The following is a 113,657-nucleotide window of genomic DNA, read 5'->3' as shown; positions in this document are numbered from 1 at the left end:
CGCCAGGTGGGCAACGGCCGCAACGGCCGGATGGGCTCGCACCTGCCGTGGGCCGACCCGCGGCGCGGCTGGGACTTCGTCTCCACCGGGCACGGCGACGTCCCGTGGGAGGCCTGCTTCCGGATGCTCAACACGATCGGCTACGACGGGCCGATCTCGGTGGAGTGGGAGGACGCCGGCATGGACCGCCTGGTCGGCGCCCCCGAGGCGCTCGCGTTCGTCCGCCGGCTGGCGTTCGACCCGCCGGCCGCGGCGTTCGACGCGGCCTTCTCCAGCGGCAACTAGGCGACCCCAGGGGGCCGGGCACCCGATCGGGTGCCCGGCCCTCCGGCGTCTCAGGCGGGCACGCGCTCCGGGCCGGTCACCTGGCGGCACCAGCGGACGACGGCGCCGAGCACCTCGGCGTCGACGGGCCGGCGCAGCTCCCCGCGGTAGGCGCGCAGCGACGCCGGCCCCGGCTGCCGGCGCAGCGTGTGGGTGAGGTCGGGGACCAGCAGCGTCTCCACCGGCCCGCGGACCGTCCCCGCGATCGTCCCCAGGTCCGCCGCGGGCACCTGCACGTCCTTGCCGCCGGTCACCGCGAGCACCGGCACGGTCAGCCGGGCGAGGTCGGTGCGCGGGTCGTGGTCGAGGAACTCCCGGGTCCAGCGCGCGTTGACCCGGGCGCCGCCGATCCGCGCGACGTCGGCGGTCGTCGCCCGGATCCGCGCGTGGTTGGCGGCCACCCGCTTCTCCAGGTCGGTGCGCAGCAGCCGCAACAGGCCGCGGACCGGCGCGGGCAGCATCGGGGCGATCCGGCGCGCCTGCCAGCGGAGCAGCTCGTCGCCGGGTGTCGCGGAGCCGGCGAGCAGGACCACCCCGGCCACCGGGACGCCCCGGGCGGCGACCGCCGCGGCGAGCAGCGCGCCCTCGCTGTGGCCGGCCAGCACGATCCGGCCGGGGTCCACCTCCGGACGGGCGGCCAGCGCGTCCCGGGCCCGGGCCAGGTCGTCGGCGTTGTCGGTGAGCCCCGCGCGCCGCCAGTCCCCGCCGCCGCTGGCCCCGACGCCGCGCTTGTCGTACCGCAGCGAGGCCAGGCCGCCCTCGGCCAGCGCGTGCGCCAGCTCGCGGGTGACGCCGAACCGGGCGCGCCGGTGGTCCGAGTCGCGGTCGACCGGTCCCGAGCCGGGGGCCAGCAGCACCGCCGGCACCGGGCCGGGCGCGTCGGGGAGGGTGAGCGTGCCGGCCAGCGGGGGCTCGCCGGGCACGGTCACCGGCACCTCGCGGGGGCTCATCGCGGGGTCCCCGACAGGGCCGCGACGACGGCGGGCGCGTCGTCGACGGTCACCAGGAGGGTGTCGACGCGCTGACCGGTCAGCTCCAGGCGCACGGCCGCCCCGCGCCGGACGCTCACGAACGACGTCCCGCCCCGCCGGCGCCAGGTGCCGATCTTGCGCCGGCCGGGCACGCCGAGCCCGGGGGCGCGCAGGCCGCGGGCGGCGGCCAGCCCGTCGGGGACGACCTCGGCCGTGCGCACCGCGGTCAGCGGGACCTCGAGGTCCCGCAGCAGGCCGAGCACCTTCTCGGCCGGGGTGAGGGTGATCCGCAGGGTCTGGGATGTCGTCGTCACGGTCGCCATGGCATGATCATTCCCAACAGCGAGACCGTTGTCAATCATGAGAGAGGTCGAGTGCGTGGCGTCTGCGGACCTGCTGCTCCACCCGGTGCGCCTGCGCGTCGTGCAGGCCCTGCTGGGCGACCGGAGCCTGACCACCGGCGACCTGCACGCCGAGCTCCCCGACGTCCCGGTGGCCACCCTCTACCGGCACGTCGGCGTGCTCGCCGAGGCCGGCGTGCTGGAGGTCGTGGGGGAGCGCCGGGTGCGGGGCAGCACCGAGCGCACCTACCGGCTGGTGACCGCCGCGGCCTCCGTCGGGCCGGAGGCGGCGGCGGGCATGACGCCCGAGCAGCACCGCCGCGCCTTCGGCACCTTCGTCGCGGCGCTGCTCGCGGACTTCGACCGCTGGGTCGACGCCGGTGCCGCCGCCCCGGACGGGCTCGATCCCGCCCGGGACGGCGTGGGCTACCGGATGACCGGGCTGTGGCTGGACGACGAGGAGTTCGCCGGCCTGCTCGACGACGTGCGCGCCGCGCTCCGCGCCCGCCTGGAGAACGCCCCTCGCGAGGGACGCCGCCGCCGGCTCGTCGGGACGGTGTTCCTGCCGGGGGAGTGAGGGCTCAGGCGGCGCGGGCGGCCTTCCGCCCGGCCCGGCGCTCGGCCTTCGACACCCGCGCGTTGGCCTTGGCCAGGGTCTTCGCGGCCCGCTGCACGCGGCGGGAGCCGCGGTCCACGGTGCCCCGGGTCAGCAGGCCGACGCCGATGCCGAGCAGCCACACGTCCTTGGCGACGGCCAGGCCCTGCTCGGTCGGGGCCAGGCTGCCCTCCTTGCGCATGCCGGGCGTGCGCAGGTAGAGACCGAGCAGGCCCCCGGCGAACCCGGTGAGCAGGGCGCCGGCCAGCGCGGTGGGCACGAACGGCGTCAGCAGCGCCGCGCCGACCGCGATCTCCGCCGTCGACAGCGCCTGGACGAACTGCCGCGGCTGGACGTCCTTGAGGAACGGGTACGTGCCGGAGGCGAAGCCGTGCAGGCCGGCGGCGGTCTGCTCGTCGGCGCCGCGCTTGCCCAGCCCGCTGTTGAGGATGAACGCGCCGGCCGAGATCCGGGGGCCGATCTCGGACAGGGTGATGGGCAGGGCCATCGGGCACCTCGCAGGGTCGTCGGGGACGGTCGGGACGACTCTTCCCGACCGTCCCCGGCGTGACACCCCCGGGTCAGCGACCCCCGCGCCGCGAGCGGCCGCTGAACGACGCCGCCGAGTGGGTCCCGGCGCGGGCGGCGAGCTCCGCGCGCGTGCGGGCCGGGCCCTGCGGGCTGCGGGACTGTCCGCGGCTGCCGGTCGCCTTGCCGGCCGCCTTGGCGGGCGCCGCCGGGGTGGCGGCGGAGCCCCCGGCGGAGCGCCGGCGCCGGCCGCCGCCCTGGCCCTGCGGCTGGGGAGCCGGGGCCGGGGCCGGCTCGACGTGCGGCGCGGCCGGGCCGGTGAGCGCGGTGATCTGCTCCGCGCCGGGGCGCACCTGGCTCACGACCGGGGTGATGCCGGCCTGGCGGGTGAGCGTGCGCACCTCGCCGTTCTGGTCCGGGGTGGACAGCGTGACGACCGTGCCGCCGGCGCCGGCGCGGGCGGTGCGGCCGGAGCGGTGCAGGTAGGCCTTGTGCTCGGTCGGCGGGTCGACGTGCACGACCAGCGCGACGTCGTCGACGTGGATGCCGCGCGCGGCGATGTCGGTCGCGCAGAGCACCCGGGTGCCGCCGGTGCTGAACGCCTCGAGGTTGCGCTCGCGGGCGTTCTGGCTGAGGTTGCCGTGCAGGTCGACGGCGGGGATGCCGGCGGCAGTGAGTTGCCTGGCCAGCTTCTTGGCCTGGTGCTTGGTGCGGGTGAACAGCACGCTGCGGCCGAGGCCCGAGGCGAGCTGGCGCACGACCTCGGCCTTGTCGGCGGCGCTGACCTGGAACACGTGGTGGGTCATGGTGGCGACCGGCGCGACGGCGGGGTCCACCGAGTGCGTCACCGGCTGCGACAGGTAGCGCTTGACCAGCACGTCGACGCCGTTGTCCAGCGTGGCGGAGAACAGCAGCCGCTGGCCGCCCTGCGGGGTGCGGTCCAGCAGCCGCTTGACGCCGGGCAGGAAGCCGAGGTCGGCCATGTGGTCGGCCTCGTCGAGCACGGTCACCTCGACGGCGGACAGGTCGGCGTGGCCCTGGCCGATGAGGTCCTCGAGCCGGCCGGGGCAGGCGACGACGACGTCGACGCCGGCGGCCAGGGCCTGCACCTGCGGGTTCTGCCCGACGCCGCCGAAGACGGTGGTGGTGCGCAGGCCGAGCGCCGTGGCCAGTGGCTCGACGGTGGCCATCACCTGGTTGGCCAGCTCGCGGGTCGGCACCAGGACCAGGGCCCGCGGCCTGCGCGGCTGCCGCCGGGTGGTCGAGGCGGCCAGGCGGGCCACCAGCGGCAGGCTGAAGGCGATGGTCTTGCCCGAGCCGGTGCGGCCGCGGCCGAGCACGTCGCGGCCGGCGAGGGAGTCGGGCAGCGTCGCGACCTGGATGGGGAACGGCGCGGTGATGCCGCTGGCGGTGAGCACCTCGACCAGCGGGGCGGGCACGCCGAGCTCGGCGAAGGTGGCGTCGGTGGGGAGCACGGTGGCGACGTCGCCGGCCGGGATCTCCTGCGGCTCCGGGGCCGTCTCGGTGGTGGCCGGCACCGTGGTGGCGGGGGCGGTGCTGCCGGCGCCGCGACCGCGGCCGCCGCGACGGCGGCGGGGCCGGGACGTGCCGGCGGGCGTGGGGGACTGCGGGGAGGTCATGGGTTCCTCGGTGGTACTCGGGTCGCCGTCCTCGGCCACCGCACGCGGGCGCACGCCGGCCCCGTCTGCGGGGCGGGTCGCGCCGTGGGCGACGTCGGACAGCCGGGCGCGCCTCCGTGGCGCTGCACCAGCCCGACGTCGAGTCCTGCAGCTCCGGATGAGCGAGGGCGGCGCCGGTATGCCCCACTCAACCAGACGCGGGGGCCGATCCTGCCGCGGGCGGGGGAGTCGCGCGTCACACCGCCGTGCGGCCGGCCCCGCGGTAGGTGCGGCGGTAGGCACCGGGCGAGACCCCGATCGCGGCGCGCAGGTGGGCGCGCAGCGACGCCGGCGTGCCGAACCCGGCGTCGGCGGCGACCCGGTCGACGGGGGCGTCGGTGGACTCCAGCAGCCGGCGGGCCAGCGCGATCCGCTGCCCCGCGAGCCACCGCTGCGGCGACACCCCGGTCTCCTCGCGGAACCGCCGGGTGAAGGTGCGCACGCTCATGCGCGCGTGCGCGGCGAGGTCGGCGAGGCTCAACGGCTCGCCCAGGCGCTCGAGTGCCCAGACGCGGGTGGGCGCGGTCCCGGCGTCGCCGGCCTCGGGCAGTGGCCGCTCGACGAACTGGGACTGCCCGCCCTCCCGCCACGGCGCGACGACGTTGCGCCGCGCCACCCGGTTGGCCACCTCGCTGCCGTGGTCGCGCCGCACCAGGTGCAGCAGCAGGTCGATGCCCGCGGCCACGCCGGCGGAGGTGAGCACGTCGCCGTCGTCGACGAACAGGACGTCGGGGTCGAGCCGGACGGCGGGGAAGTTGCGGCGGAAGTGCTCGACGTCGCGCCAGTGGGTGGCGGCCGGCCGCCCGTCGAGCAGGCCGGCCGCGGCGAGCACCGAGGAGCCGGTGCAGATCGACACCATCCGCGCCCGGCCGGCCGCCGCGCGCAGGGCGTCGCGCAGCTCGCCGGGGATCCGGCCCTCGACGACGGCCGGGCCCCCCATGATCCCCGGGACGACGACGGTGTCCGCCTCCGCGAGCACCGACCCGTCGTGGTCGGGCAGCACCGAGAAGCCGTCGGCGGTGCGCACCGGCCGCCCGTCGAGGGTGGCCACCCGCACCCGGTAGAGGGGCCGGCCGTGGGCGTCCTCGGCCAGCCCGAGCAGGCGGTAGGGCAGCCCGAGCTCGAAGCCGACGACGCGGTCGACGGCGACCACGACCACCTCGTGCCGGGCCGGGGCCGGGCCGGATGTCATGGCCGGATCCTTGCACGTGTTGGCCGCCGGGCCACTGGCCCGGGAACCCGGCCGTCGGTCATGCTCTCCGCTCGTGACCACCGCCGCGCCGCCGCACGCCCGCCGTGTCCACCCCGCCTGGTGGGTGGCCGCGGTGACCTTCCTGGCGCTGGTCGGGGCCGCGGCCTTCCGCGCGGTGCCCGGGGTGCTCATCGACCCGCTGCGCGAGGAGTTCGGCTGGTCGGTGTCGACCATCTCGGCCGCCGTCGCGGTGAACATGGCGCTGTACGGGCTGACCGCGCCGTTCGCCGCGGCGCTCATGGAGCGGTTCGGCATCCGCCGGGTCGTCGTCGGCGCGCTGCTGCTCACGGCGCTCGGCAGCGGGCTGACCGTGTTCATGACGGCGAGCTGGCAGCTGGTGCTGCTGTGGGGGTTCGCGGTCGGGCTGGGCACCGGCTCGATGGCGCTGTCGCTGGTGGCCACGGTGACCGGCCGCTGGTTCGTCGCCCGCCGCGGGCTGGTCTCGGGGATCCTCACCGCCGGCGGCGCGACCGGGCAGCTGGTGTTCCTGCCGGTGGTCGCGGCGGTCGCGCAGACCGGCGGCGGCTGGCGGGCGGCGTCGTTGGGCACCACGGCCGCCGCGCTCGCCGTCGTCCCGCTCGTCGCCTGGCTGCTGCGAGACCGCCCGCGCGACGTCGGTGCCGTCCCCTACGGCGGGACCGCCGCCGACGACGCCGAGCCGGTGCGCACCGGTGCCGCGCGCACCGCCGTCCGCGGGCTGCTCGACGCCGCGCGCACCCGGCCGTTCTGGCTGCTGGCCGCGGGCTTCTTCATCTGCGGCGCCTCGACCAACGGGCTGGTGCAGCCGCACTTCATCCCGGCCGCGCACGACCACGGCATGCCGGTGACGACGGCGGCGTCGCTGCTCGCCGTCGTCGGGGTCTTCGACATCGCCGGGACCGTGCTGTCCGGCTGGCTCACCGACCGCACCGACCCGCGGGTGCTGCTGCTGGCCTACTACGCGCTGCGCGGGTTCTCGCTGTTCCTGCTGCCGCCCCTGTTCGGGCCGGACCTGCACGTCAGCATGATCGCGTTCATCGTCTTCTACGGGCTGGACTGGGTGGCCACCGTGCCGCCGACCCTGGCGCTGTGCCGCGAGCACTTCGGCGCGCGGGCGCCGGTCGTGTTCGGCTGGGTGTTCGCCTCGCACCAGGTGGGGTCGGCGGTGGCCGCGTTCGGCGGCGGGGTGATCCGCGACGTCACCGGCTCCTACGACCTCGCCTGGTTCGGCGCCGGCGCGCTGTGCCTCGTGGCCGCGGCGCTGTCGATCTCCATCCGCCGCCGCCCGACGCCCGCCGCCCCGCCCGCGGCGCCCACCGAGCCGACCACCGCCTCGGCCGCCACCACCCACGGCTGACGGCGGTCAGTCCAGGCGCTCCAGGGTCATCCGCACGGTCTGCAGCCGGATCTCGCCGTCGCGGAAGACGAACGTGTCGACGCCGTCGAGCACGCGGGCCTTGTCGGCCACCGCGCTCCACTCGATGAACAGCACGTCGCCCTCGAAGACCCGGGTGGGGACCTCCCAGGCCGCGTCGGGGAGCTCGCCGAGCAGCGTGGAGAACAGCTGTCGGACGCCGTCGCGGCCGCGCAGGACCCGGTCCGGGGTGATCAGGACGGCGTCCTCGCTGTAGTCCGCGGCGATCGCGTCGACGTCGGCGGCGCCGATCGCGGCCACGTGGTGCTCGAAGACCTCCTGGGGCGTGCGGGCCATGGCTCCTCCTCGTCGTGGTCCCGGCCGGGTCCCGAGGATGCTCCGGACACCCGACCGGGACCAGCCCCTCCGAAGCGCAGTGGCGTCAGGCGGTGGTGGCGGCCAGGGCCGGGTCGACGGTGCGGCCGGCCATGAGGTCGGCGGCGCGCTCGGCGATCATGATCGTCGGCGCGTTCGTGTTGCCGCGGACCAGCGTCGGCATCACCGAGGCGTCCACCACCCGCAGCCCGTCGAGCCCGTGCACCCGCAGCTGCGGGTCGACCACCGCGTCGCCGTCGGTGCCCATCCGGCACGACGACACCGGGTGGTACAGCGACTCCAGCGTCTCCCGCACCTTCGCCCGCAGCGCGTCGGCCGTGCGCACCGTGCCGCCCGGGGACCACTCCGCGGCCAGCACGGAGGCCAGCGGCCCGACCGAGGCGATCTCGCGGGCCTTCTCCACGCCGGTCACCAGCGCGTCGAGGTCCCGCTCGTCGGTGAGGTAGCCGGCGTCGATGGCCGGTGCCCACGTCGGGTCGGCCGAGCGAAGCCGCACGGAGCCCCGGGAGTGCACGTGCACCAGGACGGCGGCGGCGGTGAACGCGTCGACGTCGGGGTCGACCTCCGCCTGCCGCCAGAACTTGACCGGCAGGAAGTGGTACTGCAGGTCGGGCTGGTCGAGGTCCGGCCGCGAGCGGGTGAACAGCCCCGCCTCGGCCAGGTTCGACGACAGCGGCCCGCGCCGGGCGCCGAACCACTGCGCGTACCCCGACGGCGACTCGGCCCGGAACAGCGACTTCCCGGAGCGCACGTCCCAGATGACCGGCACCAGCGGGTGGTCCTGCAGCCCGCCGCCCACGCCGGGGAGGTCGTGGACGACGTCGACGCCGACCTCGCGCAGGTGCGCGCCCGGCCCGATGCCCGACAGCATGAGCAGCTGCGGCGAGTTCACCGCGCCGCCGCACAGCACGACCTCGCCGGCCGCGTGCGCGGTGTGCGTCTGCCCGCCGCGCCGGTACTCGACGCCGGTGGCCCGCCCGCCCGAGACCAGCACCCGGGTGGTCAGCGCGCCGGTGAGCACGGTGAGGTTCGGCCGGCCCAGCGCCGGGCGCAGGTAGGCGTCGGCGGCCGACCAGCGGCGGCCCCGCTTCTGCGTCACCTGGTACTGGCCCACGCCCTCCTGGGCGGCGCCGTTGAAGTCGTCGTTGCGCGGGTAGCCGGCCGCGACCGCCGACTCGACCACCGCGCGCGTCCACGGGTGCGGCGAGCGCAGGTCCTCCACCCGCAGCGGCCCGCCGACGCCGTGGAAGCGGTCGGCGCCGCGTGCGTTGTCCTCCATCCGCCGGAACAGCGGCAGCACCGCCTCGTAGGACCACGACGGGTCACCGGTGAGCTGCGCCCACTCGTCGTAGTCGGCCGCCGCGCCGCGGACGTAGATCATCGCGTTGATCGACGACGACCCGCCCAGCAGCTTCCCGCGCGGCCAGAACAGCCCGCGCCCGCCGAGGCCCGGCTGCGGCTCGGTCGTGTAGTTCCAGTCCCGCCGGGTGCGCCAGACCTTGTACAGCGCCGCCGGGATCTGCACCTCGAGGACGTCGTCGGAGCCGCCGGCCTCCAGGAGGAGCACCCGCACCGACGGGTCCTCGGTCAGCCGCGCGGCCAGCGCGCAGCCGGCCGAGCCCGCCCCGACGACGACGACGTCGTACTCGGCGCGGTCACCTGGTGCCGGGGCCTGCACGCCGCTCACCGGTGCCGCCCGTGGACCATGCCCATGACCCGTGCCAGCGCGTCGGCGGCCGCCGGCGGGCGGGCGAAGGACATGAGGTTGACCGGCAGCGCGTACCTCTGCCGGGCGATCGCCTTGGCGCGGGTGAACTCCTTGAGCCCGTCCTCGCCGTGGATCCGGCCGAAGCCGCTCTCGCCCACGCCGCCGAAGGGCAGCGCCGGGATCGAGGCGAAGGTCAGCACCGAGTTGACGCTGGTCATGCCGCTGCGCATCCGGCGGGCGAGGTCCATCGCCCGCGCCTTCGACCGGGAGAACACCGCGCCGGCCAGCCCGTACGACGTCGCGTTGGTGCGCTCCAGCGCCTCCTCGGCGTCGGCCACGCGGGTGATGGTCAGCGTCGGCCCGAAGGTCTCCTCGCGGACCGCGGCCGAGGACTCGGGCACGTCGAGCAGCACGGTCGGCGCCACGAAGCCGCCGTCCACGCTGCCGCCGAGGACGGCCCGGCCGCCGGAGGACGTCGCGTCGTCGAGGTGCCGCCGCACGACGTCGGTCTGCGACGCCATGGTCATCGGGCCGTAGGCGGCCTCGTCGTCGGACCCCGGCCGCAGGGCGCGCACCCGCTCGGTGACCTCGGCGACGAAGGCGTCGTAGACCTTCTCCGTGGCGTAGACCCGCTCGATGCCGATGCAGGTCTGCCCGGCGTTGCTCATGCCGCCCCACACGGCGGCGTCGGCGGCGGCGGCCACGTCGGCGTCGTCGTCGACGATCATTGCGTCCTTGCCGCCGAGCTCCAGGAGCACCGGGGTGAGCGTCTCGGCGCAGGCGGCCATGACCTTGCGGCCGGTGGGCCCGGAGCCGGTGAAGGCCAGCTTGTCCACGCCGGCCCGGCACAGCGCGGCGCCGGTCTCGCCGGACCCGGTGACCACCTGGAAGGCGTCGGCGACGTCGGGGACGGCCGCGCGCCATGCGGCGGCCAGCCAGGCGCCGACGGCGGGGGTGAACTCCGAGGGCTTGAAGACGACGGCGTTGCCGGCGGCCAGCGCGTAGGCGATCGAGCCCATCGGCGTGAACACCGGGTAGTTCCACGGGCCGATGACGCCGACGACGCCCAGCGGCTGGTACTCGAGGTGGGCGGCGTGGTTGGCCGCGAGCATCCCGGCGCGCACCCGCCGCGGGCCGAGCGTCTTCCGCGCGTGCGCCCCGGCCCAGGCCAGGTGGTCGACCGCGAGGGTGATCTCGAGGATGGCGTCGGCGTGCGGCTTGCCGTTCTCCCGGTGCACCAGGTCGGCCAGCTCGTGCATCCGCCGGGCCAGGTAGCCGCGGTAGGCGGCCAGCCGCTGCCGGCGGCCGTCGAACCCGAGCCCGGCCCAGCGCGCGGCGGCCGGCCGGGCGCGCTCGACGGTCCCGCGGACGGCGTCGGCGTCGTGGACCGGGAAGACGCCGACGACGGCGCCGGTGGCCGGGTTCGTCGACTCGAAGGTCTGGGTGGTGGTGTGCCGGTCGACCGTGCCCGCGGCGGCGTCGGTGACCGTGTCCATCTGCTCGGCGAGCGACATGTGGCGCAGGTTACCTGCGCAAGTTACCGGCGCGTAGCTCCGGTCCGGGACCCGTCCGGGTGGTCCGTGCGCTGCCATGCTGGCGCCCGTGGCCGACCCCTTCGACACCGCGGGGCTGCGCCGCCGCGTGCTCGCCGCGTGGACCGACTCCCCGGCGCGCTTCCGCGAGGACGCGAACGCCGAGGAGGACCTGGTCCGCGGCGGCTACCGGGACCGGCTGCTGGTCGAGCTGGCGCAGAACGCCGCCGACGCCGCGGTGCGCGCGGGCGTGCCCGGGCGGCTGCGGCTGGAGCTGGCCACGGTGGGCGGCGGGGGTGAGGTGCTGCGCGCGGCCAACACCGGCGCCCCGCTGGACGCCGCCGGGGTGGGCGGCCTGGCCACCCTCCGCGCCTCCGCCAAGCGCGACGAGGTGCAGACCGTCGGCCGCTCCGTGGGTCCGGGCGAGCCGCAGCTGAAGGCGGTCGGCAGGTTCGGCGTCGGCTTCGCCGCCGTCCTCGCCGTCAGTGACGAACCGGCCGTCCACTCCACCACCGGCGGCGTCCGGTTCAGCGCGGCGCACACCCGCGCCGCGGTGGCCGACGTCCCGGCGCTCGCGGGCGAGCTGGCCCGCCGCGACGGCGCCGTGCCGGTGCTGCGGCTGCCGTGGCCGGCCGACGGCCCCCCGCCCGACGGCTTCGCCACCGAGGTGGTCCTGCCGCTGCGCGCCGGGTCGCGGGCCGCCGTCCGCACCGCGCTCGAGGCGCTGGAGGCCGAGCTGCTGCTGGCGCTGCCGGGCCTCGCCGAGGTCGAGATCGCCGTCGGCGGCGCCGTCCGCATCCTGGCGTGCACGCGCACCCCGCCGCTGGCCCGGGTCCGCGACGGCGACCGCACCACCACCTGGCGGCTGGCCACCCGCGGCGGCGAGCTGCCCGCGGAACTGCTGGCCGGCCGCCCGGTCGAGGAGCGCGCCCGCCGCGGCTACGACGTCACCTGGGCGGTGCCCCTCGACGACGACGGCCGGCCGGTGCCGCTGACCGGGCGCCAGGTGGTGCACGCCCCGACCCCGAGCGACGAGCCGCTGTCGCTGCCCGTGCGCCTGATCGCGCCGTTCCCGCTCGGCCCCGACCGCCGGCACGTGGCGCCGGGCCCGGTCACCGACGCGCTGGTCGACGTCGCCGCGGACACCTATGCCGACCTGGTCACCGGGCTCCCGGCCGACCCCGCCGTGCTGGGCCTGGTGCCGCGCATCGGGCTGGCCGCCGCCGAGCTCGACGCCGCCCTGGGCTCCGCGGTCCTCGACCGGCTGCGCGCCGCTGCCTGGCTGCCGGCCGCCGACGACCCCGGCACCCGGCAGCCCCCGGACCGGGCCGCGGTCCTCACCGAGGACACCGACCAGCGGGTCGCCGTCCTCGCCGGGGTCGTGCCCGGGCTGCTGCCGGCGGGCTGGTCCCGGCGCGACGGGGCACCCGCGCTGGCCGCCCTCGGCGTGCGGCGGGTCGGCCCCGCGCAGGTGGTGGAGGCCGTCTCCGGGATCGGCCGGCCGGCGGACTGGTGGGCGCGGCTGTACGCCGCCCTCGACGGCGCCGACCGCGAGGAGCTGGGCGCGCTGCCGGTGCCGCTGGCCGACGGGCGGACCGCCCCGGGCCCGGCCGGGGTGCTGCTGCCCGGCGAGGACCTGCCGGTGGCGCGGCTGGGCCCGCTGCACCTGCGGGTCGCCGACCCCGGCGCCGTCGCCGACCCGGCCGCCCGGCGGCTGCTCGAGCGGCTGGGCGCGCGCCCGGCGACCGCCGCGGTCGTGCTCGCCGACCCGGCCGTGCGGGGCGCGGTGGAGGAGTCGGTCGACGCGGTCGAGGAGGGCTTCGACGACGGCGACCCCGCGGCTCTCGCCGAGGCCGTGCTCGCGCTGGTCGCCGCCGCGGGCACCGCGCCGGGGGAGCTGCCCTGGCTGGCCGAGCTCGCGCTGCCCGACGCCGAGGGCGCGTGGGCGCCGGCGGGGGAGCTGCTGCTGCCCGGCGCCCCGCTGGCCGCCGTCCTCCGCGACGGCGCGCTCGGGACGCTGGACCCGGACTTCGCCGCCGCGCACGACCCGGCCGTGCTGCGGGCCGCGGGCGTGCTCGCCGACTTCGCGCTGGTGCACGCCGAGGACCCCGACGACCTCGACGTCGACGCCGCCGACGCGTGGGCCGACGCCGTCCTCGACCGGCTGCCGCCCGGCGGGCCCCCGCCGGCGTGGCCGCCGCTGACCGCCGTCCGGGACCTGGAGCTGGTCGCCGACTGGGCCGCCGCGCTGCCGCTGCTGGCCGCCGCGCCGGAGCAGGCGTGGGCCGACGTCGTCCTCGACGGCGTCGCGGTGCCCTCCTACCTGCGCTGGTGGCTGAGCACCCACCCGGTGCTCGCCGGCCGGCGCCCCGACCGGCTGAGCGCACCCGGCAGCCGGGAACTGCAGGGGCTGTACGACCCGGCCGAGGGGCCGCCGGCGGTGCTCGGGCGGCTGCGGCTGCCGGCCACCGTCGACGACGTCCTCGCCGACGTGGACACCGCCCTCGACCTGCTCGACCGGCTCGGCGACCCCGCCCGCACCGTGCCGGCGCCGGTGCTGCGCACGGTCCACGCCCGGCTGGCGCGCGCCCTCGACGGCGTCGACGTCGACCCGCCGCGCCGCGTGCGGGTGGCGCCGGACCGGGTCGCCGACCCCGCGCGGGAGGCCGTCGTGGTGCTCGACGCCCCGTGGGTGCAGCCGCTCGTCGACGCGCTGCTCGTCCCGGCCGGCGGCGCGCCGGCGGCGGTGGCCGACCTGCTCGACCTCCCGCTGGCCGGCGAGCGGGTGCGCGCGGAGGTCACCAGCACCCCGGTGCGCCGGCAGCCGTGGGCGGCGGTGCCCGGAGCCGGCCTGGCCGCCGCCCGGCTGGGTGTGCCGGAGCTGACCGGCGAGGTCGCCGTCCACGAACCGCTGCTGGCCGGCGGCCGGCCGGTGCCGTGGTGGCCCGGCGACGGCGTCGACCACGTGGACGGCAGCCCCGCCGCGCTCGGCCGGGCGCTGGCCTGGCGGTCCGGCGCCTGGTCGCTGCGGCAGGCGCTGACCGAGGCGTTCGCCGAACCCGGCCGGGCCGCCGACCTCGCCGCGGAGGACGCGGTCGGCTAGCTCGGCCGGGACCCGGCCCGGCCCGTCGAGTCCTCTTCCGGGCGGCGGCTACCGCTGCGGGGCGTCGTCGGCGCCGGCCGAGCGGGCGGCCTTGCGCGCCTGGTGGGCCTCCCACCGCTCGCGGTCGCGGGCGCGGGAGCCCGCGGTGCGCTCCCAGCGGTCCTTGCGCCGGCGCGCGCGGAGCATCTCCCGCTCCTCGAAGGAGGAGTGCGTGTCCCAGTCCCGGGCCATGAACAGCACCAGCAGCAGTACGGCGCCGAAGATGACCAGTCCCGACGCGACGATGACGTCCGGGATGGCGAGGAACGCGACGACCGAGACCGCCGCCCAGATCAGGCCCGCCAGCACCAGTCGCGCGTTCACGCCTCCAGTATCCCCGCGCCCGGCGCGCGGGGGCCGTCCCCGGCGTCCCGGGCGCGGAGTCCCTGGTCACGGCCCCGCGCGCCGCGGGCGACACGCCGGTCCCGGCACGGTGGACACCCCGTGGCGGACCTTGCGCCCCATCCGCCCCGCGCCTACCGTCCGGGTTGCGGTTCAACATCCAGCCGTGCTCCGCCAATGCCGGACTCCGCGCCGTGGTGTGGCTCTCGAGCCGCTGTCCTCCGCACGGGCCCGCCCTCGACCGAGAGGCGCACCGTGACCACCATCTCCTCAGACCCCCCGACGACCTCGGGCTCCGCCGACGACCTGCTGACCGTCGAGACCGCCTCCCTCGACGGGGTCACCCGGCTCGTGTGCACCGGTGAGATCGACTGCGCCAGCGCGCCGCTGCTCCGCCGGGAGCTCGACGGCGCGTTCGCCGCGGACCCGCGGGTGGTCACCGTGGACCTGGAGGCCGTGACCTTCCTCGACTCGGCCGGGCTGTCCGCGCTGGCGGTCGCGCACCGCACCGCCGAGGCGCAGGGCGCCCGGCTGCGGGTGCTGGTCGGCACGCGGGCGGTGGTCCGGGCGCTGCAGGTCACCGGCCTGTGGGACCTCCTGGGCGTCGAGCAGGTCGAGCGCGGCGCGGGAGCCGGCGCCGCGTAACACCCGCCTCCCGACCTGGCTGCGCGCGGCACCGCGCCGGGGAGCACACTCGGCGGCGGTGCGGGGCCTGCCCGCCGGCCGAGTCGAGGAGGAGGACGCCGTGCGTGACGCGGTCATCTGTGAGCCGCTGCGGACCCCCGTCGGGGGCTTCGGGGGGTCGCTGCGGGACGTGCCCGTGCAGGACCTCGCCTCCACCGTCGTCAGGGCGCTCATGGAGCGCACCGGCCTGCCGCCGGAGTCGGTCGACGACGTCGTCCTCGGCCACTGCTACCCGACCATGGAGGCGCCGGCGATCGGCCGCGTCGCCGCCCTCGACGCCGGCCTGCCGGTGACCGCGAGCGGCATCCAGGTCGACCGCCGCTGCGGCTCGGGCCTCCAGGCGGTGCTGTACGCCGCGATGCAGGTGCAGACCGGCGCCGCCGACGTCGTGCTGGCCGGCGGTGCCGAGTCGATGAGCAACGCGCCGTTCTACTCGACCGCCATGCGCTGGGGCGTCAAGGCCGGCCCCGGCGTCCTGCTGCAGGACGGCCTGGCCCGCGGCCGCGTCACCGCCGGCGGCGTGAACCACCCGGTGCCCGGCGGCATGCTGGAGACCGCGGAGAACCTGCGCCGGGAGTACTCGATCGGCCGCGAGGAGCAGGACGAGTACTCCGTCCGCAGCCACCAGCGCGCCGCCGCCGCCACCGCGGAGGGCCGGTTCGCCGACGAGATCGTCCCGGTGACGGTCAAGGGCCGGAAGGGCGACACCGTCGTCGACCGCGACGAGCACATCCGCCCCGACTCGAACGTCGAGACCCTCGCCAGGCTCCGCCCGATCATGGGCAAGGACGACCCCGAGGCCACCGTCACCGCCGGCAACGCCAGCGGCCAGAACGACGGCGCCGCGGTCTGCGTCGTCACCTCGCCGGAGAAGGCCGCCGAGCACGGCCTGCGCCCGCTGGCCCGCGTCGTGTCCTGGGCGGTGGCCGGCGTCCCGCCGCGGACCATGGGCATCGGCCCGGTCCCGGCGACGGCGAAGGCGCTGGACCTCGCCGGCCTCAAGCTCTCCGACATCGACCTCATCGAGCTCAACGAGGCCTTCGCCAGCCAGGTGCTGGCGGTGACCCGCGAGTGGGGCTTCACCGAGTCCGACTTCGACCGGATGAACGTCAACGGCTCGGGCATCTCGCTGGGCCACCCGGTCGGTGCCACCGGCGGGCGGATCCTCGCGACGCTGACCCGCGAGATGGACCGCCGCGGCGCCCGCTACGGCCTGGAGACGATGTGCATCGGCGGCGGGCAGGGGCTGGCCGCCGTCCTGGAGCGCGTGTAACACACCCCGCCCGGCGTGTCCGGGGGCTGCCCGGCATGATCGGCCGGCAGCCCCCGACCCCGAGGAGAACCTCCCCATGAGCGAGTCCCCCGCCCGCGTCGCGATCGTCACGGGCGCCGCCCGCGGCATCGGTGCGGCCACCGCGCTCCGCCTGGCCGCCGACGGCTTCGCCGTCGCGGTGCTCGACCTCGACGAGTCCTCCACCGCGGGCACCGTCCAGGCGATCGAGGCCGCCGGCGGGCGCGCGCTGGGGGTGGGGGCCGACGTCGGCGACCCCGAGCAGGTGCAGGCCGCCGTCGACCGGATCGCCGCGGAGCTCGGCCCGCCGGTCGTGCTGGTCAACAACGCCGGCGTCACCCGCGACAACCTGCTGTTCAAGATGACCGACGCCGACTGGGACCTGGTCATGCACGTCCACCTGCGCGGCTCGTTCCTCATGACCCGCGCCTGCCAGAAGCACATGGTCGAGGCGAAGTGGGGCCGGGTGGTCAACCTGTCCTCGACCTCGGCGCTGGGCAACCGCGGCCAGGCCAACTACGCCACCGCCAAGGCCGGGCTGCAGGGCTTCACCAAGACCCTCGCCCTCGAGCTGGGCAAGTTCGGCGTCACCGCCAACGCCATCGCCCCGGGCTTCATCCAGACCGAGATGACCAGGGCGACCGCCGAGCGGATCGGCCGGAACTGGGAGGAGTACGTGGCCGAGCGCGCCGCGGCGATCCCGGTGGCCCGCGCCGGTGTGCCCGAGGACATCGCGCACACCGTCTCGTTCTTCGTCAGCGAGGGCGCGGGCTTCGTCTCCGGCCAGGTCGTCTACGTCGCCGGCGGCCCCCGCACCTGAGGCCGATCGGGGTGGCAGAAATGGCCATTTCTGTCACCCCGCTCACGACGACGGGTCGCGGTCGGGGTAGCGGGCGCGGGCCAGGGCGTAGACGCCGAACGCCGCGAACCCGGCCGCGACGACGGTGAGCAGCCACGGGCCCGCGCCGGTGCGGCCGATCGTGGTCATCGCGCCGTCCAGGCCGGTGGCGGTGGAGACGTCGGCGGTCGTCGCCGCGCGCCACAGCAGCACCCCGACGACGCCGAACGCCACGCCCTTCGCCACGTACCCGACCCGCCCGACGGCCTCGATCACCGGCTCCCACCGGTCGGGCGCGGCGGGCAGGTCGACGTCCTTCATGAAGCCGCCGGTGGCCCCGCGCCACAGCGAGTACAGCCCCACGGCGACGACGCCGGTGGCCGCGACCGCCACCGCCACCGCGCCGCCGGGCACCTCGAGGGTCTCGCCGGTCAGCTCGCGCAGCCGCTCGTCGGCCTCGTACTCGGCGCCGACGGCGAACAGCAGCGCGGTGACCCCGAGGACGGCGTACACGAAGGCCTTCGCCAGGCACTTGGCGCAGACGACGGCGGTGCGGGTGCGGTGCACGCGGTCGAGCAGCCCGCGCCACCACAGCAGCACCTCCCCGCCCTGCCAGAGCGCCAGCGCCAGCAGACCCAGGCCGATCGCCCACAGCAGCACCGACCCGCCGGGGGTGCCGGCGACCGTCTCCAGCGCCCCGGTCTGGTCGGCGTCGGTGCCGGCCGCGCCGCGGGAGACCCGCCAGGTCAGCCAGCCGATGAGCAGGTGCACCACCCCGTAGGCGACCAGCCCGACGCGGGCGGCGGCCGCCAGCACCGGGTGGTCGGTGACCTCCCGGGCGGCCGCGACCGCCCGGTGCACACGGGAGAACGGCCCCGTCACGTCCGCTCGGGGTAGCGGGCCCGGACGAAGCAGAAGACCCCGAACGCGGCGATGCCCACGGCCACGAGGGTCAGCAGCGCCTTCCCGAACGGGGCCTCGAGGATGGTGCGCAGCGCGCCGTCGAGGCCCGAGACCTTCGCCGGGTCGAACGTGACCGCCGCGTAGACCAGCAGCGCGCCGACCACCCCGAACGCCACGCCCTTGGCCGGGTAACCGACCTGGCCGAGGCGGGTGACCGTGCGGCGCGCCGACGGCGGCGCGGAGGCGAGGTCGATCTCGTCGACGAAGCTCTTCTTCACGCCCTTGAGCACCTGGTGGATCCCGATGCCGATGACCACCAGGCCGGCCACGCCGACCAGCCAGCGGCCGCCGGGCCAGCCGAACATCCCGGCCGCGGTCTGCTGCTGCTGGGCCGCGCTCGACTGGCCGGCGCCGGTGGCGAACCGGAACGCGGTCACCGCCAGCACGACGTAGACGACCGCCTTGGCCACCGCCTTGACGGACTTGGTGACCGCCTTCTTGCGCAGCTCGCCCGACGCCGACCAGCCGTACCGCCAGCGCAGCACCTCGGCGGCCTGCCACAGCGCGAGGGCCACCAGCCCGATGCCCAGCACCCACAGCAGCGGCTTGCCGACCGGCGTCTCGGCGAGGGTGCCCAGCGCGCCGGACTGGTCGGCCGGCTGGTCGCCGCCGCCCCAGGCCAGCTGCAGCGCCAGCCACGCCACGAGCAGGTGGACGACGCCGTAGGCGACGAGCCCCACGCGGGCCAGGTTCTCGAGGGCGTCGCTCCTGCCCGGCCTGCCCGTCGCCGTCCCCGTTCCGGTCATGGCCGCCCTCCTCGGTCCGCTCCTGTGCGGCGTCAGCGTGGCACGGGGACGGCCGCCGCGCCGGTCAGCCGACCGGGTGCCGGGCCCGGGCCAGCAGGTAGACGGCGAAGGAGGCCAGCCCGGTGGCGACGACGACGAGCAGCCACCGGCCGTAGGGCTCCCCGGCGACGGCGCGCAGCGCGCCGTCCAGACCGGTGGCGCGCGCCGGGTCGAAGGTCGCCGCGGCCCAGCCGACGATGCCGCCGACGAGGACCAGCGCCACGCCCTTGAGCACGAAGCCGACCTGGGCGAAGCGGTGGGTGAGCCGGCACAGGGCCGGGGCGACGGTGCGGAGGTCGATCTCGCCGAGGAAGTCCGACCGCAGGCCCTTGCGCACGTGGTAGAGCCCGATGCCGACGACGACCGCCGCGACGCCCACCACCAGCTCCTGCCCGGCCGGCCACGACAGCACGCCCCGCACGGCCTCGCGGTCCTCGGCCGGCGCGTGCACCAGGCCCAGGGCCTGCCGGACGGCGGCCACCGCCAGGTAGCCGTAGAACGCCGCCGTCCCCACGGTCTTGACCACCTGTACCAGCGCCGCGCGGCGCTCGCGGCCCGGCGGCGGCAGCCGGTGGTGGTGGCGCAGCACCTCGACCGCCTGCCACAGGCACAGGCCGGCCAGCGCGCCGGCCAGCACCCACAGCAGCACGTTGCCCAGCGGGGTGGCGGCGAGCAGGGCGAGCGCGCCCGCGGAGTCGGTGGACTCGGCGGGGGCGACCAGCCCGGGCGTGCCCCAGCCGAGCTGCACCGCCAGCCAGGCGACCAGCAGGTGGATGAGGGCGTAGCCGACCAGCCCGGCGCGGGCGACGTGCTCGAGCAGGCGGCTGCGGGCAGCGCGCTGGGGCGCCCGGACCCCGCCCTCGGTCACGCCGCCCCCGTCGTCCTCGCCCGTGCGCCTGCTCGCGCGGGGACCCGAGCGTCGCACGCACCGGGCCGCCGCGGCGGGTCCGGCGGCCGATGCGGGACACTGGGCGTCGTGGTCAACGCGACGACGGCACGCACGAAGACGGCACGCACGAGGACGGGCACCGCTCCTCTCCGCACCGAACGGGACGTCGCCCGCCGCGCCTGGCCGCTGCGCGCCGCCCTCGGCGTCGTGCTCGTCGTCCTCGCGGTGCTCGCTGTCGTGACCGGTGACCTCGGCGCCCGGCTGCTGCTCGGCGGGCTGGGCGTCCTCGCCGCCGCCCGCGGCGCGGGGCTGCTGCGCGCGGGGTCGGTCCCGGCCGGTGCGGCCGCCGTCGCCGGTGGGGTGGCCGCGGTCGCGGTGGCCGTCGTCTCCGCCGCCGCGACCGGCTGGGTGCTGCTCGCCGGCGTCCCGCTGGTGCTGCTGGCCGGCTCGGCCGTCGCGTTCGCCCGCGGGGGCGCCGCCCGCCGCGGCGGCGCGGCGCTGCTCGTGTGGACGGTGCTGGTCGGCGCGCTGCTCGCCGGCACCCTCGCCGTCCAGGGCGCCGACCGCGCCGCCGACGTCGCCACGGTGGTCGCCGCCCTGGCTGCCGGCCTCGCGGCGGTGCCGCTGCTGGTCGCCGCGGCCGGCCTGCGCGCGGTCGCCCACGCCCCGGCGCCGGCCCGCCCGGCCGGGTGCGGAGGCTGCGCCTGCTCGGCCGGCGGCTGCGGCGTCCCGCAGGCCGGCTGACGCGGCCGCTCCGGTCGCGAGTCGCCCGATCTCGTTCCGTCCCGGCGGTGCCGTGGGTAGGAGAGCGGGCGTGAGTGGACACGTCTTCGTCGTCGGCGCCGACCTCACCCGCCTGTCCTGCGACGACGTCCTCGTGCCCACCGGCCGCACGCTGCGCATCGCCGCCAGCTGGCGGGCGCTGCTGCCCGACGACCTGGTCAGCGACCAGGACGCCGACGGCGTGTGCGTCGACCTGGCGTGGCACGGCGACGAGCGGGTGCTCGAGGTCCCCGGCACCGGGCCGCGGCGGGCCTGGCTGCTCGACACCGTCGACGACTGCGGCCGCGGGCTGGGCTGGCTGCTCGACGGCGCCCGCGAGGCGCTGGCCGCCGTCGCCCGCCGCGAGGTGTCCGAGCCGGTGCACGGCCGGGCCCGGCGGCTGGTCGGGCTGCCGGCGCTGGGCACCGGCTGGGGCGGGGCGGCCGGGCGGCGCGGGGACCTGCTGCAGCAGCTGCTGCCGGTGCTGCGCGAGGCCGCCGACGAGCACGGCTTCGACGTCGCGCTCGTGCTGCGCGGGCCCAGCGACCTCGCCGCCGCCCAGCGGGTGCGCCGCGGCGACGACGCCGGCTGGGACCTGCCCGAGCCGCTGAGGGCGCTGGCCGAGCAGCTGGGGGAGCGCGCCCGCCGCGGCCAGCTGGCGCTGTTCATCGGCGCCGGGGTCAGCGCCGCCGCCGGCCTGCCGACGTGGGAGGAGCTCCTCGGGGAGCTGGCCGCCCGCTCGGGCCTCGACGACGACCTGCGCGAGGGGCTGTCCCGGCTGCCCCCGCAGGACGCCGCGGCGCTGCTCGCCCGGGAGCTCGGCCGCGACGAGCTCGAGCGCTTCGTGCAGGAGCGCTTCGGTCCCGGGCCGTACGCGCTGGCGCACGCGCTGATCGCCGACCTCCCCGTGCAGGAGTTCGTGACCACCAACTACGACCCGCTGGTCGAGCTCGCCGCCGCCGACATGGGCCGGGAGCTGTCGGTGCTGCCCTACGACGAGCCCCGGCCCGGCCGCCCGTGGCTGCTCAAGCTGCACGGCGACGCCGCGCACCCGGCCGGCGTCGTGCTGACCCGCGAGGAGTACCTGCAGCTCGGCGACTCCCGCGCCGCGCTCTCCGGCGTCCTGCACTCGCTGCTGCTCACCCGGCACGTGCTGTTCGTGGGCACCTCGATGCTCGACGACGACCTGATCCGCATCGCCCACCAGGTGCGCAGCGCGGTGCAGGTGCCCGGGCGGGAGCCGCGCCGCCGCTCCGGCACGGTGCTCGCGCTGCGCGAGGACGCCGCCCGCAGCCGGCTGTGGGAGCAGGACGTGGAGACGGTGGCGATGGGCGGGGCGGACGCCTCGCCGGCCGAGGCCGCGCGCCGGCTGGAGGTGCTGCTGGACCTGCTCGGCTGCCTGTCCACGCCACCCACCGGGTACCTGCTCGACCCGGCCTACCGCGGGATGCTCTCGGACGAGGAGCGGGTGCTGGCCGAGGCGCTGCAGCAGGTCGCCGAGGCGCTGCCGGAGGGGGCGTCGACGCCGTCGGCGGCGGGGGAGGTGGCCGCGTTGCTGCGCCGGCTGGGCGCCGGGCGCTCGGGCGGCCGCCGCGACGGGTCCGGCGACGACGGCCCCGTCGACGAGGCCACCGACGCCCGCGACGACCGGCTGCAGCAACAGCGCCCGGGCTGAGGTCGGCCCGCCTCGGCACGGGGTTGGCCCGGCCCCGTAGGGGGAACCGCGGGACCCATGCGCCTGGAGAACTCCCTCGCCCTGCTCGTCAAGGGCTACGCCTGGCTGCCCGACCTGCGGCGCGCCCACGGCCGGCACGCCGTCGGGACGCGGCTGGGCGGCCTGCCCGCGGCCGGCATCGAGGGCCCGGAGGCGGCGCGGTTCCTCTACGACGAGGACCACGTGCACCGCGCGCACGCCATCCCCGAGCCGGTGCAGGGCACGCTGTTCGGCAAGGGCGCGGTGCACACCCTCGACGGCGAGGCGCACCGGGTGCGCAAGGCGATGTTCGTCCGGGTGCTCATGGACCCCGCCGCGATCGAGGCGCTCACCCAGCGGGCCGCCGCCGCCTGGGACGACGCCGCCCGCGAGTGGGCCGGCCGCCCGCAGTTCGTGCTGTTCGACGAGGCGGCGCGGGTGATCGCCGGCGCCGTCACCCGGTGGGCGGGGATCACGGTCGCCGACGACGAGGTGCCCGCGCTGGCCCGCGACCTGCTGGCGATGGTCGACGGCTTCGCCACCGCCGGGCCGCGGCACTGGCGTGCGCGGCGGGCCCGCGGCCGGCGGGAGGAGTGGCTCGCCGGGATCGTGCAGCGGGTGCGGTCCGGGGAGCTGGTCGTGCCGGCGGGGTCGGTGCTGCAGGTCGTGGCCGCGCACCGGGACGCCGACGGCGGGCTGCTGGACCCGCGGGTGGCCGCCGTGGAGCTGCTCAACGTCATCCGCCCGACCACCGCCGTCGCCTGGTTCCTGGCCTTCTCCGGGCACGCGCTCGCCACCTGGCCGGACTACCGCGGCAAGCTGGCCGCCGCCGACGCCCCCCTCGCCGAGGCGTGGGCGCACGAGGTGCGGCGCTTCTACCCCTTCGCGCCGTTCATCGGCGGCCGGGCGCCGCAGCGGCTGGAGTTCGCCGGTCAGACGATCCCGAGGAACGCGATGGTGCTGCTCGACCTGTACGGGCAGAACCACGACCCGGACCTGTGGGAGGAGCCCTACGCCTTCAGCCCCGAGCGGTTCCTCGGCCGCGAGATCGGCGAGTTCGAGCTGGTGCCCCAGGGCGGCGGCGACCCGCGGACCAACCACCGCTGCCCCGGCGAGCGGATCACGGTCGCGCTGCTCGCCGCGCTGGCGCCCCGGCTCGCCCGGCTGCAGGCGGACTTCGCCCCCGGCCAGGACCTGACCATCGCGCTGCACCGCATCCCCGCCCTGCCGGCCAGCCGCGTGGTGATGCAGCCGCGCTGACCCGTTCCGCGCGCGCTCGTGCTCTGCCCCGCCCGTGTGGGCAGAGCTCGAAGAGGAGGCAGACGGGTGTCCCTCCGCGCGCTCGTGCTCTGCCCCGCATGTGGGGGCAGAGCACGAGCGTCCGCGGAGGTGGTCCCGCCGGGCCCGGCGGCCCGGTCTCAGGCCGCCGCGGCCGCCAGCCGGCCGAGGACCGCGGGGAGCGGACCGGGGGAGAGCACGGTCAGCCGCTGGGTGGCGCGGGTGAGCGCGACGTAGAGGTCGTTGAGCCCACGCACGCCCTCGTCGAGCACGCCCTGCGGGTCGGCGACCACCACCGAGTCGAACTCCAGGCCCTTGGCCTCGCCCGGCGTGAGCACCACCGGCCCCAACGAGGAGTCCGCGCCCGGCCCGGACTGCACGTCCGGCCGCAGCTCCGCGAGCGCCGCGACGACGCCGGCCACCCGGCTCGGCGGCACGAGCACCGCCGTCGTCCCCTCCCGGGCGGCGAGGTCCGCGGCGACCGCGGCGACCCGCCCGGCCAGCGCGGACTCCCCGGTGACCTCCGCGACCGGCGGCGTGCCGCCGCTGCGCACCGACCGCGGCGGCCGCAGCCCGGTGCCGGTCGCGGCCAGCACGTCGGCGGCCACCGCCATCACCTCGGCCGGGGTGCGGTAGTTGACGGTCAGCTCCTCCAGCCGGAACGCGTCACCGACGTGCGGGCGCAGGACGGCGTCCCACCGCTGCGCGCCGCCCAGGCTGCCGGTCTGCGCGACGTCGCCGACGACGGTCATCGACCGGGTCGGGCAGCGGCGCACCAGCAGCCGCCAGGCCATCGGCGAGAGCTCCTGCGCCTCGTCGACGACGACGTGCCCGAAGGTCCACGTGCGGTCGGCGGCGGCCCGCTCGGCGGTGGTGCGCAGGTCCAGCTCGCGCTGCCGGTCGGCGAGGTCCTCGGCCGACAGCAGGTCGCCGGCGCTGAGCACCTCGGCCTCCAGGTGCTCGTCCTCCAGGTCCACCGACCGGGAGCCGTGCAGCACGTCGAGGGTCTCCTGGGCCCGCTGCAGCGCGCGGCGGCGGTCCCGGTCGGCGCGGGCGCGCTGCGCGCTGTCGTCGAAGCCGAGCAGCTCCTCGGCCTCCTCGAGCAGCGGCACGTCGGCGGGGGTCCACTCGCTGCCGCGCGGGCGGTGCAGCAGCGCGCGGTCGGCGTCGGACCAGCCGGGGGTGGCCGCGGCGATCCGCGCCGGGTCGGCGAACAGGTCGGTGAGCAGCCGCTCGGGGGTGAGCACCGGCCACAGCTCGGCCAGCAGCGACCGCACGCCCGGGTCCTCGCTCACCTCGCGGCGCAGCGCGGCGACGTCCTCCCGGTCGAGCAGGCCCGCGCCGCCGTCCACGTCCCGGCCGAGCCGGTCGGCGTAGCGCTTGGTCAGCGTGTCGACGACGCGGCGGACGAACACCGGCCGGGCCAGGTTGTGCAGCGGGTCCGCGCGCCGCGCCGCGTTCCGCGCGCGGGTGACGTCGATCGGCCGCAGCCGCAGCCGGAACCCGTCGACCTCGACCTCCCGCGGCGCGGCGGGCACCACCTGCCGGTCGGCGATCGCGGCGCGCAGCACGTCGACCATCTCCAGCCGGCCCTTGACCGCCGCGGTCCCCGGCGACTCCTCGCCGCGGGCGTCCAGGCCCGGGCGCAGCTGCCCGAGCCCGGCCAGCAGCACGCCGGTCTCGCCGAGGGAGGGCAGCACGTCGGCGATGTAGCGCAGGAACGTCGGCGTCGGGCCGACGACGAGCAGGCCGCGGCGGGCCAGCCGCTCGCGGTGCGTGTAGAGCAGGTAGGCCGCCCGGTGCAGCGCGACGGCGGTCTTGCCGGTGCCCGGCCCGCCCTGGACGACGAGCACGCCGGCGGCGTCGCTGCGGATCACCCGGTCCTGCTCGGCCTGGATGGTGCGGACGATGTCGGTCATCCGGCCGGTGCGCGAGGCGTCGAGCGCGGCCAGCAGCGCGGTCTCCCCGGTCAGGCCCGAGCCCATGACGCCGTCGGTGAGCACCTCGTCGTCGAGGCGGACGACGGTGCGCCCGCGGGTGCGGATGTGCCGGCGGCGCACGATGCCCAGCGGCTGCACCGGCGTCGCGACGTAGAACGGCCGGGCCGCGGGGGCCCGCCAGTCGACCAGCGCCGGGTCCTGCGCCGGGTCGTCGCCGGGCAGGCCGATCCGGCCGACGTAGAGGGCGCCGCCGTCGTCGGCGCGGTCGATGCGGCCGACCACCAGCCCGGCCTCGGCGGCGTCGAGCGCGACCACCCGCTCGCCGTGGAAGCGGACGGTGGCGTCGCGCTCCTGCAGCGCCTGCGGGTCGACGGCCGGCCAGGTGATCGCCTGCCGCCAGCGGGTGCTGGCCAGCTCGCGCGCCGCGTCCAGACGGCGGTACAGGTCGGTGACGTACTCCTGCTCGAGGGCCAGGTCCCGCGCGGAGGCGAGATCGGGGTCGGGGACGACGTCGGACGGGCTCGCCGGCAATGCACTTCCCTCTGCTAGAATGGCCGAAGTTGTCTTCGCTGCCATTTCGAGCGCCATTCCTGGCGCGCGCGGCAATCGACCATCCTGCGCCTTTCACCCCCTCGCTGTCATCTCCCGCCCGCGTGTCGGGGCGAGGTCTGCGCCACCAGGGCGTCGAGGGCGCCCGCCAGTTCCACCGGCCGGCTGAGCGCGCACAGGTGCCCGCCGGGGACCTCGAAGATCCCCAGGCCCAGCCGCTCGCGGGCCACCCGCCGCTGCAGCGCGACCGGGAAGAAGCGGTCCTCCGCGCCGGCGAGCACCCGCGTGGGCACGTCGGGCCAGGCGACCAGCGGCCACGGCTCGCCGAACGGGGTCCCCGACTGGTCGCCGGCGTGCCCGGCCCCGGCGGCCCACACCTCCGGCGGCACGTCGTGGGAGAAGTCGGACCCGACGTCGTCGACGGGACGGCCCTGTGCGCGGGCACACGCCGCCCGGGCCTCCGCCTGACCGACGGCGTCCCACCACTCCCCGCCGGTCTCGCCGGGCCGCGGCACCATCGCGTTGAGCAGGACCAGCAGCCGCACCGGCCGGCGGGCGGCCACCAGCGGCGCGGTGAGCCCGCCCATCGACTGCCCGACCACCACGGCGTCCCCGTCCGCGGACCGGGCGTCGAGCGCGGCCGTCGCCACCTCGGCGTACCGCCGAAGCCCGGCGGTGTCGTCGTCGGCGGGCAGGTCGACGGCGACCGCCCGGTGACCCCGGCGTTCGAGCTCGGGGACCAGGCGGTGCCAGTACCAGGCGCGCCCACCGGCGCCGGGGACGAGGAGGAAGACGGCCACCTCCTCGGGACCGGCGCCGGGCGCTGGACTCATCGGCCGGCTCAGAAGAGGCCGGCGAGCTCCCGCACCGCGGTGGCGACCGGGTCGCCGGTCCACTGGTGCGCGGTGTCCCCCGCGGCGGTGTCCTCGGCGGCGGTGTCCTCGGCGGCGGTGAACGTCCCGCCGGCCGCCGGCTCGATCCCGCTGTCGTCCCGGTCGGAGGTCAGGCCGTAGCCGTACTCGACCGACACCTCCCAATAGGTCCAGCCGTCGGCCTCGGCGAAGACGTAGGTCACCGACGCGTAGGCGTAGGAGGTCGGGGCCATCGGCTCGGAGAAGTCGGCGTACCCGTCGTCGTCGACGTCGTAGGCGGCGGCGTCCACGTACCCGTCGAGGTCGGAGTCGGCGCCCCACACGTCGGGCAGGCCGTTGCCGGTGGTGTCGACGCCGACCTCCTCGACGTAGCCGTCCTCGTCGCCGTCGAAGGCGAAGGTGTCGGCCCAGCCGTCGAGGTCGGTGTCGACGGCGACCTGCTCGACGTAGCCGTCCTCGTCCCAGTCGACGGCCCAGGTGTCCTCGTACCGGTCGCCGCTGTCGTCGAAGGCGTACAGGTCGACGTAGCCGTTGGCGTCGGTGTCGTAGGCGTTGTAGGCGACCGGGCCGGCCGACGCGGTGCCGGCGCCGGCGAGCACGGCGGCGAACGCGGTCGCGGGGACGGCGGTGCGCAGCACGGTGCGGGCGGCGCGGGTGCGGGTCGGGGCGGTGCGGGTCATGGCAGTGCCTCCTCGGGGGTCGAGCCGCTGTCCGGCTCGCTGCGAGGACGCTCCCGCGCACCCCCTGTACGGGACTGGGCGCCGACTGGAGGCCCGGCTTGCACCCGCGTACCAGTGCCCTGCCAGTGCGCCCTGACGGGATGGGTGGGGAGCCGGGGGAGCGGGATGGGCGGGGAGTCAGGGGAGATCGCGTCGTCCCGCAACCCGCAGGACACCTGCCCGACATCCCGGCTGCCTACCGTCGGGGGCTCCCGGACGACAGGGGAGAACACCATGTCCACGACCACCACCGAGCGCCCCACCGAGCGGGCGTCCTGGACCTGCCCGAACTGCCACGGCGAGACCACCACGGCCAAGAAGCGCTGCCGGGACTGCGGCACCTCGCGCTACTGACCCCTCCGGGAGCGGGCTCGTCGTCGCGCCCGCTCCCTCGGCCCGCCGTTCAGTGCGCCGGCGGGGCACCCCGCAGCCGCACCACCGCCGCGCGGTAGCGGGCCTGCCCGGCCAGCCGCCAGACCAGCCGGGTGCCCCGGCCCAGCCCCGCCATCAGCCGCGCCTGCTCCGCCGGTGCGGCGTCCTCGAGGGCCAGCCCCAGCACCGTCAGCCGCTCGCGGCCCGACAGCGCCGGCCGCGCGGCGTGCACGATCGCCGTCCACTCCCGCGCCGGCAGGTGCGCCTCCAGCAGCGGCAGCAGCTCGCGCTCCTCGGCGGCGGTCTGCGCGTCCACGACCGCGGCGAGGTCCAGGCAGGCCAGCGCGAAGGCGTCGCGGGCCGGCGGGGTGCCGGCGACCGCCCACTGCCGGGCGGCGGTGGACAGGTCGCGCAGCCGGTTGTCGACGGCGGCGCAGCGGGTGGTCCACGCGGCCACCCGCGCCCGCGCGGGCCCCGCGGCGCCGGCCGGCAGCGCGCGCTCCAGGGCCGGCCACAGCAGCTCGCGCTCCACCGCGTGGTGGCCCAGCAGCACCCGCCCCACCAGGTCGGCGTGCCGGGTCAGGGCCGCGGTGCGCGCGGCGTCGCCGGGCGGCGCCCAGGTCGCCAGCTCGGCGAGGGTCCGCAGCTCCCGGCGGACCAGCCGGTGCAGGACGCGCTGGGAGTCGCCGGCCCGGGTCGCGGCGGGCACCTCCGCGGCGGGTGCGGGGGGACGCAGGGAGGTCGGGACGGCGGTCACGGGGCACCTCCGGTGCAGCTCAGGGGGAGGGACCGGACCGGGTCTCGTCCGGGACGGGGGCAGGGTAGGAGCCCGCCGGGCGGGGGTACAGGGGTCCGTGCGCGGGCGGGCGGGGACAGGGACGCCCGCGTCCGTTACCGTCCCGGGCGTGACGGTGGTCACGCGGAACTGCGTGCGCGTGAGCGGGCCGGAGGGGGCCCGGCCGATGGTGCTCGCGCACGGGTACGGCTGCGACCAGACGATGTGGCGGGCCCTGGTGCCCGAGTTCGCCGTCGACCACCGGGTGGTCACCTTCGACCACGTCGGCGCCGGCGGGTCCGACGTCTCCGCCTACGACCCCGTCCGCCACGGCACCCTGCGCGGCTACGCCGAGGACCTCCTCGACGTCGTCCGGGAGCTGGACCTGACCGACGTCGTCCTGGTCGGCCACTCGGTGAGCGCGATGATCGGCGTCCTGGCGGTGCAGGCCGACCCCGGCCGGTTCGGGGCGCTGGTGATGATCGGCCCGAGCCCCCGCTACGTCGACGACGAGGACTACACCGGCGGCTTCAGCCGGGCCGACGTCGCCGCGCTGCTGGAGTCGCTCGACAGCAACCCGGCGCAGTGGGCGGCGGCGCTGGCCGCGGTGGTCGCCGGGCCGGACCACCCCGACGTCGCCGCGGAGCTGGCCGCGAGCTTCTGCCGCACCGACCCCCGCATCGCCCGCGACTTCGCCCGGGTCACGTTCCTCTCCGACAACCGCACCGACCTCCCCGCGGTCCGGGTCCCGACGCTGGTGCTGCAGTGCTCCGACGACGCGATCGCGCCCGAGCCCGTCGGCCGGTTCGTGCACGCGCAGGTCCCGGGCAGCGTCTTCCGGCGGCTGGCCGCCACCGGGCACTGCCCGCACCTGTCCGCGCCCGAGGAGACGACCGCGGCGATCCGCGCCTTCCTCGGGGGCCCGGCCGGCCTGTGACCGACCCCGCACCGCCCCCGGACCGGCTGGAGCAGCCGGAGGGTCTCGCGCGGCTGCTGGAGGAGGACCCCGCCGACCTCTACGAGAACGCCCCCTGCGGCTACCTGTCGATGGTCCCCGACGGGCGGGTGGTCAAGGTCAACCGCACCTTCTGCACCTGGACCGGCCGGGAGCCCGGCGACGTCCGCGGCCGGCGGCTGCCCGACCTGCTCAACGCCGGCGGCCGGGTGTTCTACGAGACCCACCTCGCGCCGCTGCTGCGGCTGCAGGGGGCGGTCCGCGAGGTGGCGCTCGACGTGGTCCGCGCGGACGGGTCGGTGCTGCCGTGCCTGGTCAACGCGGTCGAGGTCCGCGACGAGGACGGGCAGCCGCTGCTGGTGCGGGCCACGGTGTTCGAGGCGACCTCGCGGCGGCGCTACGAGCGGGCGCTGCTCACCGCGCAGCGGGCCGCGGCCGAGTCCGAGGCGCGGGCGCGGACGCTGCAGCAGGTGGTCTCCGAGCTGGCCGCGGCGGGGTCGGCCGAGCAGGTCGCCGAGGTCGTCGTCCGCCGGGCGCGGGCGGCGGTGGAGGCCGGCGGCGCCGCGCTGTGGCTGGCCCTCCCCGGGCCGGAGGGGGCGCCGCTCCCGGTCGCGCTGGCCGCCAGCGACCACGTGGCGCCGCACCTGCTCGGCGAGCTGGCCGCGGCGGCGCGGGACGGCGCGGAGCTGGTCCGCACCGGCGGCGTCCGGTCGGTGCCGGTCGGGCCGGCGCTGCGCGACCGGTGGCCGGGGCTCGCGGAGGCGATGGCCGAGGCCGGGCAGGAGGCGGTCGTCGTCGTGCCGGTGACGGCCGCCGACGACCGGCACCTCGGCGCGCTGGTGCTGGTCCTCGGCGTCACCGACGACAGCGAGCTGATCAGCCTGGCCGAGCCCGGTGCCCGCGGCTCCCTGGCGCCGGCCGACGCCGACCTGCTCGCCACCCTCGGCCGGCAGGCCGGGCAGGCGTTCGAGCGCGTCCGGCTGCACGAGGAGACCGTCCGGCAGGCGGCCCGGTCGGCGTTCCTGCTCGAGGCCGCCCGGCTCATGGCCGCCGGGCACGGGGTCACCGAGACGATCGCCGGGCTCGCCGAGCTGACCGTCCGCCGGCTGGCCGACGTGTGCGTCGTCGACGTGCTCACCGAGCACGGGCTGGCCGAGCCGGTGGTCGCGCACGCCGACCCGGCCCGCCGCCCGCTGGTCGAGGAGCTGCGCGACGTGCACCTGCCCCGCCGCGACGGCGCGCACCCGAGCGTGCGGGCGCTGACCCAGCACCGCACGGTCTGGCTGCGCGGCGCGGCCGACGCCGAGCTCGCCCGGGCCACCACCAGCCCGCGGCACCGGGAGGTCACCCGGGCGCTGGAGCTGGCCGACCTCGTCTGCGTGCCGCTGGTCGCGGAGAACCGGCCGCTCGGGGTGCTCTCGCTCGCCGCCGACGTGCGCCGCGGCCCGTTCACCGAGGCCGACGTCGAGACCGCCGAGCAGCTCGCGCTGCAGATGTCGCAGGGCATGGACGTCGCCCAGCGCCACGAGCTGGACGAGCACACCTCGCACACGCTGCAGGCCAGCCTGCTGCCGCCCGCGCCGCCGGCGGTCCCGGGGTACGCCGTCGCCGTCCGCTACCTGCCGGCCAGCCGCGGTGCCGACGTCGGCGGGGACTTCCACGACGTCGTCCCGCTGCCCGGCGGCGAGGTGGCGCTGGCGGTCGGCGACGTCGTCGGCCACGACGTGACGGCCGCGGCGACGATGGGCCAGCTGCGCAGCGTGCACCGCGCGCTGCTGGTGGACCGGCCGGGGCCGGCGGCGCTGGTCGACCGGCTGCACGGCAGCTGGCCGCTGCTCGGCCTGCCGCGGATGGCCACCGCGCTGTTCGCCCGGCTGCACCCGCCCACCGGCGGGCTGCGGATCGCCTCGGCCGGCCACCCGCCGCCGCTGCTGGTCGAGGGCGGGCGGGCCACACTGCTCGACGTCCGCCCGGGCCGGCTGCTCGGCGCTCCGCCGGGTCCCGCCCCCGAGTGGCGCGGCCGGCTGCGGCCCGGTGCCACGCTCGTCCTGTTCACCGACGGGCTGGTGGAGAGCCGCACCGCCGACATCGACGAGGGGCTGGACCGGCTGTGCGAGGTCGCCGCCGCGGCCCCCAGGGACACCGGCCCGGACGCCCTGTGCGACCGGCTGCTCGACGCGCTGGCCGGGCCGCGCCGCGCCGACGACGTCGCCCTGCTCGTCCTCACCCGGCTGCCGGTCGAGGGTCTGGCGGGCCGGGAGGAGGAGGCGGACCATCGCAGCCACCGCCCCGTCCGCGGGGCCGGGCGCGAGGAGGCCGCCGTGGAGCAGACGCGCAGTGAGCTGACCGACGTGCTCGAGGGCGCGACCGGGGACGTCACGGTCTCCGGGGACGCCATGCGCTGGACGCCGGGCCGGGCGGAGCCGCCCGAGCCGGCCCCCGCCTTCCCGGGGATCGACGTCGCCGCGGGGCTCGGCTCCGTGCTGGGGCTGGACCCCGTCGCGGTGCGCCGGCTGGTCACCGGCGCCGTCGACCGGCTCACGACGGTGGCCGGTGACGTGGCCGACGGGCTGCGCCAGCTCGCGCGGGACGCGTTCCCCGGCGGCGACGACCGCAGCTGACCGCGTCCCCGCCCGGCGGGCGGAGGGCGTCCGACACACCCGGGCGCGGGTGTTGCCCCCGGGTGCACGGTAGAACCGAGGGCGACAACTGCCACGCCGACGTGGGGACGTGTCCGTCATGAGCAGCAACCAGTTGACCCTGGCGCCCGCGCCGCCGTCCGAGGCGGCCGAGCGGGTCCGCCTGGAGGTCCGGGAGTTCCTCGCGCAGGAGCTCGCCGCGGGGACCTTCACCACGCACGTCGACACCTGGCTGTCCGGCGTCGACCCGGAGTTCTCGCGCAAGCTCGGCGCCCGCGGCTGGCTGGGCATGACCTGGCCGAAGGAGTACGGCGGCCACGAGCGCACCGCGCAGGAGCGGTACGCCGTCACCGAGGAGCTGCTCGCCGCCGGCGCCCCGGTGGCCGCGCACTGGATCGCCGACCGGCAGTCCGGGCCGAACCTGCTGCGCTACGGCACCGAGGCGCAGCGCAAGGACATCCTGCCGCGCATCGCCGCGGGGGAGTGCTACTTCGTCATCGGCATGAGCGAGCCCGACAGCGGCTCCGACCTCGCCTCGATCCGCACCCGCGCCACCCGCAACGCCGACGGCGACTGGGTGGTCAACGGCGCCAAGATCTGGACGTCGAACGCGCACCACTCCCACTACGGGATCGTGCTGGTGCGCACCGGCCCGCCCGGGGAGGGCCCGCGCGGCAAGCACCAGGGGCTGACCCAGCTGCTGGTCGACCTGTCGCTGCCCGGCATCACGGTCAACCCGATCCGCATCCTCGACGGCGGCCACCACTTCAACGAGGTGGTGTTCCAGGACGCCGTCGTGCCCGGCGACATGCTGCTGGGCACCGAGGGCGCCGGCTGGCACCAGGTGACCGCGGAGCTGGCCTTCGAGCGGTCCGGGCCCGAGCGGTTCCTGTCCACCTGGCCGCTGCTGGCCGAGTTCGGCCGCCGCGCCGCGGCGTCGCAGGACCCGGCGCAGCTGGCCACGCTGGGCCGGCTGTCCGCGCGGGCGCTGGCGCTGCGCCAGCTGTCGCTGCGGATCGCCGCCGCGCTGGACCGCGGGGAGCTGCCCGACATCCCGGCCGCGCTGGTCAAGGACATGGGGACGACGTTCGAGCAGGACGTCGTCGACGAGGTGCGCCGGGTGGTCGACGTCCCGGCGTCGCTGGACAGCCCCGACCCGCTGGGCCGGGCGCTGGCCGAGGCACAGCTGCACGCGCCGGGCTACACGTTGCGCGGCGGCACCAACGAGATCCTCAAGGGGATCGTGGCGCGCGGTCTGGGCCTGCGATGACCACAGCGAGTGAGCATCGCAGGGAGCGCCAGCGACCGAGGAGCGGAGCGAGCGCGGCGTCGAGCCGAGGGGTGGAGCGATGAGCGATCAGGACCTGGTGGTCGGGACCGTCCGGGACATCCTGTCCGGGCACGAGCCGTTCGTCCTCACCGCCGAGCGGCCGTGGGACGAGGGCCTGTGGTCGGCGCTGGCCGAGGCCGGGCTCACCGGCGTCGGGCTGCCCGAGGAGGCCGGCGGCTCCGGCGGCGAGCTCGCCGACGCCGTCGCGATCGTGCGCACGCTGGCGGCCGGCGCCGGCGCGGTGCCGGTGGCCGAGCAGCTGCTCGTGGCCGGCCCGGCCGTGGTGGCCGCCGACCTCGACCTGCCCTCGCCGGAGGAGCCGCTGACCGTCGCCGTCGACGGGACGGTCGCCGCCGAGCCCTCCGACGACGGCGACGGGCCCGGCCGGTTCACCCTCTCCGGCACCGCCACCGACGTCGCCTGGGCGGGCGTGGCCCGGCACGTCGCGGTGCTGGCCACCGCGCCGGCCGGGATCGAGGGCGCGGTGCTGGCCGTCGTCGATGCCTCGGGGCTGACGGCGTCGCGGGCGGTGAACCTGGCCGGGGAGCCGCGCGGGTCGCTGGTGCTCGAGGGCGTCGGCGCGCGCGGCGCGCTGCTCATCCCGGCGCGGGCCGCGGAGGTGCGCGCCCGCTACGCGCTGGCCCGCGCGGTGCAGATCTCCGCGGCGCTGGAGCAGGTGCTGGCCTGGACGGTGCAGTACGCCGGCGAGCGGCAGCAGTTCGGCCGGCCGCTGGGCAAGTTCCAGGCGATCCAGGTGGAGCTGGCCCAGATGGCCGGGGAGGTCACCTCGACCGCCGCGCTGGTCGACGCCGCCGTGCAGGCCCTCGGCCGCGGCGAGGCGACGATCGGGCTGGCCGCGGCCGCCGCGAAGGTGCGCGCAGGGGAGGCCGTCGAGCGGGTGGCCAAGCTCGCCCACCAGGTGCACGGCGCGATCGGGTTCACCCAGGAGCACCGGCTGCACCACCTCACCCGGCGCTGCTGGTCCTGGCGCGACGAGGCGGGCAGCGAGCTGACCTGGTCGCGGTTCCTCGGCGCGGGCCTGGTCGCCGCCGGCCCGCAGGACGTCTGGCCGGCCTTCACCGCCGTCGTGTGATCGAGGCGCCTCCTCGCCTTTCGCGCGCGGAAGGCGAGGAGGCGGGGGACTCACACCGTCTCGGGCACGCGCAGGTGGGCGAGGACGAGGTCGAACTCCTGGGCGTCGGTGATCTCGAGCTTCATGGACCGGGCGAAGTCGTCCCGGGAGGCGCGGGCGTGGGCACGGCCGGCGTCCATGTCCTCGCGGTCCTCGAAGGTCACCGCGGACGCGGCCCGGCCGCCCTCCCGGTCGACCATGAGGCTCACGCTGCAGAACCCGGGGTAGTCCTCCATCCGCGGCACCATGACGCTGCGGTAGGCGTCGAGCACCCGGTCCAGCCCGGCGGGGTCGGCGCGCCACCAGGTCACCCGGGTGCACGCGCCGGCCGGCGCCTCCGAGCGGCGGTGCATGACCGCGACCTCCCACTCCTGGACCGTGACGTCCCCGCCGAAGACCTCCGCGGCCTGCTCGCGCAGCGTGGCCGCCCGCTCGGCGCTGGCCCGCATCGACTCGACGTCGCGCCAGGACGAGGTGACGACGGCCCGGCCGGTGGCGCGGTCGGTGAGCATCGACAGGCCCACGAACCCGCGCATGTCGGCCAGCGCGGGCATGACCTCGTCGCAGACGAACGCGATCCCGTCGTCGAGCTTCTCCGGTGTGCCCGCGACGGAGGTCGAGCGTGCGTACATGGCCGCTCCTCTCTGGGGCGGCGCTGCCCGGGCGGCACCGCCGCGGGCGTCAGCCTGCTCCGGCGGCGGCCCGCCGGGAAGGGGGGTACCCCGGCGCGGGACGTCCGGGACCGTCGGTGAGCCCGCGGATACTGGGTGCATGCAGACCGCGCTCGTCCTCGTCCACGACGCCGACGCCTCCCGCGGGCACCGGCTGGTCGGCACCCTGCGCCCGGCGCTGGAGGCGCAGGGGCTGACGGTCGTCGTCGGGACGACGGTCGGTGACTCCCCGCTGCTCACCGACCTGCCCGACCCCGCCATGCTGCGCACGCTGGTGGTTATGGGCTCGGGCGCGGCCGCCCACGACGACGAGGTGCCCTGGCTGGCCGCGGAGCTCGCGTACCTGCGGCGGGCGGTCGACGCCGGGACGCCGGTGCTCGGCGTCTGCTTCGGCGGGCAGGCGCTGTCGCGGGTGCTGGGCGGCGTGGTCGCGCAGGCGCCGCAGGGCGAGCACGGGTTCCTCGACGTCGGGACCGCCGACCCCGCGCTCGTGCCGGCCGGCCCCTGGTTCGAGTACCACGGCGACCGGTTCACCGTGCCGCCCGGCGCGGTGGAGGTCGCGCGGACCGACCGGGCGGTGCAGGCGTTCACCGCGGGCCCGCACCTGGGCGTGCAGTTCCACCCGGAGATCGACCCGGGCGCGTTCTCCGCGTGGGAGGAGACCTGGGAGCTGACGGGTCCGCCGCCGCCGGAGGCCGCCGCGCTGGTGCCCGGGCTGCGCCGGGAGATCGCCGAGCGGGAGCCGGAGGCCGCCGCGGCCTGCGCCCGGCTCGTCGAGGCGTTCCTCGACCGGGCCGACCGCGTGCGGCTGACGGAGGAGGAGACGGCGGCCTGAGCGCGGGCGCGTTCGGCAGGATGGGTGCCCGTGAGCGCTGACCGGCACGGGCACACCCACCGCCTCGACCTCGACGACGCCACCGTGCGGGAGTGGGACGCGACCGTCGTGGCGGCCGACCCCGAGCAGGGGATCGTCCTCGACCGCTCGGCCTTCTACCCGGGCGGCGGCGGGCAGCCGCCGGACGAGGGCGTGCTGCTGTGGGGCGGCGTGCGCACCCGGATCGCCGGCACCCGCAAGGGCGACGAGCTGTACCTCATCCCGGTCGAGGGCGACCCGGTGCCGCCGCCGGGCACCGCCGTCCGCGGGGCGCTCGACGACGAGCGCCGGACCGCGCTCATGCGCACCCACTCGGGCCTGCACGTGCTCACCGGCGTGGTGCTGCGCGACTTCGGCGCCAAGGTCACCGGCGGCAACATGGAGCCGCTGACCGCGCGGATGGACTTCGACCTCGCCGAGGTGCCGGCCGACTTCAAGGACCGCGTGGCCGAGGCGGTGAACGCCGAGATCACCGCCGACCGGCCGATCCGGGTCCGCACGCTCCCGCGCGACGAGGCGTACGCCATCCCCGACCTCATCCGGACCGCGACCGACCTGCTGCCGCCCGACATCGAGCAGGTGCGGATCGTCGACATCGTCGGTCTCGACCTGCAGGCCGACGGCGGTACGCACGTCGCCTCGACGGCGATGGTCGGCCGGGTCGAGGTGGTCAAGATGGAGAACAAGGGCCGCGGGTTTCGCCGGCTGCGCATCCGCGTCGTTTAGGTCGGGGAGGTCCCGGTACGCCCCGTAGCCGTGATCGACGAGCATTTCGGATGGAGTCGTTCTAGTCTGCGTCCGTGCGGGAGGGGACTTCCACACGGGGGTCGGTGAGCAGCGCCGGGGTCGCTGACTGGCCCCGTCGGGTCCTCCTCCTGGTGGGCCTGGTGGCCGGCATCTACACGCTCCTGGTGGTCGTCTCCACCTCGGCGCGCGCCGAGGACCCGCCCGCTCCGGACGGCTCCCTGCTCGGCAGTGTGGTCGAGGAGGTCGACGAGGTCGCCGTCGAGCCCGTGGTCGAGCCGGTCGTGGAGTCCGTGGTCGAGCCGGTCGTCGACGTTCCCGCTGAGGCGCCCGAGCCTCCTCCCGTCCCCGAGCCCGCTCCCGTCCCCGAGCCCGCTCCTGCGCCCGAGCCGCCTCCCGTGCCCGCTCCGGAGCCGGGCGCGGGCACTTCCGCGGAGATGCCCGAGCCGGTCATCGAGGTGCCCGTCCCGGTCGTCGAGGACGTCGTCGCCCCGGTGGTGGAGACCGTCGGCGAAGCGGTGAGCGAACCGGTCGTTCCGGTGGTCGAGACCGTGACGGAGCCCGTCGTTCCGGTCGTCGAGACCGTGACGGAGCCCGTCGTTCCGGTCGTCGAGACGGTGGCCGAGCCGGTCGTTCCGGTGGTCGAGACCGTGACGGAGCCCGTCGTTCCGGTCGTCGAGACGGTGGCCGAGCCGGTCGTTCCGGTGGTCGAGACCGTGACGGAGCCGGTCGCGCCGCTTGCGGAGACGGTCACCGAGCCGCTCGCTCCCGTCGTCGAGGCCGTGACCGAACCGGTGGCTCCGGTGGCCGAGACCGTGACCGAGCCCGTGGCTCCAGTCGTCGAGCCGGTCGTGGAGACCGTGACCGAGCCGGCGGCGCCGGTGGTCGAGCAGGTCGTCCCGCCAGTGGTGGACACGGTCGCCCCGGTCGTCGAAGCGGTCACCGAGCCCGTCGTCCCCGTGGTCGAGGATGTCGTGGCCCCGGTGGTGGATCCGGTCGTCCCCGTGGTCGATGCCGTCACTCCGCCGGTGGTGCCGGTCGTCGAGACGGTCACGGAACCGATGGCTCCTGTCGTCGAGGTCGTCGCGCCGGTGGTCGAGGTGGTCACCGGTCCTGTGGCTCCGGTGGTCGAGCCGGTGACGCCCGTGGTCGAGACGATCACCCAGCCGGTCGTGCCGATCGTGGAGACGGTGACCGAGCCGCTCGTCCCCGTCGTCGTCGAGGACGTCGTCGCACCGGTGGTCGGGTCGGTGCTCGACCCGGTCACGCCCGTCCTCGGGGCAGCCGTCGATCCGCTCGTGCCCGTGATCGAGACGGTCACGGCACCCGTCGTGCCGGTGACCGAGGTCGTCACCGGGACGGTCGGACCGGTCGTCGACACGGTGGTCGAGCCCCTCCTGCCCGTCGCCGTCCCGGTGGTCGAGGCGGTGGCGCAGCCGCTCGAGCCGGTGGTCCAGGCCGTTGCGCCGGTGGCGGATACCGTCGTCGCCCCGGTGACGGAGGTGGTCGCTGCCCCGGCGGCGGAGGCCGTCGCGCCGGTGGCCGAGCCGGCCGCAGCCGCGGTCGAGGCCGCAGTGGCGCCGGCCGCCGGCACCGCCACTGCGCAGGTCGCGGCTGCGTCGTCTGCTCCGGTCGCGGAGGCCGCCCCCGTGGCCGGGACTGCCACCGTCCGGACCGCGCAGGCCCCCGGGCTCGCCGCCGCCCCGGCGACCGTGGCCGTCGTGCTGACCGCCCCGAAGGTCGAGTGCGGCGCAGACGACGACGCCACCCCGAGCACGGCGGCCAGGACCACGCAGCGGCAGCAGGCCACGGCTCCCCGGCCCGCAGACCCGCCGTCGCTCGAGAACGACCTCCCCACCGAGCCCACGGCGCCGGTGGCGCCCGAGCCGCGGCCGATCGCGCCGCCGGCGCCCACCATGTCGGCCTCGACCTGGCTGACCACCCTGGCCGCGATCTGCCCGTCGGGCGTGCCGGCCACCGCTCTCTGCACCGTCCCGGCGCCGACGTCGGCCTCCGCCGTCGTCGCCGCCGTCCTGCGCGACCCGTCCTTCTCTCCCGACTGACCTCCCTGCCAGGCGCGCACCAGCCGCCGGCCGAGGTCGGGGATCCCTCCCGCACCGCACCGCCGACTGGGCGCTGCCTTCCCGGGCGTGACCCTGACCTGGCTCCCGCTGGGCCGGGGCCACCGGGCGGGGAGGTATCGGGGCTGGGGGTTCCGCGCACCGGTCGGTCGCGCGGCACCCCTGACCTCCCCGCCCAACACTCCGGACGACGGGGGCGGTGGCGACACCGGCGCCCCGCCCCCGTCGACCGATCCGACCATGACATCCGGGGGACGCCGGACCGCCACACGCGCGTCATGTTGCTGTGCTAGTCATGACGTCATGACGACTTCGTGCGCGCTGCGCCCGCTGCCGGACCGCGCCACCGTCGTCGACGTGTACGGCTCCCGGTTCCTGCTCGAGTGGCTCGACCGGGACATCCTCGCCACCGCCGCAGCGACGGCCCGGTGCGGAGCCGGGGTCGAGCGGGCCGAGGAGCGCGCGGCCGGTTGACCCGGGGGTGCTTGTCCTCGGGTCCGGCCGTCGGGCACAGTGCCGCGCGTGCTCCCCTGGATCGTGCTGACCCTGGTCCTGCTCGTGCTCGTGCTCACCGGCATGTCCACGGCCGCGGTCCGCGCCAGTCGGCGGAAGGCCCGTCGCCGGGAGGCCGCTCGCCGGAGCCCGCGCGGTGAGAACGCCCGTCGCCGCAACGCCCGTCGCCGCAACGCCGGCCGCCGTTCGGGCGGCGATGGCTGGTACGGCGACAGCGGGAGCTGGGGCGACGGCGGACACCACGGCCACCATGACGGCGGCGGCTGGGGCGGCGACTCCGGCGGTGGGGGAGACGGCGGCGGCGGAGGCGGCGGGGACTGACCCGCGCGACGACCCCTGGCGCTGCGGCCCGTCGTCCGGCACGGTGCCCGGCCGTGGCCGCGCTCTCGATCCTCGCCGTCGTCGCGATGGCGTTCTGCTGCATCCTGTCCTGGCAGCGTCCCCGGCCCCGTGGCGGTGACGGGAGCTGGTCCGGCGGCGACTGGGTCGACAGTGGCTCCGACGGGGGCTCCGACGGCGGCGGGGACTGAACCCGGGGTCGGAGGGCCCTGTCGGCCGGCCCGCACGCGCGGGACCTTTCCGCCATGACGGCGATCGTGGTGCTCGGCGTCCTGGCGGTGGTCCTCCTCCTCGCCCTCGGCCTCCAGCGGTACCGCGTCGGTGCCGAGGGGCGGCGGGGCGTCGAGACGCGTGAGCGGGTGGTGCACCACCACGCGGCCCGCTACCTCGCCGGCGGGGGAGCGGTCGGCGCGGCCGGCGGCTTCGACGGCGGCGGGGGCTTCGACGGCGGCGGAGGCGGCGGTGGCGGCGACGGTGGTGGCGGCGGGGGCTGAGGGCCGGTCGCGCTGACGGCGCCGTCCCTTCCGGACGGCACCGTCAGCGCACAGGGACCGTCAGCGGCGCTCGTCGTCGGGCCGGTGCCCGATGCCGCCGGGCCCGTGCGACGCCGGCACCTCCTCGCCGGCGGCCACCGGCCCGGGCGGGGTGCCGTCCCCGAAGGGGGAGCCGCCGAGCTCCTCGCGCCCGTGCGGGGTCAGCCAGTTCGACGTGTCCGGGCCCATGGGGATGACCTGCGTCGGGTTGATGTCGGCGTGGACGACGTAGTAGTGCTCCTTGATCTGCGGGAAGTCGGTGGTGTCACCGAACCCCGGCGTCTGGAACAGGTCGCGCGCGTAGCCCCACAGCGCCGGCATCTCGGACAGCTTCTGCCGGTTGCACTTGAAGTGGCCGTGGTAGACGGCGTCGAAGCGGGCCAGGGTGGTGAACAGCCGGACGTCGGCCTCGGTGATCGTGTCGCCCATGAGGAAGCGCTGCGCCGACAGCCGCTCCTCGAGCCAGTCCAGCGCCGTCCACAGCCGGTCGAAGGCCTTGTCGTAGGCGCGCTGGGAGCCGGCGAAGCCGCAGCGGTACACGCCGTTGTTGACCTCGGTGTAGACGCGCTGCATCACCTCGTCCATCTCGTCCCGCAGGTGCTCGGGGTAGAGGTCGGGGGCGCCGTCGCGGTGGTACTTGGTCCACTGCGTGGAGAAGTCGAGCGTCATCTGCATGAAGTCGTTGGTGACGACGGCCTTCGTCGGGACTTCGACCATCGCCGGCACCGTGATCCCGCGCGGGTACTCGGGGTCGCGGGCGAGGAAGGCCTCCTGCAGCCGCTCGTAGCCGAGCACCGGGTCGCGCCCGCCCGGGTCGAGGTCGAAGGTCCAGCTGCGCTCGTCGTGCGTGGGCCCGCAGATGCCCATCGACATGACCGGCTCGAGGCCGAGCAGCCGGCGCACGATCGCGGCGCGGTTGGCCCAGGGGCAGGCGCGGGCGATGACCAGCCGGTAGCGGTCCGGCTCGACCGGCCAGTCGCTCGAGCCGTCGGCGGTGATCCGGTCGGTGATGTAGTTCGTGTCGCGCTTGTACTCCTGGCCGTTGCTGACGTAGCCGGATCCCTGGTCGTCGCTCACACGATCAACTCTCGCCGACCGCGACTCCCGCCGCCCGGCGGACCGGGGTGACCCGCAACTCCCCAGGGGTACCGAGGTGGTCCGCGCCGGCTCGTGCTCTGCCCACACCGGCGGGGCAGAGCACGAGTCGGCGGAGGACTACAGCCGGGACGTCGTCGCGTCGTCCTCCTCGCCGCCGAAGTACCGGTCCAGGACGGCGCGGAACACCGGCTGCTCGGGATCGGCGTGCGCGAACAGCGTCATCGACGAGCGGAGCTTCACCGCGTCGACCGGCCCGAGCACCGCGGCGGCGTCGGTGCCGGGCAGCTCGGTGAGCGCCTGCGCGGACTCGACCAGCCGCGGGCCGAGCACCGGGTGGGCCAGGTAGGCGCGGGCCTCGTCGAGCCCGGAGATCGCGAAGCGCTGCGCCGTCGCGCTGCGGCCGAGGCCGGCGACCTGCGGGAAGACGAACCACATCCAGTGGCTGGTCTTGTGCCCGGCGCGCAGCTCGGTGAGCGCCTGCGCATAGGTGTCGGTCTGCGCCTCGACGAAGCGGGCCAGCCGGTACGGGTCGTCGTCGGTCATGCGCAGGGACTTCCCCCGGTCCGCCGGGCGACACCCGGGTGCCCGTACTCGCGCGCCGCTGCCCCGCACCGCCGCGGGGAGCTACCGCGGGACGACCGTCACGGTGCAGCGGAGACCCGGCGCCCGCGCGAGCCGCCCGTCGGCGGTGACGAGCGGGCAGCCGAGGGCCTCGGCCAGTGCGACGTAGGTGGCGTCGTAGGCGGTGAGGTTCCCCCGCAGCTGCCAGACGCGGTCGAGCAGCCCGGTGACGGGGTGCCGGGCGGCCCCGAGGCGGCGCCAGGTGTCGAGGGCCGCCCACCCCTGGCCCGGCGTCACGGAGCCCGTGGTCGCGGCCCGCCGCAGCGCGCTGGCCACCTCGACGTCGACCAGGTGCGGCACCTGGATCCGCTCCCGCGCGAGCAGGTCCCGGGCGGCGCCGGCGTTCAGCAGGCCGGAGACGACCGCCGAGGCGTCGGCGACGATCACCGCCCCGCGCGCTCGGCGTCCAGGTCGGCGACGACGTCCTCGGCCGGGATCCCCAGGTCGGGCAGGGCACCGAGGAGCGCGGGGTTGTCCGCGCGGCGCGAGGCCTCGGCGAGCTCGCGGACGGCCAGCGCGCCCACGGACGTCGCCTCGCGGGCGGCGAGCCGCTCCAGCCGCTCGACGACCTCGTCCGGGACGTTCCGCAAGTACAGCGTCCTCATGTCGCAGGATGCTAGCAAGTTGCGAGCAGTGCGCGGGCGGCTCAGGCGGCGCCGGCCTCCGCCTCGTGCTGGGCCTTGGCCGCCTCGGTCAGCGTCCGGGCGATGGCCCGCACCGCGGCGCCGGTGACGGGGACGCGGCGCCGCTCCACCCGCGCCGGGACGCCGCGCCGCTCGACCGGAGCGGGGCGCGGGGCGGGGACGGCCGCGGGTGAGGACTCCCGGGGCGGGAGGGCGTCGCGGCACCAGCGCTCGCAGTCGGCCAGCAGGTTCCCGGTGGTGAGGGGAGCGGCCATGACCGTCTCGAGCCGGGTGCGGGGGTGCATGCGGTCCTCTCGTTCCTGGGCCGTCGTCGCGCCCGTTCCCTACTCGTATCGGCAGGCCGGGCGTCAGGCGGAACGGCGCGCCGGTGCTGCCGTTGATCATCGCCTGCGTGCCGCCCGCACCGGCGTGTCCGCGCGTGTCGCGTGCACGCAGCCGATGATCAACTGGCGCGCGGTCACGCCGGCAGCAGCGCCTCCAGGCCCTGGTCCGACTCGGCGGCGAGCGCCCGGCCGACGGCGACCGCGTGCGTCATCCGCAGCGACCCGGACAGCCAGAGCAGGACGTCGTGCAGCCGCACCCGGCTGAGGGGGCGGCCGAGCAGCCGCGCCGTCGCCGTCTCCAGCGCGGCGAACGCGTCGGCGTTGGCGGTGAGCTCGCGGTGCACGATCGCCGCCGGCCCGCTGTCGCCCTCGCGCAGGTGGCCCCACAGCTGGCGGCGGGTGTGCCCGTCGGTCAGCGGCACCAGCGCGGGGGAGCGGTGGTGCAGCGCGGCGACGACGTGCCGCGCCCCCGGCCCCTCGGTCGCCGACCGCAGCGCCGCCCCGACCGTGCCCGGCTCCATGAGCACCGAGAACTCGTCGGCGGGCAGCTCCCACATCGGGCGCCCGGCCGCGCGGTCGACCGCGGCGGCGTAGTCCGCCCAGACGTCGTCGAGCCGGCCGCGCACCTCGCGCCACCCCGCCGGGTCGAGCCGGCCGTGCAGGCCCTCGGCGAGCAGGACGTCGCGGTCGGTGGGTCCGTCGCCGGTCTCCGGCGGCTGCCCGTCGAAGCGGTCGAAGGCGTAGGCGAGCACCTGCACCCACCGGCCCTGCGGCACGCTGGGGGAACGGAAGAACAGCGGACGGCGGCCGCGCGCGTACCCGAGGACGGCGGCCAGCGCGGTGACCAGCGGGACCGGGTCGGGCCCCGCGCTCGGGAGCACGAGGGCAGCCGCCTCCACTCCTCCCGACACGGGCCCCATTCAACTCCGTCCGCGGCTCAGCGCGGCCGAAGCGGCAGGACCCGCGCCGGGGGAGTCGTGTCGTCGCCGGCACCGTCGTCGGGCAGGTGCAGGCGGCGCGGGTCGGCGACGTCGAACACCCGGCGGAAGGTCTGCACGGCGAGCTCGGCGGCGTCCCGGGCGTCGTCCGGGTCGACGACCCCGGCCGGCGTCCCCGCGCCCGGGTACCAGGTGACGCTGTGGTTCGGGGAGCCGCCGTGCGGGTCGATGGGGTCCCAGCCGACGGCGCGGATCCGCTCGTCGAGGACGGCGGCGCGCGGCGCGAGGTCGTCGAACAGGCGCGGGTCGCAGCACTCGCCGAGCAGGCTCGTCCCTTCGTTCATGAACTGCACGTAGGCGCCGTCGGGCACCTGCGCGATGACGAACCGGCCGTCGCCGAGCCGCTCGAGCAGGCCGGCCAGCCGGCGGCGGAAGGGCTCCCACAGGGCGGCGTCGCGGTCGTACCTCGGCACGCCGCTCATTCTCGGGGACGGTGGCGGTCTGCCCTGGCATGACGATCGACCTGGGACCCGCAGCGGCCGCCACGGCGGAGGTCGTGGCCGGGATCCGCGACGACCAGCTCACCGCCCCCACCCCGTGCGAGGGCACGACCGTGGCCGGGCTGCTCGGCCACCTCGCCGGGCTCGCCTACGCCTTCCGCATGGCCGCGGAGAAGACGCCGGTCGACGGCACCGCCTCCACCGACCCCGCGCACCTGCCTGCCGACTGGCGCACCTTCATCCCCGCGCAGCTGGACGCGCTGGCCGCGGCCTGGCGCGACCCCGCGGCGCACGAGGGGATGACGGCGGCGGGCGGTGTCGAGATGCCGGGCGAGGTGACCGCCCTCGTCGCGCTCGACGAGGTCGTCGTCCACGGCTGGGACCTCGCCGCCGCCACCGGCCAGCGCTACGAGGTGAGCGACGCCGACGCCGACACCTGCCGCGCGTTCGCCGAGTCCTTCGGCGACGACCGCCCGCCGGACCTGTACGGCCCGGTCGTCCCGGTGCCCGCCGACGCCCCCGCGCTCGACCGCCTGCTCGGCGTCACCGGCCGCGACCCGGGCTGGAAGCCGCCGGCCTAGCCGAACCGCCAGAGCACCGGCTCGCCGCGGCAGTCGCTGACCACCGACGCGCGGCCGGACCCGTCGACGTCAGCCCCGTCGACCGCGCCGCCGTCGCACAGCTCCACCTCGGCGACCACCTCGCCCGCGGCCAGGTCGACGCTGCGCTGCAGCACCCGCGGCACCTCGCCGTCGGCCACCGTGTCGACGAGCGTGGCCTCGTCCCCGTCGACCGTCACCAGGGCCGGCAGGTCGCCGGGCACGGTGGCCAGCACCTCGGAGCCGCGGGCGATCGAGACGTCGCCGGACCCGCCGACGGTCGCGTACACGTGGCCGTCGACGACGGTCAGCGGGCCGGCGGCACCCGGGCCGAGCGGAACCTCGCCGATGACCTCCAGCTCGCCGTCGATGATGACGACGGACGCGCTGCGCCCGGTGTCCGTGGCGACGACGACCAGGCCGTCCCCCGAGGTGTGCAGGTCGCGCGGCGTGCCGGGCAGAGCGACCTCGTCGCGGACGACGCCGCTCTCGGGGCCCACCGCGACCAGTCGGTGCGTGCCGTCGATGCCGCTGAGCGCGAGGTGCAGCACGCCGTCCCTGACGACGGCGTCGAGCGCCGCGACGTCGGCGGCACCGAGCGTGCCGACCGGCCGCGGCGCACCGACGCGCCGCAGGTCCGCCTCGACGAGGGCGACGCGGCCGGCGGCGAACCCGACCACCACCACGCCGTCGCCGTCCGCGGCGATGCGGGTCAGGCCGGGCCGCTCGGAGTCGAGGCCGCGGAGCGGGACGGCGGCGACGGTGCCGTCGGCGGCGACGTCGGCGAGGGTGAGCGGGCCGCCGGGCGGCGCCAGCAGCGCGACCGACCGGCCGTCGTCGGTGGCCGCCACGTCGAGCACCTCGGCGTCCGCGCCCGCGACGTCGGTCAGGGACACCCTCGTCGGCCCCGGGATCGCCGTGCCCGCGATCGCCCCGCCACAGCCGGTCAGCAGGAGAGCGGCGAGCACGAGCCCGGGGCTGGGGCGCATGTCGGCGAGTGTGTTCTCGACGTGAGGACGCCGACAAGGAGTCGCGGCGCGGCCCGGCGCACGAGCGGGCCTGTGAGCTGGTCAGTCGTAGGGGTTCGTGAGGACGGCGGCGGCCTCGACGACGTCGAACGTGACCGGTGGGCCGTCGGTCGTGGTGGTGCCGGGGACGTCGGCCGGCGCGCTGCCGTCGACGGTGAACGTGGCGCCCCAGGTGACGGTGAGCGACGCGGTGTACGTGCCCGAGCGGTAGAGGTGCTCGGTGGCCTGCTCGGGATAGGCGCCGCCGGGGACGGTGGTGGTGAGGGTGGGCGCGGCGGGGTCGCCGGTGCGCCAGGTGTAGCGCTGCGCCTCGGCGACGATGACGACGGCGTAGCCGCGGACGTCGACGGTGAAGGTCTGGGTGGTCGGGGCGTCGGTCCAGAAGACGACGGGCAGCCCGGCCAGGCCCCGGCCCGGCGGTGCGTGTGAGGTGGTCAGCTGCGGCAGTGGCAGCCGCTGGAAGTAAGCGAACACCTCCTCCGGCGACGGCGGCGGGTTGAGCGCCGTGATGTCGATGCACGCCGTGCGCAGGGTCTCCCACGAGCCCAGCAGGCTCCCCGGCGGAAGACCGGGAGGCACTGGCAATACAGCGGTCCCATCGGGACGGACGATGGGCCGCTGCTGGACAGAGAGGTAGCGGACGACCTGACCAAGTTCGGCTGGACAGACCTCAAAGTCGACGGCGGTACACGAACCTGCTCGCTCGTCCGAGATTACGCAGGGCGGGACAAGGCGCCACACATAGTCGAAGGCCGCAGCCCCTCCTCCGCTAACGAGGTCCGTGACAGCTCCGCCGGAGTACTCGACCGTGGCAGCCCCGTCCTGCAGATCTGTGTTCGGACAGCGGTCCCACCCGCAGTCTGCTGCGGCTGGTGAAACCCCAAGGCAGAGCAGCAGGAGTGCCAGCGCCCCACACATCAGGCTCCGACGGCTCATCCCAGGTTGAACTCCGTGACGAACCAACTGCCAAGTTCTGATGACCAGGTGAGATAGAGGCCAGAGCCGAGATTCGTGACTGCAGGCGGACCGACCTCGATCACGCTTCCGGCGGTATCCGTCTTGGAGACGGCGGCAACACTCGCTGCAAACGACAGAAGGGCTCTGTCTTCCTCAAGATGGGGCGTTGCTACAGCACCTACTGCGACGTCACCGCCGGCGTACCGCTGGCTAGCAGCAGCGACTTCGTCGTAGTTGTTCGCGATCCGCCAACATTCATCGCAGTTCGGCCCGAGGTCGCGCAGTGGCTGCCCGGCCGGGATGGCGCGCTGCCGATTGAGCAGGTCGATCCAGTAGCGGAGGAAGGCCTCAGCGCCAGCGGCGTCCTGGGTGCGGGCCTCGGGCGGTACGGGGAAGTCAGCCGGGCCTACTACCGGCAGCGCCTCGGTGGTGGGCGCCGGGGCCGACGTCGTCGGCAGGCTCGTGCTCGGCGCCTCGTCGTCGTCACTGGCCGCGCAGGCGGGCAGCAGCAGTGCCGCGCCGAGGACCACCGCGATGAGGCTCGTCCGTCCGGTGCCGGGGTTCCGCACGATCGCGGACGATAACCAGAACAGCCCCGCTCCGGATCGCACCCTGGGGACAACCCACCCGAACGGTTGCCGGGTGACGGCTCCGAGTGCAGAGCCGCCACCCGGCCGCCGTCGTCAGCTCTGGCCGGCCTTCTCCTTCTCGTACCGCTCGGTCATCGTCGCGACCGCCTGCATCTGCTGGGCGGCGTAGTCCTCGCGCTTGCCCATCGCGTGATCCTTGGCGTTCAGCGACTGCTGCGCGTGCGAGACGTCGCCGCCCTGGAAGTGCGGCATGACGTGCTGGGCGATCAGCTCCCAGGAGCGCTTCGTGGCCTGCGGGTTGGCCCACTCGTGGCCGAGCAGCAGCATGGCGCCGAAGCCGCCGGACTGGTCCCACAGCCGCTGCACCTGCGCGCGGGCGTCCTCGACGGTGCCGATCGCGCCGACCCCCGCCTCGTTGATGAAGTCGATCATCTCCTTGGCGTCGCCGCCCTCGACCGCCATCTGCGGGAACGCCGCCGTCTTCTGGAAGTAGCGGAACCAGGTCTCGATGCCGTACTGCACGTCGGCGTAGGCCTGCTCGCGGGTCTCGGCCACGTGCATGAGCCCGACCAGCCGCCAGTCGCGCCGCGACACCGTCTGGCCGTGGTGGGCGGCCCGCTCCTCGACGACGTTCCAGTGGTGGGCGAGGGCGTCGAAGCCGTCCCTGGTCAGCGTGGCGCCGATCGACAGCAGCCCGACGCCGTGCCGTCCGGCCATCCGCGGCCCGGTGGGGGAGGCGACGGCGGCGACCGCGATGTCGAAGCACGGCTGGGTGTAGGGCCGCAGGTGCAGGCGGGCGTTGACCAGGTTGTGCGTCTTGGTCTGCTCGGTGACCGTCTCCCCGCGCAGCAGCCGCATGATGATGTCGAGGTCGACCTCGAGCAGTTCGCGGGTGTCGGTGGGGTTGAGGCCGAGCATCATCGAGTCGGTCGGCAGCGAGCCGGGGCCGCAGCCGAGCATCGCCCGCCCGCGGGTGAGGTGGTCGAGCAGCACCATGCGCTCGGCCACCCAGAGCGGGTTGTGGTACGCGATCGAGGTGACGCCGGTGCCCAGCTTGATGTGCTTCGTCCGCTCGGCGGCCGCGGCGATGAAGATCTCCGGCGAGGCGATGATCTCCGTGCCGGCCGAGTGGTGTTCACCGATCCAGGCCTCGTCGTAGCCCAGCCGGTCGAGGTGCTCGACCAGTTCGAGGTCGCGCTGCAGCGCGAGCGTGGGGTTCTCGCCGGCGGGGTGGAACGGGGCCAGGAAGGTGCCGAAACGCAGCCGGTCCATGGGTCCTCCTCGGGTTCGGAATGGCGCCCATAGTGGTGCAGGTCACACCCGGCTGGCGAGAGTCAGCCGAGGACGAAGGCCGTGGACGACGAGTTGTCCGCGTTGATGCACGCGCCGATCACCGTGAGCCGGTCGCCGGTGAGCGCCACCCGGCCGAAGGTGCCCTGGCCCTCGCACAGCCGGGCGTCGTCGATCTGCCCGCCGGACTCCAGGTCGAGCGTGACCACGCCGGACTCCACCTCGAACCCGGCCACCGCCAGGTAGGCCACCCGTCCGTCGGGGGAGACGGCGAGGTCGGCCGGGGGACGATCGGTGCCGGGGATCGGGTGCGTGGCGGTCACCTCGCCGTCCTCGACGACCGTCACACGGAACGGGTCGTCGCCGTGGACGGTGAGCGTGACGACCGCGTCGCCGTCCTCGGTTAGCCGCAGCGCGGACGGGATGCTGGCCGGGCGGTCGGAGGCCAGCTCGACGAGCTCGGCCCGCCTCAGGTCCTCGGCCCAGGTGCCCAGGACGGCGACGTCGGCCAGGTCGAGCGCGCGGGCGTCGCTCATGAGCGCGACCGGCCCGTCCGGTCCGGCGGCGAGGTCCTTCACGGTGAGGCCGGGAGCGAGGTCGGCGGTCGCCTGCAGCGCGCCGGTGGCCGGGTCGACCGCGGCCACCCGACCCTCGGCCACCACGTACAGCCGGCGGCCGTCGGGGGAGAGGGCGGCGGCCTCCCCGGCGACGCCCAGCTCGACGGTGCCGCCGCCCACGGTGGTCAGCCGGCCCGGGCCGAGGACGAGGACGGCGCCGTCGGGCCCCACGAACAGCTGCTCGCCGGGGCCGTCCAGCCGCTGCACGTCGCCGACGCCGTCCTCACCGACCGGCGCTAAGTAGGTGACGGACTGGTCGGCGCTGTCGGCGAGGAGGACGAGCGCGCCGTCCGGCCCGGCCGCCAGGTCGAGGACGTCCACGCCGGCGGGCGCGACGGCGTCGAGGTCGGCGGTGCCGAGGAGCTCCGTGAAGGTCGTCGGCGCGGGGCTGGGGTCGCCCTCCACGCCGGTGCATCCCGCGGCCAGCAGTGCGAGGAGGGCAGCGGCGGCGGCGTGGAGGGCGGGCATGCGAGAGCTCCGGAGGTGGGGAGCCGAGTGTGGGACCGGCCCGCGCAGGGCGGCAACACGGCGTCGTGGTCTGATGCCTGCGGATGGTCCCCGGGCCCGCGGGCCCCGATCCGGAGGTGCACTCGTGGCTGACGCCGAGGTCCTGCTCGAGGTCGACGGCGGCGTGGCGGTGGTGACGCTCAACGCGCCCGACCGTCGCAACGCGCTGACGCCGCAGATGGCCGGCGAGCTGATCGACGTCTTCGACGAGGTGGACGCCAAGCCGGAGGTCGGGGCGCTCGTCGTCCGGGCGGTGGGGAAGTCGTTCTGCGCGGGCGGCGACATCGGGACGCTGACCAGCGCCGGCAAGGACCCCGCCGCGCCCGACGCCTACGAGGGCATGGGCCGCATCTACGACTCCTTCTACCGGCTGGGCCAGGTCAAGGTGCCGACCATCGCCGCCGTCCGCGGGTCCGCCGTCGGCGCCGGGATGAACATGCTGCTGGCCGCCGACCTGCGGATCGTCGCGGACGACGCCCGGCTGCTGGCCGGCTTCCTCAAGCGCGGCATGCACCCCGGCGGCGGGCACTTCGTCATCCTGTCCCGGCTGATCGGCCGCGAGGCCGCCGCGGCGATGGCGCTGTTCGGCGAGGAGATCAACGGGACGAAGGCCGTGGAGCTGGGCCTGGCGTGGGAGTCGGTGGACGACGCCGCCGTGGAGGACCGCGCCCTCGAGCTGGCCCGCCGCGTGGCCGCCGACCCGGAGCTCGCCCGCGTGGCCGTGGGCAACTTCCGCAGGGAGGTCGTCAACGGCGCGGTGAGCTGGGAGGTCGCCACCCAGTTCGAGCGCCCCGCGCAGATGTGGTCGATGCGCCGGTCCGCCAAGGACTGAGACCGCTCACACCGCCTCGGGGACGTGCAGGTGGGCGAGGACGAGGTCCATCTCGGCCACGTCCACGATCTTGGCGCCGAGGGCCTGCGCGAACTGCTCGCGCAGCGAGCGCGCGTGCCTGCGCACCAGCCCCGCGGCGTCGCGGTCCTCGAAGCTGGTGACGCTGACCGTCCGGCCGAGGCGCCGGTCGACCAGCATGCTGACGCTGCAGAAGCCGGGCAGCTCCTGGAGCTTGGGCAGCAGGTTGTGCCGGTAGGCGTCGAGCAGGCCGTCGAGGTGGTTCGGCGCGATGCGGGCCCAGGTGACCTGTGCGCCGGCGCCGTCCCCGGCCGGACGGTCCCGGTGGAGGACCGCGATGTCCCACTCCTGGACGTCGGCGTGCCCGCCGCCGAGGACGTGCAGCAGGCGGTGCTGGACGGTGCGGTCCTCGGTGGCGGTGGCGCGCATGGCCTGCTCGTCCCTCCAGGCGGTCGCCACGATGCAGCGGCCGCTGTCGCGGTCGGCGAGCATGGAGAGGCCGACGCAGCCGTCGGTGGTCTGGACCGTCGGCAGGACGTCGTCGCGCACGTAGGCGATGGCGGCGTCGATGTCGGCCGTGTGGCCGCGGATGCTCGTGGACCGTGCGTGCATGGGCCGCTCTCCTGACCTGGCGGGAACGCCCCTCTTGGCGTCCTGGCTCAGCCTGTCGGCGCTCGGTGCGCGAGGCAATGGCCAGCTGCCGGGCAACCTCGCCAGGCCGGCCCACCTCAGTGGACGGCGCGCTCCTGTCCGGCCCAGTAGGGCTCGCGCAGGGTCCGCTTGAGCACCTTGCCGACGGGGGAGAGGGGTAGCGCGTCGACGACGTCCATCGACCTCGGCGTCTTGTACCCGGCCAGCCGGTCGGCGCAGAAGGCCCGCAGCTCCTCGAGGGTGACGGCGGCGCCGGCCGAAGGGACGACGACGGCGTGCACGCGCTCGCCCCACGTCTCGTCGGGGACCCCGATGACCGCGCAGGTGGCCACCGCCGGGTGCTGGGCGAGCACGTTCTCCACCTCGACGGAGTACACGTTCTCCCCGCCGGAGATGATCATGTCCTTGATGCGGTCGGTGAGGTACACGTAGCCCTCGTCGTCCATCCAGCCGGCGTCGCCGGTGTGCATCCAGCCGCCGCGCAGCGCCTCGGCGGTCTCCTCCGGCCGGTCCCAGTAGCCGAGCATCACGTGGCCGCCGCGGACCACGATCTCCCCGACCTCCCGGCGGGGGAGCTCGACGTCGTCCGGGCCGACGACGCGCACCTCGGCGTGCGGGGCGGCGCGCCCGACCGAGCGCCGGTGCGCCGGGTCCTCGTGGTCCTCGGCCGTGAGCAGGGTGGCCACCGGGGCGACCTCGGTCATGCCGTAGGCCTGCAGGAAGCGGGCGTTGGGCAGGGTCTTCATCGCCCGGCCGAGCAGGGCGTCGGACATGGGGGAGGCGCCGTACCCCACCCGGCGGACGCTGCTCAGGTCGAACTCGTCGACCCGTGGGTGGTCGACCACCAGCTGGATCATCGTGGGGACCAGCAGCAGGTCGGTGACGCCGTGCTCCTGGACGGCGGTCAGCACGGCGACCGGGTCGAACGCCGGGATCATCACCTGGGTGCCGCCGATCACCAGGGCGCCGACCCAGTTGGAGAAGGCGGCGAGGTGGAACATGGGCGCGGAGTGCAGGCCCACCCCGCCGGGCGGGAAGTGGTTGGCGACCAGTGTGCCCATCGACGACGTCAGCAGGTTGTCGTGGCTGAGCATGACGCCCTTGGACCGGCCGGTGGTGCCGCCGGTGTAGAAGACGCCGGCGAGGGCGTCGCCCCCGCGGCGGGCGTCCTCGACCGGCTCGTGCCCGTCCACGAGCTCCTCGACCGCGAGCATGCCCTCGGGGGTCGGGCCGTCGCCGGCGTGCACGAGGTGCTCCAGGCGCGGGTGGGCCGCCCGGATCGGCTCGGTGAATGCGGCGAAGACGTCGTCGACGACGAGGACCCGGGCGTCGACCTCGGCGAGGGAGTCGGCGATCTCGGGGACGCTCCACCGGATGTTGACCGGGACGACGACGCCGCCGGCCCACAGCGTCGCGCCGAGGAACTCGTGGTAGCGGTCGGAGTTCAGGGACAGGACGGCCGCGCGCTCGCCGTCCCGGATCCCGAGCTGCTGGAGAGCGGCGGCCAGGCGGGCGATCCGGTCGACGGACTCGGCGTGGGTGCGAGTGCGGCCGGCGCAGACGGTGGCGATCTCGTCCGCGCGTTGCTGGACGTGGCGGTGCAGACCCTGGGTGACGTACACGGTGCCGACCTCCCGATCCGGGTGGGACCCGGAGCGTCGCGACGACGCGTTCTGCGGCGACAGAGGCGGACGGCCCTGGGATCGTGGCGCCGTCACCGAGGGCGCCCCGGTGTCGCAGCGTGTTCCGTCGGTGACGCTCGGCCGCTAGCGTCGCCGCGCGTGACCGCCGCCGTCCCGACGCCCCGCCTGCCCGACACCGCGCCGGCCGACGTCCCGCTGCCCGATCCGCGGTCGGCCGTCGCCGAGGCGGCCCGGCTGGCCGCGATCGCCAGCTACCGGCTGCCGGGGCACGCCGGGGTGTCCGACCTCGACGCCGTCGTCGCCTACATGGCACGGACGGTGGAGGCGCCGATCGCGGTCATCAACCTGGTCGGCCCGGACGAGCAGTGCTTCCCGGCCGAGCGGGGTGCGGGCGCGCCGTACTCGCACGTGCCCGACGAGCTGTCGTTCTGCGCGTACGTGGTGGCGCTGCGGGCGCCGCTGCAAGTGGCCGACGCGCTCGACCACCCCGTGTTCCGCGACAACCCGGCCGTGGCGGCCGGCGCGATCCGGTCCTACCTCGGGGTGCCGCTGATCGACGAGGACGGCTTCGTCCTCGGCTCATTGGGCGTCTTCGACGACGAGCCGCGGGCCTTCTCCCTGGCCGAGCAGGAGCTGCTCGAGAACCAGGTCCGGCTGGTGCGCAGCGTGCTGTCGCTGCGGCGCCGGGTGGCCGCGCACCGGTGGGACGGCGAGCTGCTGGCCGCGCAGGGCCGGACGCTGGAGACGGTGGCGGCCGGCCTGCCGCTGGAGACGGTGCTCGAGACGCTGGCCTCGGCGACGGCGGGGCTGGCCGCGGACGCGGACGCGGACCAAGCCGTGCGGCTGCAGGAAACCGTGGACCGGCTGACCGCGGTGGCGACCAAGGCCGACGGCTGGAAGCAGGCGCTGCTGCGGTCGGCCCGGCAGGACCCGCTGACCGGGCTGGCCAACCGCAGCCACCTGCTCGACACCGGCCGCGCGGCGCTGGCCGTCGGGGAAGCGGTGCTGTTCGTGGACGTCGACCGGTTCAAGGAGGTCAACGACCGCGGTGGGCACGCGGTGGGGGACCAGCTGCTCGTGCGGCTCGCCGACCGGCTGCGCCGGCACGTGGAGAGGGAGCTGCCGGGGGCGGTGGTCGGCCGGCTGGGCGGGGACGAGTTCGTGGCGCTCCTGCCCGGGGTGGACGCTGCTAAGGCTGAGGCTGAGGCCATCGGTCACGGGCTGGCTGCTGTGCTGGTGGACGAGGTCGAGGTGGAACGACGAACCGTACGGGTGTCGGCATCGATCGGGCTGGCGATGGCGTCCGCCGGGACGACGTTGGACGAGGTCCTCTCGCTCGCGGACCGCGCCATGTACGGCGCCAAGGAGCGCGGCCGCGGGGTACTGCACGTGGTCGACCCGGGGGATGAGCCGACGTAGAGATACGTCCTCGTTGGTTCAGATGCCACCCTGCTCATCGACTCCGGGGTAGAGCTAAAGTGCCAGCCGAACCTTTCGATCCCGTCGTCACCGCTGTGCGCTTGGGTGTCCGCCTTACTTGCTCGTCGCACACCCCAAAGCGTCGAAAAGGTTGTGACGCGGACCACGGCGCGCCGTCCCCGGAGACTGTCAGCGGGGCGACATAGCCTGCCGCGCGTGCCCTCCCATCCAGCCTGTGCACCAGGCCTTCGCCGCGCGGGCTTGCAAGATCATCCGGCTGGGAGGGTGTGATTTAGGCGGGCGCCAGCGAGTCGATGCCAGGGCGTCGACACCTCACCGGTAAGTTAAGGGGCATTGTGAAGGGAATCTCGGCCTGATGGCGCGTTCACCTCAGCGTTATGCCGCAGTGTCACTGTTCGCCGGCTGCGGAGGGATGGATCTAGGAGCCGAGCACAGCGGGCGTGCTCGTGTCGTGTGGGCAATCGACAATGAGAAGTGGGCGGTGGAAACGTATCGCCGCAACATCGGTAAGCATATTCAGTGTGCCGACATCACACAGACAGCCGTCCCTGACGTGCCATGTGACATCTTGCTCGCCGGGCCTCCGTGCCAGGACTACTCCACTCTGTGGAACCATGACGGACTCAAGACCGCCCGGGGCAACCTGTTCCGGGAAGTCGCACGTTTCCTGAACGAGCTTCAGCCGGCTGCCTTCGTACTTGAGAACGTGCCCGGCCTCCTGTCTGCCAATCGGGGCACAGCGTGGACCCTGGTTCGCCATGCCCTTCGCTCGCCCGGGAGTTTCACCGACTCGAAGCGGGCTCACCCTGGTGTCCGCTATGACATCAGTGCCCAGGTGATCGACATGGCGGATCTCGGCGTGCCGCAGCACCGGGAGCGCCTAATCGTCGTTGGGATTCGACGGGACCTGGGCGTCCGGCCCCCTGTCATTCCGACGCCCTTCGCCGGAAGTCCATTGACGGTAGCGGACGCGCTGGACGCCAATCCGCTCCCTGAGAACGCCCCAAACCATGAGCGAGGAATTGATTCTGCCGAGGTGGTTGAGCGACTCAAGCTCATTCCGCCGGGGTCCAACTACGAGGTCATTCCCAAGGATCATCCCCTTGCCGTCAAGGGCCTGATCAGCCATGTCTATCGCCGACTAGACCCGTCGAAGCCTGCTTATACAATTATCGCTGGAGGCGGTGGTGGCACTCATGGATACCATCACGTGGAGCCGCGACGTTTGAGCAACCGCGAGAAGGCTCGACTGCAGGGCTTTCCTGATGACTTTATCTTCGAACACGGTTGCGGACCTGGCCTGCGCGAATTCCGATCGGCGTATCCACGGGTCCGCCGGCAGATCGGCAACGCCGTGCCGCCGACGGCGGCGGAGGTGATCGTGGGAGCGGTCGCTGAGACGTTGAAGCAGGCCGGCGTCCGTCCGCGGACGGCTCGAGAGCTGGCTGGAGCCCAACGACAGCGACCCAGTCGTCCTGCGGAGGCGACCAAGCATGCCCAGGGAGTGGCAGGTTGATGGCAGGCGAGACCGGTGACCGAGCCGACGTGACGCACGAGCTGCCGGTGGTGCGAGCGCTGCGCTCCCTCTCGGTGTTCTCAGCCGACCAGAGCGGGGCGTATCGCGAACACTTCGCCGAGCTGGCGCAGGTGCTCGGCGACGACGTGGAGACTCGGCTGTCGCGGTACGTCCGGGGCTGGGCGCGTGAGGGCAAGGCTGGGACCGTATTGCTGACCGGCAATGCAGGCACCGGAAAGACCGCGGTCGCCGAGGCATACAGCCGCACGGTGGGGGCTGGCCTGCCAGAGGACGACGGGCCTGTCGAGGTGGCTCCCGGCAAGTGGGTGATCAAGGACCTCTCAGGCCTGCCCACCCCTGCGGCCCGCTTGTCGGCGCTGCAGTTGATCCTTGACGCCGTCGAGCACGGTGGGCAGGCGCTGGTATGTGCCAACGAGGGCGTCATGCGCGACGTTCTTGAAGAACTCGGGCACGCCGACGTGGCTACCGCGCTCGAGGAGGCGCTGCGTCAGGGAGCAGCACGGGCAGGGCTGATCACCGTGGTGAACGCCAACCGTCAGCGGCCGACGGCGGCCCGGCTGTGGTCGCAGCTGCTGCATTACGTTTCCCGGGAAGAGCTTTGGGACGGCTGCGCCGGGTGCCCGTTCGAGACGGCCGGTTGCCCCATGCGCAGCAATGCTGAGGCACTGCGCGATCCCGAGGTGGGGGAGCAGTTGAGACTCCTCGTCCGGCTCGGCACTGGAGAGGCCGTGCCCACGTTGCGCGAAGTGCTGGCCATCTTGTCGTGGGCCATCGTCGGCGACCTCACGTGCGCGGATGTCAAACGCGGTGTCCGGGACAAGGACAAGGACGCGTTCACGGCCACGTCGGGCTACTTCACCCGCGTTGTGGGCGGTGGCCTCAGCGCCGAGGCGATCGAGCGCTCCCCCCTGCTGTCCGGCATGCGGCGCGCCCGCCTAGGCGAAGTGAGCGACCTAGAGGTGGACGGCTGGCTGCGCGACACTGCGGGCGCGCCGTATGGCGTGCGCTTGTTGGCCGGGGATCCGCAACTTGTCGCGAACGGCGTCGCCGACGGCGAGGAGCGGGACGCCGTTCGAGGACGGTTGTCTGGATTGTCCGGCAGCCGCTCCCCGTTGGACAGGGTGAACACCCGGCAACGGGCGATGACGTTCTCTGCTCTCGGTGAGATGGTGAGCACCGACGAGGACCTAACTCGGGTGGAGGACGGGCTCGCCGCCCTGGTGGATAGCGACGACAGCTCGGCCTACCCCGGCCAAGCGCTGTGGCGCCAGCGACTCTATTTCGAGGCTGCTCCGGAGCTTGGTGGGGCGGCTGCCGCGGCCCGGCGACTCCTCGACTTCCGCTATCTACCCGACCTCGTCGCCTTGGCTGAGAAGGCTGCGGCCGGCCAAGACACGTTCGCGGATCGCATGCAATTGGTGCGCGGGCTGAACTTCCTGGTCACCGGATTCGCTAGCCCCACTGAAGGCCTGGTCGTCCCGGATCCCGCATGCCTTTTCGCCCGCGACCCGGGAGCATTCCGTCCGGCGCGACCCTCGCTGGTGCACAGTCTGGTGGCAGTCGAGCGACTTCGCTTGACCGTTCCCGACGCCGGGCTCGTGGAGGACCTACTGGATGTCGACCACGTCGACGTAGACCTCGTCGTAGATGGAGACCGCACCCTGGCGCTTCGAATCCGACCCCGCATGTACGAAGCCATCCGCGAGGCGGCGCAGTACCAGGGGCCAGTGGGACAGGGAGTGGCAGAAATGAACGACCTGCGCAGCTTCTACGGGCGCCTGGCCGACGGTCCGCCGACCGACGACGGTTTGCGGGTAGCCGACCCGGAAAGTTCGCCACCAGCGTTGGTCACGGTCAGTCTTCCGCACTTCGCCGGCCGAGGGCACGGCTGATGCGCCGCGACCCCAGGCTCTCGCCAGGCAGCATCGCTGAAGCGCTGTACACCCTCGATCCCGACCGGGACGAGCGCGCACCCCAGTTATGCGCTGAGACGCTGTTGACGCTCGCCCAGAATGGCTACCAGGCCCCGGCGGACACCGATGATTTGCGCAGTCCCAAGCGGAAGAACTACGCCGTGCGCAGCCTCGCGCTCGGAGAAAACTTTCTCGGTGGCCTCGACGACGACCGTGCTGGCGATGAGTCGACCACTCCGGCGGCTTACGGCGCGAAGCTGGCGGCCGGCCAGGAGGTCCGTGAGTCAGCGAACCTGCGACTCGCCCGCGCGACCCTTGACGGACTCGTAGACCCCGACACCCAGCGCGGCCAGAAGGGCGCCTGGCTGCTTAGGCCCTTTCACGAGTCGCTGCTCTGGTACGACGCCCGCAAGCCGAGCCCACGGCGGGCCGACTACTCAGTACGCAAGGTTTACATGCGTGGTAGCGGGATTACCCTGGCGCGGTTGCTGCTCGACCCGGTGGATCCCGGCGACGCCGAGCTTGGAAGGCGCGCCGTAGACGCGATCCGCGACGCCCTGACCGCGCCGAGCCCGCTCTCGCAGATCAACTTGCGACTTGAGTCAGCGCTGGCCGGGGTGGACGCCTATAACCGCGTGCCAGAGCTGGAACAGGACGAGCGCGACGCTTGGGAGCAGGGCAGGCACGAGAGTCTCCAGGATTTTGCCTCCCGGCTGTGTCGGCACGCTGAAGGCGTGATGATGCAGGGAGGGGCCAGCGGCCCAGCGAAGCTGTGGCAACTACGCACCATCCTGGCTCTCGACCTCGCCGCACACACTTTGCGCACTGCCTGGGATGCGACCGACACACCGGGGCAGGACCGCTTCTTGCTACTCAGCTTCGGCGGCCTGGCTCGCGCAGCTGACCCGGTGCGCCAGCGGTCCGAAGACTCGTATCGTCGCGCACGCATCCGCCTCGGCGAGGCCACGGTGCTGACGCTGGCCCGTCGCATGCACCACCTCAAGGCGGAGAAGGTCATCAACTGGCCCAGCGAGTTCGAGCCGCGCAGCGGCCTTGCTGGAGCGGACGCCGACAGCATCAGCAGCCAGCTGGCGCGACTCCCTCATGACAGTCCGCTTGAGGACTATATGAGGCTGGCGCGCACCGCCGTGGAGAACGCTAATTACAGCCGGTCCGAGGATGGTTTCCGGGTCCTGCTCGACTCTGTCGGGCTGCTAGCGGGCACGCGCTACCGATATCTCACGGCCACGCCGGACCTGCTGGCCGCACTTGTCGGGGCCCTGTCGGCAGATATGCCTATGTCCAGTCGCGAGTTCTTCGCCGCAGTGCGTCAAGAGTGGGGATTTGTGATCAATCAGGAGTCATCGGCCGGCACTGATCTCAGCGGCCAGGTCGACGGCAGCAGCTTGGAGCGCAACGCCCGGAGGGCGGAGCGATTGATGTCCGAGGCCGGCCTAGCCCTGGGACTGTCGGACCGCACTATGGTCGTCGGGGAGCGAGCCGCGAGGTCGCAGGCATGAGTCAGCGGCTCGGAGCAGCGTTGGCCGCGCACATCCGGCGAATGCCCGGTGGCGCGGCGAAGTTTGTACTTGTCGAAGGCGTGCCAGTGTCCTTGGCCGAGGGCATGGCTGGGGCCTGGGGTGACGACCTTCCTCCCCTCGCCGTCGTATCTGCTGAGCCGGGCCGCTTTGGTCCCTATGCGCTCGCGGACACGTCGGGCACGGCACTGCGGAACCGCCGCGGTGAGGCAGGCGCCCGAGGCGTGGTCCTCGTCCTCTGCGAGGGCGAACAGGTGCCCGACCGACAGTCGCTGAATCTGTTCGAGTCAGTCTCGCCGAGCGTGCTCCTCGAGGGCCCTGCCGGTCTGGGGCTGCTCGCTCAGCAGCAGCCTGCGGTGGCCCTGGACGGTCCGGCCCGCGCGGTTCGTGATGCCATCGCTCGGGCCGGCATCGCGAGCCGGCCGAGCGCTGCGGCTGTCGCTTCTTATCTTGATCGGCTTGCGGCCGGCGAGCCCCCCTTGCAGGCACTCCCGGTGCTCGGCGCATTTCGGGACCTCTCTGCCGGTGATCGTGTGGAGGGGGACCGCATCGGCGACAATCTGGCGTTGGCCGCCCGCCGCACGAGCGAGGATCTCCTGCGTCCCGCGGCCTACCCTGACCTGCGTCGCCGCACGGAGACGGTGCTCGCGCGGCGTCCGGGGCTGCGCGGCGACAAGGGTGCCATCACTGTCGCGGCTGACGAAGTGATGCGCGCGCTGCAAGTCGGAGACGATCGCCTGCTCACCCTGCTGCAGTACGACGAGGCCAAGGAGATCCTGGAGCAGAAGAGCCAGGACTTGGTCGGGGCGGTCACGGCTGCACTGAACGACTATCAGAATGGATTGCCGCCCGAAGGACAGGCGGCGGCGTTGCCCTGGGACAACTATCTGCGCCGCGCGCAGTCTCTCCGTCGCGCTGCCGAACAGAAGCAGGCGGCGCAGGAGCTGCTCGACCTGGACGAGGCCCAGCGGCGCGCCATCTTCCCTCGGACGACGCGAACCAAGCTTGAGCGGCTTCTCCGCGACAAGGCAATCAACGGCAGCAATCCGTCCTGCCCCGAGGCGGCCCTAGTTAAAGCCACGCAGCAACTGGGGGGCCTGATTCACCGAGTGCAGGTGCTGAGCCCACTGCCGCCTGCCTCGCAGGCCAACAACCGCAGCGGAGCCGGGCGGGTGCTTACGCTGGCATGTGCTCGACTGCGGCTAGGCGCACTCATGCGACGCTGGGATCGCACCGGCGGGGAGATCGACGGGCTCCTCTTGCAGCGTGCTGACGAAGGCGACGTCCTGGCGGCCTTTGCGGACGCCGACCTAGCCTCCTCCACCGACCTCCCCCCGCTGCAGCTCAGGTTGCATGGTGAAGACGCTACGGTGCAGGTCGACTGGCGTCCCGACCTCGATGATGCAGCCCTGCTGCGGGCGGCACTGCTGTTTGCTGAACAACCCGCGCTGACGTTGTCCATGCCGGAGGAGCCGACGCTGCGCGCCTTTTGTGGTGCGACAGCCAACGTGTCCGCTGGGTCCGTGCCCGACCCGCTGTTGCCGCTGGCCAACGAGCTCACCAGCTTGGCCCAGAACATGCTCGAGTTCGGGATGGACTCCCGCCTCCTCGTCGCTTGGGCCGGGACCTGGACTCAGGCATGCCAGGCCGCCGAGGAGATCGGCGACACCGCGTACGCGTCCAGTCTCGCCTTGGCAGGCGCAGTCATCGGTGGCGACCGTGCCGCCGCGCTTACGGGGCTTGCGCCCCTAAAGGCTGAGTGGCTGGCCCAGTACCTTGACGCGCTCTGGGAACTGCTGGGGCAGGCCGAGGAGCCAGACAGCGACGCCAAGCCGACGGAAGCGACGACCGCAGCGGTGGCGCGTACTACCGCGTCCCAGCACCCGGCCTACCTCACCCTGCGTACGCAGGACCGGCCGATCGTCCCCACCAGCGAGGGGCGGTTGTGGAGCCTCTACGGAGGCAAGGTCGCGCGCGACGAGAGCGGCTATGCGACCACCGCGCTGACAGATGTGCTCGGTCGCCTCCTTTCTCTGCAGCCAGAAGCCGCCGGTCACCTCCGGTGCCTGGCGTGGGGGCCTGGCGCCGCGGATCTTCTAGCCGCGCAAGCGGCCCAGGTGATAGGCCGCAAGGTCGGGGGCGCAATCGTCGGCAAGATCGAGATTTTTTGCGTCGGACAAGGGCTGCAAAGCCGGCCTACTTGGCAAACCTTGGCGACCGCGGACGATCAGCTGCGAGGCAGCCGCGACGTTCTGGAGCTGCGTTACCTCGACACCCTCGAGGACGCCAAGCGGGTCCTGCATCCTGCCGGTGGCGCGCCCGCGGTCCACCTTGCGCTGGTCACCGGCATTACCGACGGCGGCTCACGGCTGCAGGTTTACCCCACTGAGGTGGAGCCGCCCCAGCTGGACAGCGAGGTCCTCTTCGCTCCCCGCACGTGGCAGCGCCCGCGGCAGGCGGGGCGCACCTTGCTCATGCCTCCCGCTACCACGGCCACTGGCCAGGCCTGGCTAAGGCTGCAGAACGCAGTGGAGGACTCCTGGCCCGAGCCAGGCGACCCGTTGCGCGTCCATGAGGCTCGCACCGGCACCTTGGACATCGCCGCTCAGTTGAAGCAGGTGCACGAGCTGGCCCTCTGGGTCGCCATGCTCGACCGCTACGCCACTCGAGACAGTCTGGAGCAGGCTCTCGGCGCCGACGAGGTCGCCATCCTCCACCAAGAGCGTCGGCTCGGCGGAGACAGCCCCCTCTCGCTCGTGCTCAGCCAGAAATCCGGTGGTCCGGCCGACCGCGCGATCGGTCGCAGTCTCCGGGCAGCGGGCATCGTGGCAGAGCCAGACGTGGCCTTCGGCATCGGCACCGACATCCGCAAGGTTGCTAGCCAGGGCTACGGCATCCTCGCGCTTGAGGCAGCCACCAGCGGTGCCGGTATCAACGAGCTTGTCGGCCATTGTGTTGCCTTTAGCCTCCTGGCCACCACGACGACTCCTTGGCCACTGCCGCCGGGCTGCCGAGTGTTGTTGATCAGCCTCGACGAGTACCGGCACTGGTTCCGCGGCAAGCGCGCGGACCTGCTAGCTATCGCCCTCGACCCGACGGAAAAGGGGGTGCACATCGCGGCGATCGAAGTCAAGGCCCGGCGCAGCGATGAAACGGACGCTGCCGGCGGTGCCCTGGACCAGCTCAGCCAGACCCTGGCTGCGACGCGCTGGGCTGCCTATCCAGAGCGAGGCTCAGTGCACAGCCGGCTATGGCTGAACCGCATCACTGAGGCTGCCTACTCGGTGGCACGCGAGTCCCGGTTCAAGCTGGATTCGGATGAAATCGCGGCACTGGAAGCCTTCCGCCGGGGGGAAGGAACCCTGGAGTGGGCCGGCGTCGGGCTCGTCTTCGGCCCTGGCGTCTCCGAGTTCCACCGGCACTACCCACAGGAGGTCGCAGGGGACATCGTTCCTGTGGCCTTGCACAGCATCAAGCTGACTGAGGAACTATTGCTCAAGGCCACCTCGGTCCGGCTCACAGAGCTGCGGACTGTTCAGGCTGACGCGCCCCCACTGCCGGGTGGGCGGATCCGGCGCCGCCCGGAGTCAAGGCCCAAGGTTGAGGACTCGGACGTCGATAGCAAGCTCGAGCCAGGCAAAGACCCCCAGAAGTCCGATGGGGCTGCCGATGGCGAGCAGGCGGGCACCTACGGCGGATCCCCGGTAACGACGGCGGCCGACTTTGGCGAGTCGGGAGGCGATCAGGCTCAACCGCCCAGCCCGACCAACCGGGACGGCGACGCCCGCCTTTCGCCGCAGCCACAGGTCTCCGATCGGACGCTCGGCAGTGTGTTCCAGGCACCCGTGCTTGGTTGGGACATCGCGACGGGGGAGGAGGTGCGCTGGCATCCAGCTGGCGCCGGACAGACCGTGCTGCAGAACGGGCACGTGGAAATCTGGGGCTCGTCCGGCATGGGTAAAACACAATTTGTGATGAGCCTGCTTGCCCAGCTCGCTCACCACAGCGGGAGCCGCTTTGGCATCGCCGACTTCAAGAACGACTACAGCGACGAGACTGGCTTCCCGCAGCTGGCCGGGGCCGACTTCCTCGACCTGTGGAACGGCGGGGCCCCCTACAATCCTCTAGCCCTGGACGATCGCAGCGAGCGTGCTATTGCCACCGCCGTCATTGAACTGCGCGACACCGTCGACGAGGCAACTGCCTACTTCACCCGAATGGGTCGTCGGCAACGCGCCAAGCTCGAGAGCTTCCTGAAGGAGGCGTACACAGTGGTGGGCACCGAGAACCGGTGGCCTACCCTGCGCACGCTGGATGCGCTGCTAGACGACGACCTGGCCGGCGTTATGGGAGACTTGACGCGGCACGAACTCTTCCGAGATGGTCCCCCGCTGGGCGACGTGATCGACCGGAATGTGGTCTTCGGGCTGTCCCGGATTCCCGGGAACGGCCAGACCACCATCCTGGCAGCGGGGTTCATCCTCTCCTCGTTGCTTCTCCGCGTGCAGAACCTGCCGCCCGTTCCAAACACGGTGCGTTACGTTGCAGTTGTCGACGAAGCGCATCGCGTCGCCGCCTTTCAAGCGATCAAGACAATGATCCGAGAGGGGCGCTCTAAGGGTCTCGCGGTGGTGCTGGCCACTCAGCAGCCCCTTGACCTGCCCGACGTTGTAGCGGCCAACGCCCAGACGAAGATCTGCTTTGGGCTGCCGGACGCCACGGTCGCAACGATGGCGGCGCGGAAGCTGGATCCCGACAACCCGAGACTCGCTGAGCAGATTCGCACGCTCGGTGTCGGCGAGGCTTTCGTCAGCCTTCGTGGCGATGCTCCGCGCCTGATCAAGATGGCACAGGCTTACCGTGACGGTGTTGCCCTTGGCATACCGAAACTCGGAGGGGAGTGAGCCCAGCGACCGACGGTACGAAGGCGCGGAGGCCGGCGCGCGCCCGTCGCCAAGCACGCGAGGATACGAACGCGTCCTCGTGGGCCAGCAGCGTCGCGGTGCGCGGAAGGATGCAGCGGCAGCCGACCCGAGACACCGCCCCGGAGCTGGCGGTGAGGCGGGCTGTACACGCGGCTGGCTTGCGCTACTGGGTGGACACTGCGCCCCTGCGTTCACTGCGTCGACGGGCCGACATTGTCTTTGGGCCAGCTCGGGTAGCCGTCTTCATTGACGGCTGCTTTTGGCACGGCTGCCCTGAACATGGCAGCCGTGCCACGCATGCCAATTCCGAGTACTGGAAGACGAAGGTGGAGCGGAATCAGGCTCGGGACCGTGACACTGATGAGAAGTTGCATGAAGCGGGCTGGCACATTATCCGGGCTTGGGAGCACGAACCATCTGACCTCGTCGCCGAACTCGTCATAAGGACCGTGCGGGAGCGGCGGGATAAAATGCTACGCGGACATGTAGACAAGGCAGGGTCGGATTCCTCTTAGCTGGTCGCAGCTAGACGCCTCTCAGTGGATGCGACTCGCGCTAGTGGGGGGGTAGGCCCTGAGGTGGCTTTAAGGCTAGCTCAGACGCCATGGGGCATAGCAGAGTCTCGTCTGCGAGGGGCCGTCGTGGCTCATGGGGATTGGAGTGGCATCATTTCGCCTCTGTGTCACCAGGGATGAATGCAAAGGTTGCTGAACGTCTTCCGTCTTCAGGATGCGGTGAGGGGCTACTCTACTAATGAGTCCAACAGTGCCTGAGTCTCAGCATCGGTCGAATACAGCAGGGTTCCACGCATTCCTCGGCTCAGCAGCACCTTGTAGACGTTGCGGACGAGCGCCTCGAACTCTCGGTCGCTGACCCGCTTGGTGTTGCGGAAGTCGGGGTCCCGGTTGGCCGACCGGACAGCGATCCATCGGTCGTTCCGCCACACCAGGTCAGGACCGATCATGACGCCGTTCCAGTCGTACTCAAATCCCTGAGCGGTGTAGACGCAGCCGACTTGACCGAAGCCGGCCGGCGCGCTGGCCCACAGCGCCGACGGGGGAGCACCGCCCACTGACCGGTCGCCCTTGAGGTTCCACGGTCGTGCCCAGTCGCCGATCTGTACATCGGGGACCAGGGTGCCGTCCTTGCGCGGGTCGCTCCACGGCCAGCAGTAGCCGGCCGCCATGCGGGCGCCGTAGTGCTCCTCCAGCTTGGCGGCGAGTGCCGCCTCCATCGCCGATGGCGACTCGACGACACGCACCTCGAAGTTCGGGTCGCCGTCCCACGGGATCGGTCCGCCCGGCCGAAGCCCCAGCAGCCGCTCGACCCAGTCGATGTAGGCCTCGGACCCGCCGCACCGGTACTGCGCGCTCAAGTCGACGTGGTGCACCTCGAGGCCGCGCTTCCGTGCGGCCGCCATGATGTCCTCCACCGTCCCCATCTCGCCGGGGCGGACGACCTGGTTCTGGTCGAGCAGGAAGACCGGCACCCGGGCAGCGTCGATGAGCTCGTCCACTTGGGCCCTGGCGGTGCGGAGGTCTGCTCGCGTCCAGCGGTTGGCCGAGGTCTCGCGGAGTCGGTGCGCCTCATCCGCGATCAAGACGTCGATACCGTTCTTGTCGGCGTCCATGAAGCTGTTGAAGTATTTGAACAGCGACTGCACTTGTCGCGACCCGGCGCCGGCCACCCGTCGCAGCGTCTGGGTGAACGATCGCGAGCCCGTCGCGTGGATGGCAAATCGTCCGCGCCGGTTGAGCTCACCGAGCAGTGACAGCGCGATGACGCTCTTGCCGCTCCCAGGGCCGCCGGAGACAATCACGACGCTCTTGTGATCGCCGGCGCGGGCCTTCTCCACCTCGCGCATAACCAGGTCGAAAGCGACGCGCTGCTCGTCGAGGAGGACGAACTGCTCTCGGCGGCGGACCTCCTCGGCCGCGACGGCCATCAGCTGTTTGCTCGGTGCGATCGCCGAGTGCAGCAGCCGGTCGGCGAAGACGCTCCCGTCAACGGGTGCGAGCCGGCTGCGTAGGAAGCCCAGCCACTCCCTGCGGTCCTGACCGGTGAACAGCCGGCCGAGCTCGTCCTGCGGATAGTCGAACAGGCTGCCGACGCGGGACGTCGTCGCGTTGGGCAGGTAGGCCGCCCCGGCGAGGACGTCCGTGGTCCCGTGCAGGACGGACGTGAAGTCGAGCAGGTATTCGCCGTAGGACCGCACTTGGGCCACCGGGTGCAGCAGCGGGCGAGGTCCGTAGGAGGGCTGGACGACGAGCTCGACGTCGTCCTCGAAGCGTTCCGCCTCGGTCCACTGCTTGAGCTCGACGATGACGTAGGACGGGCCGTCTCTATGTGCATGCCGGCCGGCCAGGACGACGTCGATCCGCTTGCTGCTGAGCGGCAGCTGGTGTTCGAGCAGCACCTCGATCCGGTCGAGGCCGGCTTGGAGGAGGTCGTCGGCGAGGACACGGAGGCTGTCCTCCCAGGAGCGGATCTCGGATGCCGAGGCCCTGCGCTTCATCTGCGACGACATCTGCTGGGCGAGGACAGCGCCGACGTGGCCGTCGCTGGCGAGGTCGGCGAGGCCTCGCGCGGAGGTGCGCAACAGGGGCAAGGACAGTCTCCGGGCAGCACGAATCGACTCGTGCGGGTGGAGGCGTGTCCGGGGTCCGGAAGCCTGTCGGGCCGCGTCTCTGGACAGTAGCTGCCGTCACGGTGGGGATCCGTCCCGATACTCGGTCTGTGTCGGATATCGAGGACCTGACCCGGCGGATGCGCGCCTTCACCGAGGCCCGGGACTGGGGACGCTTCCACGACCCGAAGTCGCTGGCGTTGGCGCTCGTCATCGAGGGAGGGGAGCTGGCGGAGCTGCTCCAGTGGCTGCCGGCGGACGACCAGATGGCGGCCGTCTGTCAGCCGCGACTGCACGACCGACTGAGGGAGGAGACGGCCGACATGCTTCTCTACTTGCTGCGGCTAGCTGACATCGTCGGTGTAGACCTGGCCATGGCGACGCGAGGCAAGCTCGCGGCCAACGAAAAGCGCTTCCCGCCGGACGAAGCGTGGAGCATCGCGCCGGTCAAGGAGTGACCGCAACCGCGCGGTGTGTCACTTCCGCGAGCAGTGGGAACGGCGACCGATAGTGGTCAGGCCGAGCGGTAGAGGCTCGGCGAAGCGAGCACGGCCCAACGGGCTTCCGTCAGGACATGCCCTCACCCGCTGCGAACACCGGACGGCGTGGATGAGTGGCGACGTGGTTGGGCTCCATCAGAGCCGAGGACAGCGGCAACTGGGACATCTGTAAACGCGAGGGCCTGTTCGGATCGGACCGTCTGGCGGCACTGAAGGTCCGCGCCGGCGACGACATCGTCGTCTGGGGAGCTCGGCGAGGCTGGCTCGGTCGGCTTCGTGCCACCGCCGATGCTCACCCGCCGGCTCGTCTCGCGGACGTTCCGTGGTCGGAGCCGAAGCGCTACGAGGCGCTCATCCCCATGAGGGTCGTCGACGAGCCGACGAGTCCCGTGTGGATGGACGGCGAGGAGTTCATGGCTGTCGCCGGCGTCCACACCGTGCAGATCAGGAACTTTGAGCGACTCGCCGGTGACCGAGCTGCCGAAATCGTCGCGCTGATCGGAGGCCGTGCGCCTGCACGGGAGATTGAAGACGGGGCACCAGCGGAGGCGCAGGGAGCGGATGGGCCGCTCAAGGCAGAGCTCCTCGCCAGCATCGATGCATTGCGAGTCGATCGGCAGCTGGGCCGACCTGCTCGCTACCAGCATCTAGTGCTGCTCTGGGCGATCTCCCGGGCAGTCCGGGGTCATGAGCGAATGCAGGCGTACTCCACTGCCCGTGAGGAACTCAGTCGGCTCATGGCGCCCTTCGCGGTCGGCCAGACTCGGCCCGATCCGGCGCTGGCTTGGTACGCCCTCCGTGCTTGTCGCTGGTGGCGGCTGATCGGCGTCCCGGACGTACCCGAGGCTCGCGGGCGGGAGGTCGTACGGCGATCGGATCCCGCGGGTGGCCTGACCTTCGAGGCGGAGCAGCTGGTCGTTGGCGACGAGACGTTCCGTCGGCGAGCCATCGCGAGGCTGGCCAGAGCGATCGACGGGCATCCTGCTGCAGCTGCAACGATGTCCGCATTGTTCGACCCGGCGCCGACGGGACCTAAGGAGCACGTCTCAGAAGCTGAGCGGCTGCTGTCCGAACTGGTCGGGAAGACTGTCACGACGGCGGGTGGAGCCGTGGACAGGGTCCTGGCCTTGCGGCCACCCCATGTGCTCGTCGGAACCGAGCGCTCACCGGGGGGCCGGCCAGTCCCCATCGCGGACGTTCAGCTCGGCCTCGATCTGATGCGCCTGCACGGCGCGGTCTCCATCGACGTCGACACGTTGGGCCACCGAAGCTCCTTCGTGGGAGCGGTGTTGGCGAGCCGCTCCGACGTCGCGGTGTCCGGAACGCCGCCGGTAGCTGTTCTGGTCGCTGATAGCGAAGGGCCCGAGCCGTGGGATCCCACGTTCGACGGTGCGACGTCCGTGATGCGGACCGTCGAAGCGCGACGCGAGCAGCGACGCCTCCGAGCGACGCTTTTCGGCGTCGACTCCGTGCGCGCGTGTGCGCTGTGCGGGGACGAGTTCCCCGTCGCCTTCCTTCGCGCGGCTCACATCAAGCCCCGGTACGCCTGTAGCGATGAGGAACGCCGGCAGTTGCACCGCATTGCGATGCCGGCATGCGTCTTCGGCTGCGACGCGCTGTTCGAGGCCGGCTTCGTCGGAGTGGACGAGGACGGCACGTTGATCCTGTCTGGGGACGTCCATGCCGATGGAACCCTCAGTCGCCGAGCTGGTGCGCTTGTCGGGCGACGTTGCGATGAACACTCGCCCCTGACTGCGGACCTGTTCCGGTGGCATCGGGAGCATGTCCTGCGCGATCGACGGACCTAGACAGACGGTGTGTCGCGTCTGGTCCGGCGCTATGAGCAACGGATAGTGAGATGCCGGGGCAACAAGCGTCGGCACAGCGAGCACGGCCCAACGGGCTTCCGTCAGGACATGCCCTCACCCGCTGCGAACACCGGACGGCGTAGATGAGTGGCGACGTGGCTCGGGATCATCTCGAACGAACAGCGCGACGACTGGGCGGTCATGAAGGAGCGCTCGGCCTTCGGCTCTGACGCGCTCATCGCCTTGTCTATTCAGGCTGGCGATGAGCTGTTCGTGTGCACCGACGACGGAGGCATCCTCGCTCGATGTCGTGCCGTAGGCGACGCTCCGCGCCCCAGCGCGACAGGCGGGACTCGCCAGGATGTCGAGTCTCACCTCGTCCTCGTCCCCATCGAAGTGCTCGATGAGCCTGGCAGCCCGCTACGCGAGACGGATCTCCTAGCGGAGACGCTGCGCCACGGAAGCGCCGAAGGGCTTCCGGACGTCGTGCAGATCGACGCTCGTTTCGCCGAGCGCATGACCATCGCCCTGTCCAAGGCGTACCGCCCGCACCGGGAAGCACGTTCTGCAGGGGTGGCTTCCCAGATGGGCGATGGCGCGCCTGATCGACGTGGCCTGCTTACTACGGGAGTCCTGTTCAGCCACCTCGCGACGGCGGACTTGGTGGTCGAACAGACATATCTCGCCGGTACCGCAGGGCATGCCGGTGACGACCCACTGGCGGTGCTCCTGCCCGTGGGCAACCAAGGCGGATTTCGCTACGCCGGCTCGCCTTCGAAGGGCACCGTGCGGCTCGTCGTCCTCTACACCTCTGGTGTCAACGAGGACTGGCCGGACGTCCTCGATGTGGCCACCGGGACCTTCACGTACTACGGGGACAACCGGAAGCCCGGGTCGGAGCTGCACGAGACGCCGCGCAATGGGAACCAGATCCTGCGGTCGGCGTTCAGCCATGCGCTGGCAGGACCCGATGGGCGTGCGGCTGTACCGCCCTTCCTGCTGTTCGAACGAGCCAACGGAAGTGGGCGGGCGGTCCGCTTCCGGGGGCTCTTGGCTCCGGGGACGCCCAACACGCCGCCCGACCAGCAGTTGGTGGCGATCTGGCGCAGCCGGGGCGGCGAGCGGTTTCAGAACTACCGGGCCCTGTTCACGGTCCTCGATGAGTCCGTCATCTCAAGGCGGTGGATCCAGCAATTGCTCGCCCCTGGCGCAGTCATCACCACCGGGTCCGAAGCCCCGCCCAGCTGGCGCGAATGGGTAGAGGCGGACTCCTACCGCCCCCTGCTGGCACCGCCTACGAGTCAGCACCGTAGCCGCGCTGCCCAGGAGCCTGTGAGCGGTGGAGATCGCCGTCTGCTCGACGTGCTCTACGCCCATTTCGCCGATCGCCCGACGGATTTCGAGCCGTGCGCCGTCGAGCTGTTCCGCTTGCAGGCTCCAGCCGTCGAGAGCGTCGAGGTCACGAGGGCGAGCCGAGATGGAGGACGCGACGCGATTGGCCGTTACGCCATCGGCCCTGCCGCCGACCGGGTGCATCTGGACTTCGCGTTGGAAGCGAAGTGCTACCAGCCCGGCAACGCGGTCGGTGTCCGTGAGGTCTCACGGCTGATCAGCCGACTTCGGTTCCGACAGTTCGGGGTCCTCGTTACGACCTCGTACGTACGCGAACAGGCGTACAAGGAGATCCGCGAGGACGGGCATCCGGTCGTCATCCTCTCGGGAGCCGATCTTGTCGCCATCCTCAAGACAGCCGGACTCGGCAGCGAAGGCGGACTTCGAGCCTGGCTGCAGCGCCGATACCCGAATCCGTGAGCGCGATGATTGCAGCGTGTTCTGTCCGCCATTGGTCCTCGATGCTCCGCTTGAGGCGACCGGCCAGGGCGCCGAGCGGTGGCAGGACGAGCAGCTCCCCCCACCCGTGTCGACCTGGCCAAGCAGTTTCACTAGACGGCCACAGCTATGCCTCGACCTTGTCGATCACCCATGGATGCGGCCAGTCGTGCCGGTACGGCGCCATCACCAGCACGTGCGGGTTCACGGCCGGATATCCCCTCGTCAAGCTGCGTTGGTTACTGACTCATCGGAATGACCTCTCCCCGACATCAGTGATCCAGATCGCTCTCTGTGCTTTGCTGGTGGCAGTCCGCAGCGGGGAGATGAAGCTTGTTCGGGTACACGACAGAGCAGGTCAGGACGAGCTACGGGTATCACCCCGAAGCCCGGGACGTGGAAGCCCTCGCTGGCGTCGTGCCAGGCGTCGATGCTCTGTTCGTAGGCCCCCCTCGGCTGGAGCACCGCGACCTGTTTGGGGAGGTCCGCCACCTAGGTCAGCCCGAGGTCGAGCTGCCTGAGGGCGTGTACTGGTTCTCACGACCCACGCAGACCCGAAGCATGGTCGTCTCCCGTGGAGCGCCGGCCGGCACGAGCCAGCGCGTTGAGGTCAACGACCTCCCGACCGAACACGCTCTGCGCGATGCGGAGGCGTGGCTCGACCACCTGTGGTCAATCGGAACTGACGTACCCGCCCCGAAGTTCGCGATCAACGACGACGTCGTGGTGGTGAACACCGGTCGCGACCACCCCGTACGGGCCCGCCGATTCGCTGCCGGCCGATGGATATATGAACTCCGAGTGGACGGGCGGCAGGTCACCTTCGGCGAGGAAATGCTGACGGGATTGCAATCCAGTGACACGGTCCACGACTGGATCAGGCAGTCTCCCGACACAGCACGCCGACTGAGTGCGACGCTGACTCGCGAGAAGCTCGCAGGCGCCTTCACGGACACTCTCTTCTCGTTCCGCGCGACGCGGACCATCTTCCGCGCCTACCAGTTCCGTCCGGTCATCCGCATGCTTGAGTCAGGCAAGTCCCGCATCCTCATCGCGGACGAAGTGGGTCTCGGTAAGACCATCGAGGCAGGCCTCGTATGGACGGAGCTCGAGGCGCGCAAGTCGGCCGATCGGGTCCTCGTCGTCTGTCCGGCATCGCTCGTGGCGAAGTGGCGTCGCGAGATGGAGGACCGCTTCGGGTTCCACCTGACCGAACTGTCAGGGGCGGCGGCTAGCGACTTCGAACAGCGAGCGCGTGAGAACCGCTTGCCGCGCCGGTTCGCTTACATCGTCAGCCTCGAACGCTTCCGCATGTGGGAATCGATGGAGGAGCTGGCCGATCTGGCGGGCCCATTAAGCCTCGCCATCGTTGACGAGGCACACAACATGAGGAACGTCAGCACTGCGTCCCACCAAGCTGGCGCGTTGCTGAGTGACTGGGCCGAGGCGCTCGTCCTGCTGACGGCAACCCCCATCAACCTGCGCAATGAGGATCTGTACAACCTGCTGGAACTGCTAGCTCCGGGCGACTTCGGAGATGCCGGGTCCTTGGAGCTGCAGTTGGAGCCGAACGTCGTTCTGAACCGCGTGGGCGGGCTCCTTACGGCACCAGGTGTCGATGGTGCGACCCGTCTACGAGCACTGGATGAGATGCGCGCTCTCTCCATGGGGCGCCCTCTGGTCAGGCGAAAGGAATTCGCCTCGCTGCGCGAGATCGTGGGACGGGACGACCTGAGTGCGCGAGAGATCGTGCAGGCGCGGCGCCACCTGGCTGAGCTCAATGTCCTCTCCTCTGTCTTCACCCGGACTCGACGGGTCGAGGTGGACGAGAAGAAGGCACTGCGGCAAGCCACGGACACGCGGGTTGTGTGGACCCCAGCAGAGTCACGCTTCTACGACGAGTACGTCACCTGGTGTCGCAATCGCGCAGCGGCGGCTGGCCAGCCGGCGGGATTCGCGATGCAGATGCCCCTGCGCCTGGCGTCCGCATGTCTCCCCGCGGCGAGGGACGCGGTTCTGCGCTGGAGCATCGAGGACGAGGTCGCCGACGAGGACTCAACCACCGGGCCCCCGGCGACGTCGAAGCCTCCTATGCTCCGGCCGCACGCTGAGCTCCTTGAGGCGGCGGATGCGATCGGCGCCGTCGACAGCAAATTCGACGCCGTCGCTCCCAAGCTGCTCGAGGTCATCCACTCGGGGCGTCGAGCATTGCTCTTCACCTTCTCGCGTCCGACGCTCGCTTACCTCGAAGCCCGCCTCCGGGATCGCTGCCGAGTGGCAGTTCTCCACGGCGGCGTCGACCGCGACCGCAGAAACCAAATCATGGCGGACTTCCGCGCTGGTCGGTACGACCTCGTGTTGGCCAACAAGGTCGCGAGTGAGGGCTTGGACTTCGAGTTCTGCTCGGTGATCGTGAACTACGACCTGCCGTGGAATCCCATGGAGGTCGAGCAGCGCATCGGGCGCATCGATCGAATCGGACAGGCGGAGGAGCGAATCTCGATCCTCAACGTCTGGTGCCCTGCGGCTCTGGACGACCGCATCAAGCAGCGGCTCCTCTCTCGGATCGGCGTCTTCGAGAGCAGCATCGGGGCGCTGGAACCGATCGTGACGGATCACCTGAAAGCACTCCAGGACGTCGTCTTCGACTTCGACCTCAGCGACGAGCAGCGAGCGGCCAAGGCGGACCATGCGCTGGCCGCAATCGAGGAGCAGCGCAGCAGTCTCGAAGATCTCGAGACTGCTACCCCGTTCCTGCTCGGGGCATCGACGGCTGACGTTGCCGGCTTGGAGAGGGATCTCGTGGCCTCCGGTCGCTACATCGGCGCTGCCGAGCTCCAACACGTGATCGAAGACTGGGCCGCTCTCTGTCAGGCCCCCTCTCCTGTGGTGGTAGACGGGGGTGCGGGCATGCGCCTCCGCGGCAATCGCGACATGGCCGACCGACTCCACCGCCTGGTGGTGGACGAACGGTTGAGTCGCGACGAGGCAGGCCGCTATGAGCGCGCGCTCCGGAACGAGGAGGAGCTGCACCTCGTGCTGGACCAAGAAACCGCGCGAACGAGCCAGACCATGGACCTGCTGTCGGCGCGGCATCCTCTCGTTCTGGCAGCCGCCAACGTGCCTGAGCACCGTCGTGCTCGCTTTGCAGTCGTTCGCGTGGCTGCCCGCGGAGAACTCGAACCGGGAACCTTCGTCGTGCAGCTGGCGGTCGCGCGGTGGGAGGCGCCGCGCGCCGGCCAGGAAATCTGGGGAACGGCTGCGCGGGCGGATGGCCGGCTCGTGGGTGACGAGTACGTGGATGTCCTCCTCGCTCGACTGGCCACTGGTGAGCTGCAGGAAGGACGGCAACCGGTCCCGACGTCGCTCGACAGGTGCGTGGACTACCTCCAAGAGCTGATGGACGATCGAATGCTCCGCGAGAACGAGCGGCGGCGAAGCGAGATCGCTGCGCTGATCGAGTCTCGACGAGTTCTTCTCGAGGATCAGCACGAGCGGGCGCGCGCCTCGATCCGGGCACGGCGACGGACAGCTCTCGAGCGCGGCAAGAGCCGAGGCGTGAAGCTCTTCGACAGCCAATTGGCTCGCCGCGAGGAGGCTCACCGCCAGACGCTGCGCGACCTCGACACGACGGGTGCACCGGACGTGGCGGTGTCTCCGCTGGCTGTCTGTGTCCTCGAGGTGAGCGAGTGAGTCCTCAGGACCCAGCGGTCCTCGCCGACGAGCGGGCGCGGAACAAGCGGTATGTGCAGACTTTGACGGACAAGGCCAGACGAGCGGTTCGGTCGGCGAGGCCGCGGGTGTCTGAACCTTCGAGAGGAAGGAAGGGGGTGGCACAGCTCGAGCGTCCGGTTCCTCAACCATTCGTCGGGCGAATCGGGCTGACTGCACCCGATGCGCTCTTGAAGTCGGACGACGTCTACATCGGGCAGTGGTACGCCCGGGAGCGCGACTTCGTGGTGATCAGCTGGGCCGCGCCGGCGGCGGATGCCTTCTACGGCCACGGCCCCGGTGCGCATCTACTCGGCGATGTGCAGATCACGCGAGCATTCACTCCGCGCGGTGATGACATCGTGGGGTACGACGACGAGCGCCGAGACTCGGGAGACGGTGCGACGGCGTTCGATCGCAGGACAGCGTTGGTGGTGCCACGGCCGCCGACGCGTCACCCATCTCCGGACGTTTCCGTTGCCAATGGGCACCCAGCGAGTCCCTCACAGCAGAAGCTGGTAGACGCTGAGCCGGCGCGGCGATCGGTGCCAGCCTCAGAGCCGGTCCGAGAGGTTCCACGGAAGATCGGTCCTCCAGTCGCTGACGCGACGGCCCTGCGGCACAAGAAGGCGCTACTCAGAGCGTTGACCTCCCCTCGGCGGGCGGAGCTGCACCAGGTGCTGGCGACGCTTCAGCCGCGCCAGCACGTTCTTGTCAAGTGGGATGCGGCAACGCCACTCGTAGTCCAAGGTCACCCCGGCGCCGGAAAGACCATCGTTGCGGTCCACCGCGCCGCTTACCTGGTGCACCCGGACCGGGAGGGCACCCCGGTCGCGGGAAAGGTGCTCCTGCTCGGTCCTACCGGCAACTACGTGAAGCACACGATGCGAGCAGTTCGTGACCTCGTGTCGGATGGCAGGGTCATCGTGCGCAGTCTCGACGAGCTCTTCCGCAAGATCCTTCCGGACTTGGGCGATGAGCACGGGGAAGCGGGCGACGAGACCTACCAGGACTTCGACCGAGAGCTCTGTACCTTGGTCGATTCGGCAGCAGACATGCTGCGTCGGCGAGGTCGACTTCGCGAGACGGAGTCGAGGTCAGAGGCTGCGCGAGTCATCTACCAGGAGCTGAGGACCAAGGCGGGCTTCGCGTCGCCGGACTGGATCCCTTACCTGCGCGCGCTACCAGACTGGAGCACGGCTCTGCGCAGGCAACGCCTTTGGCCACTGGCGGCCTACTGCGCGCTTGCATCTGGGCTGCACCGCTTCGAGTCGCCAGGGCACGTCGTCGTCGACGAGGCCCAGGATGTGCGTCCGATCGAATGGCGCATCCTGCGCCTGCTGGTGCGTCCGGACGCCGGCTGGACTCTCGTCGGCGACATGAACCAGCGTCGCTCAGATCACAGCAGCATGTCCTGGCAGCAGAGCCTAGGGTTCCTGGACCTGCCCGCGGACACACACATCGAGGACTACCGAAGCGTATTCAGATCGACTACGGCGATCCACAAATTCGCTGGCCAGCTCTTGCCGAGGCACGAGCGGCATGGCGTTGCGGTGCAAGAAGAGGGACGCCGTCCCATGACGTGGAAGGTTCGCCCCGACGACATGCCTACGGCGCTGGTCACGGCAGGGGCCAAGCTGGCACGCGAGCACCAGGGCGGCACGGTAGCTGTCATCGGCGTGAAGCCCGATCCGCTGCGCGCAGCATTCGTGAGACACGGCTGGAAGGCTCGGACAGCAGGCAGCGATGAGTACTCCGACGGAGAGCTCACAGTGCGGGTGCTCTCGGCGAATGACGCCCGCGGTCTGGAATTCGACGGTGTCGTCGTCTTCGAGCCGATCGACTTTCCCAAGAACCTAGGGCGGCACGGGCTCTTGTACACGAGCCTGACGAGAGCCAATCGGTCGCTCGCGGTGGTGCACTCGAAGGGCCTGCCGGATGAGCTTCGTCGTGCTCCTGCGGACCGAATCGACTGAGCTGTCGGCACCACCGGGCCATCCCTCGAGTGGCGAGCAGGGCGCATCGAGGCCGTGCATGCGACCCGCTGTCAGCGGTCGCGCTACGTCCGCAGCTCTCAGGAGAGCTGCGGACAGAAAACGTCTCGTAGGTAGCCGTTCATCTCCTGGGAATCGGCGAGGGGTGCCCTAGCAGCGACGTCCTCAGCGATTTGCGCGGACCAGGTGGTTTGGCCGCTTGTGACCTTGTCGCAGACGGATACCATGATCGCCGCAAAATTCTGCGCCTGGTCAAAAGGCAGGGGTGTACCGGGGGAGAGGCCATATCCGGTCGCGTCGGCCTTGGCGCCCAACTGGCGAATCATCGACTCAGTGACACCGCGGCTGGCCAGGAATTCGGCGATTGCCTCTGAACCGTCGGTGCCCGGCTGGGTTGGTGGTGGTGCGTGGCCCAACTCTCCGTCGGCACCAGAGTCGGTGCTGGGCAGGTCTTCGGCTACGGGAGTCTTCTCACCACTCGAATCGCCACAGGAGGAAAAGCCCCACCCGATCAACGTGAACACCACACCGGCCGCCACGATACGCGGGACCCATCGCCCCGGGTCGGTCCTGTGAATAGGCAGCTTGCCCGTCCCGGCACAGCGCTTCGTTCCGTGCGGCAGAACGATGCCGCTGCCGCGCTCGAGTGGTATGGACTCGAGGCATCCCGCGCACTTGCCTGTGCGCCGGCTCGGCCTCGGCGGGATCGGTTCGATGTGCACGGTGTCGACTGGCTCAGACATCGGTTCCCCCGTGGTCGGTGCGGCCAGCGCGAAGTTACACGCTCATTCGCGAGCAGCCATGTGCGTCAGAACAGCCCAACTGCGGATTCGGTGTGCGCCGGCGCCTTCACTTCAACTGACCGTTCACGCCGGCACGCAGTGGACCCACGTTTGTCCATGGGGACGTCCCGGTCGAGGGTCCACACGCCGTCGGACCGCAGGCGCGTGAACGGATAGGCGGCGCTCTGCGCCCGGCCGGTCCGCGACGGCGGGCCGAACTCCGCGATGAGGTCCGCGAGCTCATGCTCGGCGACGTGCCACGGCACCTCGCTCGATCCACCGGCCGCCAGGTGGCTCAGTGCCAAGACCAGCAGCGGCTTGTGCGGTGAGCGACGACCGTCCTGCTCGTGTTGGCGGAGTGGCGCCAGCTGGTCGAGGACTGCGTGCGCCTGGTCGGCGAGAGCTGCCACCGCGCCACGATCACCGACGAGCAGTACGACCCAGGGGAGCACCACAGGGTCGCATCAACGACATGGGGTCATGGGCCTCACGAGAATGCGGCTTCGCAACTCAGTTGGGTAGCTCAAGTGGCACGTCGGCTCGGGTGGCTCCAGCTGCATTCACGAGGTCGTCCACCGCGCGGTGGAGTGCCGCGGTGATGGAGTGGTCGGGCAGCCGGTCGGCGATCGCCCGTTCGACGCTCGTGTAGTACCAGAGCAGCTCGTCGCGCGAGGCGTTGAACGTCGACCAGAACACTTGCCCGTACCGGCGGACGTCGGCGGCGATGCAGAGCCCGTTGTGCGTCTTGTCCGCCGCGGTCACCAGCAGGGCGTCGAGGGGCTTGTCGCTCAGCCCGGCGACGTACGGCCGCTTGCGCTCGGCCCACGTCCCGCTGCGGTTGCCCTCGGCGTCCAGCCCGTCCGAGCACGCCCGCACGATGTCCGCGACGTCGTCGCCGAAGCGCGACCGGATCTCGGCCAGGACGGCGCCGCCGGTGCCCTTCGGCGCATCCTCGACGGCGTCGTGCAGCAGCCCGGCGATCGCCTGGTCCTCGCTGCCGCCGTGCTCGAGCACCAGCGCGCTGACGCTCATCAGGTGCGTCAGGTAGGGCACCCGCGAGCCCTTGCGCAGCTGCTCCCGGTGGTGCTCCGCCGCGTAGGCCAGCGCCTCGTCGTAGCGACTCGACAGCGGGCCGCTGCCCATCGTCCGGCGGTCCTCGAGTGACGTCATCCGCTCAGTCCTCCCATCCGGCCGACGGTGCCCCTCGCTCCGTGCCGACCGCTCGCGTAGTTTGCGCACGAACGCGCAAACTCATATTAGACGGGAGTCGCGTTAATGTCCACGACCGAGTACCGGGACAGCTCCGGCCGCCGATTGGTCGACTACCCGCGGCCGTCGGTCGCCGTCGACACTGCCGTGCTGACCCCCGACCCCGACCGGGGGCTGCTGGTCCTCCTCGTCCGCCGCGACAGCGCGACCCGGTCCGACGCGTGGGCGTTGCCGGGGACCTTCCTGCACGAGGGGGAGACCCTCGCCGACGCGGTGCTGCGGTCGCTCGACCAGAAGGCCGGCCTCCGCGGCCAGGCGCCGCGGCAGCTGCACGTCTTCGACGACCCGCGGCGCGACGACCGGGGCTGGGTGCTGTCGGTGGCGCACGTCGTCCTGCTGCCGATGGCGGTCGGCGAAGGGCGCCCGGGCGACGTCCAACTGCGCCCGGTGGCGGAGGCCACCGGCCTGCCTTTCGACCACGACGGCATCGTGGGGATGGCGGTCACCCGAGTCCGGGCCGCCTACGCCGAGCGGCCGGATCCGGAGCGGCTGCTGCCGGAGCCGTTCACCCTGCGCGACCTGCGGCGGCTGCACGAGACCGTCGCCGGCCGGCGCCTGCAGCCCGACGTCTTCCGGCGGCACGTCAGGGACCGTCTCGAGAGCACGGGGGAGATGACCCGCGGCTCGGTCGGGCGGCCGGCCGAGCTCTTCCGGCACGGCTGACGACCGGCCGGGGTGGCGTCTGGGGTTCGTGGGACGTGTCGGTCCCCGACGTCCGCCGGACCGGCCGCCGCCCGTGTGACGGTCGCGTCGTGCTGCTCAGGAACCAGGTGGCCGCGTGACCGCGGCAGAGGACGCGCTCCTCCCGCGGCTGTTCGACCGGATCGTCGAGGCGTCCGGGTCGGGGAGCCTGGGCGACCGCGCCGGCGACCTCGTGCTCGCCGCCTACCAGGGCGACGCCGAACTGGCTGCCGCCGTCGCCTCCACCGGCCCCCGCGAGGAGCCCGAGGCGACGGCGGCTGCGGTCGTCGACGTCCCGCGCACCTACCTGAAGAGCATCACGGTGTCGGGTTTCCGCGGCATCGGCCCCGAGAAGTCCCTCCGGCTGCAGCCCGGCCCCGGCCTCACGCTCGTCGTCGGCCGCAACGGCTCGGGCAAGTCGAGCTTCGCCGAGGCCGCCGAGATGGCGCTGACCGGCAGCAACGCCCGCTGGAAGGACCGTGCCGCGGCCTGGACGAGCAGCTGGCGCAACCTGCACAGCAGCGACGTCGACCCGGCGGTCGGCGTCGAGCTCGTCGTCGACGGCCAGCCGGGCGTCACCAAGGTGCTGCGCACGTGGGTCGGCGACGACGTCGAGGAGTCGCAGGCGTCCGTGCAGCAGCACGGCGGCCGCCGCGAGCTGCGTGAGCTCGGCTGGGACGAGGCGCTGGTGTCCTACCGGCCGTTCCTCTCCTACGCCGAGCTGGGCGCGATGCTCTCGGGCCGGCCCTCGGACCTCTACGACTCGCTGTTCCGCATCCTGGGCCTGGAGCGGGTGGTGCACGCCCAGACCCGGCTCAAGGCCGAGTGCAAGCGGCTCAAGGACGCCGAGACCGCGGTGAAACAGGCGCGCAAGGCGCTGCTCGCGGACCTCGAGGGCGTCGACGACGACCGGGCCCGCCGGGTGGCTGCCGTCCTTGGCCAGCGCACGCCCGATCTCGACGCCCTCCGCGAGGTCCTGCGTGCCGAGACGGAGCCCATGGCCGACCTGGCGCCGCTGCGCGCCTGGGCCGCCCTCCCCGTCCCCGACGTCGATGGAGCGCTCGCCGCAGCCGACAAGCTGCAGGCCGCCGCGGCCGCCGTCGCCGCACTGACCGGGGACGACAGCGAGCACGCCCGGCGGCTGGCCGACCTGCTCGAGGCGGCGCTGGTCCACGCCGGCCACACGGCGACCACCGACTGTCCCGTCTGCGGCGCGGCGGACCGCCTGGACGACGCCTGGCGCACGGCCACCCAGGGCGAGGTCGCCCGCCTGCGCGAGCAGGCCGGCGCGGCCGAGGACACGCACCGCGAGCTGCGCGCGGCCCGCGCAGCCGCCGCTGCCGCTGCACCGCCGCCGCCCCGCCTGGTGGAGACCGTCCCGGCCGGCGTGCCGGGGGAGGGGCTGGCCGAGCGTTGGCGTTCTTGGGCCGCTGCCGCTCGCGACGACGCTGCGTCAGTCGCCGTCGCCGCGCTCCGCGGGGGCACGGCCGGCCTGGTCACCGCTCTCCAGGACGCCGTGGCGGCTGCCCGTGTCGAGCTGGGGCGCCGCGAGGACGTCTGGCAGCCGCTGGCGCAGCGTCTCCGCGAGCACGTCGACGCAGCCGAGGCGGTCTTCTTGGCCTCAGACGTCTGCGCCGACCTGCAGGCGGCCGAGAAGTGGCTGAAGGCCCAGACCGACGGCCTGCGCGACGAGGGACTCGCGCCGATCGCCGAGCGGGCCGCCCGCACGTGGCAGGAGCTGCGCCAGGAGTCGAACGTCGACCTCGGGCCGGTCCGGCTCGAGGGCAGCGCCACCCGCCGTCGCGTCGCCCTCGACGTCACCGTCGACGGCGAGGCCTCGGCCGCGCTCGGCGTCATGAGCCAGGGCGAGCTGCACGCGCTCGGTCTCGCGCTGTTCCTGCCGCGCGCCATGCTCGAGCAGAGCCCGTTCCGCTTCCTCGTCATCGACGACCCGGTGCAGGCCATGGACCCGGCCAAGGTCGACGGCCTGGCGCGGGTGCTCGCCGAGGTCGCCGGCTCCCACCAGGTCGTCGTCTTCACCCACGACGACCGGCTGCCCGAGGCGGTCCGCCGGCTGCAGCTGGGCGCCACCATCTGGGAGGTGACCCGCCGGGAGCGCAGCGTCGTCGAGCTGCGCAAGTCCGACGACCCGGTGGCTCGCTACCTCGACGACGCCCGCGCCGTCGCGCTCACCCGCGACCTCGGCGAGGCGGCCCAGCGGCTCGTCGTCCCGGGCCTGTGCCGCTCGGCGATCGAGGCGGCCAGTCACGAGGTGGTCCGCACCCGGCGGCTGGCGTCCGGTGCGCGGCACGCGGACGTCGAGGACGCCCTCGCCGGCGCGCGGACGACGACGGCGACCATGGCGCTCGCGCTCTTCGACGACGCTGCCGAGGGCGGCCAGGTGCTGCCCACGCTGGACCGGCGCTTCGGCCGGCGGGCCGCGGACGCGTTCCGCGCCTGCAAGGAAGGGGCGCACGCAGGGCACGACGGTCTGATGGCCGACCTGGTCAGGGACGTCGAGCAACTGGTCGCCAGCGTGCGCCAGGCAGCGTTCCGGTGACGGCCACCCTCCCCGGGCTGGACGACCCCGCCAGCCCGGCGGACGAGCTGCTCGACGACGCGGACCGGCTGCTCGCCGGCGGCCTGACCACCCGCGGCGGCTGGTGGCCGCGGGCGACCGGCTTCCTGCTCCGCGCGGCGCTCGAGCGCGAGCTCGCCGCCTACTGGACGCGGGTCGCGCCCGGTGTGGAGCAGTGCTCGATGCGGGCCCAGCTCGCCGTCCTCCGGCGGTCGGAGTACGCCGGCGTGCGGACCGCCACCGACGTCGCCGCCGCCTGGCTCGCGCTGAGCCGGGCCTGCCACCACCACGCCTACGAGCTGGCGCCCACGCTCGCCGAGCTGCGGGGGTGGGCTCAGAGGGTCCGCGCCGCGACGGCCGCGTTGCGACAACTGGCTGCCGGCGCCTCCACCTGACGCTGCCGGCCGTGCGTCACGCGGCCAGCGGGAGTCCGTGGAAGACCTGCTCCCGGTGCCAGACGACGTGGCGAGCGGCCGGCGACGGCGTGCCCGGGCGAGGCTGTAGCCGACGGCCGTGGAGGTCATACACGGCGCGGCCGTGCGGAGTACGGGCCGAGAACCGCTGGGACACCACCAGCGTCAGGTCGTCGTCGAGGCCGAGGACGCCGCGGTCGAACAGCTTGTGGTGCAGCGAGCAGAGCGCCAAGCCGTTGTCGAGCTCGTCGGGGCCGTCGACGGTGAACCACCGGATGTGCGCCGCCTCCAAGCCGACGGGCACACCACCGACCTGCCCGTCGAAACCGCAGAACGCGCACTGCCGGTCCCACGCCTCCAGCACCTGCGCCGGCCAAGCACTGCTCCGCCGCCGACCGGTCGGCGGCGCTCCCGTCCCGCCGTGCAGCAGTCCGGGGTCGAGCCCGACGGCGACGAGGACGTCGGGCGCGACGGTGGCGGGGAAGTGGGCCTCGACGAGCCCGCGGGCGACGTCGTCGACCAGCCCGGGGCGCGAGCACAACGCCGCCTCCAGCGACGCCTCGAGCCGGCCCGTGACGCCGGCGCGCAACGGGCCGACGGTGTCCATGGGCACGTCCCGGTCGAGCGTCCACACGCCGTCGGACCGCAGCCGGGTGAACGGATAGGCGGCGCTCTGCGCCCGGCCGGTCCTCGACGGCGGCCCGAACTCCTTGAGGAGGTCCGCGAGCTCCCGCTCGGCGACGTCCCACGGCAGCGCGCTCGACCCGTTGGCCGCCAGACGGCCCAGCGCCAGCAGGACCAGCAGCGGCTTGTGCGGTGAGCGGCGGCCGTCCTGCTGGTGTTGACGCAGGGAGGCCAGTTGCGCGAGGACCTCACGGACCTCGGCCCCGGGAGTCGCCATGGCTACTCACTATCGCCGAGCCGCGTGCAGCCACCTGGGCGAACCCGCAGCGCGTCGCTCAAGGTCCTGGCCTCAGCTGCCGACGTCGGTGTGATGACCGTGCTCTCCGTCCAGCCGTTCGCGACCGCGGTGGTCGAGCCGACCGATGTCCTCGGCGGCCTGCTGGACGGCCTGACGCGTCAGATCTCCGCCGAGCCCTGGCTCGGCGTCCTGCTCGTCCTGCTCTTCGCACACGCGGTGATCCGCAGGATCCCGAGCCTGGTGCACGGACGGCGGCAACGCGACGCCCAGCGGTGCTTCCTCCGGGACGACAAGCGGGTCATCCTCGCCCGCGCGGGTCACCGGTGCGAGCACCACTCGCTCCTCGGTGGCCGGTGCCGCGCCACCGAGGACCTGCAGGCCGACCACGTCCACCCGCACAGCCGGGGCGGTGTCACGCGTGTCGAGAACGGCCAGGCGCTGTGCCCGCGGCACAACGGGCGGAAGGCGGCGCGCGTCCCGTGGACCTGGGAGCTCCGTCGGCTCGAGCGCCGGAGGGAGGCCTACTTCCCGTCCGGCATCCCGACCGGAGTCGTGCGGCACGGGGCTGCGGATGTGAGTCCGCACGCAGTTCCTTGAGCGTCCGGCGCCTCGCCTGACCCGGACGGGTGAGGCGTCGCTGCCTTTCGTCGGTCCCGCCCGGTACCAATCCCGAGGGCTCCGATCCGATCGGGTTCCGTTGGTCCGACGGTGTGCTGACAGGCGGGTGCGACCCGCGACGGGGGAGAGATGTTCCGGAAACCGCTGCGCCGAGATCCCCTCGTCGTCGGCTGGGTCGTCGTCCTGCTGCTGGCCGGCTTCGTCGCGCTCAGCAACAACACCGAGTGGAGCGGCTCCGTCGAGGCCGAGCGCGTCGCGGGCTTCCTCAAGGACCTCGCCGAGGCCTTCCTCTGGTCCTTCTTCCTCCTGCTCCTCGTCGCCTGGCTGCGCGCCAAGGGCTGGTTCGGCGACGCCGCCGGCCCGGCACCGAGGCACCCGAAGCCCGAGCAGCCCCGGTCCGCCCTGCCCTGGACCGACCGCTGGATCCGCGACTGGCGCCAGGAGGCGGCCCAGGGCCGCCCGGCCGGCGACGCCGAGCCCCAGCTCCTCGCCTGCCGGCACGGCGTCCCGGCCGGGCCGGTGCCCGACGGGCAGGTGCCCGTCCTGCGCGCGATCTCGGTCAGCCACACGATCGTCCGGCCGGGGTCGGACGTCCTCGTCACCTGGTGCTTCGAGCACGCCCGCGACGTCCTCGTCGACGGCCATCCCGGCCACCCGCCGTGCGGGGAGGCGCTGGTCCGCATCGAGGCCAGCCGGCGGGTCGACGTCGCCGGCCGCAACCGGTTCACGACGACGCCCGCGGCCACCCCCGTGGTCGCCGCCGTCGCCGTCCCGCAGCTCGACCTGCCGAGCGTCGCCGCACCGCCGCCGGTGTCCCTGCGCGCCGACGTCGCCGCCACCGTCGGCGCACCCTCGCCCGTCACCGACCGGCTCGACGCCTTCTGGGCCACCCAGGACGCCCTCCGCCCCCGGATCGAGGTGTCGCCGCGCCTGGTCGGCGTGCCCGACTCCCTCCTCGACAGCCTCCGGCGTGCCGGAAGGAAGGACACCCCGTGACCCGCCGCCGGTCCCTCCGCGCCGTCGTCAGCGAGCAGTTGCTCACCGTCGCCGGAGCCAACCGCGAGGTCCTGCAGGACGCGCCCAAGGAGCGCGGCAAGCAGGTCGCGATGGGCGCTGTGCTCGTTTCCACCGCCGCGCTCGCCGCGGTCTCCGCGAGCTACGCGCTGTACGTCGCCCTGCACCTGTGGGTGCCCGTCGCGGTCCTCGGCGGCCTGGCGTGGGGCCTGGTCATCCTCAACCTCGACCGCTGGCTGGTCGTGTCGACGCCGCGGCTGAAGAGCAAGGTCGGCACGATCGTCATGGCGCTGCCGCGGGTGGCCCTCGCCGTGCTCATCGGCGCAGTCGTCTCGACGCCGCTCACCCTCGCCGTCTTCAGCGCCGAGATCGAGACCGAGGTCGAGGTGATGGCGGCGGAGGCCGAGGACGAGTTCACGCAGCAGCTCGCCGAGGACACCCGCTACGCGCAGCTGCCCGCCATGCGTGAGCAGATCGCGACGCTGCAGGCCGACATCGCCGACGGGGTCACCCAGGCTGACGTCGACGAGGACCCCGCCGTCGCCGCGCTGCAGGCCCGCTTCGACGACGTCGACGCGCGCTACAACGCCGCGGAGGCGGCCTACAACGCCGAGCTCGACGGGTCCGGCGGCACCGGCCAGCGCGGCTACGGCCCGGCGACGACGGCCCGGCAGGCCGACCGCGACCGGCTCCGCGCCGAGCGGGACGACGTCGCCGCGGAGCTCGAGGCGCTGAAGGCACGGACGTACCAGCAGTTGCTCACCGAGGAGGAGCGGAACACCGTCACGCAGCAGGCGGAGGTCGAGCGCCTGCAGGGGCTGGTCGCCGACGCCGAGGAGCAGCGCGCCGACGACGTCGCGGCGCACGACGCGGCCGTCGACGACAGCGACGGGATCCTCGCCCGGATGACCGCCATGGAGCGCATCCAGGACGACGAGCCGACGCTCGCGACGGCGCACGCGCTGCTGTTCGCGTTCCTCACCGCGCTCGAGTGCCTGCCGATCCTGTTCAAGACGATGCTCGCCCTCGCCCCGCCGTCCCTCTACGAGCGGCTGCTCGCGCTGGGGGAGGAGAAGGTCGAGGAGCGGGTCCGGCTGCGGATGCAGACCGAGTACGAGGAGGCCGAGGTCCTGGCCAAGTCGGCGCTCGCGGCCGCCGAGGCGCGGGCGGCCCGCACGCTGGAGGCCGAGTCCCGGGCCACCGGGCTGGTGCTGGAAGCCCAGCTCGAGGTGACCCGGCAGGGCGTCGAGCGCTGGAAGGACCAGCAGCTCACCCCCGCCGGCAGCACCGGTATCGGCACGAGCTTCGTCAAGCAGCCGCGTCCCGGCCCGCGACCCGACCCGTGGCCGGTCGGCACCCCGAACTGACAGGAGACCCGGTGACCCTCACCGAGCGGACGCTGTGGGCGCTGGCCGCGGCCGCGTACCCCGCCGTCTCCCTGCACGACTACGACGCCGTCCACCGGACCTTCGGCCCGGCGTTCGGTCCGTGGCGGCCGGTCGTCGTCGGCCGCGACGGCGGCCCGGTCACCGTGCTCGCCGCCGGCGGCACCACCGATCCGCTCGCGGCGCTGGCCGCCGTCGCCGAGGAGTGGCGCGTGCTCGTCGACCGGCCGGGGCTGATGGACCTCGCCCCGTGCCCGGAGCACCCGGCCGCCGGCGACGTCGCCCGCTCCGCCCCGCAGGGGCTGCTCCTGCGGCACGGCCTGGCCCGGCTCGGCGGGCACGCCGGCGACGTCGACGTCCCCGCGGACCTGCCCCTGGGACTGCGCCCGCGCCGGTAGCGGTCACAGCCACGCCTCGACCTCGTCCAGCTGTGCGTGGGTGAGGCCGACGTAGAGGTCCGGGGCAACCACCAGCACGTGCGGGTGGGCGGCCAGCCAGTCGCCGGTGTCGTCCGCCTGCTCGGCCAGGTCGTCGTCGATCCACACGATCCGCCGGTCCGGTTCGGCCGCGGCCACCTCCTGCGCGACGGCCAGCTTCCACCAGCCCGACGCGCCGCCGAAGATCCCGAGGAAGCCGGTCGGCGCGGAGTCGGTACGGGCGTGCACCTTCAGCCCGCGCGGCAGCCCCATCGGCTCGGCGAGCAGCCGGTCGGCGTCGGTGGTCCAGGTGGTCAGCCACTGGATCTCGACCCGGCCGGCCTCGTGCAGCCCGCGGAGGCGGGCGGTGACGGTGGGGTCCCAGGACAGCAGGAACCCGTTGAACGTGCCCCGCGCCCAGCCGACGGGCAGCGTGCGGACCGGCGCGTTGAGCACGCCGTCGACGTCGAGCAGCAGGATCGGACGGTCCCCGGTCGAGCCCATGGGCGGTTCCTACCCCCGGCGACGGGCGCCCGGTGCCCCCTGGCCGACACGTCTGCAGCGATCTGGTGACGGCGCCGCGAGTCGGTCTGGCGTCCGGACGCATTCTCGGCTTTACTCCGCGGGCCGCCGACAAAGGAGTCTCCCGTGGTCGCTGGGCGCATTCGGAGCAATGTGCTGAAGAGGCGTGCCGTCGTGACGTTCGCGGGACTCGTCGCAGTTTCCGTGACATTGACGGCGTGTGGTCAGGGACGTTCCGTGGAGGCGTACTGCGACGTCTTCTACGGCGAGGGTCAGGAACTGAGGGACGCCTGGACCCAGGCCGGCAACACCGATGACCCGCTGGCGGGCATGGCAGCCATATTCTCCGCTCCGCGCGATCTCGCCATCTTCTTCGGTCGACTCGCGGAGGTCGCTCCCGACGAGATCGAGCCGGACGTGGCGGCGCTGCGCGACGCATTCCAGGAGCAGGCGGACTCCCTGGGCAGCCAGGCGGGCGAGCTCATGGACAACCCACTGGGGGCTCTGGCTGGTGCGTTCGCGGCCGGGTTGTCGACCAGTGGCGCGGAGCAGCGGGTCAACCAGTACACCCTCGACAACTGCGGTCCTCCGCCGACGAACTGACGGAGAGGGCCGTTCGAGGCCAGGACATCCACGAGGAACGAAGGGAACGGGGCGAAGTGGTCAACCTCAGCAAGGGTCAGACGGTCTCACTGCAGAAGCGGGGCGGAGGGTCGCTGACGCACGTGCGGATGGGCCTGGGCTGGGACGCCGCCCCGCGACGGGGCCTCTTCGGCAAGATGAAGAGCCAGTCGATCGACCTCGACGCATCGGCCCTCCTCTTCGACGGGAGGGGCCGGCTGGTCGACCAGGTGTGGTTCCAGCAGTTGCGCAGCAAGGACGGCTCGGTCCAGCACACCGGGGACAACCTGACCGGTGAGGGCGAGGGCGACGACGAGTCGATCCTCGTCGACCTCCAGCGCGTCCCCGGCAACGTCAGCCAGATCGTCTTCGTGGTCAACTCCTTCACCGGCCAGGACTTCAGCCAGATCACCAACGCGTTCTGCCGGCTCGTCGACTCCACCGCCCGCGACGCCGAACTCGCGCGCTACGACCTCTCCGGGTCCGGCACGCACAACAGCCAGGTGATGGCCAAGCTCACCCGGAACGGCGGGGGCTGGAGCATGACCGCCATCGGTGCCGTGGCCAACGGCCGGACGTTCCAGGACCTGCTGCCGACGGTGGCGGGCCACCTCTGACGGTCCCCGCCGTCCGTTCCGTCCGCCGCCGGCGGAGGCAGCAGCCGGGCGGGGACCCGTGGTCGAGCACCACGGGTCCCCGCCCGGCAGCGGATGACCGGGCCGGTCCTCACCAGTAGGCCGAGTCCCAGTCCGTCGCGTCGTCGAGCACGGCGCCGGAGCTCGACGCGCACAGCTGGGACACCGCCTGCGTGATGCCCTGGATGTTGCCCGGGTCGGCCGTGTCCAGGTCGTGCTCGCGGAGCAGGTCGGAGAGGGTGTCCGTCTGCTCCGTGATGCCCTGGGCGTTGTACTCCCCGCACGTGAGATCGCCGCTGTTGCTGCAGCCGGTCAGGCCCGCCAGGGGGACGAGGACCAGGCCGAGAACGGCGATGGTGCGGTGGTTCCTGACGGTCATGACGGCGCCCCCGTGTCTGTGATCGGCCGGTCCACCGCGGCGCCGAAATGCGTCCGCGGCCCGGCGCGGCGGACAGTGAAGCGCACCCGGTCATCGCCGACAAGCATTTCCGGCATTGTCCCGGCGGACCGGTCGTGATCATCCTTCCGTATCGATCCGGGAATGGCGTTTCCAGGCGTCTTGTGCTGTGTGTGGATCACTGGTACGCGCGCTTCCCGACGTCATTCTCGTCTCGGCGCGTCGATGCTTGCTCCGCGCAACGACGGGGAGTACGACTTCCCCTCGCCGGTGCGGTCGGACGACGGGGAGTGGTCATGGCGGGAAAGGTGGCGCGCGCCTACAACGGCGTCGCGCGGACGTGGAATGTGCTGCTCGGGCTCCTGGTCGTCGTGGGGAGTTTCATCGTCATCTTCGGTCCGAGTACGGCGGAATCGCCGAGCCGATGGGCCGGGCTGCTCGGAATCGCATTCGGGGGATGGTTGCTCTACCGGAACCTGCCGCGCCGCTCGGCTCGGCGGGCACCGTGATGCAGGGCTGATCGACGTCCCGGATCGGGAACGGCGACGGGCTGCCGGTGGTGACCACCGGCAGCCCGTCGCCGTTCTCGGGGTTCCCGTACCGGGTGCCAGGGGATGCGCGCCGGTCCTCGGCGCCGTCCACGCCCCGTTCGTCTCGTCCGGCTCTCGGTCCGTGCGCACGAGTCACAGGCGTCCCGTGATCACCCCTGCGGGGCGGGAGACCGTGGTGCTCCCGGTCATGGTGCGGCAGCATCCCGACCCGGTCCGCCACCGTTCCGGATCGACCGGCTCCGCGCCGTGCGGTGCGGTGACCCGCCGCCTCCGCAGCCGCGAACACCACGGGAGAAGAACACCATGACCGTCGTCCTCGCCAAGGGTGGGAACGTCTCGCTGTCCAAGGAGGCCCCGGGCCTCCGCGCCGTCAACGTGGGTCTCGGGTGGGACGTCAACACGTTCTCCAACTTCGAGTACGACCTCGACGCCTCGGCGATCATGCTCGACGCCAGCGGCCGGGTGACCCCGGACGACTCGGGCTTCGTCTTCTACAACAACCTGCGCAGCCCCGACGGCTCCGTCCTCCACACCGGCGACAACCTGACCGGTGAGGGCGACGGGGACGACGAGATGATCCAGGTCGACCTGACGGCCGTCCCGCAGTTCGTCCAGAAGATCGTCTTCCCGGTCTCCATCCACGACGCCGACAACCGCCGGCAGAACTTCGGCGGCGTCCGCAACGCGTTCATCCGCGTCGTCGACCAGGTCACCGGCCGGGAGATCACCCGCTACGACCTCACCGAGGACGCCTCCATGGAGACCGCGATGGTCTTCGGCGAGCTCTACCGGCACAACGGCGACTGGAAGTTCCGCGCCGTCGGCCAGGGCTACGCCAGCGGCCTGCGCGGCATCGCGCAGGACTTCGGCGTCAACGTCGCCTGACCCGGCCTTCCGTGGTCCGGCCCGCAGCGACGAGCGCGGGACCGGACCGCGGGCCTGAGCCCTTCCTCCTCAGAACAGGCAGGTCATGATCGACCACACCCGACCGCCGAAGCAGAAGCCGGCCGGCGTCTCCCTCGGCAAGGTCACGCTGACCAAGGCGGCGCCGTCCGTGTCGCTGTCCAAGGCGCAGGGCGCCCGCGGGCGGATGCGCGTCAACCTCAACTGGAACCAGCGTCCGGGGCGCGGGTTCTTCGGCAAGGCGGAGGCGGTCGACCTCGACCTGGGCTGCCTCTGGGAGACCACCGACGGTGACAAGGGCGTCGTCCAGGCGCTCGGCAACGCGTTCGGCGACCTCGACTACCCGCCCTACGTCCTCCTCGACGGCGACGACCGCTCCGGCAGGAACGCGGGTGGCGAGAACCTCATCGTCAACCTCGACCACCTCGACGAGATCAAGCGCATCCTGGTCTTCGCGTACATCTACGACGGCGCGCCCAACTGGGCCGCGGCCGACGGCGTCGTCACCCTGCACGCCGTCGACGGCAGCGAGATCGAGGTCCGCCTGGACGACCACGCCCGGGACACCCGCTTCTGCGCCATCGCCATGCTGTCCAACCAGCGGGGCGAGCTGCACGTGCAGCGCGAGATGCGCTATCTGCAGGGCAGCCAGCGTCACCTGGACAAGGAGTACGGCTGGGGCCTGCGCTGGACGGCCGGCAGCAAGTAGCCCGATTCCCACACCCACCCGCGACCGCCTCCGCTGTGGTCACCTGAAAGGCATCCCTTGATCCGCTACTTCGGCTTCTCCGTCTTCCTGACGGCGGCCGCCCTCGTCACCGCCGTGCTCTTCGGCGGTCCCGCCGCGCTCCTCGCCGTCGCCGTGCTCGGCGTGCTCGAGGTCTGCCTGTCATTCGACAACGCCGTCGTCAACGCCAAGGTCCTCCGGAACATGAGCCCGCTGTGGCGGAAGCTGTTCCTCTACGTCGGCATCTTCATCGCCGTGTTCGGCATGCGGCTGCTGCTGCCGATCCTGCTCGTCTCGGTGACGGCGCAGCTGTCGATCCCCGAGGTCTGGGACCTGGCGCTGACCGACCAGGAGGCCTACGCGGAGAACGTGGAGGCGTCCGCCGAGGCGATCTACACCTTCGGCGGGATCTTCCTGCTGATGATCTTCTTGAACTTCGCCTTCGACGAGGAGCGCGACGTCCACTGGCTCGCCTGGCTTGAGAAGCCGCTGGCCAAGGCCGGGAAGCTGCCCTACCTCGCCATCGTCATCGCGCTCGCGGTCATCTACGTCGGCTCGCAGATCGCCGACGACGACAAGTACGGCACCGTCCTGCTCTCCGGGCTCGCCGGCCTGTTCACCTACCTGCTCATCGGCGGGCTCAACGAGCTCATGGAGTCCGACGACGACGAGGACGAGGAGTCGACGCCGTCGGCCACCGGCACCGCCACCAAGGCGGTCGCCGGCGCCGGGTTCGCGGCGTTCCTCTACCTCGAGGTGCTCGACGCGTCGTTCAGCTTCGACGGCGTCATCGGCGCGTTCGCCATCAGCAGCGACATCCTGATCATCGCCCTGGGCCTGGGCATCGGCGCCTTCTGGGTGCGGTCGCTGACGATCTTCATGGTCGACCGCGGCACGCTCGAGCAGTACCGCTACCTCGAGCACGGCGCGATGTGGGCGATCGGCGTGCTCGCCGCGATCATGATCCTCGAGCTGCGGTTCCACATCAGCGAGTACGTCACCGGCCTCACCGGCCTGCTGTTCATCGTCGCGGCGGTCGTCGCCAGCGTCGTCGCGCAGCGGCGGGAGGAGGCCCGCGAGGTCCCCGCGGCGTCGTCCGACGAGGACCCGCAGCCCGAGCGGGAGACCGTCTCGGTCTGACCCCGCTCCTGCACGACCCGGTGCCCCGGCCGCCTCGCGCGGCCGGGGCACCGGCGTCCTCAGCCGACGAGGACGGCGAGGTCGGCGCTGAGGTTCTCGTCCTGCTCGCAGGCGACGGTGACGGCGACCGTGCGCCCGTCCGCGGCGAGGGCGAGCGGCGCGGGGATCCCGGCCGGGCACAGCGCGACGTCGGCGACGGTCCCCCCGGTGGCGAGCTCGACGGTGGTCAGGCCGACGCCCGCCTCCGGCCGCCCGTGGACCAGGTGTACGTGCCGCCCGCCCGGCTCGACGGCGAGGTCGGTACCCGAGCCGGGCAGCACCGCCGTGGCCTGGACGGCGCCGTCCTGAACGGTCACCAGCCGCGGCTCGCCGGTGTCCCACTCGCCCGCGACGACCGACGCGACCGCGGTCCCGTCAGCCAGCACGGCCAGGGCGTAGCCGGTGCTCTGCGGCTCCTCGACCAGCTCCACCGGATCGCCGGCGGGCAGCAGGTCGGCGTCGTACTGCGCCAGGACGACGCCGTCGACGTCGCCCTCCGCATCGCGGTCGACGGTCACCAGTGCCGCCAGGCCGCCGTCGGGACGCAGGGCGACGTCCCGCGCGACCGCCTGGCCCGGCGTCTCGACCTGCAGCGGCGCGCTCGCGGTGACCTCGCCGGTGGCGACGTCGACGGTGGCCAGCCGGCTGACCGTGTCCCCGTCGACGTACCACTGCAGGCTCGCGTGCAGCGTCGTGCCGTCGGGGGAGAGGACGCCGGTGCCGGTGTCGGGCGTACCGAGCTCGGCGTCGGCGGCGATGCGCCGGACGTCCGGCTCGTCGCTGCCCGGCTCGAGGACGGCGAGGGCGAGGTCCAGCTCGCGACCGCCGCCGCTGGTGTCGGCGGGCACGATCGGCACGAGGGCGACCACCGTGCCGTCGGGCGCGACGTGCACCTCGCCGAGGTCGAGCGCGGGCGGTCCCTCGGTCACCTCGCCGACGACCAGGCCGCCGCCGCCCGGGACCAGCTCGACCAGGACGCTGCGGTGGTTGCTGGCCAGGTCGCCGGTCATGAGGACGACGAAGCCGCCGTCCGGGGTCGCGGCGACGTCGGAGAGGCGCACGTGCCCCTCGACGTCCGCGTCGACCTCCACCTGGCCGAGGACCTCGCTGAGCGGTCCGGCGGCGGCCGGCCCGCCCGGCTCCGCGACGCCGACGACGGAGGTCGAGCAGCCGGCCGCGAGGACGGCGGAGGCGAGCAGCGCGGCGGCGCCGGGACGGGACGAGCGCATGGGGGGGTGCTCCTGGGGTGTGTGGGCTGGTGCCCGCACCCTCGGCCGCCGCGCTTGCGGGCCCCTTGCGTCCGGCTTCCCGCGCGGCAGCCCCGTTCCGGTACTCGCGAACGTCAGGGTTGTCGAGACGCCGTCCTACTGACGAGGAGCCCCGTGCGTATCGGCACCTGGAACCTGTTTCTCCGCGCGCAGTCGCCGACGGAACTATGGAAGAGGAAAGCGGCTTGGCTGCACGAACAGCCCGCTGATCTTTGGTTGTTGACCGAGACGAGTACGGAGTGGAGGTCGCAGGTCGCTCCAGTCAGCCCCTTGGTTCAGGTCTTCACTTCGCTCAAGCGCGGCATTGGACCAGAGTCATTGAGGTGGGCGGCCATCCAGACGACGCTGCCGACCGGGGAACTTCGGACGAAGGGCGACCCAGACCATCCAGGAGAGGAGAGCCTCGTGCTCTCTCGGGTCCGGATGGGCGGGCGGTCCGCTCTCGCCGCCTGCTCCGTCCTGCCGTACAGGGGGGCCGACAAGGACTGGGGGAGGTTGACCGGCAGTCATAGTGAACAGTTCCGCTTCGTCCTCAAGCACCACGTCGCTCGCATCGCGGACGAGCGGGAGTCCAAGGATGAACCTCTCATTTGGGGAGGTGACTTCAATCAGGAGCTCGTTCGGCCATACATGCACGGGCAAGTCGCCGGAGCGGCTGAACTCCACACGGCACTCGAGACGCTCGGCCTGACGGTGGTGACCGCTGGATTGTCTGACCGCAAACACCAGGGCCATGCGATCGACCATGTCGCAGTCAGTTCCCACTTCATGACAGAACAGGTGCAACTCCACAGACCGGAGCGGGCGGGTGAGTCGCTAGGTGACCATGCCGCCTACACCACCGTCGTCAACCTGCTGGGAACATGACGGAGGCCGTCCCGCCGCGGCGATGTGCCACGACGGGACGGCCTCGTCAGGTGCGCGTCAGAGGGTGACGTGGTCGATGTCGTTCCACGCGTCCTCGCCGACGATCCCCTCGAACCAGGTGAGGAACGCCTCCTGGTCGACCCGGTAGCCGAAGCCCGTGCCGGCGCAGGCGCCGTTCATGACGAACGAGTTGACCGCGGTCACCGTGTCACCGACCAGGACCGGGCCGCCGGAGTCGCCGAAGCACGTGCCGCCGCGGCCGTTGCCCGGGTTGGTCGACAGCTTCACGTTGTAGCCGCCGGCGTTGGTGCCGTTCAGCCCGATGATGAAGCTCTCGGCGGTCAGCCGCTCCCGGTAGGCGACCTGCTTGGTCTGGCTGCCGTTGCTCTCCTGCACGCCGTAGCCCGAGAGGGTCGTGGTGGCCGAGTTGCCCGGGTGGTTCGCCTTGTAGTCGTCGAGGAAGCCGGCGGTGGCCAGCGAGGCGTACTCGTCGATCTCCGGGTACACCGACTGCACCGGGGCGTCGAGGATCAGCACGCCGGCGTCCTTGGTCTCCGGGATGTTGCCCAGGCCCTCGTAGCCGTACGAGTAGAGCTCATCCGACGTCACGCCGCCGGTGGTCGGGTAGCCCGGCACGTCGGCCGCGACATCCTGCTCGAAGTACACGCGCGCGCTGGCCGCCAGAGTGCCCTCGTCGTCGAGCGTCACGCAGTGACCGGCCGTCAGGAAGACCGTGTCGGTCAGCAGGGTGCCCGAGCAGCGGTGCGAGGGGGTGCCGTCCGCGTTGTAGAAGACGGCGAGGCCCACGTAGTCGTGCTCGTGGTCGTCGGTGAAGTTGCCCGTGATCGCCTGCGCGGCGGTCCCTCCGGTCAGCAGCATCGCCGACGCCAGTGCCACCGTCGTGACGGTCTTCCGCATCCGGATCTCCCTCGGTTCCGTGCCGGTCCAGTACCGGTGCCGAGACGTTAGACAGAGTGACTAACGACACGCCAGAGCGGAGCCGGACCATTCCGTTCGGTCACGTGGGGCAGGTGTGACGACGGCGTCCCGCCCCGTGCGCCGACTGCCGATGGGGCAGGGGAGCGGCGGACGAACCACGACCCCCGGCGCTCGGGGAGTGCACGACATGGCTGGACGACGACGGCTCCAGGACCGCCTCGCGGTCCTCGGCGGCGCGCGGCCCGACCTGCTCGAGGCGGCGCCCGGCGCGCGTCCGCGGTTCGCCGCGCTCGGCGGGGTCCTGCTCAGCACCGGCGGCCTCGCCGTCGCCTCGGCGTCGTTCGCGCTGCACATGGCCCTCGGCGTCTGGTGGCCGTTCGCGCTGGTGCTGGGCCTCGGCTGGGGCGCCGTCGTGGTCAACCTCGACCGGATGCTGCTCGTCGGCATGGCGCACGACGCCTCGCTCAAGCGGAACCTCGCCCTCGCCGTCCCGCGCGTGGGGCTGGCGCTGATCCTCGGGGTCGTCGTCGCGACGCCCCTGACGCTGCAGGTGTTCCACAAGGAGATCGACGCCGAGATCACCGTCATGCAGGCCGAGGCCGCGGACGCGTACCGGCAGTCGCTGGGGTCCGACGCGCGCTTCGCCGGCCTCGACGAGCTGCAGGAGCGGGTGACGCAGGGGCAGGACGTCGTCGCCACCGGCGGGCAGGCCGACCCGGCGCTGGCCGCCGTGCAGGCCGACGTTGCGGCCAAGCAGTCCGCCTACGACGCCGCCCTCGCCACCCAGCGCGACCTCGAGGCGCGCGCCCAGTGCGAGCTCGACGGCACCTGCGGCACCGGCGACCCCGGCACCGGCGACGCCTACGTGCAGGCCCGCGCGGCCGCCGACGCGCAGGCCGGCGTCGTCGCCTCGGCCCGTGCGGCGCTCGACGACGCGCAGGACGCGGCGTCCGACGCCGAGTCGCGCAGTGCCGACCTCGCCGCCGCCTCTCTCGCCACCGACCAGGCGGAGCTGGCCCGGATGACCGTCGAGCTGGACCGGCTGCAGGCCGCGTTCGACGCCACCAACGAGGGCTCCGGCGGCATCCTGCTGCGGCTGGAGGCGCTCGACCGGCTCAGCGACCGCAACGCCACGCTCGCCGCGGCGAAGTTCATGCTGTCGCTGCTGTTCATGTGCGTCGAGATCCTGCCGGTGCTCATGAAGGTGCTGCTCAACTTCGGTCCGCCGACCGCCTACGACAAGCTCGCGGCGCTGCGCGACAGCGGCGACGTCGACATCGAGGAGATGCAGCAGCAGTCGCGGCGCACCGTGGCCGAGGCCAAGGAGGAGATGCTGGTCATGGCCGAGCAGGAGCGGCTGGACCGGCAGAAGGCCGCCATCCGCGCCCGCCACCTGGCCACGCTCGCCCAGGCGCAGGTGGAGGCCGAGGAGGCCGCCCGCCCGGTGCCGCAGCCGGCGGGTCCGGTCGACGAGCCGGTGCAGAAGATCTGGGACACCGGCCCGATCCGCCTGGCCCGCTCGGCCGCGCGCACCATCCGCCCGCCCCGCCGTCCGGCCAACCGGACCACCGTCTGACGCCGTGACGACGACCTGGGGCCCGCTGCCGTCAGCTCGGATCCTCGTCCCGGCAGTCTGAGGTCAGTCGAGCGACTGGTCGAGGCCGGGTGGCACGGGAGCCAGCTCGTCCCACTCGTCGGCCGGCATGTCCAGTTGCCGGCGGACCCGTCTCCGGGCGACCAGGAGGTGGGCGGCCTGGCGCAGGACCTGGTCCTCCGAGGCGTCGTGGACGTCCACCACGTCTTCCAGCGCCCGCCGGACGCCCAGCGTCAGCCAGCGGTGCGCCTCGCGCAGATCGCCGTCCACCTCGTAGTCCTCGCCCAGCAACAGGTAGACGTCGACGTCGGCCGGCGGTTCCCGGCGCACCTGGCCGGCCAGCTCGCGGGCGGTGTCGACGTCGCCGACCTCCAGCAGGGCGTGGTGCAGGAAGCAGCGGACGTCGGGCAGGACCGGCTCGCCGGTTGCGACGGCGCGACGGGCTACCCGCAGCGCCTCGTGCCCGTCCCCGACCCGGGTGAGCTGCCGGGCTATCGCGCGGCTCTGCTCCGGCGTCTGTCCGGGGAAGAACGTCGCGTCGAGGTCGTCCTCCGTAGGCGGTCTCCGCATGAACCGACCCCAGGACCGGGAGGGGCCCTGCCTCACCGGACGATGTGCGCTGAGGGCGCATTCCTGACCGGCGGATGGGCCCTCAGCGCACATCGTCGGGCGGCCGGCGGGCCACGGGCCCGGCGGAGTGCTCAGTCGCGCACCCAGGAGGTCGTCGGCTGCAGCACCGCCTCGGTCAGCGCCTGCGTGCGCAGGTGCGTGACCTGCTGGTACTCGGGGTCGGCGACCATGCGGCTGAACGCCTCGCGAGACGGATAGCGGACCAGCAGCACGGCGTCCCAGTCCTGGCCCTGCTCGGCCACCAGCGGGGTGCCGCCGTCCCCGGCGTAGAGCACCTCGCCGCCGTAGCGGGGGAGGAAGGTCTCCGACAGCGCCTGCGCGTACCGGTCATACGACTCCCGACCGCCCTCGGCGAAGCGGAGCAGGTTGAGCATCACGACCGGCCCGCCCGGGTCCTCCTGGAGGTAGCGCTTGAGGTCGGCTCCACGCGGGTCAACGGCCATGTCGCGACGCTAACAAGGCCGACCTCGCGTGCACTTCTGCGGAAGTGAACGGGCCGTGCGTCGGGTCCGCTCGGGCGGGTGTCACCGCGTTCTGGCCAGAATCCGGGCTAACATGGCGCCATGGCGACCATCCCGCTCAGCGAGGCCAAGGACCGGTTGTCGGCGCTGGTCGAGGCAGCGGAGAAGACCCACGAGATCGTCACGATCACCCGCCACGGACGGGAAGCCGCCGTCCTGATGGCGAAGGAGGACCTCGACGCGCTGCACGAGACCCTGTTCTGGCTCTCGCAGCCCGGCGTCCGCGAGGACGTCGAGCGAGCCCGTGCCGAGGGCGAGCGCGGGGAGACGACGTCCGGCGACGATCTGAGAGCCGAGTTCGGCCTCGACGGGTGACCGCTCCGTACGGGCTCCGGATCTCCTCGGCGGCGCGGCGCCCGCTCGGCCGCCTGCCCGCGAAGGTGGCGATGGCCGTCGTCGAGTTCCTCACCGTCGTCCTGCCCGAGAACCCGCTGCGGCTCAGCAAGCCCCTGACCGGGGAGCTGACCGGGCTGCGCAGCGCCCGCCGAGGGGACTACCGGGTGCTCATCGAGGTCGACGAGGCCGATCGGCAGATCCTGGTGGTGCGGATCGCGCACCGCTCCGACGTCTACGGACCTCCCGCGCCGTCCGGCACGGACTGACGCCGAGGATCTGATCCACGCCTCAGCGTCCGGCGGACGGGGTTGGTCGGCGTCAGGTGCCACGACGACGACCTGGCGCCTGCTGCAGGAGCGGCGCGAGGCCGTCGTCCGTGAGGGATGGCTCATCCCTGCGGAGCGGCGCGACACTGGAGGGGTGCTCGAGCTCGACCACGTGCTCTGCATGGCCAGCCCGGAGGAGGCCTGGGCCGAGCGGCTCACCGCGGCCGGCTGGCAGCTCGACGCCGGCACCGTGCACCCCGGGCAGGGCACCCGCAACCGGCGGCTCCTCCTCGCCGGGCACTACCTGGAGCTGGTGTGGGTCGAGGACCGGGCCGAGGCCCGGGGCAACCCCCTGCGGCTGGACCGCCGGGCCGATTGGCCAACGACAGGTGCCAGCCCGTTCGGTATCGGTCTGCGCGGCCGGCTGGCTCCCGAGCAGGAACCCGCCTACTGGCAGTACGCCGAGCTCGGCTTCCCGATCTGGGTGCACCGCGACGACGAGCGCCACCCCGAACGACCCCTGGTCTTCGTGCTCGACCTCCCGTCCCGTCGGCCCGCCGCGGACGCCGCGCCGGCGAGCGCGCTCCAGTGCGTGCACCACACCGGTCCCGCCGCGGCGGCCGTCCCGCGCTACGCCGGTCCGCGCGTCGTGCACCGCCCAGGCCGGCACCGGCTGGAGCTGGTCGTCGACGCCGGCCGACCCGTCGAGGTGACCGACCTGTTGGCCCTCCGGATCACCGACCTCTGACTACCGCTGAGCCGCCAGGCGCTCCAGGGCGGCGGTGAACGACTCGTTCCACAGCCCGAGGTGCGGCCAGCGCTCCGCGACGTGCGCCGTCGCCTCCTCCACCGACATCCCCTCCTCGCGCACCAGCCAGCCGCGCAGCACCAGCCCGGTCCGCGACGCCCCGCCGTGGCAGTGCACGAGCACCCGGTGGCCCTCGGCGTGCAGCGCGGCGAGGTCGTCGAGGACGTCGGCCAGGACGACGTCGACGTCGACGTTGTGCCCGTTGTCGGCGATGTGCGCCATCCGGTGCACCGCGTGCGGGAACGGCTCGGCCAGCCGGCACAGGCTGATGACGGCGAAGTCCTCGTCGGCGTGCCGGGCGCCGTCGAGGTTGCCCGCCCAGATGCCGGGCAGCACCTCCGCCGGGCCGATGCGCGGGATGACGCCGGTCTCGCCGCCGTGGAACTCCCTGCCGTCGAGCGCGGCGGCCAGCGGCAGCAGGTCGGGCAGCCGCCACACGCGGTCCCCGTGCCCGGGCACCCGGCCGTGCACCACCGAGGCCCAGCGCATCGGGATGCCGCCCATCCCGTACACCGCGCCGGCCAGCCCGCCGGTGACGCAGGCGACGGTGTCGGTGTCGCCGCCCAGGTCGACCACCAGCCGCAGCACCTCGGCGAAGTCGCGCCCGCGGCGCAGCGCCCACAGCGCCTGACCGAGCGTCGGCCACACCGCGCCGTTGGACTCGGTCGCCATCGACGGCTCCCAGTCCGGCGCCAGGACGGCGGCCCACCGGTCGCGGTGCTCGACGTCGACCAGCGCGAGGGCATCAGGGACGGCGGCCAGCGGGTCCCCGCCGTCCAGCGCCACCCGCATCAGCTCGTGGAAGACCGCGCAGCCCTCGCCGGCGGCCGGGTCGCCGTGGGTGAGTGCCGAGATCCGCCGGGCGGCGTCGACGGTGGCGTCGGTGCCGGACCGGGAGAACCGGATCGCCGCGGGCGTCGTCCGCATCAGTGACCCGTTGCCGGCCGCCCGTCCCGTGCGGGCGAAGTGCCCGGCGGCGGCGCGGTCCCAGGGCAGGCCCGAGTCGAACACCGCCCGGGTCTGCACCCCGATGTCCGGGGGGCCGGCCGCCGCCCAGGCCGCGAACCGGTCGAAGACGTCGGACTCGTCGAGCCCGTCCCGCTCGACCAGCGACTGCGCCACCAGCAGCGCCATCTGGGTGTCGTCGGTGAACTCGCCCGGCGCCCACCCCAGCGACCCGCCGCCGCACATCTCGGTGGCGGCCCCCCGCGCGTCGGAGGGGAAGCGGGCGGAGAACGCACCGGCCGGGCCGAACTCGAACGGCGCACCCAGCGCGTCACCCACCGCCGACCCGACGAGCGCACCCGCCACCCGGTGCGAGCGGTGCAGTCCTGCAGTCACACGCTCAGTCTCCGTGACGCCGTCGTCCCCTCGGCCTCGCGGCCCGCCTTTCGCGCGCGAAAGGCGGAGGGGGTCGGCGCGGAAGACACCGATCATGGAGCCCGCGTGAGACCGTCCCGTCTCGATGTACCGCACCGACGGCTCCCTGGTCCTGAGCCCCACCGACCTGACCCGCCACCAGGCCTGCGCGCACCTCACGACGCTCGACCTCGCCGTCGCCGACGGCCGGCTCGAGCCGCTCGCCGAGGGCCCGGGCGACCACGCCGCGCTCATCGCCGACCTCGGCACCGAGCACGAGATGCGCTACCTCGACGCGCTCGAGGCCGAGGGCCGCAGCGTCGTCCGCATCCCCGCGCGGTTCGACGCCGCCGGCCGCCGCGAGGCCGAGGCGATGACGCTGCAGGCCATGCGCGCCGGCGTCGACGTCATCTCGCAGGCCTCGTTCTTCGACGGCGTCTGGGGCGGCGCGGCCGACTTCCTCCTCAAGGTGCCCACCCCCTCGGTCCTCGGGACCTGGTCGTACGAGGTCGCCGACGCCAAGCTCGCCCGCCGCGTCAAGGTGCCCGCGCTGCTGCAGATGGCCACCTACGCCGAGCGGCTCGCCGTCCTGCAGGGTAAGCAGCCCGACCGGATCTGCGTGGTCACCGGCGACGGCGTCACCAACCCGTGGCGGCTGGTCGACGTCGCCGCCTACGCCCGCCGCGCCCGCGCCCGGCTGACCGCCTTCGTCGCCGACCCGCCGGCCACCGAGCCCGTCCCCGGCCCCTACTGCAGCCAGTGCACGTGGAAGCCGAAGTGCGACGGAGAGCTGGCCGCGGCCGACGACCTCTCCCTCGTCGCCGGCATGCGCCGCGACACCCGCGACGCGCTGCGCGCCGCCGGGATCACCACGCTCGAGCAGCTCGCCGAGGCGACGCCCGAGACGCTCAAGCACGCCCGCATCGGCGCGGCCACCCGCAGCCGGCTGCAGGAGCAGGCGCGCCAGCAGCTCGACGAGCGCCGCACCGGCGTCCCCAGCCGCACCCTGCTTCCGCCGGTGAAGGACCACGGCCTGCTGCGGCTGCCCGAGCCCAGCGCCGGCGACCTCTACCTCGACTTCGAGGGCGACCCGCACTCCGCCGACGGCGCGGGCCTGGAGTACCTGGCCGGCGTCGGGCGGCGCGACGGCAGCTTCACCGCGTTGTGGGCGCACGACCCCGCCGCCGAGAAGCAGATGGTCGCCGACCTCATCGACCTGGTCCTGGACGCCTGGCGCGCCGACCCCGGCATGCACGTCTACCACTACGCCGCCTACGAGGTCAGCGCGCTCAAGCGGCTCACCGGCCGGTACGGCGTCCGCGAGGCGGAGCTGGACCAGCTGCTGCGCGCCGAGCGGTTCGTCGACCTCTATCCGGTCGTCAAGCAGTCGATGCGGATCAGCAAGGGCTCGTACTCGATCAAGAAGGTCGAGGCGTTCTACGGCCGCCAGCACACCGGCGACGTCGCCGACGCGATGAGCAGCGTCATCGCCTACGAGCAGTGGCTCGCCGACCGCGACGACGCCCGCCTGCAGGCCATCGAGGACTACAACAAGGACGACGTCGACTCGACCCGCGAGCTGCACGACTGGCTCGAGGGCCAGCGCGCCGAGCTCGAGGCGCAGTGCGGCGGGCAGACGCGGCCGATGCTGCCCGAGACGACCGGCCCGGCGGAGCGGTCGGAGGCCGAGGCCGAGGAGCTCGCGCTGGTCGAGCGGCTGCAGGCGGCCGGCCACGGCCTGCTCGGCGATCTCGTGCAGTGGCACCGCCGCGAGGCCCGCCCCGGCTGGTGGGAGTTCTTCGCCCGCAAGGACCTCGACGACGCCGCGCTGGTCGAGGACGGCACGGTGCTCGGCGGGCTGTCGGCGCCGGTCGAGGTCGGCACCGAGAAGCGCTCGAAGCTCTGGTCGTTCTCCTTCCCGACGCAGGACACGAAGCTGTCGGTCGGGTCGAAGGTGGTCGACGTCGACACCCGCACGCGGGTCGGGGAGATCCGCGAGCTGGACGCCGTCGAGGGTCGACTCGTCGTCAAGTCGACGAAGGAACCCACGCCGCGCGCCCTCGGCCCGGAGGGGCCGATCGACGACAAGGGCATGCGCGAGGCGATCGCCGCGACCGCGCTCGACGTGCTCGCCGGCCGCGACTGCCTCGGGCAGGCGCTGCTCGAGCGGCGGGTGCCCGCCGACTGCCGGCGGCTGCCGGGGGAGGAGGCCGGCGACGCCGTCGTCCGGCTCGGTCTGCGGCTCGACGGCGAGGTGCTGGCCGTGCAGGGTCCGCCCGGCAGCGGCAAGACGCGGGCGGCGTCGCGGCTGATCCGGGCGCTGCTGGACGCCGGCAAGAAGGTCGGCGTCACGGCGACCTCGCACGCCGTCATCGGCAACGTGCTGTCCGCCGTCGGCCGGCCCGCGCTGCAGAAGTGCGAGGAGAAGCAGGCCTGCGGCGCGCCGGGCGTGGAGTGGTCGCGGGACGGCAAGGAGGTCGCGTCGCGGCTGCTCGACGGCGACGTGTCGCTGGTCGGCGGGACGGCGTGGTTCTGGACCCAGCCCGACCTCGCCGAGGCCGTCGACGTGCTCGTCGTCGACGAGGCCGGCCAGTTCGCGCTGGCCAACGCCCTGGCGGTGGCGCGGGCGGCGAAGTCGCTCGTGCTGCTCGGCGACCCGCAGCAGCTCGCCCAGCCGACCCAGGCCGTGCACCCCGGCGACTCGGGGCTGTCCGCGCTGGAGCACCTGCTCGAGGGGCACCCGACGGTGCCGGTCGGCCGGGGCGTCTTCCTCGACACGACCTACCGGATGCACCCGGCGCTGACCGCGTTCGTGTCCGACCTGGCGTACGAGGGCCGGCTGGAGTCGGCGGCGCTGCGGGAGCGGATCACCGTCCGGCCGGGTGGCCTGGTGTCGGGGGCCGGGCTGGCGGTGCGGTTCGTGTCGCACACCCTGGCCGCCTCGGCGTCGTCGACGGAGGAGGCGGCCGAGGTGGCCGCCGTCTGGGAGTCGCTGCAGGGCGTCGGCTGGGTGGACGCCGAGGGTGCCGAGCGGCCGATCGGCCCGGACGACGTGCTCGTCGTCGCGCCGTACAACAACCAGGTGGCGCTGATCCGCTCGCGGCTGCCCGACGGCGCGCGGGTGGGCACGGTCGACCGGTTCCAGGGGCAGGAGGCGCCGGTCGTCGTCTACTCGACGACGTCGACGTCGGCCGACGAGGCGCCGCGCGGGGTGTCGTTCCTGTACGACCTCAACCGGCTCAACGTGGCGGTGTCGCGGGCGAAGGCGCTGGCGGTGGTGGTGATGAGCCCGCTGCTGCTCGACGCCCAGGTCCGCACGCCCGAGCAGCTGCGCCAGGTCAACGCCCTGTGCCGGCTGGCCGAGATGGCACAGTGGCCCTGAGCAGCTGCGGGATCAGGTGAGCAGGTTGGCGGCCGCGGCGACCAGGTGAGTGCGCGTCCCGCGGTCGAGGACCAGGTCCAGGAGGACGCTCGGCCGCTTCTGGTACCGGGCGGCCTCGATGGCAGGAGCCTTCACCGTCGGGATTGATGCGGCGAGCTCCTGCAGAAACCGCTGTCGACCCTCGACCGTGGCGGCACTGACGTACTCGAAGTTGAGGCCCAGGGTCGACCTGCTGTCACCGCAGTAGACGCTGAAGGGCGCGACCTCGCTCCCGGACGCCGTCGTGCCGCAGATCGAGTAGCTGGGGAAGATGCCCGCGCCTCCGCCCTTCACCCGGAACCCCGCAGCAGCGAGTTCCGTCTCGAACGAAGCCACGGCATCCGCCAGCGCAGGGTCGCGCTCGCGGAGGAAGACGTCGACGTCGGCATGAGTCCATCGGACTGTGGTGCCGGTGCTGCGCCGCGCGTTCTTGTCGTCGGCCGACTCGGACCCGTACACGGTGGGGATGAGGATCTCCGTCTGCCCGTGGGTGACACGGCGTAACTCGATGGCCAGCAGCCGCATGCCCGCGGAGGTGTGGGTGTTCAGGTACCGCACGATGCGCCGTAGGTCGTCGTTGATCGTGTCGACGGCGAGGACGAGCGTGAACACGCCGGCGCGCAGGTTGGTCGTCAGGGACTCCCGGCCCTCGGGCGCCTGCTCGAAGAGGGCGTCGAGCGGCGACCCGCCCTGGGCAGTCCACTGGCGGACGAAGTCGTCCGGCGTCATCTCGGCGAGGCTGGACGCGTAGTCGAGCACCTGCCCCATGATCGTGCGCCGGATCTCCTGGTTGCGAGCCAGCTTGCACTCGACGACGGTGACGGTCCCGTCCCTGTCGACGACGACGAGGTCAGCCGGTCCTACACCGGTGCTGAACTCCCGTACGGCCACCGCATCAGCGCTGACGCCCTCGATCAGGCTGGGCTGCTCGCCGAGGACCTGCTGCAGTTCGTACTCGTTGACGTAGCCCTCGCCGGTCGGCCGCTGCCAGGCGCCTCCCGCGGTGCGGACGAGGACGTCGGTCGTCTTGTCTGTCACGGCCACGTACCGACACTCGCACGTGTCGGGACCGGGACAGGGCTCACGCGCCGATGACGTCCTGACGCCGCCCGCTAGCGGAGGCGGATGCAGCGGGTCGCACGATGGGCCGGTCGCCTCGGGAGGACGGGAGGGAGTCGCGTGGACGACGGACCGCAGGAACTCGCTGCCTTGCTCGGGGTCGCGCCCGACGTGCTGGTGCGGGCGCTGGGCAGCGCCTGGTCGAGGTGCCCGGGCCGCCGCCAGGTCAACGCCCGCGCGTACGATATCACCGGACTGTGCACGACCTGCGCCGAGCGGCACCTCGGCGTCCGGTACTGAACCGACGCGGAGATCACCTGCCCCCCGGCGGTTCCGCACGGGACGACTGAGACGGCCGGGGGAGACGTGCCGGGTCGGGCCCCCAGGTCCCACGGCACCCGTGGATCCGTCCCTACCGTCGTCCGGAGCCCGCGCCCACGCGGGCCGGACGCTGGACAGGAGCACCATGGGCGAGCAACTACGTCCCGACATCGCTGCGGCGGCGGCGCGCGTCTCGTCGACGCTGGGCGTGAAGAAGGAGATCCGCGCACTCGCGGGTCACGTGTGGCCGGGCGAGCGGGTCGAGGCCCTCGTCGGCGCCATGCTCGGCTCGGGGCAGGGCCTGCTCGTGCTCACCGACCGTCGTCTGCTGTTCGTCCGCGACGGATGGGCCGGCTCGGCCGTCGAGGAGTACCCCCTGCTGCAGGTCGCGTCGATCCTGTGGGACCCGGCCGTACTGACCGGCAAGCTGACCCTGCACGCGAGGGGGCAGAAGGTCGTCTTCGCCTCCGTGCAGAAGGCGGACGGCGGTGGCTTCGCCGAGCGGGTGCGCGCCGCGGTCAGTGCGTTGCTCATGCCGCCGGCGCCGGCTGCTCCAGCGGACCCGCTCGTCAAGCAGGCGCCTGCCCCTGCTCCGCAGCCGGGTCCCACTGGTGACGGCGGCTTCCCCGCGATCGTCGAGCAACTGCGCCAGCTGGCTGAGCTGCGGGACGCGGGCGTCATCACCATCGCGGACTTCGAGGCCAAGAAGTCCGAACTCCTGGCGCGGATCTGACGTCGTGACGGACAGCGCCATCTCCACCGTCCGATCGGACGACCCGGTCACCCGACGGGAACGGCGGCGGCAGTCGGACTTCCGCGAGCAGGTGCTCGGCCTGCCGGCCGGCACGCGGAAGGAGCTGCCGCTCGGGAACTACCTGCGCGAGGAGGACGGCGACCGCAACTTCCTCTCGCCCGAGGCGGCGCGGTACGCGCGCGCACGCGCCGAGGTCGTGCGCGGTGAGGGCGGTCAGCTCGAGCGCTCACGGCTGTTCACCAACATGCTCAGCTCGATGCCGCTGGCGTTCAGCGTCTTCGGCCACCTGCGCGCCCACCGCGACGAGGCCGCGGCCGTCATCAGTCGTCTCCTGGACCTGCCGGTGACGGGCTTCGACAGGGTCGAGGTCGGCAACCGCGTCATCGACGGCATCGAGTGCGAGTGGGCGCCGACCCCGTACGAGCACCTGGGGGACGGGTCCGCCTTCGACGCCGTGCTGGCTGCCCGGCTGGCCGACGGCCGGAGCCTCCTCGTCGCCGTCGAGACCAAGTACGTGGACAGCTTCAGCCGGGACCCCGGTCCGGAGAAGGACAAGCGGCGCCGCGGGAAGGACGCCAACTACCGTCGGCACTGCGAGCAGTTCAGCATGGCCGACGACGCCTTCGACCGCCTCGGCGAGTACCCGACACGGCAGTTGCTGCGGAACGTGCTGCTCACCGAGAGCGTGCGCCGAGGCGGCTCCGCGGGTGGTCCGGCGTGGGACGCGGCGATCACCCTGGTCCTCGCCCGTGACGACGATCAAGGCGCCCGGGACGTGGTGAGCCGGATCGACGCCGATCGCGGTGCCCTGCCGACGCGGGTCCTCTTCCGCGGGCACGGTGACCTCGCGGACGCCGCCGCTGCGGTGCCGGCGCTGAGTGACTGGGCAGCGCTCTTCCGCCGCCGCTACCTGCCCTGAGTCAGGCGGCGGGGGAGAGCAGGAGTGCGGGGGTGGTGATTTCGGTGCCGTCGGGCCGGTAGGTGTGCCATCGGCCGTCGGGTTGTCGTTCGACGCGGAAACCGTGGTGGACCTTGGTGTGGTGGCGTTCGCACAACAGGGCTGAGTTCTCCAGCGAGGTGTCGCCCCCGTCGATCCAGTGGACCAGGTGGTGGACGTCGCACCACCAGGTCGGGGCGCCGCAGCCGGCGAACACGCAGCCGCCGTCGCGGAGTTCGGCTGCCTTGCGGATGTGCCGGCTCATCAGCCGCTGCTCGCGGCCGAGGTTCAGCGGGGCGCCGTCGGGGCCGAACACCACCCGGGACACCGCGCCGTCGCAGGCCAGCCACCGGGCTCTCGCGGCGGAGATGGTCGCGCCGAACTCCATCCGCCCGGCGTTCGGGCTCCCGTGCGGGTCGACCAGGTCCTCGACGTCGATCACGACGGCGATCTGCGGCTTGTGCCCGCGCAGCTGCGGCAGCGACCCGGACGCCAGCGCATTGTCGGCCACCTGGACGAGGGCGTCGCCGAGGCGCTGGGCGCGGGTGCGCTCGTCCCCGGCGGGCCGGTCGGCCTGCACGTGGGCTTCGAGTGCGGTCTGCAGCTTCTCCCCGCCGACCGCGTCGAGGTGCCCGCGGAGGGACAGGCTGCCGTCGGCGTGCCGGGACAATGTCAGTGAACGGCCCTCGGTGGGGTCGGGTTCCGGCCCGTCGGGGTCGAGGTCGTTGACGTAGTGCTGCACCACCTGGACGAGGTCGGCGTGCTCCCGCTCGACCGCCACGCCGGTGAGCACCGCGTCGATCACCGGCAGGTCCACGCCCTGCTCGAGAGCTGAGGCCAGCCGCTCGGGGGTCACGGCGCGGGCGGCCACCGCGACCTGCTCGGCGGACACCAGACCCGCCTCGTGGGCCTCGGCCAGCGCCGGCAAGTGCTCCAGTGCCCGGCCGTTGCGCACCAGTCGCGCGGCCTCTGCCGTCGAGAGCCGGCAGTGCCCGCGCAGCCAGGAGGTCATCGACCTCTGCCCGTCCCGCTCGGGCGCCTGGGACAGCTCCGCGGCGCGGACCGCGCGGGCCAGCCGGGCGTCGATCCGGTTGCGCTCGGCGACCAGCGCGGCGACGTCGTTGAGGACGTCACCGCCGCCCTGTTCACTCGAACACATGTACGAAGTCTAGCCGAACGAACAGCCTGACGCCAGGTGAATGCGCAGGTCAAAAGCTCGTCGACGGTGGAGGGAGCGGCGGCTGGCCGCCGACGACCCCGGCCACCACGGCGGCCGCCGCGTGACCGGTCAAGACGGCGTCCAGCACGGGTACACCTGCGCGCCAGCCGGTCAGCAGCCCGGCCGCGAACGCATCCCCGCAACCGGTCGTATCGCGCGGTCCGCCCGCCGGCAGCGGCTCCACCGGGACCTCCACTGTGCCCTCCGCCGTGACGACCCGCGTCGGACGAGCACCGGCGTGGACCAGCACCAGCGGTGGCGCCCAGGCGGGGAGGTCGCCGTCCAGACCCAGGACCGTGGCCTCGGCGGCGTTGCAGCAGAGCACGTCCGGACGCAGCCCGGTGAGCAGGTCGACGTAGGCGCCCTCGCCGTGAGCCGAGATCCGGGCGGCCGCGGCGACGTCCGCGCTCACCGGCACCCCGAGGTCGTGCGCCGTGTCGGCCGCGGCCCGCACCGCGTCGGGGAAGCGCAGCAGGTCGTAGCCGTCGAGGTGGACGACGGCCGCGCCGGCGAACCACTCCGGACGGACGTCGGCCGGCTCCAGCCCGCCCTCGCCGCGGTCGGTCAGCACCGTGCGCTCGCCGTCGGGGTGCACGAGCACCGTCGCCAGCGGCGTGCGGCCGCGGCGGACCACCGCCAGCTCGACGCCGCGCGCCGCGAGACCCGCCAGCAGCCCGTCGGCGAGCGGGTCCTTGCCGGCCCAGCCCGCGAGCCGCGCCGGCGCACCGAGACGAGCCACGCCGACGGTGACGTTGGCGGGGGCGCCGCCGGCCGTCGTCGTCCGCTCGACCCGCTGCTGACCGCCGACCACCAGCGGCGCGGACAGCGGGAGCAGCTGGTCGGCGACCAGCTTGCCCACCGCCACCACCGGTCCGGAGCCGGCCGGCCGCGGCCAGGCGGGGACGGCGGAGGTCACCGGGGGGAGGGTAGGACCGGCGGGCGGTGTCCCCGGCCGGGCGAGCCGGCCGGGGACACCGTTCCCTGCGTCAGGCGACGCGGCGGGCGCCCGAGTAGCTGGGCATCGAGTCGAGGTCGACCACGGCCACCGGCTTGCCGGCGGTCGAGGAGTGGACCATCTGGCCGTTGCCGATGTACATGCCCACGTGCGACACGGGGCTGTAGAAGAACACCAGGTCACCCGGCTCGAGGTCGGCCTTCGCCACCGGGGTGCCGAACGTCGACTGGGCCTTCGAGGTGCGCGGGATCGAGACCCCCGCCGCCTTGTAGGCGTAACTGGTCAGGCCCGAGCAGTCGAAGCTGTCGGGACCGGTGGCGCCGTAGACGTAGCGGTCACCGACCTGCGCGAGGGCGGTGTCGACGGCGGTCTGGGCCGCGCCGTTGGGGGCGGGCGCCGGCGCGGCGGCGACCGTCCCGGTACCCCCGCCGCCCGTGGAGGCCGACGCCGGGAGGGGTGAGAGGGCGATGCCGGCTCCGGCGATGGCCGCGACGGCGATGCCGCGGAACGAGCGACGGGCGGTGGACGTGCGTGCAGTCGTCATCGACGACGGTTCTCCTGTTCTCCGCGACCGCCTACCGGGTTAGCTGACGGGTTCGGACGGAGGAGTCGCCCGGCGCGACGGAGCGCGCTTCACCCCAGTGCTCAGGTGGGTCCCCGGCCCGGGTGCCGGCTGGGTGCCGGCCGCCTGGTTCGGCGTGTCCGGCGGGGTGTCACACGGGAGGTGGCGAAGGGCCCCGGCCGGACCGCGACGACGGTAGGGAGGGGTGTTGCTGTGCTCAACCGGACCGCATCCGCGCCACGCCCGGGAGCGACACGCCGACTTGACGTGGGCCGCGGATGCGAATCGCCTTCGTCACCTGCGGAGGTGCCCGTGTTCCCGGCGCGCCGCCCCGACTCGCCGACGGCGACACGCCGGGGCGCACGAGAAAGGACGCGGCGGTGCGCCCGCACAGCCCGTCAGCGGCCCACCACGACCGGATCGGGGGAAGGGCCCGGGATCGCGACGGTTGCGTCGCCCGTTGTCGGGGCACCGGAACAAGCAGTCGAGAGGAGGGAGCCCCCCATGGGCATGATGAGGAAGCTGATCGCCTCGGGCGTCGCCGCCAAGGTCGTCCAGGAACTCCAGAAGCCGCAGAACCAGGCCAAGATCAAGCAGTTCGTCCGCGACTTCCAGGCCAAGAACGCGAAGGGCGGCAAGGGTCAGGCCGGTCGCGGCCACTGACCCGCACTCCCGACCGCGGCCCCCGTCCCCACCCGGGACGGGGGCCGCGGTGTGTCCGGGGGTGCCCGCGGGGCGACCGGGGCGTCCCGTGACCGTTCCGCGACGACGCCGTCCCGGAAGTCCCCGAGGAGCCTGCACCGCCGTGTGAGGCTCCCGCGGTTCCTCCCGCGACAGCAGAGCCGCCGCGGGATCCTCCAGCACGACGGGGTGTCCCACATGACCCAACCACCGCCCGGCCAGCCGTGGCAGCCACCGCAGGGCCCGCTGCCCGGCTTCCTCCCCCCGCCTCCGGAGAGGAAGGAGACGCCGGTCTACCTGCGTCCCTGGTTCGCCGTCCTCGCGCTGGTCCTCGTCGTGGGGACCATCGGTGCCGCGCTCGGCGGTGGCGGTGACGAGCCGGCGACCGCTGCCGCGAGCACCACCACGGTCACCGAGACCGTGACGGCGACCCCCAGCCCCCAGCCGGCGGTCCCGCCCGTCTCCAGCGCCCCGCCGCCCGCGGTCGCGCCGAGCACCACCGCGGCCCCGACCACGCCGGCCGCGCCGGTGGTCGACTTCGCCATGCCGTCGGTGGTCGGGATGAACCTGCAGGACGCCCAGGACCTGATCCAGACCAACGGCGTCTTCCTCAGCCTGTCCCACGACCTGCTCTACGGGCGCAACCAGGTGCTCGACGCCAACTGGAAGGTCTGCACGCAGAACGTCCCGGCCGGCCAGCGGGTCACCGGCGAGGCCGAGGGCACGATCGACCTCGGCGTCGTGAAGCTTGAGGAGTCCTGCCCCTGAACCGCCGTCCCGGCCGCCCGTGCGGGGCGGCCGGGACACCGGGTCGGGAACGACCCGTGATCGGAACACGGGCGCCACGGGGACGACGCGCACCCGCCCTAGCGTCCCGGCCATCGCGCACCGGTCCGAGGAGACCCGATGGCCACCAGTCCCACCCGAGGCGCCTCCGGCGTCACCTACGCCCAGGCCGACGACGGCTACTTCGACAAGCGCGGGCTCACCCGCTCGGCCGGCGTCTGGGGGTTGTGGGGCCTCGGCGTGGCCGCCGTCGTCAGCGGTGACTTCTCCGGCTGGAACCTCGGCATCGACGGCGCCGGGTGGGGCGGGTTCGCGCTCGCCTGCGTCGTCGTCACGGCCATGTACTTCACGATGGTCGCGAGCATCAGCGAGATGTCGGCGGCCATGCCGCACACCGGCGGCGCCTACTCCTTCGCCCGCTCGGCGATGGGCCCGTGGGGCGGCTTCGTCACCGGCCTCGCCGAGACGATCGAGTACGTCGCGACGACGGGCGTCGTCGTCTACTTCTCCGGCCAGTACGCCGACGGCATCACCGACGCCCTGTTCGGCCTCTCCCTGCCCGCCTGGGTGTGGTGGGTGATCCTCTACGGCGTCTTCCTCGCGCTGAACGTCGCCGGCGCCGAGATCTCGTTCAGGTTCGCCCTGGTCGTCGCCGTCGCGAGCCTCGCGGTCATCGCCGGGTTCGCCCTCACCGCGCTGTTCTCCGGCAGCGTCGACCTCGGCAGTCTGTTCGACGTCGAGCCCGACCCCGGCAACTCGACGTTCCTGCCGCACGGATGGTGGGCCGTCGTCCTCGCGATGCCGTTCGCCATGTGGCTGTTCCTCGGCATCGAGGAGCTCCCGCTGGCCGCCGAGGAGTCCCACGACCCCGCCCGCGACATCCCGCGCGCCGGCCTGTGGGGGATGCTCACCCTCGTCGCCAGCGGCGCGGTGGTCGTCGTCCTCAACCCGGCGGTCACGGGCGCGGCGGCCATCGGCACCTCCGGCGAGCCGCTGCTCGACGGGTTCCGCGCGGTCCTCCCGGACGCCGACGTCGCCGCGGTGCTCAGCGCGTTCGCGCTGCTCGGCCTGCTCGCCTCGCTGCAGGGGATCATGTACGCCTACGGCCGCAACATCTACTCGCTGTCGCGGGCCGGCTACTACCCCAAGGTCCTCTCGCTCACCGGCACCCGGAGGACGCCGTGGGCGGCGCTGCTGGTCGGCGCGGTGGTCGGGTTCGCGGCCCTGCTGGCGGTCCAGTTCGGCGGCGAGACGGCGGGGTCGGTGGTCCTCAACATCGCCGTCTGGGGCGCGGTCATCGCCTACGTGCTGCAGATGGTGTCGTTCGTGCTGCTGCGCCGCCGCTTCCCGAACGCGGTCCGGCCCTACCGCAGCCCCTACGGCGTCCCGGGCGCGGTGTTCGCCGGGCTGGTCGCGGCGCTGGTCTTCGTCGGCGTCGTCCTCAACCCCGGCTACCGGCCGGCCATCGTCGCCATCGCCGTGGTCTTCGCGCTCGGGCTGGCCGCGTTCGCGCTCGTCGGCCGGCACCGCCTCGTCCTGTCGCCGGAGGAGGAGTACGCGCTGACCGGCGGCCTGCACGCCGGCCCGGCCGGGGAGGACCCGGCCCACCTGCCCGCGCCGGACCGGACGCCGACCGCCTGACCCCCGACTCGGTCGTGCTCTGCCCCCAGCTGGGGGCAGAGCACGACCGAGTCGGGGGTCAGGCGGTCGGCGTCCGGT

General features: G+C 73.4%; 106 protein-coding genes, 1 pseudogene and 1 riboswitch (1 of these 108 running past the window's edge). Of the genes and pseudogenes, 59 read left to right on the top strand and 48 right to left on the bottom strand.

The annotated features are described in order from the left end of the window. A protein-coding gene (locus tag ACI79L_RS13610; protein ID WP_456937304.1) for a sugar phosphate isomerase/epimerase family protein crosses the window boundary here: on the top strand, positions 1-285 show its 3' end. Its footprint begins 723 nt before the window's first position; 285 of the gene's 1,008 nt are visible here — the last part of the coding sequence; its start codon lies off the left edge, out of view; it ends in the stop codon at positions 283-285. A gap of 50 nt (positions 286-335) precedes the next feature. On the opposite strand, the gene ACI79L_RS13605 is transcribed toward ACI79L_RS13610, so the two are convergent. Together ACI79L_RS13605 and ACI79L_RS13600 are read right to left on the bottom strand one after the other, a co-directional pair. Continuing rightward, entirely contained in the window at positions 336-1,274 is a 939-nt protein-coding gene (locus ACI79L_RS13605) for an alpha/beta hydrolase family protein (RefSeq protein WP_456937303.1), read from the bottom strand. Continuing rightward, a complete protein-coding gene (locus tag ACI79L_RS13600) occupies positions 1,271-1,609 on the bottom strand; it encodes a hypothetical protein (RefSeq protein ID WP_456937302.1) in 339 nt (112 codons plus the stop codon). The genes ACI79L_RS13605 and ACI79L_RS13600 overlap by 4 nt, the downstream gene beginning before the upstream one ends. Positions 1,610-1,673: 64 nt before the next feature. On the opposite strand from ACI79L_RS13600, the gene ACI79L_RS13595 reads away from it, so the two are divergent. Then, positions 1,674-2,213, top strand: a complete 540-nt coding sequence (locus ACI79L_RS13595; RefSeq protein WP_456937301.1) for a helix-turn-helix domain-containing protein — start codon at positions 1,674-1,676, stop codon at positions 2,211-2,213. Positions 2,214-2,217: 4 nt separating this feature from the next. Here ACI79L_RS13595 and ACI79L_RS13590 read toward each other — a convergent pair whose 3' ends face one another. From ACI79L_RS13590 to ACI79L_RS13580, 3 genes are all read right to left on the bottom strand, one after another. Then, entirely contained in the window at positions 2,218-2,739 is a 522-nt protein-coding gene (locus ACI79L_RS13590; RefSeq protein ID WP_456937300.1) for a hypothetical protein, read from the bottom strand. A 73-nt stretch (positions 2,740-2,812) separates the two neighbouring features. Then, positions 2,813-4,399, bottom strand: a complete 1,587-nt coding sequence (locus tag ACI79L_RS13585; protein WP_456937299.1) for a DEAD/DEAH box helicase — start codon at positions 4,397-4,399, stop codon at positions 2,813-2,815. Between the two features lie 235 nt (positions 4,400-4,634). Next, positions 4,635-5,630 (bottom strand): GlxA family transcriptional regulator, encoded by a 996-nt coding sequence (locus ACI79L_RS13580; RefSeq protein ID WP_456937298.1) that lies wholly within the window; start codon positions 5,628-5,630, stop codon positions 4,635-4,637. Between the two features lie 73 nt (positions 5,631-5,703). On the opposite strand from ACI79L_RS13580, the gene ACI79L_RS13575 reads away from it, so the two are divergent. Next, positions 5,704-7,026 carry an MFS transporter gene (locus ACI79L_RS13575; RefSeq protein ID WP_456937297.1) on the top strand — a complete coding sequence of 441 codons (1,323 nt, stop codon included), beginning with the start codon at positions 5,704-5,706 and terminating at the stop codon, positions 7,024-7,026. Between the two features lie 6 nt (positions 7,027-7,032). Here the strand turns inward: ACI79L_RS13575 and ACI79L_RS13570 are convergent, their stop codons facing one another. From ACI79L_RS13570 to ACI79L_RS13560, 3 genes are all read right to left on the bottom strand, one after another. After that, positions 7,033-7,380: a nuclear transport factor 2 family protein gene (locus ACI79L_RS13570; protein ID WP_456937296.1), complete on the bottom strand. Its 348-nt coding sequence runs from the start codon at positions 7,378-7,380 to the stop codon at positions 7,033-7,035. 85 nt (positions 7,381-7,465) lie between these two features. Continuing rightward, complete coding sequence (locus ACI79L_RS13565) at positions 7,466-9,106, bottom strand: GMC family oxidoreductase (protein ID WP_456937295.1); 1,641 nt, start codon at positions 9,104-9,106, stop codon at positions 7,466-7,468. Further along, the gene (locus ACI79L_RS13560) at positions 9,103-10,641 is read right to left on the bottom strand and encodes an aldehyde dehydrogenase family protein (protein ID WP_456937294.1); all 1,539 of its coding nucleotides are present in this window, start codon (positions 10,639-10,641) and stop codon (positions 9,103-9,105) included. The genes ACI79L_RS13565 and ACI79L_RS13560 overlap by 4 nt, the downstream gene beginning before the upstream one ends. A gap of 88 nt (positions 10,642-10,729) precedes the next feature. Here ACI79L_RS13560 and ACI79L_RS13555 point away from each other — a divergent pair, with 88 nt between their 5' ends. Then, positions 10,730-13,762, top strand: a complete 3,033-nt coding sequence (locus ACI79L_RS13555; RefSeq protein ID WP_456937293.1) for a sacsin N-terminal ATP-binding-like domain-containing protein — start codon at positions 10,730-10,732, stop codon at positions 13,760-13,762. Positions 13,763-13,810: 48 nt separating this feature from the next. Here the strand turns inward: ACI79L_RS13555 and ACI79L_RS13550 are convergent, their stop codons facing one another. Continuing rightward, positions 13,811-14,125, bottom strand: a complete 315-nt coding sequence (locus ACI79L_RS13550; protein WP_456937292.1) for a hypothetical protein — start codon at positions 14,123-14,125, stop codon at positions 13,811-13,813. A gap of 273 nt (positions 14,126-14,398) precedes the next feature. On the opposite strand from ACI79L_RS13550, the gene ACI79L_RS13545 reads away from it, so the two are divergent. From ACI79L_RS13545 to fabG, 3 genes are all read left to right on the top strand, one after another. Continuing rightward, entirely contained in the window at positions 14,399-14,788 is a 390-nt protein-coding gene (locus tag ACI79L_RS13545; protein ID WP_456937291.1) for an STAS domain-containing protein, read from the top strand. Between the two features lie 100 nt (positions 14,789-14,888). Continuing rightward, positions 14,889-16,100 carry an acetyl-CoA C-acetyltransferase gene (locus ACI79L_RS13540; RefSeq protein ID WP_456937290.1) on the top strand — a complete coding sequence of 404 codons (1,212 nt, stop codon included), beginning with the start codon at positions 14,889-14,891 and terminating at the stop codon, positions 16,098-16,100. 76 nt (positions 16,101-16,176) lie between these two features. Continuing rightward, entirely contained in the window at positions 16,177-16,938 is a 762-nt protein-coding gene (fabG, locus tag ACI79L_RS13535) for a 3-oxoacyl-ACP reductase FabG (RefSeq protein ID WP_456937289.1), read from the top strand. A gap of 42 nt (positions 16,939-16,980) precedes the next feature. On the opposite strand, the gene ACI79L_RS13530 is transcribed toward fabG, so the two are convergent. The 3 genes from ACI79L_RS13530 to ACI79L_RS13520 form a co-directional block, all read right to left on the bottom strand. Next, positions 16,981-17,838: a DUF1206 domain-containing protein gene (locus ACI79L_RS13530; protein ID WP_456937288.1), complete on the bottom strand. Its 858-nt coding sequence runs from the start codon at positions 17,836-17,838 to the stop codon at positions 16,981-16,983. Continuing rightward, positions 17,835-18,665: a DUF1206 domain-containing protein gene (locus ACI79L_RS13525; RefSeq protein ID WP_456937287.1), complete on the bottom strand. Its 831-nt coding sequence runs from the start codon at positions 18,663-18,665 to the stop codon at positions 17,835-17,837. The genes ACI79L_RS13530 and ACI79L_RS13525 overlap by 4 nt, the downstream gene beginning before the upstream one ends. Before the next feature lie 64 nt (positions 18,666-18,729). Then, positions 18,730-19,572: a DUF1206 domain-containing protein gene (locus ACI79L_RS13520; protein ID WP_456937286.1), complete on the bottom strand. Its 843-nt coding sequence runs from the start codon at positions 19,570-19,572 to the stop codon at positions 18,730-18,732. A gap of 108 nt (positions 19,573-19,680) precedes the next feature. Between ACI79L_RS13520 and ACI79L_RS13515 the strand changes: the two genes are divergently transcribed. The 3 genes from ACI79L_RS13515 (at position 19,681) to ACI79L_RS13505 (ending at position 23,308) form a co-directional block, all read left to right on the top strand. Continuing rightward, positions 19,681-20,337, top strand: coding sequence for a hypothetical protein (locus ACI79L_RS13515; RefSeq protein ID WP_456937285.1), 657 nt, complete (start codon positions 19,681-19,683; stop codon positions 20,335-20,337). A gap of 70 nt (positions 20,338-20,407) precedes the next feature. Next, on the top strand, positions 20,408-22,030 hold the full coding sequence (locus ACI79L_RS13510; RefSeq protein ID WP_456937284.1) for an SIR2 family protein: 1,623 nt from the start codon (positions 20,408-20,410) through the stop codon (positions 22,028-22,030). 57 nt (positions 22,031-22,087) lie between these two features. Beyond that, positions 22,088-23,308 (top strand): cytochrome P450, encoded by a 1,221-nt coding sequence (locus ACI79L_RS13505; RefSeq protein ID WP_456937283.1) that lies wholly within the window; start codon positions 22,088-22,090, stop codon positions 23,306-23,308. Positions 23,309-23,466: 158 nt separating this feature from the next. On the opposite strand, the gene ACI79L_RS13500 is transcribed toward ACI79L_RS13505, so the two are convergent. The 4 genes from ACI79L_RS13500 to ACI79L_RS13485 all read right to left on the bottom strand — a co-directional run bounded on the left by ACI79L_RS13500 (position 23,467) and on the right by ACI79L_RS13485 (position 28,535). Then, on the bottom strand, positions 23,467-25,797 hold the full coding sequence (locus ACI79L_RS13500) for a HelD family protein (protein WP_456937282.1): 2,331 nt from the start codon (positions 25,795-25,797) through the stop codon (positions 23,467-23,469). A gap of 107 nt (positions 25,798-25,904) precedes the next feature. Beyond that, complete coding sequence (locus tag ACI79L_RS13495) at positions 25,905-26,648, bottom strand: alpha/beta fold hydrolase (RefSeq protein WP_456937281.1); 744 nt, start codon at positions 26,646-26,648, stop codon at positions 25,905-25,907. 8 nt (positions 26,649-26,656) lie between these two features. After that, entirely contained in the window at positions 26,657-27,367 is a 711-nt protein-coding gene (locus ACI79L_RS13490; protein ID WP_456937280.1) for a hypothetical protein, read from the bottom strand. Between the two features lie 442 nt (positions 27,368-27,809). Then, positions 27,810-28,535: a hemerythrin domain-containing protein gene (locus ACI79L_RS13485; protein ID WP_456937279.1), complete on the bottom strand. Its 726-nt coding sequence runs from the start codon at positions 28,533-28,535 to the stop codon at positions 27,810-27,812. 148 nt (positions 28,536-28,683) lie between these two features. Between ACI79L_RS13485 and ACI79L_RS13480 the strand changes: the two genes are divergently transcribed. The 4 genes from ACI79L_RS13480 (at position 28,684) to ACI79L_RS13465 (ending at position 34,570) form a co-directional block, all read left to right on the top strand. Then, positions 28,684-29,490 (top strand): alpha/beta fold hydrolase, encoded by an 807-nt coding sequence (locus ACI79L_RS13480; protein ID WP_456937278.1) that lies wholly within the window; start codon positions 28,684-28,686, stop codon positions 29,488-29,490. Beyond that, positions 29,487-32,129, top strand: a complete 2,643-nt coding sequence (locus tag ACI79L_RS13475) for a SpoIIE family protein phosphatase (protein WP_456937277.1) — start codon at positions 29,487-29,489, stop codon at positions 32,127-32,129. The genes ACI79L_RS13480 and ACI79L_RS13475 overlap by 4 nt, the downstream gene beginning before the upstream one ends. 118 nt (positions 32,130-32,247) lie before the next feature. Continuing rightward, on the top strand, positions 32,248-33,417 hold the full coding sequence (locus ACI79L_RS13470) for an acyl-CoA dehydrogenase family protein (RefSeq protein WP_456937276.1): 1,170 nt from the start codon (positions 32,248-32,250) through the stop codon (positions 33,415-33,417). 79 nt (positions 33,418-33,496) lie between these two features. Then, entirely contained in the window at positions 33,497-34,570 is a 1,074-nt protein-coding gene (locus ACI79L_RS13465; RefSeq protein ID WP_456937275.1) for an acyl-CoA dehydrogenase family protein, read from the top strand. Positions 34,571-34,620: 50 nt separating this feature from the next. Here the strand turns inward: ACI79L_RS13465 and ACI79L_RS13460 are convergent, their stop codons facing one another. Continuing rightward, positions 34,621-35,241: a hypothetical protein gene (locus ACI79L_RS13460; RefSeq protein WP_456937274.1), complete on the bottom strand. Its 621-nt coding sequence runs from the start codon at positions 35,239-35,241 to the stop codon at positions 34,621-34,623. 139 nt (positions 35,242-35,380) lie between these two features. On the opposite strand from ACI79L_RS13460, the gene ACI79L_RS13455 reads away from it, so the two are divergent. The 7 genes from ACI79L_RS13455 (at position 35,381) to ACI79L_RS13425 (ending at position 40,325) form a co-directional block, all read left to right on the top strand. After that, on the top strand, positions 35,381-36,115 hold the full coding sequence (locus ACI79L_RS13455; RefSeq protein ID WP_456937273.1) for a type 1 glutamine amidotransferase: 735 nt from the start codon (positions 35,381-35,383) through the stop codon (positions 36,113-36,115). 30 nt (positions 36,116-36,145) lie between these two features. Beyond that, on the top strand, positions 36,146-36,880 hold the full coding sequence (locus ACI79L_RS13450; RefSeq protein WP_456937272.1) for an alanyl-tRNA editing protein: 735 nt from the start codon (positions 36,146-36,148) through the stop codon (positions 36,878-36,880). Between the two features lie 104 nt (positions 36,881-36,984). Then, positions 36,985-38,961 (top strand): hypothetical protein, encoded by a 1,977-nt coding sequence (locus ACI79L_RS13445; RefSeq protein ID WP_456937271.1) that lies wholly within the window; start codon positions 36,985-36,987, stop codon positions 38,959-38,961. A 321-nt stretch (positions 38,962-39,282) separates the two neighbouring features. Beyond that, complete coding sequence (locus tag ACI79L_RS13440; RefSeq protein ID WP_456937270.1) at positions 39,283-39,453, top strand: hypothetical protein; 171 nt, start codon at positions 39,283-39,285, stop codon at positions 39,451-39,453. Between the two features lie 63 nt (positions 39,454-39,516). Beyond that, a complete protein-coding gene (locus ACI79L_RS13435; protein ID WP_456937269.1) occupies positions 39,517-39,813 on the top strand; it encodes a hypothetical protein in 297 nt (98 codons plus the stop codon). 53 nt (positions 39,814-39,866) lie between these two features. Then, positions 39,867-40,022 (top strand): hypothetical protein, encoded by a 156-nt coding sequence (locus tag ACI79L_RS13430; protein ID WP_456937268.1) that lies wholly within the window; start codon positions 39,867-39,869, stop codon positions 40,020-40,022. 54 nt (positions 40,023-40,076) lie between these two features. After that, positions 40,077-40,325: a hypothetical protein gene (locus ACI79L_RS13425; RefSeq protein ID WP_456937267.1), complete on the top strand. Its 249-nt coding sequence runs from the start codon at positions 40,077-40,079 to the stop codon at positions 40,323-40,325. Positions 40,326-40,385: 60 nt separating this feature from the next. On the opposite strand, the gene ACI79L_RS13420 is transcribed toward ACI79L_RS13425, so the two are convergent. The 7 genes from ACI79L_RS13420 to ACI79L_RS13390 all read right to left on the bottom strand — a co-directional run bounded on the left by ACI79L_RS13420 (position 40,386) and on the right by ACI79L_RS13390 (position 44,470). Further along, positions 40,386-41,441: a glutathione S-transferase family protein gene (locus ACI79L_RS13420; RefSeq protein ID WP_456937266.1), complete on the bottom strand. Its 1,056-nt coding sequence runs from the start codon at positions 41,439-41,441 to the stop codon at positions 40,386-40,388. Positions 41,442-41,579: 138 nt separating this feature from the next. Beyond that, the gene (locus tag ACI79L_RS13415; RefSeq protein ID WP_456937265.1) at positions 41,580-42,005 is read right to left on the bottom strand and encodes a DUF1810 domain-containing protein; all 426 of its coding nucleotides are present in this window, start codon (positions 42,003-42,005) and stop codon (positions 41,580-41,582) included. Between the two features lie 81 nt (positions 42,006-42,086). Beyond that, positions 42,087-42,470 (bottom strand): type II toxin-antitoxin system VapC family toxin, encoded by a 384-nt coding sequence (locus ACI79L_RS13410; protein ID WP_456937264.1) that lies wholly within the window; start codon positions 42,468-42,470, stop codon positions 42,087-42,089. Then, complete coding sequence (locus ACI79L_RS13405) at positions 42,467-42,688, bottom strand: hypothetical protein (RefSeq protein ID WP_456928873.1); 222 nt, start codon at positions 42,686-42,688, stop codon at positions 42,467-42,469. The genes ACI79L_RS13410 and ACI79L_RS13405 overlap by 4 nt, the downstream gene beginning before the upstream one ends. Positions 42,689-42,729: 41 nt before the next feature. Beyond that, complete coding sequence (locus tag ACI79L_RS13400) at positions 42,730-43,011, bottom strand: hypothetical protein (protein WP_456937263.1); 282 nt, start codon at positions 43,009-43,011, stop codon at positions 42,730-42,732. A gap of 173 nt (positions 43,012-43,184) precedes the next feature. Then, positions 43,185-43,961 (bottom strand): DUF6308 family protein, encoded by a 777-nt coding sequence (locus ACI79L_RS13395; protein WP_456937262.1) that lies wholly within the window; start codon positions 43,959-43,961, stop codon positions 43,185-43,187. Between the two features lie 26 nt (positions 43,962-43,987). Continuing rightward, the gene (locus ACI79L_RS13390; RefSeq protein WP_456937261.1) at positions 43,988-44,470 is read right to left on the bottom strand and encodes a TY-Chap domain-containing protein; all 483 of its coding nucleotides are present in this window, start codon (positions 44,468-44,470) and stop codon (positions 43,988-43,990) included. A 29-nt stretch (positions 44,471-44,499) separates the two neighbouring features. Here ACI79L_RS13390 and ACI79L_RS13385 point away from each other — a divergent pair, with 29 nt between their 5' ends. After that, complete coding sequence (locus ACI79L_RS13385; RefSeq protein ID WP_456937260.1) at positions 44,500-45,069, top strand: TIGR03086 family metal-binding protein; 570 nt, start codon at positions 44,500-44,502, stop codon at positions 45,067-45,069. On the opposite strand, the gene ACI79L_RS13380 is transcribed toward ACI79L_RS13385, so the two are convergent. The 5 genes from ACI79L_RS13380 to ACI79L_RS13360 all read right to left on the bottom strand — a co-directional run bounded on the left by ACI79L_RS13380 (position 45,066) and on the right by ACI79L_RS13360 (position 50,037). Then, the gene (locus tag ACI79L_RS13380; RefSeq protein ID WP_456937259.1) at positions 45,066-46,076 is read right to left on the bottom strand and encodes a hypothetical protein; all 1,011 of its coding nucleotides are present in this window, start codon (positions 46,074-46,076) and stop codon (positions 45,066-45,068) included. The two genes, ACI79L_RS13385 and ACI79L_RS13380, sit on opposite strands and share 4 nt — an antisense overlap. 81 nt (positions 46,077-46,157) lie before the next feature. Then, complete coding sequence (locus ACI79L_RS13375; protein WP_456937258.1) at positions 46,158-46,694, bottom strand: hypothetical protein; 537 nt, start codon at positions 46,692-46,694, stop codon at positions 46,158-46,160. 353 nt (positions 46,695-47,047) lie between these two features. Next, positions 47,048-47,641 carry a hypothetical protein gene (locus ACI79L_RS13370; protein ID WP_456937257.1) on the bottom strand — a complete coding sequence of 198 codons (594 nt, stop codon included), beginning with the start codon at positions 47,639-47,641 and terminating at the stop codon, positions 47,048-47,050. Positions 47,642-47,755: 114 nt separating this feature from the next. Beyond that, positions 47,756-48,934 carry an LLM class flavin-dependent oxidoreductase gene (locus tag ACI79L_RS13365; protein ID WP_456937256.1) on the bottom strand — a complete coding sequence of 393 codons (1,179 nt, stop codon included), beginning with the start codon at positions 48,932-48,934 and terminating at the stop codon, positions 47,756-47,758. 62 nt (positions 48,935-48,996) lie between these two features. Next, positions 48,997-50,037: a hypothetical protein gene (locus ACI79L_RS13360; protein WP_456937255.1), complete on the bottom strand. Its 1,041-nt coding sequence runs from the start codon at positions 50,035-50,037 to the stop codon at positions 48,997-48,999. A 124-nt stretch (positions 50,038-50,161) separates the two neighbouring features. Between ACI79L_RS13360 and ACI79L_RS13355 the strand changes: the two genes are divergently transcribed. Continuing rightward, complete coding sequence (locus ACI79L_RS13355; RefSeq protein ID WP_456937254.1) at positions 50,162-50,908, top strand: enoyl-CoA hydratase/isomerase family protein; 747 nt, start codon at positions 50,162-50,164, stop codon at positions 50,906-50,908. A gap of 6 nt (positions 50,909-50,914) precedes the next feature. Here the strand turns inward: ACI79L_RS13355 and ACI79L_RS13350 are convergent, their stop codons facing one another. Both ACI79L_RS13350 and ACI79L_RS13345 read right to left on the bottom strand, forming a co-directional pair. Next, positions 50,915-51,538: a hypothetical protein gene (locus ACI79L_RS13350; protein WP_456937253.1), complete on the bottom strand. Its 624-nt coding sequence runs from the start codon at positions 51,536-51,538 to the stop codon at positions 50,915-50,917. A gap of 116 nt (positions 51,539-51,654) precedes the next feature. Next, positions 51,655-53,199, bottom strand: coding sequence for an acyl-CoA synthetase (locus ACI79L_RS13345; RefSeq protein WP_456937252.1), 1,545 nt, complete (start codon positions 53,197-53,199; stop codon positions 51,655-51,657). 159 nt (positions 53,200-53,358) lie between these two features. Here ACI79L_RS13345 and ACI79L_RS13340 point away from each other — a divergent pair, with 159 nt between their 5' ends. The 6 genes from ACI79L_RS13340 to ACI79L_RS13315 all read left to right on the top strand — a co-directional run bounded on the left by ACI79L_RS13340 (position 53,359) and on the right by ACI79L_RS13315 (position 65,088). Beyond that, positions 53,359-54,639, top strand: coding sequence for a diguanylate cyclase domain-containing protein (locus ACI79L_RS13340; RefSeq protein WP_456937251.1), 1,281 nt, complete (start codon positions 53,359-53,361; stop codon positions 54,637-54,639). 376 nt (positions 54,640-55,015) lie between these two features. Then, entirely contained in the window at positions 55,016-56,176 is a 1,161-nt protein-coding gene (locus ACI79L_RS13335; protein WP_456937250.1) for a DNA cytosine methyltransferase, read from the top strand. Then, on the top strand, positions 56,176-58,089 hold the full coding sequence (locus ACI79L_RS13330; RefSeq protein WP_456937249.1) for a hypothetical protein: 1,914 nt from the start codon (positions 56,176-56,178) through the stop codon (positions 58,087-58,089). Before ACI79L_RS13335 ends, ACI79L_RS13330 begins: the two co-directional genes overlap by 1 nt. After that, positions 58,089-59,630, top strand: coding sequence for a hypothetical protein (locus ACI79L_RS13325; RefSeq protein ID WP_456937248.1), 1,542 nt, complete (start codon positions 58,089-58,091; stop codon positions 59,628-59,630). Before ACI79L_RS13330 ends, ACI79L_RS13325 begins: the two co-directional genes overlap by 1 nt. Continuing rightward, a complete protein-coding gene (locus tag ACI79L_RS13320) occupies positions 59,627-64,552 on the top strand; it encodes a helicase HerA-like domain-containing protein (protein WP_456937247.1) in 4,926 nt (1,641 codons plus the stop codon). The genes ACI79L_RS13325 and ACI79L_RS13320 overlap by 4 nt, the downstream gene beginning before the upstream one ends. Before the next feature lie 110 nt (positions 64,553-64,662). Next, positions 64,663-65,088 (top strand): very short patch repair endonuclease, encoded by a 426-nt coding sequence (locus tag ACI79L_RS13315; RefSeq protein WP_456937246.1) that lies wholly within the window; start codon positions 64,663-64,665, stop codon positions 65,086-65,088. 227 nt (positions 65,089-65,315) lie between these two features. Here the strand turns inward: ACI79L_RS13315 and ACI79L_RS13310 are convergent, their stop codons facing one another. Further along, on the bottom strand, positions 65,316-67,172 hold the full coding sequence (locus ACI79L_RS13310) for a DNA/RNA helicase domain-containing protein (protein ID WP_456937245.1): 1,857 nt from the start codon (positions 67,170-67,172) through the stop codon (positions 65,316-65,318). 137 nt (positions 67,173-67,309) lie between these two features. Between ACI79L_RS13310 and ACI79L_RS13305 the strand changes: the two genes are divergently transcribed. The 5 genes from ACI79L_RS13305 (at position 67,310) to ACI79L_RS13285 (ending at position 77,024) form a co-directional block, all read left to right on the top strand. Further along, entirely contained in the window at positions 67,310-67,657 is a 348-nt protein-coding gene (locus ACI79L_RS13305) for a nucleotide pyrophosphohydrolase (RefSeq protein WP_456937244.1), read from the top strand. Between the two features lie 155 nt (positions 67,658-67,812). Then, a complete protein-coding gene (locus tag ACI79L_RS13300; RefSeq protein ID WP_456937243.1) occupies positions 67,813-69,507 on the top strand; it encodes a hypothetical protein in 1,695 nt (564 codons plus the stop codon). 147 nt (positions 69,508-69,654) lie between these two features. Further along, on the top strand, positions 69,655-71,319 hold the full coding sequence (locus ACI79L_RS13295) for a restriction endonuclease (protein ID WP_456937242.1): 1,665 nt from the start codon (positions 69,655-69,657) through the stop codon (positions 71,317-71,319). 579 nt (positions 71,320-71,898) lie between these two features. Then, the gene (locus tag ACI79L_RS13290) at positions 71,899-75,030 is read left to right on the top strand and encodes a DEAD/DEAH box helicase (protein ID WP_456937241.1); all 3,132 of its coding nucleotides are present in this window, start codon (positions 71,899-71,901) and stop codon (positions 75,028-75,030) included. Positions 75,031-75,167: 137 nt separating this feature from the next. Continuing rightward, a complete protein-coding gene (locus tag ACI79L_RS13285; RefSeq protein WP_456937240.1) occupies positions 75,168-77,024 on the top strand; it encodes a UvrD-helicase domain-containing protein in 1,857 nt (618 codons plus the stop codon). Between the two features lie 98 nt (positions 77,025-77,122). Here the strand turns inward: ACI79L_RS13285 and ACI79L_RS13280 are convergent, their stop codons facing one another. From ACI79L_RS13280 to ACI79L_RS13270, 3 genes and pseudogenes are all read right to left on the bottom strand, one after another. After that, on the bottom strand, positions 77,123-77,569 hold the full coding sequence (locus ACI79L_RS13280; RefSeq protein ID WP_456937239.1) for a hypothetical protein: 447 nt from the start codon (positions 77,567-77,569) through the stop codon (positions 77,123-77,125). A gap of 325 nt (positions 77,570-77,894) precedes the next feature. Continuing rightward, positions 77,895-78,234, bottom strand: a pseudogene (locus ACI79L_RS13275) (phosphorothioated DNA-binding restriction endonuclease); the annotation flags it as partial. Positions 78,235-78,334: 100 nt separating this feature from the next. After that, a complete protein-coding gene (locus ACI79L_RS13270) occupies positions 78,335-78,994 on the bottom strand; it encodes an HD domain-containing protein (protein ID WP_456937238.1) in 660 nt (219 codons plus the stop codon). Between the two features lie 105 nt (positions 78,995-79,099). On the opposite strand from ACI79L_RS13270, the gene ACI79L_RS13265 reads away from it, so the two are divergent. The 3 genes from ACI79L_RS13265 to ACI79L_RS13255 all read left to right on the top strand — a co-directional run bounded on the left by ACI79L_RS13265 (position 79,100) and on the right by ACI79L_RS13255 (position 82,747). After that, positions 79,100-79,756, top strand: a complete 657-nt coding sequence (locus ACI79L_RS13265; RefSeq protein ID WP_456937237.1) for an NUDIX hydrolase — start codon at positions 79,100-79,102, stop codon at positions 79,754-79,756. A 115-nt stretch (positions 79,757-79,871) separates the two neighbouring features. Beyond that, positions 79,872-82,334, top strand: coding sequence for an AAA family ATPase (locus ACI79L_RS13260; protein WP_456937236.1), 2,463 nt, complete (start codon positions 79,872-79,874; stop codon positions 82,332-82,334). After that, entirely contained in the window at positions 82,331-82,747 is a 417-nt protein-coding gene (locus tag ACI79L_RS13255; protein WP_456937235.1) for a hypothetical protein, read from the top strand. The genes ACI79L_RS13260 and ACI79L_RS13255 overlap by 4 nt, the downstream gene beginning before the upstream one ends. A gap of 16 nt (positions 82,748-82,763) precedes the next feature. Here the strand turns inward: ACI79L_RS13255 and ACI79L_RS13250 are convergent, their stop codons facing one another. Together ACI79L_RS13250 and ACI79L_RS13245 are read right to left on the bottom strand one after the other, a co-directional pair. Beyond that, complete coding sequence (locus ACI79L_RS13250; protein WP_456937234.1) at positions 82,764-83,666, bottom strand: phosphorothioated DNA-binding restriction endonuclease; 903 nt, start codon at positions 83,664-83,666, stop codon at positions 82,764-82,766. A 72-nt stretch (positions 83,667-83,738) separates the two neighbouring features. After that, positions 83,739-84,080, bottom strand: coding sequence for a hypothetical protein (locus tag ACI79L_RS13245; RefSeq protein ID WP_456937316.1), 342 nt, complete (start codon positions 84,078-84,080; stop codon positions 83,739-83,741). On the opposite strand from ACI79L_RS13245, the gene ACI79L_RS13240 reads away from it, so the two are divergent. The 4 genes from ACI79L_RS13240 to ACI79L_RS13225 all read left to right on the top strand — a co-directional run bounded on the left by ACI79L_RS13240 (position 83,988) and on the right by ACI79L_RS13225 (position 87,102). Next, the gene (locus ACI79L_RS13240; protein WP_456937315.1) at positions 83,988-84,284 is read left to right on the top strand and encodes an HNH endonuclease; all 297 of its coding nucleotides are present in this window, start codon (positions 83,988-83,990) and stop codon (positions 84,282-84,284) included. The two genes, ACI79L_RS13245 and ACI79L_RS13240, sit on opposite strands and share 93 nt — an antisense overlap. 150 nt (positions 84,285-84,434) lie before the next feature. Further along, the gene (locus tag ACI79L_RS13235; RefSeq protein ID WP_456937233.1) at positions 84,435-85,301 is read left to right on the top strand and encodes a hypothetical protein; all 867 of its coding nucleotides are present in this window, start codon (positions 84,435-84,437) and stop codon (positions 85,299-85,301) included. Continuing rightward, a complete protein-coding gene (locus ACI79L_RS13230; protein ID WP_456937232.1) occupies positions 85,298-86,686 on the top strand; it encodes a DUF4407 domain-containing protein in 1,389 nt (462 codons plus the stop codon). Before ACI79L_RS13235 ends, ACI79L_RS13230 begins: the two co-directional genes overlap by 4 nt. Positions 86,687-86,697: 11 nt before the next feature. Then, the gene (locus ACI79L_RS13225; RefSeq protein ID WP_456937231.1) at positions 86,698-87,102 is read left to right on the top strand and encodes a hypothetical protein; all 405 of its coding nucleotides are present in this window, start codon (positions 86,698-86,700) and stop codon (positions 87,100-87,102) included. A gap of 3 nt (positions 87,103-87,105) precedes the next feature. Here the strand turns inward: ACI79L_RS13225 and ACI79L_RS13220 are convergent, their stop codons facing one another. Continuing rightward, complete coding sequence (locus tag ACI79L_RS13220; RefSeq protein WP_456937230.1) at positions 87,106-87,624, bottom strand: HAD domain-containing protein; 519 nt, start codon at positions 87,622-87,624, stop codon at positions 87,106-87,108. Positions 87,625-87,879: 255 nt separating this feature from the next. Between ACI79L_RS13220 and ACI79L_RS13215 the strand changes: the two genes are divergently transcribed. Continuing rightward, the gene (locus tag ACI79L_RS13215; RefSeq protein ID WP_456937229.1) at positions 87,880-88,245 is read left to right on the top strand and encodes a hypothetical protein; all 366 of its coding nucleotides are present in this window, start codon (positions 87,880-87,882) and stop codon (positions 88,243-88,245) included. A gap of 56 nt (positions 88,246-88,301) precedes the next feature. Next, positions 88,302-88,880, top strand: coding sequence for a TerD family protein (locus tag ACI79L_RS13210; RefSeq protein ID WP_456937228.1), 579 nt, complete (start codon positions 88,302-88,304; stop codon positions 88,878-88,880). Positions 88,881-88,989: 109 nt separating this feature from the next. Here ACI79L_RS13210 and ACI79L_RS13205 read toward each other — a convergent pair whose 3' ends face one another. Next, positions 88,990-89,277: a hypothetical protein gene (locus tag ACI79L_RS13205; RefSeq protein WP_456937227.1), complete on the bottom strand. Its 288-nt coding sequence runs from the start codon at positions 89,275-89,277 to the stop codon at positions 88,990-88,992. A gap of 314 nt (positions 89,278-89,591) precedes the next feature. On the opposite strand from ACI79L_RS13205, the gene ACI79L_RS13200 reads away from it, so the two are divergent. From ACI79L_RS13200 to ACI79L_RS13185, 4 genes are all read left to right on the top strand, one after another. Further along, positions 89,592-89,804, top strand: coding sequence for a hypothetical protein (locus ACI79L_RS13200; RefSeq protein WP_456937226.1), 213 nt, complete (start codon positions 89,592-89,594; stop codon positions 89,802-89,804). Between the two features lie 345 nt (positions 89,805-90,149). Then, complete coding sequence (locus ACI79L_RS13195; protein WP_456937225.1) at positions 90,150-90,731, top strand: TerD family protein; 582 nt, start codon at positions 90,150-90,152, stop codon at positions 90,729-90,731. 85 nt (positions 90,732-90,816) lie between these two features. Continuing rightward, positions 90,817-91,458: a TerD family protein gene (locus ACI79L_RS13190; protein WP_456937224.1), complete on the top strand. Its 642-nt coding sequence runs from the start codon at positions 90,817-90,819 to the stop codon at positions 91,456-91,458. 57 nt (positions 91,459-91,515) lie between these two features. Next, positions 91,516-92,616, top strand: coding sequence for a DUF475 domain-containing protein (locus ACI79L_RS13185; RefSeq protein ID WP_456937223.1), 1,101 nt, complete (start codon positions 91,516-91,518; stop codon positions 92,614-92,616). A 59-nt stretch (positions 92,617-92,675) separates the two neighbouring features. Here the strand turns inward: ACI79L_RS13185 and ACI79L_RS13180 are convergent, their stop codons facing one another. Then, positions 92,676-93,884: a hypothetical protein gene (locus ACI79L_RS13180; protein ID WP_456937222.1), complete on the bottom strand. Its 1,209-nt coding sequence runs from the start codon at positions 93,882-93,884 to the stop codon at positions 92,676-92,678. A gap of 153 nt (positions 93,885-94,037) precedes the next feature. Between ACI79L_RS13180 and ACI79L_RS13175 the strand changes: the two genes are divergently transcribed. Further along, positions 94,038-94,790, top strand: a complete 753-nt coding sequence (locus ACI79L_RS13175; protein WP_456937221.1) for an endonuclease/exonuclease/phosphatase family protein — start codon at positions 94,038-94,040, stop codon at positions 94,788-94,790. Positions 94,791-94,847: 57 nt separating this feature from the next. On the opposite strand, the gene ACI79L_RS13170 is transcribed toward ACI79L_RS13175, so the two are convergent. Beyond that, positions 94,848-95,708 carry a trypsin-like serine protease gene (locus ACI79L_RS13170; protein WP_456937220.1) on the bottom strand — a complete coding sequence of 287 codons (861 nt, stop codon included), beginning with the start codon at positions 95,706-95,708 and terminating at the stop codon, positions 94,848-94,850. Between the two features lie 208 nt (positions 95,709-95,916). Between ACI79L_RS13170 and ACI79L_RS13165 the strand changes: the two genes are divergently transcribed. Next, complete coding sequence (locus ACI79L_RS13165) at positions 95,917-97,305, top strand: DUF4407 domain-containing protein (protein ID WP_456937219.1); 1,389 nt, start codon at positions 95,917-95,919, stop codon at positions 97,303-97,305. Positions 97,306-97,368: 63 nt separating this feature from the next. Here ACI79L_RS13165 and ACI79L_RS13160 read toward each other — a convergent pair whose 3' ends face one another. Both ACI79L_RS13160 and ACI79L_RS13155 read right to left on the bottom strand, forming a co-directional pair. Then, entirely contained in the window at positions 97,369-97,893 is a 525-nt protein-coding gene (locus tag ACI79L_RS13160) for a tetratricopeptide repeat protein (RefSeq protein WP_456937218.1), read from the bottom strand. 131 nt (positions 97,894-98,024) lie between these two features. Further along, complete coding sequence (locus tag ACI79L_RS13155; RefSeq protein ID WP_456937217.1) at positions 98,025-98,396, bottom strand: DUF1330 domain-containing protein; 372 nt, start codon at positions 98,394-98,396, stop codon at positions 98,025-98,027. A 120-nt stretch (positions 98,397-98,516) separates the two neighbouring features. Between ACI79L_RS13155 and ACI79L_RS13150 the strand changes: the two genes are divergently transcribed. The 3 genes from ACI79L_RS13150 (at position 98,517) to ACI79L_RS13140 (ending at position 99,824) form a co-directional block, all read left to right on the top strand. Beyond that, the gene (locus ACI79L_RS13150) at positions 98,517-98,789 is read left to right on the top strand and encodes a type II toxin-antitoxin system Phd/YefM family antitoxin (protein WP_456937216.1); all 273 of its coding nucleotides are present in this window, start codon (positions 98,517-98,519) and stop codon (positions 98,787-98,789) included. Next, the gene (locus ACI79L_RS13145; RefSeq protein ID WP_456937215.1) at positions 98,786-99,076 is read left to right on the top strand and encodes a type II toxin-antitoxin system RelE family toxin; all 291 of its coding nucleotides are present in this window, start codon (positions 98,786-98,788) and stop codon (positions 99,074-99,076) included. The genes ACI79L_RS13150 and ACI79L_RS13145 overlap by 4 nt, the downstream gene beginning before the upstream one ends. Positions 99,077-99,230: 154 nt before the next feature. Continuing rightward, on the top strand, positions 99,231-99,824 hold the full coding sequence (locus ACI79L_RS13140) for a VOC family protein (RefSeq protein WP_456937214.1): 594 nt from the start codon (positions 99,231-99,233) through the stop codon (positions 99,822-99,824). Here ACI79L_RS13140 and ACI79L_RS13135 read toward each other — a convergent pair whose 3' ends face one another. After that, on the bottom strand, positions 99,825-101,225 hold the full coding sequence (locus tag ACI79L_RS13135; RefSeq protein ID WP_456937213.1) for an ADP-ribosylglycohydrolase family protein: 1,401 nt from the start codon (positions 101,223-101,225) through the stop codon (positions 99,825-99,827). A gap of 124 nt (positions 101,226-101,349) precedes the next feature. Between ACI79L_RS13135 and ACI79L_RS13130 the strand changes: the two genes are divergently transcribed. Further along, positions 101,350-104,625 carry a TM0106 family RecB-like putative nuclease gene (locus ACI79L_RS13130; RefSeq protein WP_456937212.1) on the top strand — a complete coding sequence of 1,092 codons (3,276 nt, stop codon included), beginning with the start codon at positions 101,350-101,352 and terminating at the stop codon, positions 104,623-104,625. A gap of 12 nt (positions 104,626-104,637) precedes the next feature. Here ACI79L_RS13130 and ACI79L_RS13125 read toward each other — a convergent pair whose 3' ends face one another. Then, positions 104,638-105,708 carry a hypothetical protein gene (locus tag ACI79L_RS13125; protein ID WP_456937211.1) on the bottom strand — a complete coding sequence of 357 codons (1,071 nt, stop codon included), beginning with the start codon at positions 105,706-105,708 and terminating at the stop codon, positions 104,638-104,640. A gap of 135 nt (positions 105,709-105,843) precedes the next feature. Between ACI79L_RS13125 and ACI79L_RS13120 the strand changes: the two genes are divergently transcribed. The 3 genes from ACI79L_RS13120 to ACI79L_RS13110 all read left to right on the top strand — a co-directional run bounded on the left by ACI79L_RS13120 (position 105,844) and on the right by ACI79L_RS13110 (position 107,717). Continuing rightward, the gene (locus ACI79L_RS13120) at positions 105,844-106,023 is read left to right on the top strand and encodes a hypothetical protein (RefSeq protein WP_456937210.1); all 180 of its coding nucleotides are present in this window, start codon (positions 105,844-105,846) and stop codon (positions 106,021-106,023) included. A 166-nt stretch (positions 106,024-106,189) separates the two neighbouring features. After that, on the top strand, positions 106,190-106,777 hold the full coding sequence (locus tag ACI79L_RS13115; RefSeq protein ID WP_456937209.1) for an SHOCT domain-containing protein: 588 nt from the start codon (positions 106,190-106,192) through the stop codon (positions 106,775-106,777). A gap of 4 nt (positions 106,778-106,781) precedes the next feature. Continuing rightward, positions 106,782-107,717 (top strand): PGN_0703 family putative restriction endonuclease, encoded by a 936-nt coding sequence (locus ACI79L_RS13110; protein WP_456937208.1) that lies wholly within the window; start codon positions 106,782-106,784, stop codon positions 107,715-107,717. A gap of 1 nt (position 107,718) precedes the next feature. Here the strand turns inward: ACI79L_RS13110 and ACI79L_RS13105 are convergent, their stop codons facing one another. From ACI79L_RS13105 to ACI79L_RS13095, 3 genes are all read right to left on the bottom strand, one after another. Then, on the bottom strand, positions 107,719-108,894 hold the full coding sequence (locus ACI79L_RS13105; RefSeq protein WP_456937207.1) for a DUF222 domain-containing protein: 1,176 nt from the start codon (positions 108,892-108,894) through the stop codon (positions 107,719-107,721). A gap of 49 nt (positions 108,895-108,943) precedes the next feature. Continuing rightward, on the bottom strand, positions 108,944-109,870 hold the full coding sequence (locus tag ACI79L_RS13100) for a carbohydrate kinase family protein (RefSeq protein WP_456937206.1): 927 nt from the start codon (positions 109,868-109,870) through the stop codon (positions 108,944-108,946). Positions 109,871-109,940: 70 nt separating this feature from the next. Further along, positions 109,941-110,453: a C40 family peptidase gene (locus tag ACI79L_RS13095; RefSeq protein WP_456937205.1), complete on the bottom strand. Its 513-nt coding sequence runs from the start codon at positions 110,451-110,453 to the stop codon at positions 109,941-109,943. 12 nt (positions 110,454-110,465) lie between these two features. After that, positions 110,466-110,599, bottom strand: a riboswitch (cyclic di-AMP (ydaO/yuaA leader). Between the two features lie 376 nt (positions 110,600-110,975). Here ACI79L_RS13095 and ACI79L_RS13090 point away from each other — a divergent pair. The 3 genes from ACI79L_RS13090 (at position 110,976) to ACI79L_RS13080 (ending at position 113,579) form a co-directional block, all read left to right on the top strand. Beyond that, positions 110,976-111,134, top strand: a complete 159-nt coding sequence (locus ACI79L_RS13090) for a hypothetical protein (RefSeq protein WP_456937204.1) — start codon at positions 110,976-110,978, stop codon at positions 111,132-111,134. Positions 111,135-111,350: 216 nt separating this feature from the next. Further along, the gene (locus ACI79L_RS13085) at positions 111,351-111,920 is read left to right on the top strand and encodes a hypothetical protein (RefSeq protein ID WP_456937203.1); all 570 of its coding nucleotides are present in this window, start codon (positions 111,351-111,353) and stop codon (positions 111,918-111,920) included. A gap of 138 nt (positions 111,921-112,058) precedes the next feature. Then, the gene (locus ACI79L_RS13080) at positions 112,059-113,579 is read left to right on the top strand and encodes an amino acid permease (protein ID WP_456937202.1); all 1,521 of its coding nucleotides are present in this window, start codon (positions 112,059-112,061) and stop codon (positions 113,577-113,579) included. Positions 113,580-113,657 lie beyond the last annotated feature (78 nt).

The sequence above is a fragment of the Geodermatophilus sp. SYSU D00684 genome, from assembly GCF_054050455.1.
This window is presented reverse-complemented; position numbering and strand designations above follow the sequence as displayed.

Excerpts from the sequence above, each read along its gene's own strand:
- ACI79L_RS13605 (WP_456937303.1), bottom strand. The coding sequence starts at position 1,274 with ATGAGCCCCCGCGAGGTGCCGGTGACCGTGCCCGGCGAGCCCCCGCTG.
- ACI79L_RS13590 (WP_456937300.1), bottom strand. The coding sequence starts at position 2,739 with ATGGCCCTGCCCATCACCCTGTCCGAGATCGGCCCCCGGATCTCGGCC.
- ACI79L_RS13585 (WP_456937299.1), bottom strand. The coding sequence starts at position 4,399 with ATGACCTCCCCGCAGTCCCCCACGCCCGCCGGCACGTCCCGGCCCCGC.
- ACI79L_RS13580 (WP_456937298.1), bottom strand. The coding sequence starts at position 5,630 with ATGACATCCGGCCCGGCCCCGGCCCGGCACGAGGTGGTCGTGGTCGCC.
- ACI79L_RS13570 (WP_456937296.1), bottom strand. The coding sequence starts at position 7,380 with ATGGCCCGCACGCCCCAGGAGGTCTTCGAGCACCACGTGGCCGCGATC.
- ACI79L_RS13560 (WP_456937294.1), bottom strand. The coding sequence starts at position 10,641 with ATGTCGCTCGCCGAGCAGATGGACACGGTCACCGACGCCGCCGCGGGC.
- fabG (WP_456937289.1), top strand. The coding sequence starts at position 16,177 with ATGAGCGAGTCCCCCGCCCGCGTCGCGATCGTCACGGGCGCCGCCCGC.
- ACI79L_RS13525 (WP_456937287.1), bottom strand. The coding sequence starts at position 18,665 with ATGACCGGAACGGGGACGGCGACGGGCAGGCCGGGCAGGAGCGACGCC.
- ACI79L_RS13505 (WP_456937283.1), top strand. The coding sequence starts at position 22,088 with ATGCGCCTGGAGAACTCCCTCGCCCTGCTCGTCAAGGGCTACGCCTGG.
- ACI79L_RS13495 (WP_456937281.1), bottom strand. The coding sequence starts at position 26,648 with ATGAGTCCAGCGCCCGGCGCCGGTCCCGAGGAGGTGGCCGTCTTCCTC.
- ACI79L_RS13490 (WP_456937280.1), bottom strand. The coding sequence starts at position 27,367 with ATGACCCGCACCGCCCCGACCCGCACCCGCGCCGCCCGCACCGTGCTG.
- ACI79L_RS13470 (WP_456937276.1), top strand. The coding sequence starts at position 32,248 with ATGAGCAGCAACCAGTTGACCCTGGCGCCCGCGCCGCCGTCCGAGGCG.
- ACI79L_RS13465 (WP_456937275.1), top strand. The coding sequence starts at position 33,497 with ATGAGCGATCAGGACCTGGTGGTCGGGACCGTCCGGGACATCCTGTCC.
- ACI79L_RS13460 (WP_456937274.1), bottom strand. The coding sequence starts at position 35,241 with ATGTACGCACGCTCGACCTCCGTCGCGGGCACACCGGAGAAGCTCGAC.
- ACI79L_RS13455 (WP_456937273.1), top strand. The coding sequence starts at position 35,381 with ATGCAGACCGCGCTCGTCCTCGTCCACGACGCCGACGCCTCCCGCGGG.
- ACI79L_RS13440 (WP_456937270.1), top strand. The coding sequence starts at position 39,283 with ATGACGACTTCGTGCGCGCTGCGCCCGCTGCCGGACCGCGCCACCGTC.
- ACI79L_RS13425 (WP_456937267.1), top strand. The coding sequence starts at position 40,077 with ATGACGGCGATCGTGGTGCTCGGCGTCCTGGCGGTGGTCCTCCTCCTC.
- ACI79L_RS13415 (WP_456937265.1), bottom strand. The coding sequence starts at position 42,005 with ATGACCGACGACGACCCGTACCGGCTGGCCCGCTTCGTCGAGGCGCAG.
- ACI79L_RS13405 (WP_456928873.1), bottom strand. The coding sequence starts at position 42,688 with ATGAGGACGCTGTACTTGCGGAACGTCCCGGACGAGGTCGTCGAGCGG.
- ACI79L_RS13400 (WP_456937263.1), bottom strand. The coding sequence starts at position 43,011 with ATGCACCCCCGCACCCGGCTCGAGACGGTCATGGCCGCTCCCCTCACC.
- ACI79L_RS13390 (WP_456937261.1), bottom strand. The coding sequence starts at position 44,470 with ATGAGCGGCGTGCCGAGGTACGACCGCGACGCCGCCCTGTGGGAGCCC.
- ACI79L_RS13385 (WP_456937260.1), top strand. The coding sequence starts at position 44,500 with ATGACGATCGACCTGGGACCCGCAGCGGCCGCCACGGCGGAGGTCGTG.
- ACI79L_RS13380 (WP_456937259.1), bottom strand. The coding sequence starts at position 46,076 with ATGCGCCCCAGCCCCGGGCTCGTGCTCGCCGCTCTCCTGCTGACCGGC.
- ACI79L_RS13365 (WP_456937256.1), bottom strand. The coding sequence starts at position 48,934 with ATGGACCGGCTGCGTTTCGGCACCTTCCTGGCCCCGTTCCACCCCGCC.
- ACI79L_RS13360 (WP_456937255.1), bottom strand. The coding sequence starts at position 50,037 with ATGCCCGCCCTCCACGCCGCCGCCGCTGCCCTCCTCGCACTGCTGGCC.
- ACI79L_RS13350 (WP_456937253.1), bottom strand. The coding sequence starts at position 51,538 with ATGCACGCACGGTCCACGAGCATCCGCGGCCACACGGCCGACATCGAC.
- ACI79L_RS13335 (WP_456937250.1), top strand. The coding sequence starts at position 55,016 with ATGGCGCGTTCACCTCAGCGTTATGCCGCAGTGTCACTGTTCGCCGGC.
- ACI79L_RS13330 (WP_456937249.1), top strand. The coding sequence starts at position 56,176 with ATGGCAGGCGAGACCGGTGACCGAGCCGACGTGACGCACGAGCTGCCG.
- ACI79L_RS13325 (WP_456937248.1), top strand. The coding sequence starts at position 58,089 with ATGCGCCGCGACCCCAGGCTCTCGCCAGGCAGCATCGCTGAAGCGCTG.
- ACI79L_RS13320 (WP_456937247.1), top strand. The coding sequence starts at position 59,627 with ATGAGTCAGCGGCTCGGAGCAGCGTTGGCCGCGCACATCCGGCGAATG.
- ACI79L_RS13315 (WP_456937246.1), top strand. The coding sequence starts at position 64,663 with ATGCAGCGGCAGCCGACCCGAGACACCGCCCCGGAGCTGGCGGTGAGG.
- ACI79L_RS13290 (WP_456937241.1), top strand. The coding sequence starts at position 71,899 with ATGGTCGTCTCCCGTGGAGCGCCGGCCGGCACGAGCCAGCGCGTTGAG.
- ACI79L_RS13270 (WP_456937238.1), bottom strand. The coding sequence starts at position 78,994 with ATGACGTCACTCGAGGACCGCCGGACGATGGGCAGCGGCCCGCTGTCG.
- ACI79L_RS13265 (WP_456937237.1), top strand. The coding sequence starts at position 79,100 with ATGTCCACGACCGAGTACCGGGACAGCTCCGGCCGCCGATTGGTCGAC.
- ACI79L_RS13250 (WP_456937234.1), bottom strand. The coding sequence starts at position 83,666 with ATGGCGACTCCCGGGGCCGAGGTCCGTGAGGTCCTCGCGCAACTGGCC.
- ACI79L_RS13235 (WP_456937233.1), top strand. The coding sequence starts at position 84,435 with ATGTTCCGGAAACCGCTGCGCCGAGATCCCCTCGTCGTCGGCTGGGTC.
- ACI79L_RS13220 (WP_456937230.1), bottom strand. The coding sequence starts at position 87,624 with ATGGGCTCGACCGGGGACCGTCCGATCCTGCTGCTCGACGTCGACGGC.
- ACI79L_RS13205 (WP_456937227.1), bottom strand. The coding sequence starts at position 89,277 with ATGACCGTCAGGAACCACCGCACCATCGCCGTTCTCGGCCTGGTCCTC.
- ACI79L_RS13200 (WP_456937226.1), top strand. The coding sequence starts at position 89,592 with ATGGCGGGAAAGGTGGCGCGCGCCTACAACGGCGTCGCGCGGACGTGG.
- ACI79L_RS13195 (WP_456937225.1), top strand. The coding sequence starts at position 90,150 with ATGACCGTCGTCCTCGCCAAGGGTGGGAACGTCTCGCTGTCCAAGGAG.
- ACI79L_RS13190 (WP_456937224.1), top strand. The coding sequence starts at position 90,817 with ATGATCGACCACACCCGACCGCCGAAGCAGAAGCCGGCCGGCGTCTCC.
- ACI79L_RS13180 (WP_456937222.1), bottom strand. The coding sequence starts at position 93,884 with ATGCGCTCGTCCCGTCCCGGCGCCGCCGCGCTGCTCGCCTCCGCCGTC.
- ACI79L_RS13170 (WP_456937220.1), bottom strand. The coding sequence starts at position 95,708 with ATGCGGAAGACCGTCACGACGGTGGCACTGGCGTCGGCGATGCTGCTG.
- ACI79L_RS13165 (WP_456937219.1), top strand. The coding sequence starts at position 95,917 with ATGGCTGGACGACGACGGCTCCAGGACCGCCTCGCGGTCCTCGGCGGC.
- ACI79L_RS13160 (WP_456937218.1), bottom strand. The coding sequence starts at position 97,893 with ATGCGGAGACCGCCTACGGAGGACGACCTCGACGCGACGTTCTTCCCC.
- ACI79L_RS13155 (WP_456937217.1), bottom strand. The coding sequence starts at position 98,396 with ATGGCCGTTGACCCGCGTGGAGCCGACCTCAAGCGCTACCTCCAGGAG.
- ACI79L_RS13150 (WP_456937216.1), top strand. The coding sequence starts at position 98,517 with ATGGCGACCATCCCGCTCAGCGAGGCCAAGGACCGGTTGTCGGCGCTG.
- ACI79L_RS13130 (WP_456937212.1), top strand. The coding sequence starts at position 101,350 with ATGTACCGCACCGACGGCTCCCTGGTCCTGAGCCCCACCGACCTGACC.
- ACI79L_RS13115 (WP_456937209.1), top strand. The coding sequence starts at position 106,190 with ATGGGCGAGCAACTACGTCCCGACATCGCTGCGGCGGCGGCGCGCGTC.
- ACI79L_RS13105 (WP_456937207.1), bottom strand. The coding sequence starts at position 108,894 with ATGTGTTCGAGTGAACAGGGCGGCGGTGACGTCCTCAACGACGTCGCC.
- ACI79L_RS13095 (WP_456937205.1), bottom strand. The coding sequence starts at position 110,453 with ATGACGACTGCACGCACGTCCACCGCCCGTCGCTCGTTCCGCGGCATC.
- ACI79L_RS13090 (WP_456937204.1), top strand. The coding sequence starts at position 110,976 with ATGGGCATGATGAGGAAGCTGATCGCCTCGGGCGTCGCCGCCAAGGTC.
- ACI79L_RS13085 (WP_456937203.1), top strand. The coding sequence starts at position 111,351 with ATGACCCAACCACCGCCCGGCCAGCCGTGGCAGCCACCGCAGGGCCCG.
- ACI79L_RS13080 (WP_456937202.1), top strand. The coding sequence starts at position 112,059 with ATGGCCACCAGTCCCACCCGAGGCGCCTCCGGCGTCACCTACGCCCAG.